The following is a 113,259-nucleotide window of genomic DNA, read 5'->3' as shown; positions in this document are numbered from 1 at the left end:
CGGGATCTGTCCTTTGATCTTGTATGTACCGGACTGATAGGTGTCATTCGGGTTAAACAGTCCTTCTTCGATCGCGGCGGCCAGCGTAATGATTTTGAACGTCGAACCTGGCTCGAACATCGTAGTGACTGCGTGGTTCGTGTAGTTCGAGATTCCTTCATAGTACGTGTTCGGGTTGAACTGGGAACGGTTGCCCATGGCCAATATCTCGCCTGTCTGCGGGTCGGACACCACGACAGTCAGTCCCTTCGGCTTGAAATCGCGTTCCGCCTTGTCCAACGCCTGCTCCACGTAGTCCTGGATCTGCCGGTCAATGGTCAGATAGACGTTGTCGCCGTCTTTGGCCGGCTTGTACTTGCGCTCGCCATCCGGCAGCTGATAGCCCGCCCCGTCCGTCAAAATCTCCATCTCGCCTTTTTCGCCGCGCAGTTCTTTGTCGTACTGCAGCTCGATACCCATCTTGGGCTGCTCGTCGAAATCGAGATAGCCCAGCACATGCGCCGCGAAGCTGTTGTTCGGGTAAAAGCGGCGGGTCGTCTCCGTCAGGTAAATCCCCGGAAGCTGGTTGGTCTCGACTTGCACCCCGCTCGGCAGCTTGGGAAATTGCGCGTCCTGGATCATCTTTTTCTGTTCTTCCGTTATTTTGTTCCCGTAGCGGCCGAGCAGCACGATTTTGGAATTCGGCTTCGTCAGCGACTTTAACAGCTCGTCTACCGGAGCATTCAAAATTTTCGCCAAAGTCGTCGCCGTATAATAAGGATCTTTGACATAATCCTGATCTTTCTCGTTTTGCGGCTTGAGGCGCGCATTGACCGTGTACGCCTTGCCCTCGTAGGCGAGAATTTCCCCGTTGCGGTCCAGGATGGCGCCCCGCTTCGGCTTGAGTGTCTTCTCCCAATCCCATTGGCCGCTTGCATAATCCATGATTTTCGCCGCTTCCACCGTCTGCAGCCACCAGACTCGAAAGCTCAACCCGGAGAAGACCAGAATCATGCACAGCGCGAGCATCAAAATTCGCCAGTTTACGCGTCGTTTCCCTTCCACGTCATCTCACTCCATCAAGACTATGATCGTCGCCATCCATCAGCGGCCTTCCTGCCGTTAAGAAAAAATGTTACTGCGATTGACGCCAGTAACATTATGGTTAGTGCTGTTGCGGTTGTGTTGCGGGCAGAGAGCTTGCCTGTACTTGGCTCGTGCCTTTCGCTTGGCCAATCACATGCACCGCTGCGGGATTAAACACCATGCCTTGGCTTTCCGCTTCGCTCTGGATGCGGTCGCGGTTGCTCATCTGCTCGATCTGCAGTTTTACGGCCGCATTTTTTTCGGCAAGCAGCCGATTCTCCTTTTTCATGCTCTGAATGTCGTAGTTGTACTGAGAAATTTGCGAGTAACGCACACCGACCAGGCCGAGGCCGATGACCGTGATCGAGATGAAGAGCAGGTACAGCAGTTTTTCTCCCGTCGGAATCGTCGGCTTGATCCGGATCGTCCGTTTGGTCTTGGTTACGGTGCGCGACTGTTGTTCCAGCTCCACAGCCAGGTTACCGCGGTAGTAGTAGCTCATCGCTCATTTTCTCTCCTTTTTCCGTCGCCGTCAGCAGTTATATTTTTTCCGCCACACGGAGCTTTGCGGAACGCGCTCGCGGATTCGCTTCCAATTCTTCTTCGGAGGGCAAAATCGGTTTGCGGGTAATGACTTTCACCGTCGCCTCGTTCCCGCATGCGCAGACGGGGAACGATGGCGGGCACGTACACCCTTTGGACAGCTCCTGAAACACCTGCTTGCATATGCGGTCCTCCAGCGAATGGAAGGTGATGACGCTGACTCTGCCTCCCGGGCGAAGGATGCCGATCGCGTCCGTGACTGCTTCCTTGAAAGCATTCAGTTCATCGTTTACTGCGATTCGGATGGCCTGAAAGGTGCGCTTGGCCGGGTGAGGGCCTGTACGGCGCGCCGCTGCCGGAATGCCTTCCTTGATCAGCTCGACCAGTTCGCCTGTCGTCCGAACAGGTTGTCTGACGCGGAATTGGACGATTTGCCGGGCAATTCGCCGGGAAAATTTCTCTTCCCCGTACTCCCAGATAATCTTCGCGATCTCCTCCTCGTCCCACTCGTTTAGGATCTCGTACGCGGTCAAGGATGCCTGCTGGTCCATGCGCATGTCCAACGGGGCATCGGCATTGTAGCTGAATCCGCGTTCGCCCTCATCCAGCTGCGGGGAGGACACCCCAAGGTCAAACAGCACCCCGTCGACTCCATCCAACCCCAAATCGCTCACTATATTTTTGAGATGGCGAAAATTGCTTTTCACCAGTGTAACTTTGTCCATGTAGGGGGCCAAACGCTCACGGGCGTTGTCCAGCGCCCAGTCGTCCTGATCGATGGCAATCAGGCGCCCGCCTTCCGTCAGCCGGGATGCGATGAGGCTGCTGTGCCCCGCTCCCCCGAGCGTACAATCCACATAAATTCCGCCTGGCCGAATGTTCAGTCCGGCGACAGCTTCGTCCCGCAGTACGGTCACATGATGAAACGACAAGATCGTCACTCCCGTTCTTCTTGCTGCTACAAATCAAAATCAACCAGCTTCTCGGCGATATCGCCGAAGGAGTCCTTTGACTGGGCAAAGTAATCTTCCCAGCGCTCCTTGCTCCATACTTCTACACGGTTGGATACACCGATCACGACGCATTCCTTTTGCATGCCAGCGTGTTCGCGCAAGTTCTGCGGTATGTTTACCCTTCCCTGCTTGTCCCACTCGCATTCGGTCGCTCCGGAAAAGAAGAACCGCGTAAAAGCACGGGCGTCTGCTTTTGTAAAGGGAAGTGTTTTGAGCCGTTCCTCAAGCTGCTTCCATTCTTCCATCGGGTAGGCAAACAAACATTGGTCCAATCCGCGGGTCATTACGAAGGTAGTGCCCAGTCCTTCACGGAATTTGGCTGGGATCGTCAGGCGCCCTTTTTCGTCGATGCTATGCTGGTATTCCCCCATGAACACACCCAGGTCCCCCACTTTCCTGCCGACTGGCTCCACTTCCCCCCACTTTTCCCCACTTCGTGGTCTACTTGTTATTATAAAAAAAAATCCTGCATTTGTAAGCAGGATTTTTTCGTTTATTTTTTTGCCGGGAAAAGACGGGTTTCGCGGCCTATTCGGTCCAGCTGTCCAGATAAGCTTTTTGCTCGTCGGTCAATTTGTCGATGCCAATCCCCAACGCTTCGAGTTTGTACTGCGCAACCATCGCATCCAGCTCGTATGGCACGTTCAGCACTTTTTTGCCGATCGCTTTGTACTGTTCGTTCACATAAGCCAGGGAAACGGCCTGCAAAGCGAACGTCATGTCCATGATTTCGGCCGGATGTCCGTCTCCCGCTGCCAGGTTGACCAGGCGTCCTTCAGCCAGCAGGTACAGTTTTCGACCGTCTGCCAAGACAAATTCCTCAATGTCTTTGCGCACGATGCGGCGGGATGTCGACAAGGCAGCCAGCTCCACTTTGTTCACTTCGACATCGAAGTGACCCGCATTGGAGAGAATCGCGCCATCTTTCATCACTTCAAAATGCTCTTTGCGAATCACGTCGCGGTTGCCGGTTACAGTGACGAAGTAGTCGCCGCGCTTTGCCGCTTCGCTCATCGGCATGACTTCAAAGCCGTCCATGTACGCTTCCACCGCTTTGATCGCGTCGATCTCGGTCACGATGACTTTCGCGCCCAGACCTTTGGCACGCATCGCGACCCCTTTACCGCACCAGCCGTAGCCGACTACCACGACGGTTTTCCCTGCAACCACCAGGTTCGTCGTGCGGTTGATGCCATCCCATACGGATTGTCCTGTACCGTAACGGTTGTCGAACAAGTATTTGCAGAACGCGTCGTTCACTGCGACCATCGGAAATTCCAGCTTGCCTTCTTTTTCCAAAGCCTTCAGGCGCAGGATACCGGTCGTGGTCTCTTCTGCGCCGCCGCGCACCTGGGAAAGCAAATCGCGTCGCTCGCTGTGAAGGATGGACACCAGGTCGCCGCCGTCGTCGATGATCAGGTCAGGACGGGTTTCCAGCGTCTTGATCAGATGTTCCTTGTATTCTGCCGGGTCCGGATTGTATTTGGCGAAAACGCGGATGCCGTCTTCTACGAGCGCAGCGCACACGTCATCTTGCGTAGACAAAGGGTTGGAGCCTGTGATGGTGACTTCCGCGCCGCCAGCCTGCACGACTTTGGCGAGGTAAGCCGTCTTTGCTTCCAGGTGAAGGGAGATCGCCACTTTCAGACCTGCAAACGGCTGCTCTTTTTCAAAGCGCTCGCGGATGCGGTTCAGGACGGGCATGTGCTCTTTGACCCAGTCAATCTTCAGATGGCCGTTGGGTGCCAACGCCATGTCTTTTACAATGCTTTCAGAAACCATGTTCATGTATGGATGGACCTCCTTCAACTTTAGAAAAACCTGGCTCGTCGCCAAGTCCAATAGCGAAAGCCAACTCAAATTCAATCATATCATACGCAAGTAGACGCATCATCTGTTTTTCCTGTTCAATCCAGATTCTGTGCCGCCAGCTGCGGGGATTGCGGCGCTGCGCCGCGAATATCCGCCGTCATCAGTTCCAAAAAGGACAGCAGCGCTTGCGACATCCACTTCTTTTTATGGTAGATGAGCTGCCGGTATACGCGCACTTCGGGATGGGAGAACGGCAGGATCGCCAATGTGCCTTTCGCTGCTTCCTCCGCCACGGCGATATACGGGACGAGCGCAATCCCCAGTCCGTGGGCGACACATTGTTTGATCGCCTCAAGGCTGCCGAACTCGAGCGACAGGTCAATTGTCACCTCGGCATCGCGCAAGACCGCCTCCATGATCGCGCGGTAGCTGCAGCCAGCCTCCGTAAAGATCCAGCTCTCACCCGAAAAATCTTTCGCTTCCACCCGGTCCTTTTTGGTCAGAGGGTGGTCAGGAGCGGCGATGACGACGATCTTTTCCTCTCCGAGATTGATGCTGGTCAGCTCCGGGTGATCTTGCAGCCAATCGAGCACGAAAGCAAAGTCGTACTTGCCTTCTTTTACGCCCTGGCGCAAATCCTGGCAAACACCGGGATGCAGCTGCATGCGCATCCGCGGCTGCTCCTTGCGAAACGTCTGCAAATAGGGAGGCAAATAAAAGGCCGCCAAAGACTCCACCGTTCCGATGCTGAGCGTCCCGGCCAGTTGCGCCTGCTCAGACAGATGCTCTCGGGCCTGATCCAAAATGGCGAGAACTTGCTCACTGTATCCGAGCAGCGCCTCTCCGGCATGCGTGAGCCTGATCTTGCGGCCCCATCGCTCAAACAGCGTGACCCCGAACTCCGTCTCCAGATTCTGTATTTGCGCCGTCACACTCGATTGCGCATAGCCCAGCACTTCCGCTGCGCGCGTAAAGCTCTGGCATTTGGCTACTTCGCGGAACGTCTGCAAGTAACGGGTATCCATCCCTGGCCTCCATATCATCGTTTTTTTCGATTCATTCTATCTGATATTATAGATAACTCCGATCATAAAGTCTATGCTACACTACTCCTGCAAAAACATTCGACCGAGAAAAGAGAGGGATTACCAATGGGGAAAACCACTTCCCGAGCGGAAACGACAGCTCTGGCCAAAACTTTGGGGCTGCCGCAAATTGTCGCCTTGTACGTAGGAGCCGTGATCGGTTCCGGCGTTTTGCTGATTCCCGGCCTTGCCGCTGAAAAGGCGGGGCCTGCCTCTATCCTGGCCTGGCTGTTCATGTCCGTGCTCGTCGTGCCTATGGCGATCACGATGGGGCTATTGTCAGCCAGATTTCCGAGTGCCGGTGGAGTCTCCACCTTTGTGCGCAACGCGTACGGCGACCGGTTCGGCAACATGGTCGGCTGGTTCTTCCTGCTGTCCGTGCCGATGGGCGCCCCGATCCTGAGCGTGACAGGAGCCAATTATCTCGCCGTGCTGCTCCACTGGGGCGAAGCGCAAACCTACGCGACTGCCGCTCTCATCCTCATCGCCGTACTGACGATGAACGTATTTGGCATGAATGTCGCTGCACGGGTGCAGACGATCGTCGTCTCCCTGATCATTACGATCCTCATCCTTGCCGTCGTTGCCGCCTTGCCGCACGCCACCACCGCCAATTTCGTCCCGTTTGCGCCAAACGGCTGGTACAGCGTCATCCAGGCCGCTGGGCTCCTGTTTTGGTGCTTCATCGGCTGGGAGGCTGTGACACATTTGTCCGAAGAATTCGTCGACCCGGCGAAAAACGCCATTCGCGGCGTGCTGTGGAGCGCAGGCCTGGTAGCGCTGCTCTACTTTTCCGTCGCCTTCATGACCGTTGCGACCCACAGCTACGGGAACGGCATCTCGGCTGCGTCGCTAAGCGTCATGATTCAGCTGACTCTGGGCCCTGCAGGCGGCTGGATCGTAGCCGTGACGGCTTTGTTCATCTGTATTGCCACGGCCAACGCATACGTGGGAGCCGCATCCCGCATCGCCTATTCCCTGGCCCAGGAAAACGTCGCCCCCCATTGGTTCGGCATCTTGCACGCCAAATACCGGACTCCAGTCGGCGGCCTGCTCTTTCTGGCGCTCTGCTTCATCGTCGTGCTCTGCATCCTGTACTTCGGGTGGATCGATCTGGCTACGCTCATCGAGCTGCCGAACGCTTCCTTTATCGCCACGTACATCGGCGGCTGCCTCGCCGGGGTCCGGCTGCTCTGCGACAGCCGAATCGGGCGTCTGGCTGCCGTAACGTCGCTGCTGGTCACGGCAGGGCTTTACCCGTTTCTCGGCTGGTCAGCCCTCTACCCGATCGCCATCGCCTGTGTCTCCCTCCTCTGGGAACGCCGAAAAAGGGCGGTTCTTGCGGATCGGAACTAGGAGTTGGCGGTAAAAGTTCGCTTCCAGAAGAAAAGGCGCGCCCTGGCGGCTCGCCTTTTTGCCATGCCGTTATTCGTCTTTGCCAATCAGCCGGAACGATTTGCCATCTGCAGAAGACAGGTAGAAGGTCTTGTCGACGCTTCCCCCCAGTTCTCCCGCGTAGTATTGGACCGTCATCCGGTACTTGCCGGGGTCGATTTTGGCGAAATAGGTCAGCTCGTCAAAGGCAGGAAAACGCACGTAGTCGTGTACCTGGTACTGCATGAAGGAAAAATGCTCCCGCAAAAACGACTCCGTCACCGGCAGCTTGTTCTTTTTCACATAAGAGACCAGCTCGTCGTAGCGGCGGATTTGCTTCTGGTCCATCACATCGTCGACAAACGAAGCGACAGCCTTGGTCATCGCCTTTTTCTCATCCTCCGTGACTGTTCCCGGGTACAGCTCTTTCATCGTGCTGCCGAGACGGTTCAGCAGCACGACCGCCTGAGCACGGCTGATTTTTTCGTCCGGGCGGAACGTTCCATCCGGATAGCCTGCCATGATCCCCATCTTGTAAGCGGGGTAGGCGATCATCACTTGCTGTTCGTTATTCGGGGACAGATCGGGAAAAAATCGGGCTTTTGTCCCACGGTACTTCTCCCCCTCCGACTGATGCCCCAGCGCCGCCAGCAGGATACGTGTCGCCTCGAGGCGATTCAAGGAATCGGTCGGCTTGCCGGACGTCATGATCCCCGCCGCCGCCATATGTTTGTACGTATTTTCCGACCAGCGACCGGCTGCCTGCGACAGGTACGATTCGCGAATGAAGGCATCCGGCTCATGTCCGGCAAACGGCGGAACGACGCGCTCTACCAAAGTCAAAAACTGCTCCTGTGTCACCGTCTGCTCCGGCTGGAAGGTCCCGTCCGGAAAGCCTTGAACCAATCCGCTTCGGGCTGCCGCCTCGATATCTTTTGCTGCCCAATGCCCTGCGCTGTCAGAGAACGCAACAGAAGGCGCAGTCCCCTCTTCGCGAGCCTCTGCTTTCAACGGAAACATGCCCGGTAGAACAAAGGACGCTGCCAGCGCCATGACTGCTGCCGTTTTGCCCATTTGTCGCTTCCAATCCTGCATCCTTCGTGACCACCTTTCATCCAGAGGCTGTTGTCTTACTCGTTTGACGCAAAATTTGTCGAAAATGTTTCGTACTATGTCTGTGAAATGATTTCCAGCGAGGCGGACAAGCACGAAAAAAGGAAAAGCCAAACAATCGCTCAAAATGAGGATTATTTGGCTTTCTACACCTCTATTGAAAATTCCTGTCAAATATGAAAGATTTGATGCGTCCCGTCATGGGCGAATGGCGCTTCGACCAGCCGATCGACGAGATCCAATCCATATTTGTTGGCGAAAGAAAAGAAACACAACTTGCGCTCCTGCAGACCGCCCTCCGGCAGCAGCGACGCCTCAATGCGCTGGATGCGCCTGTGATCCACATCCTCCCGCTGCTGCAAGGAACGAACGAGACGAGTCTCCAAAAAAGCTATTTGCGCCAGCAGCAGCTCGGCATTTTTATCCGCGAGATTGCGCAGCCCCCCATCGAGACGGGCAACTTCCTCCACGAGCGGCCGGTACACTGCTTCGATCGATTCGCGCGCTGCGGCAAACTGCTGATGCAACGGATGCGGCTCCTGCTGTGCCTCCCACTGCTGCTTCCACTTGGGGAAGTCAGTCAGCACGTCTTGGATCGTCAGTCCGAAGCCTGCGATCAGCCGCTGCAGCGCCCCCTCCAGCAGGGTGATGGACATGCGCGGCAGTACGATCGGCATCCGCATGCCCAACAACTCGAATACTTCCCGATAATACGCCCAATACGCGACCTCTCCTGGACCGCCGATAAATGCGAGCGTCGGAAACAGGTGTTCCTGCATCAGCCCGCGGGTCACGACATTGGAGCTGAAGCGCTCTGGCTGTTCGGCCGCAAGCCTCAGCAGTTCGTCCCGGCTGTAGGCCGCGCGCCGGTTGATGAAGCGGTCTTTTTGCCGCTCCAGCAGCAGCCTGTCAGTTCCTTCATATAAAAACAGATTCGCCTGATGCGCTTCTATCTGCAGTTGAAGCGGATATCCGGCTGTGGCGATGCGATCGGCCGCTTTTAGCAGCAAATCGGCAATGGTTTCGTTGTGCTCGATCACCTTCTGGAAAACAGGGATTTCCAGCTCACGCACGAACGGCAAGGAAGATTCCACCAGGACGAGACCGTGCTTGCCAAAAAGCTGCGCCATCAGGCGGGCGAACCACTCCGCTACGTTCCCCGATGCGGCGGCTGTCGACTCCAGCAGCTCGCGAATCGCTGCTGTCTGCTCCGTCTCGATCTGTCCGTGGAAAAACTGTGTCAAAAACTGCTCGCAGGCTTTCGCATCGAGCGCGAGGCTGCTCGCGGAGACCCGCCCTTTTTTCGGGAGCGGCAGCCGCTGCTTGTGCAGCCTTGTCTCTTTGTCGGCCAGCCAGTAGAGATGATCGATCTCATCAATATCATGGTCTTCCCCGGCAATCCAAAAGACAGGGACGACGTTTACATTCAGCTCTGCCGATAGCTTTTTGGCTGCCTGAATCAAATGAACCGCTTTATGGATCGTGTACAGCGGGCCCGTCAAGACGCCGGCTTGCTGGCCGCCGATGACGACATATGTATCCGGCCGTTTGAGCAGCTCGATCTGGCCAAGCGCCTCCTGACTGTTTCCGATCTCTTTGTTATAGCTATATAAGCCTTCCGTCAGGCGCTCCCGATTGTAACCGGTGCGCCCCTGAAGCCACTCCAACCGTTCCCGGTACGCCTGCATCTCATAAGGATGATAGGCAAAAAACTGCAGTGCAGAGGGGTTCCCCAACTGATACTCGCGCGCCAGCCGATTGGCAGCCGGAAGTGCAATACATTCAACGTTCATGTAAGCTCACCTTTCTTAAGGCCGTGGTCACTGCAAATTATACCATGCCCTCCCGCTTCAAAAAACAAGACAACCCGCATTTATGGGTTGTCAAAGTGTAAGTACGAGGTGATTCCGTTAAAATTGCGGCGGTGTCACGGACCAGATCAGCACCGCTTCCGCCTCTCCCGTATTTTCCACTGAGTGGTTCTTGCTGCTGTCAAAGGAAATGCTGTCACCTGTCTCCAGGACGTGCTCCTCGTCGTTGAAACGCGCCGTCACGCTGCCGGAAATAACGGTGAAGCATTCTTCCCCTTCCGACTGGACAAACTTGTCCACAACCTTCTCTCCCGGAGCCAATCGCACCTCCAGCATGCCGAGCTTTGCGCTTCCGCCCATGGAGAGCAGCGAATACGTCCCGGTCGATTCAGGAAAAACCAGTTGCCGGCGTTTCTGGACGCGGGTCACATGCACCTGCTTTTGATCGATGTCTTCAAAAAAATGAATGATGGGTGACTCGAGAGCTTTGGTGATTTTCCACAGGGAGTCCAGGGATGGCTGCGAAATGCCGCGCTCTACCTGGGATAGGAGCCCTTTACTGAGCCCGGTCTTGCTCGCCATGATCTCCAGCGTAAAGCCTCGCTCTTTCCGAATCATACGAATCTTGTGTCCGATGGTCTCGATGGGAAGCCGCATAGTTCCAACCTTCTTTCTTATCGGAATAATTACGATATGTACCGCAGCGCTCTATACGACACCCATCGTTTTGACTATTCCGGTCGTAAACAGCACTATATAGACAATTCCAAAACAGAGAAACGACAGGCGCCACGCAGAGAATCCTACCTTTTTCAGGGATAGCCTTCCTCTGAGCTTCACTTGTACCCAACTGAGCAAAGCGATCGTGACGAGGAAGAAGCCAATCACCCACCACCAAGCAGACAAAGCCTCTGGCCAGATGATGCCATAAGCGGCAACGACAGAACGAATCAACAAAAAATTCGTGATATTTACCGCCCAGCGGCCCGCCAATCGCTTGTCCCGCTTCCATCCATATGCGAGCAGATAGGCCAGCGGGAACCCGAGATATGGCACGACCGTCAGCGTCCCCCAGAAATAGGACCAGACATTCGCGAGCATGGTCATCTACTGTCGCCCTCCCTCCTTTCCTGTACCCATGTCCGTCTTCAGAAGAATCAAGCGGAGCAACACTTCATGCAAGGGAGTGGGGATTTTGGCTTCCTTCCCCTTTGCGACGAGGTAGCCGTTGATCGCTTCCACTTCTGTCCGCTTTTTTCTCATCACATCTTGCAACATGGAGGAAAGATTTTGGGAAGTATTTCGGCAAATGGCGACAATTTCCTGCCAGTCGTCCTCCCCCATTTTTTGCCCATGAGCTGCGGCTACAGCGGCTGCTTCCAGGAACAGCTCGCGCATCAGCTGCACCGTATGGGGATTTTCGAGAAGGGCGCCATTGGGAACTTCGTACAAAGCTGTCAAAGGGTTGATCAGGGCATTGGCCAAGAGCTTGCGCCAGGCAAACGGCTTGATCGAATGCTCGATCGCCACATGCATCCCTGCCTGCTGCGCCACGGCTGCGAAAGCCCGGATGACTGGATCTGCTTCACCGGTCTGTGTCCATGGACCGATGCGCAAAAGCCCTGTTCCCGTATGCATCACTTCCGTGGGCGACAATCTTCGTGCCCCTTCCGTATTGATGGCAAAGTAGCATTGTTTCTCCGTCAAGACCTGTGCCAGCATCTCTTCGTGCCCCAAGCCGTTTTGCAGCGCGAGCACGCGCGCATCGGCTGGCAAATCCCGGAGCAGCGGGAGCAACTCAGGCAGATCGGTCTGTTTTACACTCAACAAGTACAGGGAGGCAGGGGGCAACCCGCGCTCAATCGGCTGTGCGCCAATCCGGACAGATTCCTTTTTGCCGTCCAGACTGTAGCAGGTCAGCCCGTTTTGTACCAGCTGATTCGATTGGGGTGAACTGCGCGTGACTACGACAACCGCTTGCCCATGGAGGGCGAGCCTCGCCGCATACAGCAGCCCGACAGAGCCACCGCCTACCACAACGATTTGCAAAGTGTCTTTTTCCACCTGTGTTTGTTCACCTACATTAATCAATACTTATTTCAAGAATAACAGAGTTTAGGAGATTGTTCAATTGATCAGGACAAAAAAGATCGGAATTGTCGAAAAATTTTTTGCCAAATTCCGTACCAGCAGAAAAAGGCTGCCTTCCGCTTGGGCAAAGGCAGCCTGTCAAAACTTGTTCTGTTATACGGGATAGACGGGATGCTTCCGGTCGGAGAACTGCTGCCGCTTGCCTTTGTACACATCGTAGCGGCGGATCAGCTCCTGGCGCAGGTCTGTCGGCGGAACGATACCGTCTACGATGAGGTTGGAGGCGAGCAGGTACAGGTCAATGTCCTCCTGGTATTCCTTGCGTTTTTCCATGACGAACGCTTGCCGCTCCTGCGGGTCTTCGATCGCCTGGATCTTGTTGCTGTAGACTGCATTCACCGCCGCCTCCGGTCCCATCACGGCAATCTGCGCTCCCGGCAAAGCGAGGCAGGCGTCCGGCTCAAAGGCGGAGCTGGCCATGGCGTACAGCCCTGCGCCATACGCTTTGCGGACGATGACAGAGATTTTCGGCACGGTCGCCTCCGCCATGGCGGAAATCATTTTGGCCCCGTGGCGGATGATGCCTGCCCTCTCGACCGCCGTACCGATCATGAAGCCCGGCACGTCAGCCAGGAACAGCAGCGGAATGGAAAACGCATCGCACAATGTAATGAAGCGGGCCGCTTTGTCAGCCGAATCGACGAACAGGACGCCGCCTTTGACGCGCGGCTGGTTGGCGATGATACCGACCGGTTTGCCGTCCAGCCGCGCGAGGCCGGTGATCAGCTCCTGGGCGAACAGCTTTTTGATTTCATAGAACGACCCTTCATCGACCAGGGCGCAAATCAGATCGTGCATGTTGAACGGCGCGTTTTGGTTTTCCGGCACGATAGTGGAAATGTCCTTGGCAGATGCAATTGGGGGCTTCGCTTCGCTGACAGGCGGTTCGGCTGTGTAGTTCGCCGGGAAGAAACTCAAGTAGCGGCGCGCCGACTGGATCGCTTCTTCCTCGCTGGCCGCGAGCACATCGCCGCAACCGCTGACCGAGCAATGCATGCGCGCTCCGCCCAGTTCCTCCAGGGTTACCTTTTCCCCAATCACCATTTCCGCCATGCGCGGGGAGCCAAGGTACATGCTGGCGTTTTTGTCCACCATGATGACGATGTCGCAAAACGCCGGAATGTAGGCGCCGCCTGCCGCAGAAGGCCCGAACAGGATGCAGACCTGCGGGATTTTGCCAGAGAGTTTGACCTGGTTGTAAAAAATGCGCCCTGCGCCGCGACGGCCCGGGAACATCTCCAACTGGTCCGTAATCCGCGCCCCCGCTGAATCCACCAAATAAATCAGAGGCACACGCATTTTCTCGGCAGTCTCCTGGATGCGGATGATCTTCTCTACTGTACGAGAACCCCACGATCCGGCCTTGACGGTGGAATCGTTGGCCATGACGCAAACGGTTTGCCCGTGGATCTTGCCGATCGCCGTCACTACTCCGTCTGCGGGCAGATCGCCGGCCATCACGTTGGCGAACAACCCGTCTTCCACCATGAACTCGCCGTCGAACAGCAGCTTGAGCCGGTCACGGACGAACAGCTTGTTTTGTTCCTTCAGCTTTTCGTGGTATTTGGGGTCTCCCCCTTTTTCGATCTGGGCGATTTTTTCCCGCAGCGTCTCTTCCAAATGGTTGCTCATAGGCGTCCTCCTTGTCACTCACCGCGATAAACCGGTTTGCGTTTTTGTTGAAATGCGTCCAGTCCTTCCAGACGGTCTCGGGTGGGAATCAGCAGCTGGTAAGCGTTGCTCTCGATTTGCAGTCCGGAAGCCAGATCGACTTCCAGACCGCAATCAATGGCGAATTTGGCCTGGGCGAGCGCGAGCGGTGCATTCGCTGCTATTTCCTCTGCCATCGTCATCGCCGCAGCCAGAAGCTGATCCGCCGGCACGACCCGATTCACCAGCCCGATGGCCAGCGCCTCTTCAGGACGAACGCGGCGGGCGCTGAAAATCAGTTCCTTGGCGATTCCTTTGCCCACCAGGCGAGGCAGCCTTTGCGTCCCGCCCGCGCCGGGGATGATCCCGAGCGACGTCTCCGTCAAGCCCATCTGCGCCTTTTCGCTCATGATGCGCAGATCGCAGGCCAGAGCCAGCTCCGTTCCTCCGCCCAGCGCGAGCCCGTTGATAGCCGCAATGGTCGGTTTCGGCAGTTTTTCCAGCTCCGTAAATGTATCCCGGATCGTCCGGATATAGACCTGTACCTGCTGCGGCGACATTGTCTTGCGCTCTTTGAGATCTGCCCCCGAGCAAAAAGCCTTGTCTCCAGCACCCGTCACGATCAGGGCGCGAATGTCTGGATCGAGCGCAATCTCTGCGATCAGCCTGCGCAATGTTACAAGCAGCTCCAGATTGAGGCAGTTGTAAACGTCAGGCCGCTCCAGCGTGAGCACCCCGATGAGTCCTTCTTTTCGCAGTGTTACCGTCATGCCCCATCCTCCTGCTTCGCTTTGTTTACTGCTCAGCTTTGGCTGCCAGGTGCGCTTTCAGCACCTTGGAGGGCAGTTCCCGTCCCAGTTCTTGCTGGATAAAAGCCCCTGCCTCCAGCAATCGCTCGAGGTTGACGCCCGTCTCATAGCCCATTCCGTCCAGCATGTAAACCAGATCTTCCGTGGAAATATTGCCAGCAGCCCCGGGCGCGTACGGGCAGCCGCCGAGCCCGCCAATCGAGCTGTCAAACGTCTGCAGTCCTGCATCGATCGCCGTCAGTACATTGGCGAGCCCTGTTCCGCGCGTGTCGTGAAAATGTCCCGCCAAGCGCTCGTTCGTAAAGTCTTTCACAAGCTTTTCCAGCACTTCCCGCACTTGCTTTGGCGTCGCCACTCCGATCGTGTCGCCGAGCGAGACTTCATAGACGCCCATCTCCAGCAGTTCATGCGTCACCCGGCGGCTATTGTCAATCGGGACCGCTCCTTCATACGGGCAGCCGAACACGGTGGAGACGTATCCGCGCACGCGCATGCCGAGAGCCAGCGCCTCGCGCGCTACTTCGCGCAGGATCGGGAAGGTCTCCTCCATCGATCTGTTCAAGTTTTTGCGGTTGTGTGTATCTGAAGCCGACATGAAGAGGGCAATCTCTGCCAGCCCGCTTTCACGCGCCCGCTCCATCCCCCGTACATTCGGCACAAGAGCGCTGAATATGACGTCTGCTGGCCGCTTGATCCCTCGCAGGACCTCTTCGGCATCTGCCAACTGGGGAATCCAGCGCGGATTGACGAACGAAGTCACCTCGATCCGCTTTAGTCCTGCCCGCACCAGCTTGTCGATCAGCGCGATCTTGGCCGTGGTGGCGACCTTCTCTTTTTCATTTTGCAAGCCGTCCCGCGGCCCTACCTCTACGATCTGTATGTTCATCCTGCACACCCCTCGCCTAGCGACCGCTCAGTTTGGCATCATGATAAAACTATTCCAGCGTGATGAGGACGTCACCCTCGTTGACGAAATCCCCGATATTGACTTTGACCTCCGTCACTTTGCCGGCGACTTCCGCCTGAATCGGAACTTCCATTTTCATCGATTCCAGCACCACGACATCTTGCCCTTCTGTGACTTCATCTCCTGCCTGCACCAGCACGTTAATCACCGTTCCTGCCATGTTCGCTGCCACTTGTTTCATATTCCCTCGCTCCTTTTCGTTACATGTTTTTTTGCAATCAGCTATTGGACTTGGCTGCCCTCTCCTGGACAAACCACGTGGTGTAATTCCCTTCGCGGAAACGCTCGTCGACGAGCACCTCCTGCAAAAACGGAATGTTCGTTTTAATCCCTGTAATCTGAAAGTTCTGCATGGCCGCGATTGCCCGCTCTACCGCTTCTCCCCTCGTCTGCCCCGAGACGATCACCTTGGCAATCATCGGATCGTAAAACGGGGTGACCTGCGCACCGCTCTCCACTCCGTCGTCGATTCGCACATGCTCCATGTCCGGCGGCTGATAGAGCGCAATTGTTCCGGGAGACGGCAAAAAGGTGACCGGATCTTCCGCGTATACGCGCAGCTCGATCGCGTGACGCTTCGCCTGTACGTCTGCCTGCCCGATGGACAGCGGCTCGCCTCTGGCAATGGACAGCTGCATGGAAACCAGATCCAGCCCGGTCATTTCTTCCGTGACGGGATGCTCTACCTGCAGACGGGTATTCATTTCCAAAAAGTAAAAGTTTTTGTTTTCGTCAACGATGAATTCGACTGTACCGACACCTGTGTACCCGACTGCCTTGGCCGCCTGGACAGCCGCCTGACACAACTGCTCTCTTGTAGCCGGATCGAGGAACGGTGACGGGCTTTCCTCCAGCACTTTCTGGTGGCGACGCTGGATGGAGCACTCCCGCTCCAGCAGGTGCACGACCGTACCGTGCGAATCTCCCGCGATTTGCACTTCGATGTGGTGAGGACGCTCGATATATTTCTCAACGAACATGGCGTCGCTTCCGAAGTACGCTTTTGCGCGGCCCCGCAGCGACTGATAGGCTTGCCTGAGACTTTCCTCGTTCCGGCAGATTTGCATGCCGATTCCGCCGCCGCCTGCGCTTGCCTTCAGCATGACCGGATAGCCGATAGACGCCGCTACGCTCGCAGCCTCGTCAGCCGTCTCAAGCGGGTCCTCGCAGCCCGGAACGACCGGCACTCCCGCTTCCTGCATGACACGGCGGGCGGTCAGCTTGTCGCCCATCTGGCCGATGACTTCCGGAGTCGGTCCGATAAAGACGAGCCCTTCCTCCTTTACGCGGCGCGCAAAGCTTTCATTTTCCGAAAGCAGTCCGTAGCCGGGGTGAATGGCATCGGCGCCAGTGCTTTTCGCTGCCTGAATGATGTTTTCTACGTTCAAATAACTGTGGGGTACTGGAGGTGGGCCTATGTGAACCGCTTCATCGGCTTCCCTGACAAACGGCATATCCCGATCGGCATCCGAATAAACAGCGACGGTCGCGATGCTCTCCGCCTTGCACGTGCGAATAATCCGCCTGGCGATCTCGCCGCGATTCGCAATCAACACCTTACGCATGGCAACTCTCCTTTCTTTCACCCGTCCGGGCCTGCTCCTGAAAGCGTTTCCAATGCAAGCTCCGAGCGGTTCATGTAATGCTACCTTCTATTTTGCCACGAGTGTGGATATATATCTAGGTTGAAATCGTAAAAAATTCCATGAAAGCGAAACCATCTCCTGACAATTGTCGACGATCAAAGAAAAACTCCACGAGAATCAATATATTGGTGTATAATAAAAGCAATGGCCAAGGTGGCTGAAGGGAAAGAGCTGTGAGAGGAGTGGCTGACCAATGTATGAAGTAAAACGTTTACAAATCAACTACAAGACGCTCGAGGAGTTCCAAAAGTTTCGCGAATTTGGCCTGGAAGAGCTGTCCATGAAGGAAGACCTGGAGGCAAACATCGTGGAAAACGATTCGGAATCTCCTTTTTATGGCATTTACGATAACGATCTTCTTGTAGCCCGGATGAGCCTCTACAAAATCGACGGCAAATACGACCGCTACTTCAAGCCTGCGCAGGATTACTACGAGCTGTGGAAGCTTGAGGTCCTGCCTGATTATCGTAACAAGGATTACGGAACAGCTCTGGTTAACCACGCCAAAAGCTTTGGTGCGCCCATCAAAACCAACTCTCGCTGTCGCGCCGATCAGTTCTGGCTGAAAATGAACTTTACCCCTGTGAAATACAACCCTATTCGGGATCGCGGCGAAAATCCGTACGTCTGGCTGCCGGAAAACGTCGCCTTGCAAGACTAGCTCCTCGTCACGGGAAACGAAAAGAAGCGGACCAGCCCGCTTCTTTTTTGTACCGATCAGGACGGATCATTTACCGCTATGCTCTACGGGAACCGTCACTTTTCCACGCGCTCAAGGTTGCCGTTCTCATCCATTTTGAAGATGACCTTGCTCGAATCTTCCTCCTGCAAAAAGGCGAGCTTGCGCGCACGCTCCATAATCTGGAGGAGCGCCCTGTAATCTTCATTGACACCCTGCACCTGTTCTAGCTCTTTTCTCGCCCGCTCGTTCGCTTCCGTCAATTCTTTTATCTCCAATTCTTTTCCTTCCAATTCTCGTTCCAGCTCCTTGACACGACGAACCAGCTCTTTCTGGCTTAGCAGCATGCGAATAACGGATTCAATTTGCTGCTCGTCGTAGCCCTCCTGCCTGGCAGCCTGCACAGCGCTTGTCGTTTGGCGTTTGACAGGTACCGCAGCAACTTCCACCTCGGCGACAGCTGCCGGTGAGATTCTTCCCATTTTCTTCAATTGCTGCCTTTGACTTTTGGCAATGGTTATGGCGTCGTCGTATCGCTTGCGGACGCAGCTATTCCACCGGAAGCCGCATGCGGCAGCGGTCCTTCCCAACCTTTGACTCACTTCTTCAAAAGCAGCTAACTGGGTACCGCCTTCACGAATGTGGCGCAAGGTGACTTCCGCCAACACCAGATCGTCGTCTTCGGTCCATGCGTCTTGTCTGGAAGCTACCATAAAAGTCCCTCCCGTTACCTAAAAAGGATGATGTAGTTCATCCTATGCTTTTCCCTACTCTTGTAGAATCGCTTTCTACTAGAAAAAGTATGTCCAAGCGAATAAATGTTTAAACGGAAGGAACCTTTCCCGGCCGCCGCCTAGTTCTTCCCTAAAAATTTTTCAACGACCGCCACATGCTCATCACTGCCCCAAATTTTTGCGCATTGGTCGACCTCCATGCGAACCCGCTCCTCCTGGCTGATCCCGTCTCGCTTCCACTGCAGCATACGCATGTACCGCTCGATGCCTACCAGAGGCTGCGCTGCAATCTTGCGGGCAAACCGCATCACTTCCCCCTGCAGTTCTTCGGCGGGATAGACTTCGTCCACAAAGCCGTACCGCTTCGCTTCTTCAGCGGTCAGCTTCTCGCCCGTGAGCAGCAGCGCAAGCGCCTTGGATTCCGGCAGCTTGTCCAGCAGGCGGCTGCCCCCACCCCAGCCCGTCGTGATGTGCATGCCGATTTGCACAAAGCCGAGCACGGCGCGGTCGCTGGCGAAGCGGAAGTGGCACGCCCCGGCAAATTCGCACCCTCCGCCCATGGCCGCTCCGTTGATCATCGCGATCACGGGCTTGGGGAACCGGTTGATCGCGGACAAAAGGCCGGCGACCTTGCTCAGCAGCGGATACGCCTGCTCATGGCCGCGAGCCGCGATAAACTGGTTCAGGTCACCCCCGGAAACGAAGCTCTTTCCCGTTCCCGTCACGATCAACACCTTCACCTCCTCGTCCGCCTGACAGTCTTGCATGACCGCTGTCAGTTCGTCCACCAGCTCCATGCTGATCGCGTTATGTACTTCCGGCCGATTCAACGTGATCGTGGCCACTCCATCCTGTTTGACTAGCTGTATCGTCTCCATCTTTTGCTCCCATCCTTTGCTGGCGTTTCTTTTTTATTTTACCTTCTGCCTGGGCAAAATCCTATGCAGGAATCTGAAGCCGGGCTGCACTCTTTGGCACCAGGTCCGCATCCTGTCTGGCAAAAGAAAAAAGAGGCGGCTATTGCCCCCTCTTTGCAGTGCTGCTTCTGTATGCTCCCGCTGTTACGACAGCAGGTTTTTCATGGCAGACGAATTATAGCCGACAATCAGGTTTTCGCCATCGGTCAAAATCGGGCGTTTCAACAGCTGCGGTTCTTCGCTGAGCATTTCCAGCAGCTCCTTGACGGACATCTCGTTGATGTCCACGTCCAGGTTTTTGAAACGCTGGCTGCGTGTCGACAAAATTTCATCCAGCCCGTTGGTAGTCATTTTGATGATGTCCATCAGCTCTTCTGCTGTCGGCGGGTTTTTGAACAGGTGACGCTCTTCGTATTTCACCCCGTTTTCCGCCAGCCATGCCTTTGCTTTTCGACAGGATGTGCAGCTTGGATACGTGAAAAACGTTAATTTGTTTGTGCGTGTACGTTCGGCAACTGCCATCGGTTACCCCTCCATCTCATCTATACGGTTCGGACATTTACCACCTTAAATGTTCGTCGTCCAGCTTGGGACGACCACTTGCAAAAAGTAAGATAATAAAAAAACCTTCTTTACTACGGATTATAAATGCCCGTTTAACACTATGTCAATAGTAGTTAATCTAAAATATAGCCGCGAAAAGTGGAGGAATGTCGACCGTTGCACACTACAACCTTAACAAGCCGTGAAAAATCGGATACACTTATGGTGATTTGCTTATGAAGGGGGTTCTAGCATGGATTGCGATGCACAAAAGTTAACAAGCGCTTTGGCTGACCCCACCCGTTTTTCCATTTACCAATACGTCGCATACAGCAAAGATCCGATTACAGTACAAGACGTCGCCGACCATTTCTCCATTCATCCGAACGTCGCGCGGCTGCACTTGACGAAATTGGAAGACGTTCATTTGCTTACTGCCGTGACAGACAAAAGCGGCAAGGGAGGTCGTCCCTGCCGCCTGTACTCGCTGTCCGACCAGGTGGTCAGCCTGCAGTTCCCTCCCCGCGATTATCAGCTATTGGCCGACATTGCCATTGAGACCTTGCTCTCGCTCGGAGAAGCAGGCGAAGCCGCACTGATCAAGATGGGGTATCGCATGGGCACCGAGATGGCCAAACGGGCTGTAGCCAAAAGCGCCCTGAAACTTGCGACTGCTACTATGGAAGAAAAACTGGGCCACATCCAGAAGCTCGTCGTGGCGCAAGGGTTGAAACCGGAAATCGAAGTGCTGGCAGATGGCGTTCTTCGTTTTCGGGTAAACAATTGCACGTTCCAGGATACGGCCAAAAAGTATCCCCAATCCGTCTGCCGGATGCACAACGCGCTCTTGATGGGCATATTTGAGACATACTTGGGGAAGATTGAATTACGTGAGGACGAGTCCATGATTGGCGGCTGCAATTCGTGTAATTATACGGTGATTCACTATTGAAAGAGAATGCCCTGTATTTTCCTATCTGCCAAAAAACCGTCATACCTTCCCGTTTACACGCCTACGCCCGTCCTATATAATGGGGAAGGAATCTTGTAAATCTTACCGATCTATGCAAAAGGGGGGACACAGATGGATCGCATGTATCGCGTTCTTGGTTTTTGGACCATCGCTATCGCGCTGATGTCTTTCTGGGGCGGTTTGTACCCGATGGCGCTCATTTTCTTCGGTCTGACAGCATTTTTCGTAGCGCTCAGCTACATGAACCTCACAGAAAGAGTGTATCTGAACATCTTCTTTGGCTTTATGTTCCTGTCTTTTGTAGGATTTACCTACTACACTTTCTTCGTAATGCCGGTTGGCGGCGGAGAACACGCAATGCTGCAAATGATGCTGTAAAGAAAAAAGATGCTCACCTTCGAGCATCTTTTTTCTTTTTGCCTGCAAATCAATCTACTTCCAAAACGCATCAGACAGAAAACGCAAACTATCCTGCGCAAGACTTCCCTTGGATTGGACCATGACCCGGAACCGTCCGCCCAGTCCCGCCGGGTCGATGAGCTGCTGGATGGCCCGGTTGCGTTTCATCGCGATACTGGTAAACGGGTCGCGGTCTGTGTGGGCGACTGCCTTTTGCAAGAGCCCGCTGCGCAGCAAAAACTTGTCCTGCCGCATATACGCGACCTCGCGCAGACCTTCCCGCTCCCCGTACTTGCTCCACGCCGTAAAGTTGACATGCGCCGTGATGTCCTCCTGCCCGGGATGCAGATACGGATTGTCATGGGCCTGATGGCGGTAATAGCACATCAAGGTTCCGTTTTTGCGGCTCGGATGGTACAACTCCTCCTGCAAATCCCCGTAGTCGATCGTCACGACATACCCTGTCTGCAAAAGCGCTGCTACTTCTCTCGCGGCCTGCTCCATTCCCGCGTTGATTTCAATTCTGACCCCGCTCGGCACGTCGGGCTGCCATTCTTGCAAAAACGCAGCCGCTTTAGGGGTGACAGCTCTCAACGTTTCTTCCAATCCTGCTGCGCCTGCTGTCACCCAGACCTCCTGCCAGCCCGTTGCCGTCTTTTCCACGATATGCACGGGAAAGGCGTCCAGCCATTCATTGGAGAGGATGACTCCAGTGATTCGCTCTGTGGCAGCGGCCTGGCGCAGCGACGAATACCAGCGCTTGTTCACTTCGTGCGCGCGGATCGCCTCCTGTTGCAGCTCCCTGTGATACGGGCTCGCTTCGATCAGGATCACGGTCAAGGCGCGATACAAGTCAGGCGCCGACTCCTGCAGGCGGTCCAGCATATGCTTGCAAAGCGCACCCGTCCCTCCCCCGATCTCTACCAGCACAGGCTCCTCAATGCCATTTGCCCGCCACATGTCCAGGACGACATCGGCCATGGTCTCTCCGAAAACGGGATGGACTGCCGCGCTCGTAAAAAAGTCTCCGGCTTTTCCTACCTTGGGCCTGTCCGTCATGTAGTATCCGCAAGCCGGATGATACAGCGCCAGCTCCATGTACCTTGCAAACGGAATCGCTTTTTCCGGTGCGGCCGCGATTTCTTCGCGAATTGCTGTAATTGGTTCCATTGGGCTCTTCTCCTGCTATCCAAATTCATCCGTATAAGGCTATAATACGAAAAGAAGTCATACAATGTGGAGAGAATAGGTCATTGCATCCGGTACACCGCTTTCTATCACAAGACAAAAGGTGAAATCATGCGCAAATTTCTGCTCATCCTGTTCCTTGTTGTTGTGTGCCCGCTGACGGTATTCGCACAGGAGGAGAAGCCCGTTTCCCTGGAGCAGCTGATCTTGCAGCAGCATTTTACGCAAAAGGAACTGGAGCGAACCCTCACGCTGATCAAACAAGAGGAGACCCGGGCGCAGCGTGATCTCGCCCAGCTCGAACTGGACCTGAAACGGCAAAAGCTGGTCATAGAAGCCATGCACCGCCATGCGGGCGAAGTGGCGAGAGCTTACTATACAGGAGAGCGTGCCAATCTTCTGACCCTTCTGTTCAATGCAGACAATTTCAACGAATTTCTCCTGATGTTCGATTTCATCCAACTCTTGTACGACCACGACATGCAGCGGCTGGAGATGTACCAGACGGAGCGCGCCAAGCTCGTGACCATGCAGGAGGACGAACACAACCGTCTCGAACAGCTGCGAGATCTGCGGAAAAAATACGAGGCACAACTCGCCGAAATGCTGGCCATTCAGGCGGAAAAAGAGAAAAACGTGCAAAAGCTGGACGACCCCGCTGAGGTCGAAGCGCTCATGGACAATCTCATCGACGATTGGCAAAAGCGCGGCCTGCCTGCATTCCAGACCTTTTTCGGGCTGCTCGCGGATGTCATGGTCCAGGTGCCAGAGCTTGTCACACCGGAGCGAATCCAGTCGGACGGCTTGTTTTCGCACACGCTCACCATCAAGCAGAACGAATTCAACCAGTTCCTGATGAGCAAGGACGAACTGTTCAAGCAGTCCCATTTTTCCTTTGAAGACAACAAGCTGATCGTCGAAGGGACGTACGACCATATACAGCTGCGTCTCGTCGGGACTTACGAGCTTGTGTCGCCGACAGCGCTGAAATTTCACATCAACGAGCTGTATTACGACGGGTTTGCCCTGCCGCCCTCAACCATCGCGGACATGGAGAAAATGTACGACCTTGGCTTTTACCCCGGGCTGATCTCCCCGAATATTCAAGTAGAAGGCATCACGATGATGAACGAGGAGCTCAAGCTTCACCTGCGCTTCAATCTGCCGTTCGGCTTTGGAAAGAAATAGCCAGCTCACGTCAGCTGGCTTTTTTCCTGGAAACGACTGTACTTACATGGACGGCCATCTCGTCCTCCAGACGCCGCATATAGGCGATCGCGTCTTTCGTCAGCGTCGGAATTTTCTCTTTGCTCTTCAGCCTGGCCAGCGTCTGCGGCACCGGATAAATGACGTAGTGGCGCTTCCCTGCCTCGCGGTAAAAATGGACGTAGGTCGGAATCATTTCGGCGCTCTCGATGCTTGCCTCGCCCGATGCGCCCTTGTACAGCGTCAGCTTGAGAATGGCGCCGACATCTTTGTAATCCCAGCGCTGCGCGGAGATAAAGTTGCCCAGCGAATAGGCGATCAATCCTTTGTGTTCCCGTCCGTCCTCCAGCGTGACCGTCTTCCATTCATACGGCTGCACCACGTGCGGATGCGCGCCCAGGATCAGATCGGCTCCGTATTGCAGACACAGCTCTGCCGTCTTTTTCTGCGCTTCGTTCGGCAAGCGTTGGTACTCCACTCCGAAGTGCAGGGCGACCGCCACCAGATCCGCCCCTTTTTCACGGGCTCGGGCAATGTCCTGTTTGATCAACTCCGGCTTGATCAGGTTAACCAGATAGGGCTTGCCATCGGGAATCGGGATGCCGTTGGTGCCGTAGGTGTACGACAGCAGTGCCAGCGTGAAACCGTCTTTTTGCAGCAGCAGCGGCTCCTCGCGCTCCTTTGCACTGGCAAATGTGCCGGTGTGCAGCAAGCCTGCCTCATCGAGATGCCTGATCGTCTGCAAGATTCCCGGCTCCTTGCGATCCAGCGAATGGTTGTTTGCAGTCGAAACTGCTGTAAAACCGACGTCTTTCAGCGTATGGCCGAGCTCTGCCGGGGTGTTGAACATCGGATAGCCCGTATATCCGGATGCACTACCGCTCATCGTCGTTTCGAGGTTGCCGACCACCCAATCCGCCTGTCGAAAAAGGGGAATGACGTTTGTAAAAAACGGGTGGAAATCGTACGTTCTGGTGCCGGGGTTCCAGGCAGCGTCGAGCTGCTCCTGATGCACCATGATGTCTCCTACCGCCATCAACGTGAGGCGCTGTTCGGGAAAGCGCGAAGGGGCAGGATTCGAGGGAGAAGCCTGCTCCGTGGGCGAAGGCTGATTCTGTTTTCGCGAGGCAGCTTCCGGCAGCGTATTTGTCTGCTGCAGCTGCTCGCTTCCTTCAGCCATATGGGCAGGGGAATCCGACTGGGCCAAAAGGTCGGCGGGCGTATCCGGATTGGCTGCATACGGGACACAGCCCGCGATGCTTAGGCAGCCAAAGGCGAGGATCATCGCCAGGCAACGCCATTTTTCCTTCATAACGAAAAACTCCTTTTCCTTGTGACCCTTCCCTTTTCGCCGCCCCCTTCCGAAATCCTTTCTCGAAAGGGAATGTAACCCACCCGCTCCGCTTTATCGTAACAAGCCTGTCACAAACGGATTGTACGTCTTCTCCGTGTCGATCGTCGTCTTCGGACCGTGACCGGGATAGACGATCGTATCGTCGTCCAGTTCGAACAGTTTATCCTGAATGCTGATCATCAGCGTCTCGTAGTCCCCGCCGGGCAGATCCGTGCGCCCGATGCTCTGCGCAAACAGTACGTCGCCGCCAAAGCAATGCTTGCCGATCACAAACGAGCAGCTTCCGGGAGAATGTCCGGGGGTATGCAATACCCGGATCGAAAAGCCGGCCAGCTCCAGCATCTGTCCGTCAGATAGCTCGTGCTCCGCCCGTTCGCAAATGATCGGCTCGGAAAGATTCCATCGGCTCGAACCGTTCAGGTCCGGGTTCGTGAGCCATTCCTGCTCCAGCGGGTGGATGTATACAGGCGCTTTGGTCAAGGCGCGTACATCGTTCAGCCCGCCGATATGATCCAGATGGGCGTGCGTCAACAGGATGGCGACTACCTTTTTGTCCTTGATCGCCTGCAGCAACACTTGCGGCTGCATGCCGGGATCGATGACGATCGACTCTCCTGTAGCGGTATTGGTCAAGACATAGGCGTTGGTCTGGAATCCGCCCAACGGAAACGACTGAATGGATAGATGTTGGTCGCTCATGGGAACCTCCTTCAATTTCTGATACCATAAGAAAAAAAGCAACGAGGTGAGAGACATGCGTCACATGTACGGCGTTGAAATTCACGTACCGGCTGGCAAACTCCCAGGCTTCTATGCTCAAGTCATACATAAAATCGGAGACCATGTCAATGTCTTCGACCGCGACAACTTGCTTTTCATCGTGGAAAACGAAGCAGAACGGGACAAGCTCGAAGCGGTGCTGAGCAAATCCGGCATGCTCGGTGACCGCTTTTCCCTTTTGCTCCTCCCCTCTTCCGCTCAAATCGACACCGTGGAGGACATCGGCTTCGTCAGCCAGAGCGAGCATCTCTATCTGTATGCAGAACGCGTCGCATTGTTCACATTCGCAGGGGGCACAGAAAATGAACAGGATCGCTGGGCAGCACAGGAGCAGCTGCGCGAGCACGTTTCCGGCCAGTTTCCTGCCACCGCTTCATCTACACCGGTCTTTATCCTCGACAATGCCCAGACGGAGCTCGCGGACGGTATCGCCCGGGCATACGGCCAGTCTCTGGTGTGGCTCCATCGCGGGGAATGAGAGCGAAAAAAGGGAAGGCAGCTCATCGAATCGACGTGCACCTTCCCTTTTTCCTGCTCTCTTCACAGGCTCTCAAATTTCATCCAGGCCACCTTGCTGCCTTCAAGCCCGAAGCTCGCCTTGCAGCGGCTTCCCTGGTAGACGATTTCCTGTTTCCCTGTTCCCCTTCCGTACAGCTTGTGCACTTGTTCGGCAGAATCGTACATGGCCAGTCCCCGCGCCGTCTTGAACTTCGCCGCGTCCTCCTGTGGCACTCCGCTCAGCATGATGGATTGCAGCTTGCCGCGCCGCACTTTCACCACGATTTGCGTACGGCCGACCTGCAGGATTCCCATCACCGCATCGCCCGCTCCTTGCGCCATTTGCTCGACGGTGTACGACTGCCTCGACACCATGTCCATGAAGTCAGCCCGGGTCGGCTTGAGCACGTCGATCGCTTCCTGCACGTTTTGTCCCAGGTAGATGCCGCTGACGCCGTATTCCTTTTCGTTCTCGGGATCGAACCCGGCAGAGGAGCACGCTGACAGGAGCACCAGCGCCAGCAGGAACATCACAACCATTTTGCCATATCGATCGTTCACTATTTCGTCCACCTTTTCCCAGCCGGTATGTACATCGCTATCTTACCGCACGGACGGCAGAGCAGCAAGAATGCTTGTTCTACTCGCGCGGTCCCGTCACTTTCCGGCGCGGCCGGTTCGGGGGCTGATTGGTGCTCACGGAATTCTTGAAACCTTCCAAAATTTTTAGCAGCGAGGCAAAAAGCGGCGATGCAAACACGGCGACGATCCCCCAAATCCACGTCCCGACCTTCCACGGCTCCTCGACGTACACCTTCTCCGCCCCGGTGAGGATAAGCGCAGGGTCCAGCCCCATCACCCCAAAGATGACACCCGCCGATACTACCGAAATAACCAGGTTAACAAAACGTTTATAATGCATCAGCCGCGCTGCGTGATTCACGTCCTCCCAGCAGTCGTTTTCCGGCTCGTAATCGGTCGCAAGGAACGGAATGACGGATTTGCACGCCTCGGTGATTCCCGCCGCTGCGCTGGATACGGCCGTGATGTAGATCAAAAAAGCAATAGACGAATCGAGACTGACCATGACATTTCCCTCCCTGTTCCTATATGTATGGAGAAACAGGGACATCTTGCCGAAAAAACTCCGCGACACCGTTTTCTTTCTTCCCCGTTTGCGGTAACATGTATCCGTACCACCATTTTCAGGAAAGGGGTTCTTGCTATGTCCAACAATACTTTCATCATGGATACCTACGACCTGGTGCGCAGCCTCACGCTCGGCGCTTTGAACAATGCTTCTGAAGAGATTGCAGACGTGATCCCCGCAGGATTCAACAACAACATTCGCTGGAATCTGGGTCACATTTTGGTGACACAGGACTCGTTTATGTACGGCCCGAGCTGTCCTCATCTGCCGGAGTCGTATCCGGCGCTGTTCAAGCCGGGAAGCAAGCCTGCTGACTGGACTGGCGATGTCCCGACACTGGCAACGCTCGCTGCCCAACTGGAGGAGCAAAAAGCCCGGATCAAGGAAGCATTCGCCGGGCGCCTGGACGAGAAGCTCCCGCAGCCATTCCACCTGGGAAACAAAGGCACCATGCACACCCTGGGAGAAATGTTCGCCTTCTCCCTGTTCCACGAAGGCATGCACGCCAACGCGCTCGGCCTTCTGTTGAAAGCCGTAAAGTCTGGCAAATAAACAAGCGCATCCAAATGGCCCGGAAGCTGTTCCGGGCTTTTGTGCGTGCAGCAGGCATAGGAGGCAAAGACGTGAAAACCGCCCCCAAACCGGGAGCGGTCCTTGTCGAGCCCGAATTGCTATGAGGTTTTACCGATCATTCTCTTTGGCACTTCAACCTCCGTAACAGAGCTTGTGTTACCTAAAGAATTTTGGTTCCACCTGACCGACTTTCGCCGACTGCCTGATCATGTGTATCCACGGCTCTTCGCCTCCTGCAAGGCTTTGTTCCGTCTTACCATGAATCATCGGGCTCGACAATAGCTAGTATGGTCCGCATTGGCACAGACTATACACATCGTTTACAAAATATCTGCGGCGAGTTGTGCCAGCACGCTCCGCTCCCCTTTTTCCAGCTTGATGTGTCCGGCCAGCTTCTGATCCTTGAACAATTCCACCACGTATGTCAAACCGTTGTTGCTCTCGTCCAGATACGGATGGTCGATCTGTTCCGGATCGCCCATCAGCACGATTTTGGAACCGTCCCCGACACGTGTCAGGATCGTCTTCACTTCATGCTTCGTCAGGTTTTGCGCCTCGTCGATGATGATGAACTGGCCCGGAATGGACCGCCCGCGAATATAGGTCAGCGCTTCCACCTGCAAGCTGCCCATCCCCGCCAATATTTTGTCCAAATCTCCAGGACGCTTCGTGTTGAACAAATACTCCAGATTATCGTAAATCGGCTGCATCCACGGCCTCAGCTTTTCTTCCTTTTCGCCGGGCAAGTAGCCGATGTCTTTTCCAAGGGGAACAATGGGTCGTGCCACCAAAAGCTTTTTGTATTTTTGTTGATCCTCGATCTGCAGCAGACCTGCGGCCAGCGCCAGCAGGGTTTTTCCTGTTCCGGCCTTGCCGGTCATCGTAACCAGGGGAATGTCGTCGCGAAGCAATAATTCAGCCGCCATGCGCTGTTGCACGTTCCGGGCTCGTATTCCCCACATCGGGCCATCGTCCGATACGAGCATCTCCAGTGTCTTGCCATCCGGGTCAACCTTGCCGATCGCCGAGATGGAAGGGTTGATCTCGTCTTTTAGCACGAGAAATTGATGGGGGTAAAATCGGTACTTGGGGAAACAGGAGGCTAAATGCAGCTTTCGTGTCGCGTAGTACGACTTGATGATATCCGAAGCGACCATCATTTTCTGATACCCCGTGTAAATGCTGGAATATTCGCCTACGACCCGATCCGAGAGGAAGTCCTCTGCGGTCAGACTCAGTGCATCCGCCTTCACACGCATGAGCGCGTCCTTGCTGACCAGAATGACCGGGCGCGGCTGGGGCGACAAGTTTTCTTCTTCCTGCAAATTGAGCGCGACAGCCAGGATGCGGTTGTCGTTTGTCATTTCCGTAAACTGTTTTTGCAGTTTATGCAGCGAGGAGTGATTCAGCTCCACACGGAACAGCCCGCCTGTCTCCAGTGTGATTCCCGTGTGCAAATGTCCCAGTTCACGGAAGCTGTCCAGCAATCGCGAAACGTACCGAGCATTGCGGCCGATTTCATCCATGTACCGCTTCTTGGAATCAATTTCTTCCAACACCACTGCGGGTATGACGATTTCATTGTCGGCGAAGGAAAACATCGCCCGCGGATCTTGCAGGAGTACGTTGGTGTCCAGTACGTAGATTTTCTTCAAAATCTCGCCTCCTATTACCCATCTTATATACCCTATGCAATTTTTGGAAGGATGCTCTGGTGCGGTGACGTGATGTACTACAGTCTATGTTGGGCCCTACACAGTTAGACGGAGCTTTGCCAGAATGAAAAAAGGCGAGCAGGACAAAATACACGTAACCACCGGGAAAGGGAGAATGATTGTGAAACGGACCGCCATTGGATATCTAGGTCTTAGCCTGTTGCTTGCCGGATGCATGTCAGGCAAGCATCCGTCGGCCAACCAGGCTGCGCCACAGCCCAATCAGCAAGCCCCGCATACGCAGCGCGTTCAGCAAACCGCCCCGGCACCGACTTACAACCAATCCTCGCAAGCCACGGCAGACCGCCTCGTCCAGCTGGCGACCCGCGTGAAAAAGGTAAATGGAGCCACGGCCGTCGTGATCGGGAAATACGCGGTCGTCGGCATAGACGTGGACGCCCATCTGGACCGTCCGGAGGTAGGCGTCATCAAGTACACGGTCGCAGAAGCGTTGAAGGAAGACCCGCAGGGAGCAAATGCCGTCGTGACCGCCGATCCTGACATCGTGCAGCGTCTGCGGGAAATGACCGCCGATATTCGCAGAGGGCATCCGGTCTCCGGTTTTGCCGAAGAGCTGGCCGATATTGTGGGACGCATCATCCCGCAGATGCCTCGCGATGTGCGCAAGCGCGAGGAGACGCCGTCCCAGGAAAACGAGCAGCGCATCAACAAGAGCAGTCCGTCCTCCCCGCGAGGACACGACAAGATCAACGTCAATCGGACAGGCGCGCCATAAAAATCAGCACAAAGAAAGAGGCACTCGCCCAGGCTCTACGCCCGGGAAAATGCCTCTTTTTTCGTCTGCAAAGGGGCCGTCTCAAGCGGCGGCAATGCAGCCAGCGCTTGCTCCAGATCGGCGATCAAGTCGTCCGCATCTTCCAGCCCGGCGGACAGGCGGATCAATCCATCGGTAATGCCGCGCAACTCTCTCTCGGCAGCAGGCATCGACGCATGGGACATCGCTGCCGGATAGGAAAGAATCGTTTCGACTGCGCCAAGGCTTACCGCCACAATCGGCAGCTTCACCCGGTCAAACAATGCTTTGGCCCGCTCCCTGCTGCCGACGTCAAAGGACAGGACAGCTCCGTGACCGCTCGCCTGCGACGCCTGTATGGCATGGCCGGGATGGCTGGACAAGCCGGTGTAGTAGACGCGCGAGACGGCGGGATGGGTGTTCAGCCAGCGGGCGATTTTGTCTGCCGTGTGCGTGCTGACATCGAGGCGGGCTTTGAGCGTTTTCAGTCCGCGCATGACCAACCAGCAGTCTTGCACCCCGAGGATCGCCCCCATGCCGTTCTGGATGAAGTAGAGCTGCTCGCCCAGCGCAGCGTCGCGAGTCACAGCCAGGCCGGCCACGACGTCACTGTGTCCGCCGATGAACTTCGTCGCGCTGTGGATCACGATGTCCGCTCCCAGCTCCAGAGGACGTTGGTAGTACGGGGTCAAAAACGTATTGTCCACGATGATCAAAAGCCTGTGTTCCTTGCCGAGCTTGCAGACGGCTGCGAGATCCGTCACCTTCAGCGTCGGATTGGACGGCGTCTCCAGGTAAATGCCTTTCGTCTGCGGAGTGATCGCAGCCCGGATGTCCTCGATCCGGGTAGCATCCACAAACGTCACCGTGATGCCCATCCGCGACAGCACCCGGGTCAAAAAGCGGAACGTCCCTCCGTATACATCCTCTGCCACGATCACGTGATCCCCGGCCGAAAAGAGCATGAATACGCTGGAGATGGCCGCCATGCCGGAAGCAAACGCAAATCCCCGCTCGCCGCCTTCCAGACCGGCGATTGCATCCTCCAGCGCCTGGCGGGTCGGATTGCCGGATCGGGCGTAATCAAAAGTGCCTGGCCGATCCAGATCGGCCTGATGAAACGTAGATGCCTGATAAATCGGTACCGACGACGCGCCCGTGACCGGATCAAAGCACGATGTACCATGCAGCACACGAGTGGCGAAGTTCATCGTACATTCCCCCCAACAGCCAGGCTCGCATCCAGCGCCGCAGACAAATCTGCGATCAGGTCGTCCGGATGCTCAATGCCGACCGACAGGCGGAGCAACCGATCGCATACGCCCACATACTCGCGGATTTCTGCAGGGATGTCTGCATGGGTCTGCGTCGCCGGGTATGTACACAGCGACTCGACGCCACCCAGACTTTCCGCAAAGGAGACGATGCGCAAATGTTTCAGGAACGGCTTAACTTGCTCCACCGATTGGACACGGAAGGAAACCATTCCGCTGAACCCGCTCGCTTGCTGCTTCTGCACATCATGTCCCGGATGCTCTGCCAGTCCCGGATAGAACACTTCTGCGACCGCAGGGTGCTCGCGCAGCTTTTTGGCAATGGCAAACGCATTGGCTTCATGCCGTTCCATACGCAGGGCCAACGTTTTCAGCCCGCGAACGAGAAGCCAGCTATCTTGCGGCCCGAGTACCGCTCCGATCGAATTGTGCAAAAACCGGATTTTTTCGGACAACTCTTGCCCTTTGGTTACAATCAGGCCAGCGAGGACATCGTTGTGCCCGCCCAAATACTTCGTCGCGCTGTGCAGCACGATGTCGGCTCCCAACTCCAGCGGGCGTTGACAGTACGGAGTCATGAACGTATTGTCGACGATCGTAAGCAGACCGTGCCGCTTTGCCAGTTGCACGACTTGGCGAATATCTGTAATCTGCATCAGGGGATTGGTTGGCGTCTCGACGAAAACGGCCTTCGTCTGCGGCGTCACCGCTGCTTCTACGGACCCAAGATCGCGCAAATCCACGTAGCTGAAGGTCAGCCCGTAGCGTGACAACACTTGCTCAAACAGCCGATACGTTCCGCCGTACAAGTCGAGGGAGACAATAAGGTGGTCTCCCTGGGAAAACAACCCCATGACCGTATGGATGGCAGCCATCCCGGAAGCGCACGCGAACCCGGCGTCTCCGGATTCTGCGCTTGCAATCGTCTCTTCCAATACGCTGCGTGTCGGGTTTGCCGTCCGCGAGTAATCAAACCCGGTGCTCTCTCCCAAGGTAGGATGGCGGTAAGCTGTCGAGAAGTAGACCGGGAAGTTGACGGCCCCCGTTTTTTCGTCTTTTCCTACTCCTGCCTGAACCAGTTTTGTCTCCAAATGCATATGATTTCTCTCCCTCCATTCGTGTGCGAGGGGCATGAAAAAAGCCCCCTTTCCTCTGAAAGAAGGCTTTGTTTACGTCGCCGTAAGCAAGACCTTCTCATCTTTCAGAGTTACATAACTCTGCAGGAATTAGCACCATTATCTTCCTGTAACTGTACAGGTGATTGGTTGCCGGGCATCATCGGGCCAGTCCCTCCGCCTCTCTGGATAAGAAGTTTGCTATTCAATTTAATTGATCCTAATAATAAGGGATGGGTTGCTGCTTTGTCAACGGGAATTTCCGCCGTGCGAACAGGCGCTTTCAGCGGGCGTTTCTCAACGCTTCCATCACCTGATTGTCCAGCTTGGCAGCCGCATTTTTGTCGTATGTCTTTTCGTACTGCGGCTCCGCTGAAATGCGAGAGCCGTAAAACATGATGTCCCTGACTGCGTCGATGGCGATCTCGACCATGGCCAGCTTCAAGGGGACACCTTCCAGCCGCTCGGTTTTCAAGGCCGCGCGACCGTAGATGGCATAGGAGGAACCCGCGCCGATCAGATGCAGGACGACTTGCGGCTCCTTGGCGATGTTCGTCAAAATTCGCGACCGGTTGTCCACAGCAAAACGGATCGACTCGACTGTAGGAGCAAACGTCCACGACAAGGAACTGAGCGAAGGCGAACCCGACTCATGGTCTATGGTAGCCAGTGTCACAAAGCGCTCTTTTTGCAAGAGTCCAAACAATTCTTCCGACAGGGATCGGGAAACGGTTTCAGCCATTTACGATGCCTCCTTGTGTACGTTTCGTACGTTTATTGTACCCATCTGCGCAAGGATAGGCAAACATTTCCTCGGGCGCTTGCTCCGCGCACTGTTTTTCCCTAAACTGGTAGAAAAAGACGACCGTGAAACGGAGGTTTGTCGATGTCTCCCACCGACCGTTTGCTCACACAGATCGACGAGCTTTTGCAGGAAATCAAAGAAGTGCGCAAGCTGAACGAACGCATGGACAAAATCGCCATGTTTCTCGAAGATATTCGCCTGGCTGACATCGTCCAAAACTACACAGCCCCGCGCAAGCTGCTCTGGATCAACTTCCTCGCAGGTCTTGCCCGGGGTCTTGGGCTGACAATCGGAACCGCCATCGTGCTCGCTTTGCTCGGCTCCCTCTTGTCTCAGTTTTTATCCATTCCGATCATCGGCGATTACATCCGCGATCTCGTCGAATACTTGCAGTCGTACAACCAGCCGTAACGATTCCTAGTCGTCGTTGCGGTCTTTCCCTTTGTCGTCCTTGTCTTTTTTGTCATCGTCGCGCTTGTCGTCTTTCCCGCCTTGGGTCCACCATTCACCGTGCTTTTTCCAAAAGCCGTACGCATTGCCGTTTGGCAAATGTTTCTTTTTGTTCTCCAGCTTTTCGCTCGCCTCGCTCTCCCATTGCTTCAGCGCATCGGTAACCGCCTTGGAGATGGAGGCCGTCATGTCAATCTGCTTCACAAGCTTGTCGCCTGCATAGAGTTCGAGGTGGACTCCTTTGAGATCAGTGTTACGATTTTTCAAAGAGAACTTCCAGGAATACTCTCCTTTAGCGCCGATCTTCACTTCCTGCTTTTTGCCATCCGGTCCGGTAATCATCAGCTTGACGCCGCTGTTTTTCGACCAGCCGACGACGGTTCCTTTCAGTTGTATGTTGAAGGCTTTCGGGTCGAATGCCGCCGTTCCCGTAATGGCGTACGTGTTTGGCACTTCCTTGACCGGCGCGTTGATAACCTTGACATCGATGCTGTCTGCGTCGCGTTTTTCCCCGTCCTCGAACACTTCGACTGCTGCTTTTGCATTCGCTGCTTCCTTGACGTTTTTCAGGGTTACACTGAAGATGCCCACGCCATCCCACAGCTTTTTGACGCTCGCCTCTCCATTGACGCCGTTGTAAGTCACGGTCACTTTGTCAGCGTCCAGCTTGACGATCCCTTTGATTTTCAGCTCGCCCTTTTTCGCATCCAGCACTGCTGCGCTATGGATGATCAGGTGCGCTGCTTCTTCCGCTTGCGAGATGACCTTCACCTTTTCGCTGTCCACCAGCGTGCTGCCCGCGTAGGCTTCCACGGTAACGTACGGGTCCGTCGACATATCCTGCGCGGCAAAGCTGACGGTAAACGAATGCTCGCTCGTCGGCACGACTTCGATGTGATCGCCGGTCGGCTTTTTCACGATGACTTTGGTGACGTCCTCGGTCACAATTCCTTTGATATACACTTTGTTGCTTTTCGTCTGCGCATTGACGCTCACGATCTCTTCTTTTTCATCCGTAAAGCGGACTTCCAGCCAGATGTCGCTGTAATACTGGTTGTAGACCCGCTCCCACTCTTCCTTGTTTTCTTCCATATATGTCTGCAGTTTGGTGTCGAGCTTCAATTCATCCACGATGATGTACAGATGCTCCGCCTGCGTCTTGAGCAGCATGTTCAACGTTTCCGGATCATTTTGGGCCAACTCCTTCAGGTTGTAGCGCGTGACTTGCTTGCCTTCCTCGTTCATGACGACCTTGGTCGCGCTCGGCGAAGCAAACGAGCTCGCATCCGCGAAAATCGGTGTCAATCCTCCCATGATGGCAGTCGCAGCAACAACCGCGAGCACAGGCTTTGTCATTATTTTTTTCAAGACCGTTCCCCTCTTTCTTGCCAGTAATCCCCTGCTTGACCGGGGCATCCTTACAGACGGCAGATCAGGGGAATAGGTTGCACCTGCCGCAAAACCGCATCTTTGTACCTACTGCGGCTGCCTCTCCAAGCAAAAAGGCCTCCCCCTCCTCCGTACGGTCCGGAAGCTGGAAAAGCCTTTCTCACTGATTGTATTTGGGCTCGTTCTCGATCGCTTGCAGCAACGACTCTACCGCCTCGGCAGGATACCGGCTCTCCAGACTCTCTGCCCCTGCCTGGCCGAAGACGATGTACCATGGGCCTTCCTGGCGATAACCGAGCCCGCTCATCTGATGGTCCTCTCGCAGCAGCTCGGCAAAAAAAGCTGCGGTTTCCTGTGCGGAGCGATCGTCCGGACGCGCATCCGCCACCACCTGAATCTGGAGCCAATTAAAGAGAGCATCTTCGCGTTTCAATGGCAAGCCTCACTTTCTCCGGGTTTGTTCGGGCTTGATCCGCACTTTGACGATGACCAGAATCAAAATGGCCACAAGCATTGCGCTCTTGACAGGCAACTGAACATCCAGAATGGCAAAAATCAGGCTGCCTGCGAACAACAGTATGTACAATAAGATCGTTTTCAGAATAGGCATGCGAATCCGGGTGGCAAAACCCAGGTAGTACACCAATATCAGCTGGACAAACAAGATCCAGGCGCGATTGTGATCCGCCCACAACCGGAAGCTGTCAAAGGCAGACAATTGGTCCGGGTTGGCAGGAACATAGGTAGAAGCCAATTGAATCCAATCCATTATGAGAATTCCTCCTGTGCCGCATCTGTCCATTTTACTTTATCAGGCGGAACATATCCTGTCAAAACTTGTTATGCCCGCTCCCGGCTGCACCTTGGGCTCTGGCTGCGATGCGAACTTGCGTGTTATGATGGCTGTGAAAATGAAAAAGGTGGGAAGAACGATGAGCGTATATGACATAGCAGTAACCACGATCAACGGCGAGGAGCAGACGTTGGCCGCGTACAAAGGGAAGGTGCTTTTGATCGTCAACACCGCCAGCAAATGCGGGCTGACGCCGCAGTACAAAGGGCTCCAGGAGCTTTACGAACGTTATCACGACAAGGGGCTCGTCGTACTGGGCTTTCCGTGCAACCAGTTTGCCGGACAAGAGCCGGGCAGCGAGGAGGAGATCGCCGCGTTTTGCGACCGTACCTACGGCGTCACCTTCCCGCTGTTCGCCAAGGTGGACGTCAACGGGCCGAACACGCATCCCCTCTATCAATATGTAAAATCCCATGCGCCAGAAGGCAATGGCGAGGACATCGAGTGGAATTTCGCCAAATTCCTCATCAGTCGGGACGGTCAGGTCGCCAAGCGGATTAGCCCGCGCATCCAGCCGGAAGAGCTGACTGGCGACATCGAAGCTTTGCTGAATGCGTAACGCCTCCTCCCCCGCACCTTTTCGCGGGGGTTTTTGCTTTGCCAAGAGGCCACCCCCTCCGTACTCCTGCAATATGTAAGCGAAAAAAAGCCGCATCCCTTTCATCGGGGTGCGACTTTTCTGCATTATATGACCAAATCCATTCTTACGCTTGCGGCTGGGCTTCCCAGCGTTTTTGCTTTTCATAGCGCTCGCGATCGGATTTGTTCAGATACTTTTTGCGCAAGCGGACAGACTGCGGAGTCACTTCGCACAGCTCGTCGTCATTCAGGTATTCCAGCGCCTCTTCCAGCGTCAGAATGCGCGGTGCTTTCATTTTCACTGTCTCGTCCTTGGTCGCGGAACGGACGTTGGTCGCATGCTTTTCTTTACATACGTTTACGGTCAGGTCGTTGTCGCGGTTGTGCTCGCCCACGATCATGCCTTCGTAGACTTCCGTACCCGGCTGGATGAACATGACGCCGCGGTCTTCTACGGACATCAGGCCATACGTGGTCGCTGTCCCCGTCTCATGGGAAATCAGCACGCCGGCGTGGCGTCCGCCTACTGCACCCGCGACCAGCGGACGATAGCTGTCAAAGGAGTGATTCAAGATTCCATAGCCGCGCGTAATCGTCAAAAACTCGGTACGATAGCCGATCAATCCGCGCGACGGGATGATGAATTCGAGGCGTACCTGGCCAAAGCCGTTGTTAACCATATTGACCATTTCCGCTTTGCGTTGGCCCAGCGTCTCCATGACTGCACCCGTGTATTCTTCCGGCACGTCAATGACGAGCAGCTCGGCTGGCTCCATTTTTTGGCCATCGATCATGCGCACGATGACTTCCGGCTTGGACACGGCCAGCTCGAAGCCTTCGCGGCGCATGTTTTCCACCAGGATGGACAGATGCAATTCGCCCCGTCCCGATACGATGAACGCATCCGGAGAGTCTGTTTCTTCTACGCGAAGGGAAACGTCTGTCTCCAGCTCGGCCATCAGGCGGTCACGCAGCTTGCGGGACGTCACGTGTTTGCCTTCGCGTCCGGCAAACGGGCTGTTGTTCACGAGGAACGTCATTTGCAGGGTAGGCTCGTCGATTTTCAGGAATGGCAACGGGTCCGGATGATCGACGTCGCACACGGTCTCCCCGACGTTGATGTCATCCAGCCCTGCGATCGCCACGATGTCGCCGGCTCTGGCCGTCTTTTGCTCGACACGCTGCAGACCGGAGAAGCCGAACAGCTTCTGGATGCGCATTTTTTTCAGGACGCCTTCGCGGGTCGTCACCGAAACCATGTCGTTTACGTTCATCGTGCCGCGGTAGATGCGTCCGATCCCGATGCGGCCGAGGAAGTCATTGTAGTCGAGCATCGTCACCTGCATTTGCAGCGGTGCGTTCTCGTCCGCATCCGGTGCCGGAATATGCTCGATGATCGTGTCAAACAACGGACGCAAATCGCCTTCGAGCTTGTCTGGTTCCAGGCCGGCAATGCCTTGCAGACCGGACGCGTAGACGATCGGGAAGTCCAGCTGGTCTTCTGTCGCATCAAGATCGATGAACAGGTCGTACACTTCATTGATCACTTCTTGCGGACGGGCGTTTTCACGGTCAACCTTGTTCACGACGACGATTGGCGTGACTTTCGCTTCCAGCGCTTTTTTCAGAACGAAGCGGGTTTGCGGCATACAGCCTTCAAACGCATCGACGATCAGCAGCACGCCGTCCACCATGCTCATGATCCGCTCAACTTCGCCGCCGAAGTCCGCATGGCCCGGTGTATCCAAAATATTGATGGTAAAGTCTTTGTATTTTACCGAAGTGGTTTTTGCCAGGATCGTAATTCCGCGCTCCCGCTCCAGGTCGTTGGAGTCCATCATTCTCTCCTCTACCTGCTGGTTGCTGCGGAATGTGCCCGATTGGATCAACAGCTTGTCAACTAGTGTCGTTTTCCCGTGGTCAACGTGGGCAATAATGGCGATGTTGCGTATGTCAAGACGCTTCATGTGAACCTCCTCTGTTATGCGTACCTTCCATATTAGCAGTTTGTGAAACTCGGCACAATGGGGAGTTTTTTACGGGAATCCCTTCCTGACTAGAAAACTTGCTTTTCGTCATAATAAGGAATGGAGGTGGGCTCCCCATGGACAAAAGATGGTCTACTGCCATCGCAGGCGTCATTCTCGCATCGGCACTGACCGGTTGTGCCAGCTTTGGTGCAGGGCAAAATCATGGTTCTCACACACAGAGTACAGAAAACCAGAAGTCTCCCGAGATGCTAAACCGTCTCGCTCACGGTCACACAGCGTATACGCAAGGCACGAATGCCTTTCATTACCGAAACGGATACACAACGAACGGCTTCAATCAAAACCTGGCCGAACAGCTGACCCGAGTCGCGGATGATGTGCCGGGCGTCGATCGGGCAACCGTCGTGGTGCATGGACAAGATGCCGTCATCGGAATTCGCGTCCGGAAAAACCTGGGGCCGGAGCAAGGCAAAGTCATTGAGCAGCAGGTGCATTCCGCTGCACGCGCCGTTTCCCCCCGCCTGAACATCCGTGTCACTTCCGACCCAGCCATGTTTGCCCGCATTTTGGGCATAAACGCCGCGATTTATCAGGAAGCCCAGCACCGCACGCACAACGTCTCGAAGCAGATGAGCCAAATCCCGAGTAACGTCTCCAACGAAGTGAGCAACATCGCATACGACTTTGGCCTGCTGCTCAAAGACCTGGGCCGCACCGTAACCGCTCCGTTTCGGTGAGCCGCACCGTTCCCGAATCCTTTCACGTAAAAGAGGTGCGGACATCCTTCCGCACCTCTTGAATCCTTGCATTTGTTACTTGCTTGCCAATACAGCCGCTTTCATTTCCGGCTCCACTACTTGCAGTTCACCAGTACCGCGAACGAGCTTCTTCGCGTAGGTTTTCTCCGGCTTCAGCACGGATACCAAGTAATCGATGGCAATTTGCGGATCAACCGTCTCACCGCACGTGTAGCAATCCAGAGCGGCAAATCCGCGCTCAGGATACGTATGAATGGACAGGTGGCTTTCCGAGAGAAGAACCAGAACGGTAGCACCTTGAGGAGAAAACTGCTTTGCCTGCACACCAAGCACTGTAGCGCCGCATGCTTCAGCAGCTTCAATCATTTCTTTTTTCAAAAATTCTGCGTCGTTCAACAAATCAAACTGAACTCCCCATGTGTCAACAGCAACGTGTCTTCCGAAAGTCGAGTATTCCATCTTTCGGTTCCCCCTTCCTAGCAAGTGTAATGTTAAACATCGCTAGGACCTGCGTCATTCACTAACGGGGGCGGTGTCCCTCTTTGTTCTCCACCCTTTGAAGTGAATCCTGGTTCCTAATCCTGTTTCCAACGAAAACAACAATACCACGCTTCTGCCCAGTTTGACAATACCCTTTTTGGAGAATTGACGGGAAATTCATAAACTGGGCTCTGCCAAGTCATTGCTGGAGCCGCAGCAGCCCTTCCCTGGAAAATGCGTCCTTTTTGGACAAAAAAGCAATGGGAAGAATACGTTCTACTTAACATAAAAAACGGGCGCATTCGCACCCGTTTTTTGATTCATTTACTAGACTTCCAGTTCAAACAGACGTTTTGAAAACTCGGCTAATCGGCAGTCAATCGCAGGCAGTTTTTCGGGGGCAGATCTCTTGGCCCAATTTCGCAGATCCAGCCATCGGTCCGTCTCTTGATATAAGGACTCAATCTCCCGCTCGCTGCCATCTTGCTGGAACAACGCTTCCAGTTCGTGAGCCACGTTCGGAGAGGTATTTTCAAAGATGGACATTTCTTCGTCACCGTTCAGTTCATGGATGCTCACGACCGAGCCTTGATCGTAATGGTAGACGACCGTGAAGCCATCATAAATCCGGTGGACAATTCCATAGCCCCGGAACGTTTTCATCGCTTTTCGCATGACGTTAGCCAGTTGTCGATCCCGGATGAGATACGAGCTGTCACACGAATAACGATTGCCAGAACGGGCAAAATTCAATTGAATTTCGCCGTTTTCGTCTGTCAGGATCACGTCCCGATCGCCATTGTCACAAACTTTGACATCGACTGAAATATGTTCATTGGTGAAGAGCGAGACGAATTGGTTCAGCTCTTCTTCATTTACCGTAAAATAGGCCTTGGCGTAGTTGGTCGCTAAACGCTGTGCCATAATATCTCCTCAATTCTTTTGGTTTGCATGGGCCAAAGTTCGACCGAACAATCATCCGAATCAAAGGAGTTACGCTAAGTGTCAACGAAGGAACGCTGTAGAACCTGGCCTTGCCCCGCGAATCGAAAATCGATTTGGGTAATGAAGGCGGATCACCTACTTTTTGTATTTACGAAAAACCATCCTTGACATCTTTTATTATACATCAGGCAACTAGAAAAGTCTTGAGTGAAAAGTGATGAATTTTCCCAAAAAGGCTGAATTTGCGCATTCTCAAGCCCGCATGTAAAAAGATCTCCCTGTATCATCCATATGCTTTCCATTTCAAGGAAATACAGAGAGTTTTTAAGCCCCCACAGGCGGATTCATCGCTTTTTTAATGACAGCCTGTTCCTCTTCCGACAACGAGTACGGGGAACTGCCCGCCTCGACCGGCTTTGCGTACACGCGAGACTCTTCGCGGCCAAAAATGCTCGTAATCACGACTCCGTTCTGGGCATCATCGAGTATCGCAATGGAAAAGCTGAGATCGCTCCCGACGTCGCCAAATGCGTTGTACCGGATGACTGCCACGTTTCCGCGCTGCGCCGCGATGCGTTGTGCCAGACGGTTAATCATGAACTGCTGATCGCTGTGCTGTTTCATCACTTGATCCAGCTGATCCAGCAGCCGATGCATCCCTTCCTCCAGATTCGCTCCACCCGCTCCGGTCATGAGCCTGTTGATTGATTTGCGCACACGACTGATACGGACCGATTGCATGATAATGATCAGCAGCAAAACGATGTTCAGAGCAATGACGGCCAAGAGCAGGGACCCTGCATTCGGGATTTGTGATAGGAATGGTTCCATGAAACATTTACTTCCTTTCTGGTGCATAGGGTGCCAAAATCCTTTTCTATTGTAACGCCGTATCGCCAGTCATTCAAACATAGTCTGTGGAAAACGAACAATTGTTACCGTACTTCTTTCTGCCAGCTGGATTGGCAAGCAGCGCCAGATTCATCAGAAACCAAAAAAAGCGACACTCTCGTGATCGAGATGCCGCTTTTTTATTCCGTATGCCTATGTGTCAAACTCATCGTCCTTCGGCTATCCTCCAGTCTACTTTACGCTTCCAGAAGCAACATTTCCCGGCGGAGCTGTTTCAAGCGCTCTTTGGATTGTTTCATCTGTCCCAAGTCCTCCGCTATCATGGCGTCGTACAGAGTCGCGAGCTCGTAATCCAGCTCCAGGCGCAAAACAGGAATACGTTCCTCGGAGTCACGCCGTTTCAACGCGGCAATCACTTGATCCATCGTCACATTGCAAGATTTTTCGTAGATCACTTTTTTCTCAGCTCCTTTTATTTCCACTATTCTGACAGCTTCACCGTAATGGATGTGCTTCATGAGGATACGGTCGTTCTTGCGTATCCTGATGACGGCATGCCCTTTTGCCTGCTCGATGAATTGGTACAAAACCGCAGCAACTCGCGAATCCGACAGCAGTATTCCGTTTAACTGCAGCTTGTAGGAGCCATTCAAGCGTTGCATGCACCAATCGGTTCGGCCGTCTGTGGTGTTCACGAGGAGGTGAAACTGCTCGGGAGACTCTTTCCACGTGACGCTCACCCCTGCTTCAACCAGGGCATGCACCATTGCGTGTAACGTCAAGCGATCAAACCATACAGCCAGATTGTCATATTCCAACTCACTGCCGAGATTCATCGTGGCCCCTCCTGTTAACAGAATACTCAGACAACATTTTTGCTGCAAGGGAGTGAGTGGTATATCATATTATTCAGGCGACGGTTTTGCTATTCATATCCCGGCATGTATTTTTTTCCTGCGTGGTATGATATCATATGGAGGATTCCAAGCTCCCTTGACAGGGACGTTCGCCCTTTTCTTGAGGTGCGATGATGTTTTGTAAAGAGGTGTTTTTGTGGCAATATCTACGTCATTTACCGGATTTCTGCAAGAAGATTTCGATGTTTTTGCCATTGAGGGCCTCGATCAGCGCATGGAAGCGATCAAGGGTCGCATCCGGCCAAAACTGGAAGCGCTCGGTCAGCATTTTGCCCCTGGCCTGTCTGTCGCATCGGGGTCGGAGATGTTTTTTCACGTTGCGAAGCATGCGCGGAGAACGGTGAATCCCCCTGCTGATACATGGGTCGCTTGGACGGCTGACAAACGCGGATACAAAAAACACCCGCACTTTCAAATCGGCTTGTGGGGTACCCATCTGTTTGTCTGGTACGCGGTCATCTACGAAGCTCCTGCCAAGGAACAGATCAGCCGCGCGCTGCTCCAAAACCTCAATGACATTCTCGCCTTCGTGCCTGATGATTTCCGCTGGTCTCCGGATCATACGCAGCCGGATAGCACGCCGCAAAAGGAACTTGGCAAAGACGGTGTGGAAAAGCTGATACTGCGTCTGGGACAGGTCAAAAAAGCGGAATTGCTCTGCGGAATTACCATTGATCGTCACGACCCTGTGCTGGCTGACAAAGACGCTCTGCTCTCACGCCTGGACGAGACCTTTTCTGTCTTGACCAGGTTGTATCAGATCAGTCATTGTGGTGCATAAACCGCCTCCCGATACGTTTGTGTAAGTTATATATGCAAAAGAACAGGTCCGCTTTCTTTTGAAAAGCGTATGCCTGTTCTTTTGTTTTTTGGATCACCCGCGGGAACACTACTGCTGATGAGGCCTCTTTCCCCGGAAGCCCTGAAGCCGTTCCAGTGTGTCATCCAATTCTGTGAACATGCGCGTGAACAGGTCCTGAACAGTAGGCACATCCTTTATCAGACCAATAACCTGCCCTGCCCAGCCGAAGCCCTGCTGCGCATTTCCTTCATAAATAAAGGCGCGGTTGTTCTCGCCGCTAATCCATGGTTTCAACTGCTCGTATCCGGCGCCTTCCTTTTCCATCTCCAGAATGCGATCGGAGCCTGGCGTACGCACGACCCGTGCCGGTGCGCCCAACGTTCTTTTGATGACGGCTGTGTCGTGCTCCGTCCCTTTGAGCAGCGCTTCCTTGTAAGACGCGTGGGCATGGACACACTCCTCTGTCGCGATGAACCGGGTACCCAGCTCAACGCCATCTGCGCCAAGCGCCAGCGCAGCCAAAATGCCGCGACCGTCGCCGATGCCGCCGCTGGCCAAAACAGGAATGCTCACCGAGTCGACAACGCGCGGAATCAGGACGAACGTGCCGATGTCATCTCTGCCCAGATGCCCGCCGCCTTCCTGGCCGACCGCCATGACCGCGTCTGCACCGATGGACTCCGCCTTTTGCGCCTGACGTACAGACGCCACCAGCACCAGCTTTTTGATGTCGTGCCCGTCGAGCCGCCGAATAAGCGGTTCAGGGTTGCCGCCCGTAACCGAAACGACCTTGACTCCTTCCTCGACAGCGACATCGACGTAAGGAAGGTACGACTGGTTGTACTGCCCGATGGCAAAATTGACACCGAACGGCCGATCAGTGAGCAGTCGCACTTTGCGAATTTCTTCGCGCAGCGCCTCGGGGGACGGCAGGGACATGGCCGTGATTTGCCCCAACCCGCCAGCGTTAGACACCGCTGCAGCCAGTTCGGCGTATGCCAAGTAGGCCAATCCCCCTTGCACGACCGGATAGTCAATCTGTAGCAATTCCGTTACTCTCGTTTTCATCTCATCACCCCATTTGACGTTAAACTTCTCGTAATAGCGGCCAATCTCCTGCCGTCTGCCGGGATTATGAATAAAAATTCGCTTGCTTTCCCCCCCTATTTTGCTATACTCAATTTGTTTGTTTTTTCCCTTTTATTTTTTATTTGTAAAGTGAGGCGATCGTAGTGAGGCAAATGAAAACTCCTTTGTTCAGCGGGTTGTTGGAGCACGCCAACCGGAACCCGATTCAATTTCACATTCCGGGCCATAAAAAAGGTATGGGCATGCATCCGGCATTTCGCGAGTTCATCGGGGAGAACGCTCTCTCGATAGACCTCATCAATATTGCACCGCTGGATGACCTGCATCATCCGAAGGCAATGATCAAGGAAGCACAAGAACTGGCAGCCGAGGCGTTCGGCGCTGACCATACCTTTTTTTCCGTGCAGGGGACAAGCGGCGCCATCATGGCGATGATCATGGCTACCTGCAGCCCTGGAGACAAAATTATCGTGCCGCGGAACGTGCATAAATCCGTCATGTCAGCGATTATTTTTGCAGGCGCAGTGCCGATTTTTATTCACCCGGCGATGGACGAACGGCTGGGCATCTCCCACGGAATCACCGTGAAAGCCGTACAAAAAGCGCTGGAGGCCCATCCCGATGCAGCCGCTCTCCTGGTAATCAATCCAACCTACTTCGGGATCGCGGGCGATTTGCGCGAGATCGTGCGGACAGCGCATAATTATGAAATCCCGGTGCTGGTGGACGAAGCGCATGGCGTGCACATTCACTTCCATGAGGACCTGCCGATTTCCGCCATGCAGGCAGGCGCCGATATGGCCGCCACCAGCGTGCACAAGCTCGGCGGTTCGCTGACGCAGACTTCCATCCTGAATGTGCGGGAAGGGCTCGTCGACGTAGACCGGGTCAAAACGGTCATGAGCATGCTGACGACGACTTCCACCTCCTATATTTTGCTCGCCTCGCTCGACATGGCACGGCAGCACCTGGCGCTCAACGGCCATTTGCTGGCCGAACGAGCGATGAAGCTGGCTGATAAGGCGAGAGATATGATTAACGATATTCCGCGCATTTACTGCGTAGGACGGGAAATTCTCGGAAAACCGGCCACCTATGCCATGGACCCGACCAAACTGCTCATTCACGTGCGCGACCTGGGCATTACGGGCTGGGAAGTGGAAAACTGGCTGCGCGACAAATACAACATCGAAGTGGAAATGAGCGATCTTTACAATGTCCTCTGCTTCGTCACCGCCGGCGATACGGAAGAGTCCATCCAGACGCTGGTCAACGCCTTGCGGGATTTGTCCGTGGAGTTTGCCCACGTCCAGGCGGAAGAGAAGCCTACGATCTCCCTGCCGAACATCCCGGTCTTGTCGACGACTCCGCGCGAAGCGTTCTACGCGGAGACGGAGACCGTACCGCTCGCTGAAGCGGCGGGCAGAGTCATCACGGAGTTCATCATGGTTTACCCGCCAGGCATTCCGATCTTCCTGCCTGGAGAAGTGATTACGGAAGAAAATATCGCGTACATTCAAGAGAACATCCGCGTCGGTCTCCCCGTTCAGGGGCCAGAGGACGAAACGCTCAAGACGATCAAGGTCATCAAGCGCCAGACGGCTATTTCCGGGTGAGAACGTACGAGGACATGCCCATTCACCAAAAAGCTGTTGCCCCTGCGGCAGCAGCTTTTTTTGTGCACGGCGCACAAAGAACAGATAGCTGGAACAACCGCTTGCAGAAGGTCATTTGCATACAGCTTTCCCTCCAAAAAAACAGGCAGCAAGGAGCCATGTGCCCTTACTGCCTGTTGATGTTATTTGTAAATGCGGATATACATCTCGTCTACGTCAGAAGAGAGGAACAAATCCGCGAACCGGTCCATATCGTCAAATACTTCATTGAGCGTCATGGTCACTTCTTTGCTCGTGTTTCCGAAGAAGACGAACACGAAATTATCGTAACCTGCTTCGCTGATTTTCTCATTGAACGTACCGTCCTGTACGACATCGAGCAAGGAATACTCTTTGTACTCACCCGGTTCCGGCTGCGGATCAGGATCTGGAGTCGAATCATCGTCGTCCTGCGGCTGTGCGATCGCCATCGTGTATACATACGGCGTATCATCGCGGTTGTCGATCCAGACGATGCGGTTGCCGCCGATGCGTGCATCTTCTACCTCCGCGTCATCGTCCCAGTAGTAATCGCTGTAGGAGCCATCCTTGACATCGTACAGCTCGTAGTAGAAATCTTTGGCGTTCGGGGAGAGGCGGTTGTCCTGGAACAACACCATGTTGCGCGATACTTGCGGCTTGATCTGGTCACGATCCGTGTAGCGCAGCAAGGAACTGGTCTTGCCGCGATCAATGTCGTAATAGAACAAATCCCAGGTCGGTTTCGTCGTGTTTGTATATTCGCTCCACACCACGAAATCGTCGCCGAGCTTCGCTTGTTCCACTTGCACGTTCTTGCGGATTTCCATCTCGTCCTCTTCGTCCATGTCGTACAGGAACACGCTTGCCTTTTTCGAGCTTTGCTCCAGCACCCATGAGACGTAGTTGCCGTGAATATCAATGCTGAGCGGCTCTTTTTTCAACGTCGTGATATCGGTGCTCTTGCCCGTAGCCAGATTCGTCACGACCAGATCCGCTTTGCTGCCTGCATTCACCCACAGGAGGTTGTCGCCGTCCAGCTCGTACAGATCTTCATCGGCTATCTCGTCATCGTCCTCGTTGGTCACCTGCTTTGTTACTCCCTTTTTGATGTCGTACGAAAAGAGAGCGTCCTCGTCGTTGTCGTACCAGACCACGTAATGGTTGCTGACCAGCGGACGGGAAGGAGATGCATCTGTTTTGGTAATCGCTTTGCTGGTGCCGTTTTCGACATCATGCAAAATGACGGAATCGGTCTTGTTTCCTTCCGAAATGTAAACCACATAGCGGTCATGGCCGGCCGGCTGGCTTGGCTCTCCCGACACCGAGCCGATTGGCACCATTTCTTTGTCGTGCATGTCGTACAGATTCAGGCGAAGCTTTTTATTATTGTCCATTTTGGCATACAGAATGTAATCATCGTAGACGCGCGGTGCCAGCTTGTCGTAAATGAAGCTGTCTGCTTCTTTAGTGGTGCTTTTGTTGACGCCGCCGTACGCAACACTGCCGTCATCGATGAACACATAGGTCGTATTGAAAATGTGCGGCATTTCCTTATCGCTTGCATCGTCAGTCAGTTTGGTCGTCTTGTCTTTGCTGATGGTGTGAAGGCCAATCTGGCTGTACTCGCCGCTATGATCTTCAAAGACGATGTAGTCGTCGGAGATGGACGGTTTGATTTGATCTCCGTGAGCCGTCACAGCCGCTTTTTCGGTTTTGGTCTTGAGATTGTAGGTGTAGATGTCCGAATCGCCGTTGCGGCTGTCTTGCCATGCAATGTATGTATCGTCCAAAGTCGGGTTACTTGCTTTGCCGCTTGTCGTGATTGCCTCGACTTCGCCTGTCGTAATGTCGCAGAGGTAGATGTCCGAGCCGCCATTGCTCTTGTCGTCCCACACGACATTTTTTCCCCGGATCTCCAGGCTCGTTACCTTGGCTGAACCGCTCGACAACCGCGACTCTTTTTTCTTGGCAATATCGTACATGTACACATCGGAGCCGCCATCGCGGGAATCAATCCAGACGACGTAGTTGCCGTCTACCTTGGGGTTTGTCTTTACAGAAGTCGTACTCCCGATTTTCCGTTCCGAGTTGTCATCCAGATCATAAAGGGTGATGGTCTTTTCCCCTTCAACCATCCACACGGCATAATCTTCGGAAATGTCGTAACCTGTTTTGGCAATTTCAGGTTGGTTCGCGTCTATCTTTATTTCTTCGCCGAGGCTGTATGCAAATGCCGGTGTCGCGCTCCACAGGGAAGTGACCAGCAATGCCGCGGCCAAGCAACCCTGTAAGGGTTTACGCTTCATGAGACAATTCCTCCTCTTGCAACAATTTTCACTCTTTCCTATTATCCCCTATGTTGAGAAGGTTGTCAAAAAAAACAGGCCTTGCAAAGCAGGCCTGTCGCAGGTAAACTATTCTCTTTCCTGTTTTTCCGTGTGCTGGCACTCGCAGTTGCAAACTGCGTAAAGCGTTTTCACCTGATTGGATTCAAAGTGTTCGATAATCGTCCCGCACGATTGACATACAATTGTTCCCATATATGTTCCCCTCCGTGATCACACTGCTGTACGAGCAATGTGTGATGATGGTGTGGTCAATTCATCAGAAATGTGATGGTATATACATATTAATATGCCACACCATTGGGAGTCAATACGGCTACATAGTACATTTTTTGATTAATTAGTATGTCACATTCAAAAAGCAGTTCGCTTCATCCACCTCTCCATCTGCTGCATGACCTGCTCCTTTTCCGGCTCGTTCAGCACTTCGTGGCGCAACCCGTGCCACCGGTGGAATTCAGCCATGGGAAGGCTTGCCGCAAAACGCTCCACCGCATCTGCCTGGATCAGCGAATCATCTCCCGCCTGCTGGATGAGTACAGGAAGCGGGATCGCCGCCCGCTCCTGCCAGGCAGCCTCCATCGCCCGCTGCAGTTCCTGGAACCATCTCACACTCACTTTCCCGTAATTGAGCGGATCGGTGCGATAGGCGGCCTGGACCGCCTCGTCCCGCGACACCATATCCGCCGTTATGCCATTTGGCATCGCCAGCGTCGGCCAAGCGCTGTCCAGCAAGCGGGCGAGCCTCGCCTTCCAGCGGGGAACCTCCAGCTTCAAAGCCAGGCACGGAGAAGTCAGGATGAGGCCAGTCAGCCCGGCGCTTCCTGCCGACTGCACATACCGCACAGCAATCAGCCCGCCCAGACTGTGCCCGAGCAAGTAGAGCGGCTGCGCAGCGCCGCATGCCGCCCTCGCCTCCGCCATCCATCCATGTACCGCTTCTATGTATTGGTCAAAGGAATCGATATGCCCCCTCCTGCCCGGGGATCTGCCCCACCCTGGCAAATCTCCGGTGAACACGCTCCAGCCTCGTTCGTTCAAAAAAGCTGCGACATGCTCGTAACGTCCGTAATGTTCCCCCGTGCCATGAACCAGCACGACCGCCCCTTTGGGCTCGGGTGCGGGCCATTGATAGCTCATTGCTCGTTCCTCCTCCATTGGTTGTGCCAAACGATCATACCCAAAGGGCGCAGGTCTGGCAATCTCCCTATCCCATTTTCATGATAAAAAACGAGCAGAAGAAATCTTCTGCTCGTCTGCTAATACTGATTTTCTTCAAATGGAATCGTTGGCAAATGGTCTTGAAAAAAATGGGCGAGGGCTTCCGCTTCGCTTTCGGATTTCAGTCTGAATATCCGCTGCAGATAATCCGGATTGACTGCATCCTCTGAACTGAGAAGGGTCGATTGCCCCGTCTGCATACAGATCACCAATGGCTTGCCGTAAAACTTGTGCGTAAACACAATCCCGAAGTCGTAGCGAGTTCCTTCCGAGACAAACCCCAGAAACCGCACGTTGGCGTTCTCGGTCTCCTCGTACAAGTGGTCGTAGTGCACCATAAGCAATCCCTCCTCATCTGCAAGTTGGCTCCGAATGCGTTTTGCATAAATATTCGGAGTACTTACCAGTATACGCGAAAACCTACCTGTTTGCTACATTTGCGGCTTAACTAATCAAATGCCGGGAATTCGGCACCCGATCTTCGCCCTCCTGAATCCAGCGTACCTTCTCTGCCCCGTGCAGCGACTGCGCGACAAAGGAAAGGCATTCAAAGAACAATTCCACTACCGCTGTACTGTAGCGTTCCTCCATTCTCTCCAATGCATACGTCAATCGAAAAATAGATGGTACACTTCGACGGCTCGCTTCAATGACTTCTTTGCCTTTTTGCGTCGGATAGACATGCACGACACGTCCGTCCAACTCCGACTTTTCGATGGTTACCATCCCTTTTTCCATCAACTTCTTGATATGAATGACGATTGAGGAAGGGTGCCAGAAGGTCCAGTCGGCAATTTGTGTGACCCGCACTCCTTCGTAGCAATAAATGATCCAGAGAATGTTTAATTGAACGGAGGAATCCAACTCGGCTTCCTTCGCTGCCCGCTCCCAGTCTTCCTTGTTCACCACGTCGATGGCGCGCATCGTATTTAGCGCTTCAAATACGTTTCTGATCGAGACCTCTTGCATAGGGTCTATTCCTCCATGTAATTCGTTGATCTTTCATGTATCTGCGATATGAATAATAATTATATTTTACACTTTTCAGAAAAGACGCGCAATTGTTTTCGGCCAAGAATTGTTGCGTTGTCAAAGAGTGGAAGCAATGCTAAACTAAACGCAGATATACTCGGTACTAGGAGTGAGTGCAATCGTGAAACTTCAATCGGCCTACATCTATTTCGTAGAAGGATCGACAGTTGCAAAAGCAGACATTGAAGACGTGAAGGCAAAGTTTACCCGCTATATCGACATGACGACCAAGACGGGAGAACAGCTCGGCTGGTCTTATGCAGAAGCAGCTTTTCCCTACACGCTGGAAGAACGCACGGAAGGAAAAGGCTCCTGGTTCCTTCTCAAAGGCAAAGATCCGAGCATGTACAAGGCGATCGTCGTGGGTGTCGGCTCTGCTGAAGTGAACGGACAAGAAAAGCACTACATCCAAATCTCCCTGCCGGAATCTGCCACACACGGTGACAAAAACAAGGCAAATGAATACTGCCGGTATTTGGCCAAAGACTACAAGGCGGAGCTGCATCTGTTCAACAAGCGAATCCAGTACTTCCAGCCCCGCAAGCCATAACAAATGCCCTGCCCGGGCACGATGCAGCCGAATTTTCCCGGCTGTTTTTCTTTGTCCGCCTGGCTCCATCATCGCCCTCCTGCTGTATGAGAAGAATTGTCTGCGTACATCAAAACATAAACAAAAGACCCTCTTCGCAGAGGGTCTTCCTTATTCGTGAGCACGTTGATCAAATCATTTGAGATCTCGACAGCGAATAAAACCTTCCATCTACCATCCGAATGCCCAAATCTGCACAATATTCCAATCCTTGTGTCACTCCGTAAAGAATCCACTCGGACGAACGGTGGTTGATATCAAAATCAGTGTACAGGTCAGTGCCATCATCGCGGACCTCTTTGCGGTCAGTCACATCGAAAAGGCGCAAGACAAAAGGCAGTTCTGCAAAAGGGATGGCAAATTTCTTTTCCACTTCCTGCTCAAACTCCTTCGTCATGTTCCACTCTGCCTGGATCGAATGCTCATCTTTCCAGGCGATGCGTATACTCGGGCCTTCTACGTCAGTGGATGATCGCGGGGGATTTGTCTCCATTCGCTCCCATCGTTCCTTTCTTTCATGTACTCGCTTTCACCATGTATATCGGCTTTTCCACCTATTATACCATGTGAACAAGCCACGTGGGAACGCAAACAGGCTATTATTTTAACGTCCGACTGTAAAGCTGTTCTCGCCGACCACTACGTAAGACTTGTACTTTTCGGTTTTCATCCGCACCTGGACTTTGTACGTTCCATAACTTTCCAGCTTGGTGGAGATAAACGGCTCGGAGAAATAGAAGCTGTTCGCATTTTGCGTCGAATACTTCCACTCCTTCCCTTTGTCTACCTCTTTGCCATCCGGCGCAATCAGCACCAGCTGCATTCTCAGGTCTTTGGCCACCGGAGCCTCGTCTACTTCCACAAACACGTTGAATGTGCGCGGAACGTTTTTATCGCTGTACCCTTTGATCGGGTTGCTGAAGACCACCGTCTTGTTACGCGTCTGCTGAATGCCTTCCAGTACGAGAATGTTCACGTTCGGCTTGATTATTTCCAATTTTCCCGAGCTTTGGTCGTATTCCGAAAAGCCGCCCATTTTGGCAACCAGGTCCTCCACCGAATCCGCATTGGATGCGCCCATGCTGCTTACGATTCGTTCGCCGCCCAGAAAGATGCGCATCGCTTCTTCGCCCAAGGCAGTGCTTCCTGCCCCAGCCAAAACCGCTGCTCCTAACAATGCTGTCAACCATCTTTTTTTCATGTTTTGTTCCTCCTGTATGTTTGCGCCGCGCGCTTGCTTGCTCCGAATTGGTTTCTACTAGTTTATACGCCCAAAACGGCAAATAGTTGTGGTTCTGCGGCAACTTTTTTCAACAGTATCCACAGTATCCACAAGTCTTCACAAACAGGGAGAAAGACTTATGCACAGGTAAAAAGCGAGCGTGAAGTACCCTTGACAATGAGAAGCCGGAAAAAAGAAAAGGAGCAGCGTCCTGCTTGCTGCTCCTTTGGTCAAGTCGATATGGACAATCAGCGCGTTGCCAGCTTTGTAAAGTAGCGGGAAACGACGTCAATGGCGACACCGATGGCATCTTCACTCGGCTCGATTTTGGAATGATGCAGCCCGTACGGCGTGTCCACCCCAAGCCAGAACAGGAAGCCCGGGATCTCGCTGAGGAAGTACCCGAAGTCTTCCCCCGTCATCGCTTCCTTGCAGTGAATGAGCGTCACGTCTGGACACGCCTCGCGCACCCAAGCCATGAAATCTTCTGTCAGCGATTCCTCGTTGTACACCTGGCAGTAGCCGCAGCCGTAATCGATGGATGCCGTGCAGGCAAAACCCGCTTCGATCCCTTTGACCAGCTCTTCGATGCGGGTCTTTACACGTGCCATGGATTCCATGGAAAACGTACGGATCGTGCCTTCGAGCCGCGCTCTCTCCGCGATGATGTTCTGCTTGGTGCCGCCTTCAATCCTGCCGACTGTTACCACAGCCGAATCCAGAGGATCGATGTTGCGGGAGACGATCGACTGCAGCTGCGTCACCAGATGACTGCCTGCCACGACCATGTCGCTCGCCAGATGAGGAAAAGCGGCGTGCCCCCCTTTGCCGACCAGATCCACAAACAGTTCGGACGTATTGGCAAAGAGAATGCCCGGCTTGGTGGCAATATGCCCTACCGGATATTCCGGCGCGATATGCAGGGCGAAGATACAGTCCGGTCGCCAGGCAGCAAACTCCTCGCTGTTCATCATCGGCAAAGCTCCGCCCGGCCCTTCTTCCGCAGGCTGGAACACAAACAGCAGGTTGTCCGCAACGGGATTCTCCACAAAATGCGTCAGCAACCCCAGCGCGATCGTCATGTGCACATCGTGTCCGCAGGCGTGCATATAGCCTTCGTGCAGCGAGCGGAACGGATAGGACGTCTCCTCGGTGATGGGAAGCCCGTCCATGTCCGTCCGCCACGCAATCGTCCGCTGCGGATCGGTGCCGGGAATCCTGACGAGGATGCCGGTGCGCCACGTCTTGATCTCCAGACGCTCCTGGGGAAGCCCCGCTAAATAGGCGAGCAAATACTGCTGGGTCTTCACTTCCTGAAAGCCAGGCTCCGGAATCTGATGCAGGTCACGGCGTATTTGCACGAGCGCGGCAGAAGTCATCGGCTACGCCTCCTTTCCCGCAACAGCAGCCGTCAATCGCCTGGAGAACACGTCGAGGAAGCGGTCCACATCTTCCTTCGTCAGGGTCAGCGGCGGCAAGAGACGCACGATCGTCTTTTGTGTCACGTCGACGAGAATGCCTTCCGCAAGCAGGTCGCGCTGCAGACGGCTGGCCTCCTCCGGCGTGACGCTGAGCGGAATGCCGACCATCATTCCCTTTCCGCGCAGCGCTTGCAGCTGCTCAGGGAGACGTTTGCGCAAGCCTTCCAGCCCGTCCCACAAATACGCGATCACTTCGGTCACATGCGCCGCAAATTCCGGGTTCAGCAGTTCGTCCAGCACGGCATTGCCCAATGCGGCCGACAGCGGCGACGGAGCAAAGGTCGTGCCGTGATCGCCCGGTTTGAACTGGTCCATCAGCCGTGTTCCGGCAATGACACCGCCGAGCGGCAGTCCGCCGCCGACCCCTTTGGCGAACAGGATCAAATCCGGCGTCACGCCCGCGTGCTGATAGGCGAACAGCTTTCCGGTCCGGCCCATCCCAGTCTGGATTTCGTCCATGGCAAAGAGCATGCCTTCATTCCGACAGATCACTTCCACATCACGCAAAAACGACTCCGACAGCGGGACGACGCCTCCCGAACCGAGAACCGGCTCCATCAGGACGGCCGCAGGCTTCGCTTCGCGGCAAATGGCTCGCAGCCCTTCGGTGTCTTCGGCGTCCAGCTCGTACACAGGGAAAGTCGGTTGCGGGAAGTCCTGGTACACATGTGCCTGCCTCGTCAGCCGTACGGCACCGAGCGTACGGCCGTGGAAGCTGCCCCGCAGCACGACAATGCCGTCGCGCCCTGCCCCTTCCGTCTTTGTCCATTTGTGGATCAGCTTGATCGCCGCCTCAGTCGCTTCTGCTCCGGAGTTGGTGAAAAAGACTTTCCCCGCAACCGTCTGCTCGATCAGCCGCTGCGCGAGGCGGATGGCCGGCTGGTTGAGAAACACGTTGGAGATGTGCAGGAACCGTTCCCCTTGCTCGTGCAGCGCCTTCAGGATGCGCGGGTGGGAGTGCCCCAGGACGTTGACAGCCAGACCGGTGAACAGGTCCAGATACCCTTTTCCTTCGGTGTCGTACAGGTAGTTGCCCTCGCCTTTCGCAATGGCAATCGGCAGCCGTTTGTACGTCGAGACGATGTATTGTTCATCGAGCGAACGCCAGTCCATATGCCTCACCCCTTACAGCTGACGCAGCTCCTGCTTGATTTCCGTCTTGGAACGGGTTTTTTCGTCGATTTGTTTGATAACGCGAGCTGGCGTACCCGCTACCACTGTGTACGGAGGCACGTCCTCGATCACGACAGCTCCTGCAGCAACGACGGCGCCTTTGCCGACGCGGATGCCTTCCAGAATGACCGCATTCGCCCCGATCAGCACGTCGTCCTCTACCACAACTGGCTGCGCAGATGGCGGTTCGATCACGCCGGCAATGACGGAGCCTGCGCCGATGTGGCAGTTTTTCCCGATCGTTCCGCGGCCGCCTACTACTACGTTCATGTCGATCATAGTACCTTCGCCGATCACCGCGCCGATGTTGATGGTAGCGCCCATCATGATGACTGCGTTGTTGCCGATCGTCACCTGATCGCGGATGATCGCACCCGGCTCGATACGCGCCTGGATTCCTTTGGTGTCGAGCAGCGGAATCGCGGAGTTGCGGCGATCGGACTCGACGACGTAGTCTTCGATTTTATCGCTGTTTTGCGCCAGCACAGGCTCGATTTCTTTCCATTCGCCAAACACGACCCCTGTATTTCCATTGATAAAGGCTTTGGAGCTGGCGCCGAAATCAATCCCTTCCAGATTGCCTTTCACGTACAGCTTCACAGGCGTTTTCTTTTCGCTTTTTTGAATAAACGAGATAATTTCATTGGCATCCATCATGTTCACAGGTACTTCCTCCTTTTAGTCAACAACCATTTTGAATAATTAGGAGCATGACCAGACAACGGCAGTCATGCCCGCTTGAGCAAAACAGGAATTTTTCGGCAAGCTCCCGTTTCGCAAAAAAAGCAATGAGTGCATGCGCTAACTCATCGCTTTCCAAACATTGGCAGCAATCGTAAATAGCGCTCCACGAAAGACCCAAGACCTCTCGTGACAGGATGATCATTGTTCATGAGCACCCCAGCCCTTGCCGTTCAGGGGAATGACAACAGCTTCGGCGCTTTAGCCTTTCCTTCTTTTCCTGCCCCCCGGCAGCTTGCGAAAAGATGTACTCATCTTCGGCGCACCTCTATTTAGACTTTCACTATGAATTTCATTCTACTCTACCAAAATCGGCCCTCTGTGGCAACTAATTTTCATGTAAATGGAAAAATGAATACAGAGGCAATTCAACCATGAATTTTCTGTCTTATCAAAAGAGAGCGAATATGGTAATATATTTCTCTAACATTTTCTAGGAGGTTGAACGATGCGGTTACATACGGACAGCATTTACTTGCGCCCTCTGCAAACGGAAGACGCTGCCGAACTGCTTGAGCTGCGGCTGCGCAATCATGATTTCTTTCAGCTTTACGAACCGATTCGTCCTGCTTCCCACCGCACCCTGGCCGGACAGCAGGAGCTGATCGCGCAGGCCGTGCGAGACTTTGACGCCGGGACCGCCTTTGCATTCGGCATCTTCCTGCAGGAGGACCACCGGATGATCGGGCGTGTCGCCTTGTCCAACGTAGCTCGCGGCGCCTGGCAGAACGCTACCATCGGCTACTTTCTCGACCAGGCGCAAAACGGCTGCGGCTACACGACACAGGCAGTCGGACTTGCGCTTCAGTTCGCGTTCACCGAAGCGCAGCTGCATCGCGTACAGGCCGGGGTGATGCCGCATAATCTCGCCTCCATCCGCGTGCTCGAAAAAAACGGCTTCCGCTACGAGGGGCTTTCCCTCCGCTACCTGCAAATTAACGGGAAGTGGGAAGACCACAACATGTACGCGATCACGGTTGAGGAGTGGACGAACTAGCTTCGTTTCTCCCGGCGGACTGTCGCAGCCGCTCCAGGATGCGCCGTTTGCGGTACAGCATCATGCCCGCTTCGGCGACATCTTGCACGGTTGTGCGATTCAAATAAGCCCCGAACAAAACTCCCGCGATCGGAACGAGCTGGAACAGCTTTTTCCAGCCGAAGTTTTCCGTGTACGTGACCACCACTTCGCGCCACCCTTGCAGCTGTGCCATGACATTCCGCTGCGCTGCCGGATTGTCAAACTGCGACAGCTCCTCGATGATCGCTTTCTTCCCGACGATGTCAGACGATGCAAACTGCAGGCACTTCACTACAAACAAGCGCTCTCGCTTTTCTTCCGGCCGATAGCCGTAGCACAGCGCCATCTCCTGCAAGATTTTGAGCGAGGTGCCCAGCAGCAGCGGAATATCCAGCGCCAGCGTGAAAATGCCGCCGATTCCGGTCGTTGCTCCTTGCACCGTTGCAAACGCGGCTCTTGACTCACGCAGCTCGTGTGCCACCTCATTCATGCAAGCAAGCGGCAGCTCTGCCACTTCTGCCGCTGCAAACGCGCGCTCCTGCCCTGTCAGGCGGGAACGAAATCTGCCGTACACCGCTTCGTCCGAGACGAGATACGTTCCGCCCGTCTCCAGAAAGGCAGCGATTTCATCCACCGCTGTCCCCAGTTTTTCGCGGACGCAATGGGGCGTGATGCGGTCCAGCAGGACAAACGGCAGCCGTCCGAGCTTTTCCCAAAACCACAAGTCTTTCTGTTTCTTTTCCCATGCTTCTACTTCCTTTAGCCCCTGAAGCAAATGTTCCCTCGACTCCATCCTTATCGCAGGCCCCCTGTTCTGCCAGCTGCTTTTCCGCTCACTCCTGCCGCTTCCACAAGCATTGGCTGCGGAGTATTTGCCTTGCGTACTCCTGCAGCTCTTCCGTACTCGCGAATCCGGCGAACACTTCTTTCTGTCTTACGATTCCCAGCTTGAAATGTTTCAGCTGTCCGTCCTCTTCGCGAAAGCCAAACTTTTGGAGAACCGCCATTTGTTCGTCTGTCATGCCCGTCCCTCCTATGGGAAAAACCCCCTGCCTAAGCAGAGGGCCATATACCGGTTATTCTTTTACTTCCACCGTCAGCGTCAGCGTCTGCTGCTGTTCCTGTGTATCGGTATTTTTGTCATACGAGTTGCCGTCCTGCTCGATTTGGCAGGTGCGGTAGCTCATGGTGTTGGTCACTTCGATCGTGTATACACCCGGCTTGCCGTCCTGGAAGTCGATGAACTGCTTGAGGTTGAGAGACGGGACGCCTTCCTCCGCACCCTGATCCTCTGACAAGCGCGGCTTGATCGTCGTCAAAGCCCGGCCGTTGAAGCTGATTTTCACTTCGTTTTCAGATGTAATCGTGCCGCCGTAATACTGCTTCGTTCCCAGCAAAGTCTCCCCGTCCTCCCAGACCAAATCGGGAACGTGAATATACCTGCGATCCGTCCGGCTGCTCTTATTCAGAATGATTCGCTTCATCCCCTTGTTCACCACGTGGGTGGACATGAGCACCAGCTCTTTCAGATCATTCAGGTCGCTGTCTGAATCCACAACGATGTGATCGCCGTCCTTGTACTGATTCCCCTTTTTCGTCACGAAGCGCATCGGCGATGGATATGGAACCGCCCCTATATCGTCCGGATCGCAGACAGGGTAGAAAGACACGGGTGGCTTATCCTCGATAACCTGGATGTATCCGCACCACGATTGGCGAGGCTCCCTTTTGCTGTAGTAATTGATCTTGTGGCGTCCCAGGCTCAGGCTGGACAGTAAGAGCGCCGTATGATCCCAGTTCAGCTTGGAAGCGTCCACGATGACGTTGTCCACAGCCCAGACGCCTGGGCCTTCGTCATCGTCCTCCTCAGTGCCGAATTCGAGATGGTCGGCAGCCGTCGTCAGCCAAATGATGTGGACAGGGTTCTGGTACAGCCTGACGGTGATGTCGGACGAAAACAGATTGCGACGCTCTACCATCATGGAGGATCGCTCGTTCGCTTGCATCAGCACGTCCATGTCCGCCTGTGCGGAAGCCGGTTCGCAGGCTTGCGGCGTGCCCGGCACCTGAATCTGAATCGCTATGCCTGCGTTCAAATACGAGGTGGATGTGTCAGACCCTTGATTCGGCTCAAACGTCACGGTGAGCGTGAGGCCTGCCAGCATTTCCGGAATGGCCACATCAAATCGCTGCGCGTTCGTCAATGTCTGGCCGGTACCGTTCACCCACCATCTCCCCGGATAGGGCGAGTAGAGCTGGACAGTGCCGGGAGCCTGTGATGCCGTAATTTTTTGATTGGGGGAAAGTTTTTGCCCGGACTTGTCCGTCCCCATGTACAACTCCGCCTGTCCCACCTGAATATGGGCCGTCCACGGCGTCAAGGTACTGTCATTCGGCAGGAACATCAGCTCATACTGGCCGGCCTTGAGCGAGCCTGTCGAAAAGATCGTGCCCTCCACTGACCTCATCTCCGTGCCCGTTGCCTGATTGGACAGTCTCCACGTGCCAGGAAGCTTGCTGGAGAAAGTCCTGGAGCCAAACAGCCCGAAAATCGGGACGATGTCTCCTGACGGAATCGATACGCCAGTTCCATTTTCCCCCTCATAAATATGCGGGTAGTTCTGGGCTTCTACCTGGAAGCGGACGTTCACGGTGCTTTTCTGCGCCTTGGCATCGGTCACGACAAAGGTCAACGTATGTTTGCCAGCGGACAGCTGCGCAGAAGGAATCGTGAAGCGTGGCACCTGCCATTTCAAGGAGGCTTGCGTCGACCTCGTCTCTCTCATGAATTCCGGCAACTCCACGCCATCGAGGAAAACCTGGCTGCGACTCAGGTTCGTGCCGTTGCCGTACGTCGTTTGTGTGAGATCGACATCCAGCGGCGTATCGGGCGGAAGAATAAACTCGTCGTTCTTTACCCAGTTCCAGCCGCCAGATGACAAGCCTGCGACCTGATAATCGTTAAAAACGATCATGTCGTGAACCGGCTTTTGAACAGAGGATGATACCTGGCTGTTTCTCTTCATCGTTGTAGTCGCCCCCTGTGCTGGCGAAACAGCAGCCCCTGACAGCAGGCTGCCCACGGCCACACACACGGCAAGCGCTGATACAACCCATTTTTTCACGTTGATGTTCCTCTCACTTTCTCTTCTGCATCGTTCTTTCATTACTTCTTTCGACAAAATCAGCCCTTTGTCCTTTTCCATTTCTGACTGGGAAAAATTGCCCCTGTTTTTGCCTGCGGCCGCGGCGAGAGGCGTGAACAAACGAGAAATCCCCGGAGCGCGCGTGTGCACTGCCACATGCGTCCCGGGGAATTTCGATGTGCTTGGCGAAAGCAGCTACTGTTCCTCTCTAGGCGTTGGTCACCAATACCTCCGCGCCTTCCTCCAGCCCGTTCGTGATTTCGATAAAGTCTGTCCCTTCTATCCCAATCTGCACCTCTTTCGGCGTCGACTCCCCTGTAGCCGGGTCCTTCACCATGACGGTGCCCTTGCCATCCTCCATGACTTCGACGGCGTTCAGCGGGAGGCGTTTCACTCCATCCTTTTGCTCCACGTAAATGTCACAGTCGCCTGTCATCCCGTGCTTCATGTCCGTTGTCTCGGCGAGCTCCACCTTCACGGTGAACCGGACCGTCTTGTCGTCTCTGGTACCTTCCTTGGGAATCTCGATAACCTTGCCTTTAAACGGCCGATTGCCAAAAGCGGTCACGTACACGTCCACGGCCTGCTCCAGCTTGATTGCCGGGATGTCGATCTCGTCCACGGCGGCCATGAAGTACACGGATGTCGCATCCATGATGACGGCTGCGGGCTCTCCAGTGTCTGGCGTCTCGCCTTCCTTCACGTTCAGCTTGGTAATAACCCCGTCGATCGGCGCTTCCACCTGCTTTTTCGCGATCTCCCGCTTCTTTTGTTCCATGGTCAGGAGCGACTCCTTCAGAGCCAGCTCCTTTTCCCGCAGCTCGAGATCGGCTGAGGTCATGTCCATCTTGAACAACAGCTGCCCTGCCTTGATCTCGTCATCCTTCTCGACTTCCACCTTTCCGATCTTTCCGTGCGTGCCGGCAAGCAGCTCCACCTCATCGGGAAGCTCAAACGGCGTCGGCTTCTGACTGACGAACAGAACGCCCTTGTCATCGGTAAACTGGACTTCCCCCATGTCGCCTGCATAGAGGGCGCCCGGCTTTTTCACGAGCACATCGACGTCGTGGACGCCCCCGACTCCTTTTTCCTTTTGACCGACGAGATCGATGTTGGTAATCGTGCCGTCCACGTAATACAGGGAGGCAGTCACGAACACCTTCACTTTCTGCCCGATGCGAAACTGCTCTGCTTCATACGCGCTGAACTTCCCCGTAATCTTCAAATAGTCCGTGTTGGTCAGCTTGGCGACGACCGTATCCGGAGTAACAGTATCCCCTTCCTTGACCAGCACTTCTATGACCTTCCCTGGCTTGTCGGCGATAATCCTGTCTTTTTTGTTTTTCAGCTCGGCCAGCTCTTTTTGGGCGCGGTGCAGACCGAACTCCTGCTTCTCCAACTCCAGCCGGGCGTCCGTGCTGTCTACGGTGAACAGCACGTCCCCCTTCTTCACGGACTGGCCTTCACGGACCAGCAGGCGTTCGACCTTGCCGCTGATCTCGGGCTTTACTTCCTCGCGCGCCTTCGCCTCTACGGTGCCCGACGCAAAGATCGTCTTTTTCACCTCGCCCACATCGACTGTCGCGGTCGGATAGGATTGCTGCCCGACTGGCTGTTCGTCGACTGCTGCGTCCTTGGCTTTCAGGAAGTTGTAGCCATAAAATCCCCCTCCTCCCAGCACGACTGCGATTGTCGCCAGGAGGACCCACTTTTTCTTATTCATCTCTCGTTCCTCACATTTCCTTATTCAGATCGGATCGCCTGCAAGGCACTCAGGCGCGAAGCCCGGATGGCCGGGAATATGCCTGCCAAAAGTCCAATGACAAAGGAGAAGCCGATGGCAAACAGCGCCAGCCAGCCCGGAATCACCGCCAGCCTGGCAGCAGCCTCCCCTTCGCCACCCCGGCCGTAGCCCATATTCAAATTTTCCATCAGCCCGCCTGCCGAACCGAAATAATTGACGACTTCCACGGCGCCCCAGGCCAGCCCGAGGCCGGTCAGGCCCCCGATCAGGCCGATGAAGCCGGACTCCATCAAAAACAACCAGCGAATGTTCAGCACCGTGGCGCCGATCACCTTCATGATGCCGATTTCCTTCGTTCGCTCCAGGATCGACATGATCATCGTGTTGACGATGCCGATCGTCGCGACGAGCAGCGAAATCGCAGCGATGCCCCCCAGCACGAGCTGAATAACGAAGAAAAACTTGTTGATCGTCTCCAGTTCGCGGGCGGGCGACCATACTTCGTAGCCTCTTTCTTTCAGCGCCTGGACGACGCTCTCCACTTTTTCGCGGGACTCGACCTTGACTGTCAGCTGGTCAAATTCAAAAGCATCCTGTTTGGCAGTCTCCCGCGTCCTTCTCGTGGAGTTGTCCGCCATCTCGTCTCCCCTGCTGCGGTTGGCCCACTCGTTCAGCTCCTTGACGACGCCAATCGGCACGTATACAGCCGTCGAGTAACGGCCGTTGTCCGATTTTTGCAGCTGCCCGACTATCCGGACGCGCAATTCCTTTTTCTCGTACTTTGGCTCGTCATCTACGCGGTACTCCCGCGTCAGCATGATCGTGGCTGCCTTATTGACCAGATTGAGCGGCACCGGGGCTGCTCCCCCGCCTTTGTCTGGCGGCATGGAGGCACCTCTCCTGTTTCTGGCATCGACACTGCTGCGCCGGGCCTCGCGTTTTTCCTTTTCTTCATCCCGCAACTGCTGCGGAACGTCGTACGCGATGACCACCTCCTGCGGCGAACCGGACAAATAGCTTCCCTTTTCCACATCGCCTTTGCGGTAGGCGGCGGACTCGTTGACGTCGACCCCGATCAGTTCAACGTATCCTTCTCTGCGCCCTACCTTCAACTTGGCCTGCGCTTGCAGCTGCTTCACCGGCATGACAGCCGCGATGCCCGGGATTTTTTTCAGTTCCTGTACAGCCTCCATGTTTAGCTTCTTCCGCTCATCATCCGGGATGACGCGGTCCTCCTCCGGGATGTAGTACATCGGCTCCACATTCAACTCCGTCAGGTTTCCGAAGTTTTCCAGGCTTTTTACGGCATTTTCCTTCAACCCAAGGCTCAAGGCGATCATCGCCACGATGGCTGCCGTGCCGATCATGACCCCGACTGACGTAAGCGCCGTCCGCAGCTTCATTCGCCACAGATTGCGCCAGACAATGCGAAACGAATCCATCGCTCTCACTTTCGTTCACCTCATACCCTCTGCTACGCTGGTCTTGTCCTTTTTTGTACGACCCGTCCGTCCTGCAAATAAATGACCCGGTCTGATTGCTCGGCTACTTCCTGCTCATGGGTAACGATGATGAACGTAGTCCCTCTTTCCTTGTTCATTTGCCGCATGAGGGCCAGAATTTCCTGCTCGGTCTTGCTGTCCAGATTGCCTGTCGGCTCGTCCGCCAAAATGATGCTCGGTTCATTTACGAGCGCCCGCGCGATACTGACCCGCTGCTGCTGCCCGCCGCTAAGCTCGTTCGGCTTGTGATCGAGTCTTCCCGCCAAGCCGACCCGCTCAAGAATCTCGGTCGCTCTCGCCCGGCGTTTGCGCACGCTTTCTCCGGCGAAGATCAGCGGCAGCTCCACGTTTTCCAGCGCGGTCAGGTTGGGCAGCAGGTTGTATGATTGGAAAATGAAGCCCATGCTCCGCCGCCTGAACAAGCACAGCTCGTTCTCGCTGTAGCGTGATATTTCTTCCCCGCTGACCACCACAGAGCCTTCGTCCGGCCGCGTCAAGCCCGCCAGCAGATTCAGGAGGGTCGATTTGCCCGATCCTGAAGATCCGCAGAGCGCTACGAATTCCCCCTGCGCAATGTGCAGGTTGATGTCAAAAAGCACGGGCACCTTGATCTTACCCGTGCCGTAGCTGTGGTTGACCCCCGTCACCGTCAGCTCGCCTGTTGCATTTGCCATCTCTGTTACGCCCCTCATGTTTTAATCGGAAATGGAAAATTTGGGTACACATCCTATAGACGTAGCAAAAGGGAAAATGTAACATCTTCCTCACGAAAATTTTTCATGTTCACACAGTCGTTACATGTTCTTCAAAATGCTGTAACAAAGCGCTAACCTGCTTCGTACGAATCGTTGCTACAATCAAATTGTGAAGAAAACACGAGAGGGCAGATCGAAGATGACCATTTATCGTTTTCTGTTTGAAACCGCCACACGCAAATGGGTAGAGATCATCAAGGCACCTAGCATGTTTGAAGCCGCCAAGCAAGCCAAGCAGCTCGCATCCGCGCGTTCCAAGTCCATGTCTACGCCAATCAGCTTCTCTTTTCATCACGCCGTATCCTTGAAATAGTTCATGCTGCTTGCAACCGCTTCTCCCCAAACGGGAGGGCGGCTTTTTTCGCTTTCGGGGATATTATTGACACCGCCGTATTTTTCCTTTTCAATAGAGGTAGTACATTACAGTGCAGTACAGTTCGGGAATACGTATCCTGCCTGGTGCTGTACGTGCCTACTCGAAAACAAGGGAGACAAGGATTATGACTATGCGCAAAGCACTCACTATCGCTGGTTCGGACACGAGCGGCGGCGCCGGACTCCAGGCTGACCTCAAAACATTCCAGGAGCTTGGCGTCTTCGGTATGACCGCCCTCACCGTTATCGTCGCGCAAGACCCGCACAACGGCTGGTTTCACGAAGTATTTCCGATCGATGTAGCCGTACTGGAGAAGCAGTTGGAAACCGTGCTCACCGGAATCGGCGTAGATGCTGTCAAAACCGGCATGCTCGGCACCACTGAACTGGTAGAACTGGCTGCCCGCAAAATCGAGCAGTTCCAGCTGAAAAACGTCGTCGTCGATCCTGTGATGATCTGCAAGGGAGCAGACGAAGCCCTCCATCCGGAGATTGCCGTGAGCCTGCGCGAAGTGTTGCTGCCGCGCGCTACGGTAGCGACTCCGAACTTGTTCGAGGCGGGCATCTTGAGCGGACTGGGCGCTTTGAAGAGCGTGGACGACATGAAAGAAGCGGCCAAGCGCATCCACGACTTCGGCACCTCTTACGTCGTCGTCAAAGGCGGCAGCAAGTTGCAGCACGACCATGCCGTAGACGTGTATTATGACGGCCAATCCGTGGAAGTGCTGGAGTCGGAGCGCTTTGAGACGAGCTTCACGCACGGCGCCGGCTGCACCTACTCCGCTGCCATCTGCGCGGAACTGGCCAAAGGCAGCTCTGTACGCGATGCCGTCAACGTGGCGAAAGAATTCATCACAGAAGCGATCCGCCACTCGTTTGCCCTGAACCAGTACGTAGGACCGACCAATCACGGCGCATACCGCCGCGCCAAACAAGCCTAAGAATTGTTGCCTGCAGAAAAAACTCCTGACAAGTACCGGTTATCCGGGGGCTTGCCAGGAGTTTCCTTTTTGTTGCCGCTACGCCTGCTTTTTCAGCTGCAGATCCGAAGACGCCGGGACAGCTGCGCTCTTCTTTCGCATCGTGCTAACCGTGAAGACAACCAGCGCCCCCCAGATCAGGGCAAAGGAGATCAAGTGCGTCATCGTGAATGGCTCGCCAAACAAAAAAACGGCACTGAGCAGCTGGATAGTCGGAGAGAGATACTGGAGGAAGCCGAGCGTCGACAGCGGCAGCCGTTTGGTCGCCTGCGCGAACCAGTACAGCGGCATGGCCGTCCCTACGCCTGCGAGCATGAGCAAAACGATCCTCCACCACTCCATGGCAAATGCCGTTTCCGTCCCGCCGGCCTGAATCAGAAAAAGGTAAAGCAGGGCGATCGGAGCCACGAAGACCGTCTCCCACGCCAGGCCGAACATCGCTTCCAGATTGACCACTTTCTTCGCCAGCCCGTAAAAGGCGAAGGTCAGCGCAAGAGACAAGGCAATATAGGGCACCTGACCGTACTGAACCGTGATGTACAGAACGCCGGCGGCTGCCATCGCGAGCGCGGCCCACTGGGCTTTTGCGAGCTTTTCCTGCAAAAAAACGACTCCGAGCAGCACGCTGATCAGCGGGTTCATGTAGTAGCCGAGACTCGCTTCCATCACATGGTCGTGATTGACCGCCCAGATGTACAAAAGCCAGTTCGCGCTAATCAAAAGCGAGCAAAGAAGCAAGGCCCCCTTCAGCTTTTTGCCGGGCGCCGCCCCCCACAGATTGGCCCAGCGCTTCGTTACGAGAATGATGACAAGGACAAAGACAAGTGACCAGACAATGCGGTGCGCAAGGATTTCCCAGGCTCCCATGCTCTGAAACAGCTTCCAGTACAAAGGGAGCGTCCCCCAAGCCAAATAAGCCAGGATTCCGTACAGGACACCTTGTTTCATTTTTTCTGCCTCCAAATATCCACGTCTTATGAATAGTAGTGTAACGGAATTGATGACGCTCCGCTATGTATTCACGGCGAGCATAGTTTGCACCCTTCCGTTCGCCCGCTGCCGGCCGCTTGACCAGCGCAAGCTGCTGACACAATGGAAGCAGTTGCTCGTCCCGACGCGGGCTTTGTACAAAAATGCGTGCGACGAATGGAATCTCCGGCAAAAAAAAGAGCAGGGCTGCACTTCACCGTGTCATGCGCCTGCTCTCTTCTCATCGTTTATTTTTTCCACAACAGGTACAATAAGTACGGCGCTCCGATAAACGCAACCATCACGCCTGCGGGAATGCCATCCGGCTCGGCCAGATTGTGCCCGATCGTATCTGCGACGAGCAGCAAAAAGCCACCGAGAAGAATGGCTACGGGGATATTGAGCTGATGGCGCGGCCCGATCAGCGCTTTGGCCAAATGCGGCGCCAACAGACCGATGAACGCGATGCCGCCCGTGACAGACACCGCCGATGCCGCCAAAGCCACTGCCGTAAGCAGCAGTGTAAGCCTCTCCCGTTCAATGGCGAGCCCCACTCCAATCGCGACTGGTTCATTTTGCGCCAGCAGGTTCAACCGATTGGCCTTGTACAGCGTAAACGGGATGAGGATGCACAGCCACGGCAAGATGGCCAGGATGAACGGCCAGTCCGTTCCCCAGATGTTCCCTGCCAGCCATTTGGCGATGAAGTCCACCTTCGCCCGCTCCGCTGACGAGATCAGCACGATCATCACCCCGGAGAGGGCCAGAGAAAAGCCAACCCCAACGAGCACGATTCGCACGGGCGAAAGTCCGGCATGGCGGTCGCAGGAAAAGGCGTAAATGCAGACAGCGGTCAGCATGGCCCCGGCAAAAGCTACGAGCGGCAGCACATAGACGAAAGAGCCTGCCTCGATCGGGACGAATAAAAAGAACAGCGCGATCGCAACCCCTGCCCCCGAATTGATCCCGATCACTCCTGGCTCTGCCAGATCGTTTCGCGTGACGCCTTGCAGGATCGCCCCGGACAACGCCAGCGCCATGCCCGCGAGCCAGGTGATGACAAGACGCGGCAAACGGATGGAGAACAGGATGAACTCTTCCTTGAACGTACCATGTCCGAGCAGCACAGGAATCAGCCGATCATAGGACAAGGACGCATAGCCCATGCCCATTCCGAGAACCACTGCCGCCACCGTCAAGAGCACAAGCACGCCTGCGATCATGCGCTGTTTTCTGATTATCGCTGGATGAATCATCAGAACGCTCTCCCCCTTTGGCGAACGATCAACAGGAAGAATGGCAGCCCGAGCATCGCTACGATCGCGGCAACCGGTGTTTCATAGGGGGCGTTGATGATCCGCCCGAGCAAATCAGCCAGCAGCATGAAGGAAGCTCCTGCGACAGCGGACATCGGGATGATGTAACGGTAATCCGTACCGACGACGGGACGCACCATGTGCGGAATCATCAGGCCGATAAAGGCCATATTGCCAACAAGCGCTACCGACGCCCCCGCCAGCAAGATGATGACGACGAACAGAACCGCTTTAACCAGCATCGTTTTCTGCCCGAGGCCCACCGCCACTTCTTCGCTCAGGCTAAGAATGGTCAGCTGTCTCGACAAGATGAGGGACAAAATAATGCCGACCGTAATAAACGGGACGATCATTTGCAGCTGAATCCACGACGTTCCGATCACGCCGCCTGCTGTCCACATGGATACGTCCTTGGAAATTTTGAAGGTCAGCCCTACTCCTTCCGCAACCGCGTACAAAAACGCGGATACCGCCGATCCTGCCAAGACCATGCGCAGCGGGGAAAACCCCCCTTTTTTCAGCGAGCCCATCCCAAACACCAGGAGAGCCCCGGCCGCTGCCCCGATAAAGCATGCGATCATAATGCCAAGGTAACTGATCCCAGGAAGCATGGCCAGCGCAATCGCCAGAGCTGCGTTCGCGCCTGCGGACAGTCCGAGCAAGCCGGGGTCCGCGAGTGGATTTCGCGTCATCCCCTGCATGATCGCTCCCGCTACAGACAGAGCCGCCCCGACAAAGATGGCGGCTATTTCGCGCGGAAGCCTGATTTCACGAATGAGGGACAATTTTTCGCCGGCAGCGGAAGTGGTCAAAGCCAGCCATACGTCCCGCAGTGTGGTGTCCGCTGCCCCGAAGACCATGGCGATGACAAACGTCGCCAAAAAGACGAGGAGCGCAGCGATCAGTTTTGGTCCAAAATGATATAAACGCCGTTTCTCATTATTCATGGTTCTGCTCACTTTTCTTCAAAGTAAAGGAGAAGGAATTCTCACGCGGCAAGAATTCCTTCCCTGTCCATTATTTTTTTCCCAGGAAGTGCTCGATGAAGAACGACAATTGGTATTCGAGCGTGACGGGATCGTTGAAGTAAAACTCTTTTGCATTCGCTTCAAACACGCGGTTGTTTTTCACTGCTGGAATATTTTTGTACGTATTGGTCTGGGTGAAGGCGTTGTCCGCGTCCGAGTTTTTGCTGAAAATCAGGTAATCGCCTGCGAACTGCGGCAGCACTTCCAGAGACAGCGCGTAGTAGCCTTCCTTCAGCGCCATTTCTTTTACCTTTTCAGGCATTTTCAGCTTCATTTCCTGGTAGAGGATTTCGGTTCCCCTCCCCCAGTTGTCGCCGAATACGTAAAGCTGCTTGTCGAAGTTTTCAATGACGGACACCGTCGCGTTTTCCCCGATTTTCGCCCGAATCTCTTTTCCTGCTTCTTGCGCGCGCAATTTGAAATCTTCCACCCACTCGCGGGCTTCTTTTTCCTTGTTCAGCAGCTTGCCGATCTCGATGTGCTGGGTCAGGTAGTCGACCTTGCCGTATGTAAAGGTAACGGTTGGTGCGATCTGTTTCAGCTTGTCGAGGTTTTTCGTGCTGGACAGACCGATGATCAGGTCCGGGTTCAGCTCGATGATTTTTTCCACGTTTTCTTCCGATACTTCTGCCACGTCTTTCAAGCCGTCGCGAAAACGCGGATTCATCTTCGACCAGGAGTCTACGCCTACGAGATTGACATGCAGAGCCATCACATTGCCTGCGAACGAAGAAAGCACGACGACGCGCTGCGGATTGGCAGGCACTTCAATCGGACCGTTTTCCGACTGATAGGTGATGGTTCCGGTTTTTGCTTCCTGCGCTGGCCCCTTGTCCTCTGCCTTGGGCTGTGCCCCGCATGCGCTGACGATGAACATGAGGACGAGCAGAAATGAAACCCAAAACTTGTTCATAAACTAATCTCCCTTTGCCAAGTTGTATGTGATGCACATCGGTTTGTTGGTTCGCGGATCGCGCCCGATCTCTGCGTCGATCTGAAATACCTTTTTGAGGACATCAGGCTGCATGACTTCTTCACATCCGCCTGCCTTGACGACCTGGCCGTCTTTGAGGGCAATCATGAAGTCCGCAAAGCGAGCGGCCTGGTTCAAATCGTGAAGCACCATCACAATCGTGCGGCCCTGCTCGACGTTCAGCTTTTGCAAAAGCTCCAGTACCTCCAGCTGGTGCGCCATGTCCAGATAGGTCGTAGGCTCATCCAGGAAGATGATCTCCGTCTCCTGCGCCAGAGCCATGGCGATCCAGACGCGTTGACGCTGGCCTCCGGACAAGGCGTCCACAGTCCGATATTTGAATTCTTTCGTGCCCGTGACCTCGAGCGCCCAGTCGATGGCTTCGTAGTCTTTTTTCGTCAAGCGCCCAAAGCCCGTCTGATATGGAAAGCGTCCGTACGAGACAAGCTCGCCCACGGTAAGTCCGCTCGCGCTCTCGGGGGTCTGTGGCAGAATCGCCAGTTTTCGCGCGAGCGCCTTCGTGTTTTCTTTTGCAATGCTCTCTCCATCCAGGATGACGGCGCCGGACTGGTGGGAAATGATCCGGGTCATGGCTTTCAGCAGGGTCGATTTGCCACAGCCGTTTGAGCCGATGATTGTCGTGATTTTTTTATCCGGGATTTGTACGCTGAGCGCCTTTACAATCAGGCGATCCCCGTATCCAATGTTCAATTCCTCGGTATACATCCGGACCATGGCTATGTACCTCCAATTGCAGAATGAAAAGAAGGGCGGCAGATCATATGTGATAATGATTATCAATACCGTTATATAATATAAGGGCGTTCCATCATTGTGTCAATAGGGAATAAAGGTTGTCACCGGGGAGAAAACACCTTATAATTTGATGAGAATGATAATCAGTTACATATACAAGAATATCCAGGAGTGAAGCAGATGGAGCAACACGAGCTGTTTGATGTGACCATCATCGGAGGAGGCCCCGCCGGTCTCTACTCCAGTTTTTATAGCGGGCTTCGCGAAATGAAGACGAAACTGATCGAATTTCAGCCCCACCTGGGCGGAAAACTTCATGTGTATCCGGAAAAAATGATCTGGGATGTCGGCGGACTCACCCCGATTCCCGGTGCCAAACTGATCGAGCAGATCGTCGCTCAAGGGCTGACCTTTCACCCGGAAGTCGTTCTGAACGAAAAAGTGGTGGCGATCTCCCGCAACGAGGAAGGGATTTTTGTCTTGCGCGCAGCCTCTGGCAATCTCCACTACTCCAGGACCGTGATCGTCGCAGTCGGAGGCGGTATATTGACGCCGCAAAAGCTGGAACTTGAGGGCGCCGAGAAGTTCGAGGTGTCCAACCTGCACTACACTGTGAAGTCGCTCAACTACTTCCGGGACAAGACCGTAATCATCTCGGGCGGCGGAAACTCTGCCATCGACTGGGCCAACGAGCTGGAGCCGGTCGCCAAAAAGGTGTACCTGACCTACCGCAAAGACACGCTGTCCGCGCATGAGTCCCAGGTCACCCAGTTCCTGAACAGTTCCGCCGCCTGCTTCTTCCAGACGACGATTACGCGCCTCGTCGCATCCGCCAATCGCGAGGTCGTCGAATACGTGGAGCTGACGAACCATGCGACAGGCGAGGTCACCACGCTGGCTGTCGATGACGTGATCATCAACCACGGCTATGAACGGGACGCCAGCCTGTTGAAAAACAGCGAGCTGGACATTGCGCTGGTCGATGATTTTTACGTGCGCGTCAACTCCTATAGCGAGTCTTCCGTTCCCGGCCTGTACGCGGCAGGCGATGTCGTCCACTACGACGGCAAGCTGCACTTGATCGCCGGAGCCTTTCAGGATGCTGCCAATGCCGTCAACAAGGCAAAGCAGTTCATTTCGCCGGAAGCCAATTCCAGCGGCATGGTCTCCTCGCACAGCGAAATCTTCAAGCAGCGCAACCGCGAACTGGTCAAGCAAATGCTGCAAAAATAAAGCGGCCCAGCATCGCTGCCAACACTGGTATGCGAGCTGGGCCTTTTCATGCCAAACGGGAAAACTGGTGGTGCCAAAGTTGCACATGTAGCGGATAAGAATCTTATCCATTCTCGGCTGTATGTAAAAAGTGCAGGGAGAATATTCTCCCCGCACTCTCTATGATTTCACGTATGGGGCGATCGATGGGACTCGAACCCACGAATGCCGGAGCCACAATCCGGTGCGTTAACCCCTTCGCCACGACCGCCACAAGCTGTTTCATTTGGTAGCGGCGGAGGGAATCGAACCCCCGACCTTTCGGGTATGAACCGAACGCTCTAACCAGCTGAGCTACACCGCCATAATAAAAAAAGGAATCTCAAACCTCTCGAAGTAAGCCCGGTACGGGTGAGAGACCTGAAACACTTCATGGAGCGGACGACGGGTCTCGCTTCCACTGGTGCCTCTGCGCCGAGACGCTTCTATGCAAACCAGATCTGAAGTACCCGAGCATCGCTGCCTGTGAACACCACGAGGGTGAACCCGGTACGGGTGAGAGACCTGAAACACTTCATGGAGCGGACGACGGGTCTCGAACCCGCGACCTTCGCCTTGGCAAGGCGACGCTCTACCAATTGAGCTACGTCCGCATACTTTTGAAGAAAGAAGAAATTTGGTGCGGTCGAGAGGACTTGAACCTCCACGGTGTTGCCACCACTAGAACCTGAATCTAGCGCGTCTGCCAATTCCGCCACGACCGCATATGCAAAAGCTGACAATTCTTTGCGGGAGAACCGATCCTCTGCATTCCCGTGCCGGAACCAGCCACGAAGAATGGTGGAGGCTGACGGGATCGAACCGCCGACCCTCTGCTTGTAAGGCAGATGCTCTCCCAGCTGAGCTAAGCCTCCATAGTCCCCAAACTGTTGTCGGGGCCCCTGCAAAGCATCTGCTCCACTTTGTGGGGTATATGATGGTGACCCGTAGGGGATTCGAACCCCTGTATGACAGCGTGAAAGGCTGCTGTGTTAAACCGCTTCACCAACGGGCCAGGATGGCGGATGGAGTGGGATTTGAACCCACGAGACGGTTCTACACCGCCTACACGATTTCCAATCGTGCTCCTTCGGCCTCTCGGACATCCATCCAAATCGTTTGCCGATCAGCTCGGCAAGAAATAATCTACCATATCTTTTTTCTGTTTTCAAGTATCATTTCAATAGTTTTTCCCGATTGAAATATGGCTGCTGTTCCCTGCTGCTTACTTTGGCCCCAGCCTAAAGTGGCCAGGCACCCCGTTCTGGTCGGCTGCCCGGCCTCTCTGCTCCTCGCACACGCTCTGTCAAACCACTCCCTCGCGCTTCGCCTTTTTCGGCCTGCCGTCTGGCTGGTTGTTATCGCATCCACGGTTTCCTGAAATTCGGGTATGCTGCCTAAAGCAATCTCGGCTGTGCTCCAATACGCTGAGAGTATAACCTACACGCGTGGTGATGAGATGTGTTCAAAAGGAAACGACGGAGCAAAGGATGGCCGTGTTTGTACGGAAACTGGTGCGGTCCGGGCTGTTCGGGACCTGGAGCTCCCATCGACGACATCGACAGATGCTGCAAAAGACATGATCGCTGCTATGCGAAGCGCGGTTATTTCTCGTGCAGCTGCGACCGGGAACTGCTCCAGTGTCTGTCGAGCAGAAAGTATGATCTCTCCACGGAAAAAGGCAGGGCGGCCGCCATGATTTCCTCCTATTTTTCCCGCAGCATTTGCATTCCCGACGACCGCTAGGCAGCATTGACAGAATACTTTCAGAAATCAATTTTCATCCAAAAATCGGTAACAAGTTGGACATGATACCGTCACAATTGTTATGAAATTCCCAGTATAAATTTGGTACTCTAGGTAATGTTCAAGGAGGGTACCACGGTGGAATTGCACATACGCACAGACGCCAGAATGGCATTGGCACTAAAAAGAGAAATCATGTGCCATGGAATATCCCGGTTCTATTTGCGTCCGTATGAGAATGATCAGGTTGAATTCATATTCCTCGCGCTTTCCGAACACCAGAAGAAGCTACTGTCCTTTACTTTACGCAACTACAGCTACGTGCTAACATATCTCGAATAAACAGAGCCGCGCTTCTTTTTTCTTCCCGCCTTGGCGGGATTTTTTATTCGGCTTTTTCCAGTTTCCCAAGGCGATGCACATCGTCCGCCGTCAAATTCGCCAGCTCGTTCAAAAATTGAATCTGAAAGCTGCCGGGACCTTCCTCGGCGGCTTTTTGCGCAGCCTTCTCCGCCGCCACTCCGTAGCAAACCAGTGCCGCTGCTCCTGCCGTGAGCTTGTTCTCCACGACGGCCGCAAATGCCCCCATGACGGATGTGAGCAGGCAGCCCGTACCGGTTACCTTGGTCAGAATCGGGTGCCCGTTGCGGATGAGATACGTGCGCTCTCCGTCTGTGATGACATCGACCTTGCCCGTAATCGCGACAATCGACTCTACCTTTTTCGCTGTCCTCTTCGCCAGCTCCACGACGTCGCCTTTGCCTTCTCCCGCATCTACTCCCTTGATTTGCCAGGCTTCTCCAACGACATTGGCAATCTCGGCCGCATTTCCCCTCACGATGGCTACCGACACTTTTTTCACCAGATCCTGGGCGGTATCGGTGCGATACGCCGTGGCTCCAGCTCCTACAGGATCGAACAGAACCGGCACGCCGTGTTCATTGGCTGATTGACCAGCGATGAGCATGGCTTCCACCAGTTGCTCGTCCAAGGTCCCCATATTCAGGACGAGCGCCCCTGCGATCCGCGCCATATCCGCTACCTCTTGTCTGGCGTACGCCATCACAGGCGATGCTCCCAAGGCAAGCAGCCCGTTTGCCGTAAAATTGGTCACGACCACATTGGTCATGTTGTGAATCAACGGATTTGCCCCTCTGACCGCTTCCAATGCTTTGCCAACTGTCTCCAGGTTCATGAATGATTGCCTCCTTCTGCGTTCGAGACGGGGATCATCTTGTGGATTTCCAGAAATTTGCCCAACTCTGCGTGCTCCCGCCTCACTCCTATGATGATATAGGATCGATTTACCTCTGGCAATTGCCGGGCGCTTCCCAGCACAGTCTCCCTGCTGCCGTCCGCGAGCACGACCTCCCCGCGAAACTGCTGGTTGCCGCCGCCCTGGACCTCATATTTTGCCAGTACGCCCGTGAGCTTCGTCCGTTCATCTTCATTCTCGATTTTGTTTTCCTCTACCCATTTCTCTTTCAGTTCGTCGACCGGCAGACCTTTCCATTTGTCCAGGAAAGCCCAGTCTTTGGAATGCGGAAAAATATGTTTTGTTTTCTCCAAAAAGTCGTTATATTCTGCATGTAACTGATCTATGTAATCGTCTTCCTCCTCGGAGATGACCCGAATGAACTCTTCTCCGCAGGTTTGGATGTGGTGGGCCAGATACTTGAAAGACTCAACCATGTCAAAATTCCCCCAACCCCAAGCCTGCTCTCCGATCACTCCGCCCCGGGTTCGACATTTTCGGCAAGAGAAGTAGTAGTATGTAGGCATAAGTTCCCCTGTCTCCCTTTTTTTCTTTTTTTTCTGGTATCGGATGGAGGTACGAAGCGATTTATGTTACCTTTGCACCTATTTTTCCCTCTCCTGCCTGATTCGCTTCTATCGACCGGTTTACCTTCCATTTTCCCCCAATATTTTGAGAAAAATTAGGAAAACATACCAGACCATCTGCTATGTTCCTGGTCGCGGCACGTATTTTTCCAGCGTGTAGACAAAAAGGCGCCGCTCAAACTTGCCTTTGTCCCCGATCAACTGGTACCACCTCTCCCCGATCAGCAAATCCGTGGAAAAGTCTTTTTCCAGGAAAGAATGGATGCGTGCCAGTACGGCCGGCTCCTCCTCTTCCCCGCCTCGCCAGGAAAGCGCCAGCACAAAGTACGTTTTTTCCGGATCGATTTCCAGCAGCTCCAGGCGCAAAACGGCCCGCTTTTTCGTGTTCAAGTCAGCCACGACCTTGTGCAGGCTTTTCTCGACATCGACGTGGAACTTGGCGGCCTCTCTCCAGCAGGCGATGCCGGAATCGTACAAAGAGAAGGTGAGGATATAGTGCGCAGCGTAATCCTGTGGGGTGAATGCTCCTTCGCCCCCCTCGTCTTTCGACTCTTTGGGGACGACCACAAATTCCTTGTATTGGCCAAAGAAATTTTCGCTCAATGCAGTTCCCCTCTTTCTCGCCTCTCTGTCTTGGACGAAGGACTGACAACCTCCCTTTTCCGGTATTATTTGCGAGACGTGCCGTTTCTACGGTGGCAATATTTGCAGCAAAAAACCTTGCCCACTGTGCAGCAGGCAAGGTCATTTTCAACGACGCTTCTATATGCATATCGTATATCCATGTTTGACGATTATCTGTGGTTCACGGAAACATGACCATGTCCATGAGCCTCTTGCTCTGCCCCGACATCCGCACCCTTGCCGACTTCGACTGTCCATGTGATGACCCGGCTGGAAATGATGACGGCCAAAATCGTAAAAATCATTTCTTTGACAGGCACATACCAGAAGGACAAGGTCAGCACCATGCCGTCGAGCAAAAGAAAGATGGTACCGATTGACAGTCCCGTGTACTTGCCAAGCAGCAAGGACAAAATGTCGTCCCCGCCTGTCGCAGCTCCGTGGCGCAAGACAAGGCCGGTTCCCAGACCGGTCAACACCCCGGACAGGATGGAGGCTACGGGCATCATGCCGGAAAAATCCATCACGAGCGGCGAATACCGCTCAAACAGGTCGTAGAAGACGGTAAATGACAGGGACGCGAAAATCGAATCCCGGATGAACTGGCGTCCTCTCACCAGCCAGGCGACCAGAAACAGCGGGATGTCCAGAAAGAACATCATGGTCGCTGGAGACAGGTCAAAGGCGTATTTGGCGAGCAGCCCCAGTCCGACGAAGCCGCCTTCCGAGAAGTGGTTCTGAAAATTAATGTGGTAATAGGTAAATGCCAGCAGACACGCTCCAAACAAAATCAGGCCATAACGACGGGTTACTTGCAGCGCTCTCCTCATCTTGAATTCCTCGCAGTTTTGTCGGTTTTGGCACAGACGGCCAACCGACCGGAGAGGAATTTCGCAGGTACAAGCCGCTACTCATACAAAAAACCTCGCTTCCGTAGCAGGTTGGTCGTCCAGGCGACGATCGACTGCTACGAAGCTAGATGTAGGAGAGGTCATAACGTTTCCAGACCGTCCTGTGGGGACGCATGGTATCCTGATCCCTTCCATTGCTTTTCTTATAGTATAGCACAAAAATGGGAAAAACGCGAATCAGCGCCCGGCCGATTCGCGTTTTTCCCACGTAAACTCCCTGCTCATAAGTTCAATCGGAATACCTGCCGTGACGAGAAACACCTGGTCGCACAGCGCGGCGATCCGCTGGTTCATGACACCTGCGAGGTCGCGAAATACACGCCCCAGCGGCGTATCCGGAACGACCCCGTAGCCGACTTCATTGGTGACCAGAAGCAACGTGCCGGGAAAGCTGCGCAGCGCGTCCTCCAGCCTGTCCAGCAGTTCGCCAATCCGCTCCGCAGCCTCGTGCGGCGCACAGCGGAGCAGCCAATTGGACAGCCACAACGTCAGGCAGTCGACAAGGAAGACAGTCCCCTCCGGCCACCGCTTGGCATTCCCTGCCAGATCCTGCAGGAGGACGGCCAGCTCATAGGGCTCCTCCACCGTCTCCCAGGCGATCGCCGACTGTTCGCGGCGCAGCCTGTGCTGCCGAACGCGCTCCTGTAGTTCCTCGTCAAACACGGGCGAGGTCGCGATGTACACGCCGCGGGAGCCGAGATGCGCCGCGTACCTTTCCGCAAACAAGCTTTTGCCGCTCTTGGCCCCGCCTGTAATCAGTGCGATCATCTGTCCTGCCTCCTTCGGTTACGAGCCGGGCTGCAGCATGATTTGCGGCAGCTGATGGATCGGGTGCTCCATCACAATCGGCTTTATCCCGTACACTTGTTCAATCAGGCTGCTGCGCAAAATGTCGCGCGATTTGCCTACGCTCACCTGCCGCCCCTTGTGCATCAGCAGGATGCGGTCGCAGTACAGGGAGGCCAGATTCAGGTCGTGCAGCACCGCCACCACTGTGACCTGGTTGTTTTTTTGCCAGCTGCGGGCAATGTCCATCAGCTGGATTTGATAGCCGATATCCAGGTAGGTCGTCGGTTCGTCGAGCAGGAGCACCTGCGGCTTTTGCACCAGTGCCTTGCCAAGGGCGACCCGCTGCTTTTCCCCTCCGCTCAGCTCATCCAGCTTCCGCTCCTGCAGCTCTGACAGGCCGAGCATGCGCACGACGTCATCGATCAGCACAGTCGAGTCCTCTCCTTCTTCCCCGAGCCAGTTTTGATAAGGATATCTCCCCATCTCCAAAACCTCGCGCACGCGAAAGCCGACGGGCGGCAGCGCCTCCTGCTCCAGAACGGCCACGATTCGCGCCAGCTCCTTGCGCGCGTAAGACCGAATCGGCTTGCCGCCGAGCAGAATCTCACCCGCGTCAGCACTGGCGACGCCGGAAAGCAGCTTCAGCAAAGTCGACTTGCCGCTGCCATTGGGGCCGATGATGCCGAAAAATTCTCCCGCTCCGACGGAAAAATTTGCGCCACAGACGACGGCTCTCGCGTGATACGCCTTGTGCAGAGACTTCACCTCGATCACCGGTCTACCTCCCTCCTGTCCGTTTGTTCTTTTTCAATAAATAAGCAAAAAACGGCGCTCCGAGAAAGGCGGTGACGACACCCAGCGGTATCTCCGTCGGAGCGAGCAGCAGCCGGGCCAGCGTGTCGGCCCAAAGTACGTAGATGCCGCCAAACACGGTCGACATCGGCAATAGCAGGCGATAATCCGGTCCGACCAGCAGACGGACGAGATGCGGGACGACCAGACCGACGAACCCGATAATGCCTGATATGGAAACCGCCGCTGCCGTCAGCAATGTCGAGACGATCAGCACGACCAGCTTGGTCCGGTCGACGTTCACGCCCAAATGCGCGGCCTGCCGCTCGCCCAGGGCAAACAGGTTCAGGGCGCGCGAGTAGGCAATAAAAATCAGCAAGCCGACGAGCAGGTACGGCATGAGGACGTATGTAAAGGTCCAGCCGCGAAAAGACAGGCTGCCCATCAGCCAAAAGACGATCTCGTTCACAGTCTGGTCAGAGAGCGAGACCATGAACGATACCAGAGAGCCGAGAAAAGCCTGCACGACGACCCCTGACAAAATCAGCGACTCCGTCTGCAGCTTGCCCTGCGTATTCGCCAGCCTCATGACGATCCACAAGCTGCAAAAGCCCGTGAAAAAGGCGACCACCGGCGTGCTCCATTCCCCGAGAAAGGAGATTTGCAGGCCGAACAAAAGGAGGAAGGCCGCACCCACAGCAGAACCGGATGCGACCCCCATCGTGTACGGGTCGGCCAAGGAATTGCGCAAAACTCCCTGAAACCCTGCTCCCGCCAGTGAAAGGCAGGCACCGACCAGAACCGCCAGGACGACGCGGGGGAACCGCACCTTCATGACAATCTGCTCCGCAGACTGCGGCCAGCCCGCAGGGACCAGATCGGAAAAGCCCGGAACCTGATGCAACAGGATCAGCCATACTTGTGACAGCGGCAAGCTGGCTGCCCCGAGCGAGATGCTGATGACGATGGAAGCGACAAGCAGCAGTATACCAGCCGCGCCCCAGATAACCAGTCTTTGCTTCATCTATTTCACCAGATCGGGATAGATCGCCTTCGCTACCTGGATGAGCCCTTGCGTAATGCGCGGTCCTGGACGAGACAAGGTGTCTTGATCCATCCCGAAAATTTGTCCGTCGCGGATTGCCTTGATCTGATCCCAGCCGCTCCGGTTTTTAATGATGTCCTCCAGCTTTTTGCCTGTTTTGTTATCCGTAATCCCGTCCGCGTAGAGGATCACATCCGGATCGTCCTTGACGATTTTCTCCTCGCTGATCGGATTCCAGCCCACGGTGTCGGACGCAATGTTCGTCGCTCCGGCCAGCGTAATCAGCTCGTCCAGGTACTCACCCTTGCCAACGGTCCAGCCCGGCGAAAATTCGAGGTATACTTTTTTCTTCCCCTCCGGCTTCAGCCCTTTTACGGCGTCCTGCACGCGGGCGATGTCCTGCTTCATGCCTGCGACCAGCTGTTCTGCCTGCTGCTGGCGATTCGTCATTTTCCCGATGACCACGATGTTGTTCATGATGTCATCGAGCGTCTTCGGCTGTGTCACATAGACGGGCATGCCCAGCGACTTCAATTTTTCGGCCACCGGTTTCTCCATGGAAATCCCGCCGATCACCAGGTCCGGGCTCTGCGACAGGATCGCCTCCTCGTTTGGCTTCACGACTCCGCCGACTTTCGGCTTTGCTTTTGCCGCTTCCGGGTAGTCATCGAAATCCGAGACACCCACAATCTGCTGATCCAGCCCCAGGGCAAACAAAATTTCCGTCTCGGCTGGAGAGGTAGACACAATGCGCTGCGGCGCTTTCGGAATCTTCACTTCCTTGCCGGTAGCGTCCGTCACCGTCAGTGGATAGACGGTTTCCGTTGCCGCCGGCTGGCTTCCTCCAGATTGGTTGGTGTCCGTTTGCTGCTGTGTGGCATTTTCGGACGGCTGCGCGGTTTGGCTATTTGCACAACCGATCAGGCTTACAGCCGCCACGAGCGGGATGGCCAGCTTCCAAAAACGTTTCATTGGTGATACTCCTTCCTTAATCTCCTGTACGGGTGGACAGGACGGCACGGGAAAGCGATCGCCGCTTTTTTGCCAAACAAAAAACCCTTTGCTCCCGCAAGAGAAGCGAAGGGTCGGCTTTTCAGGTCCCAAATGGCTGGCAGACAAGTGCCCATTTGCACAAGACAATCGATCCGGCCGCTCCTTTCCGCGAAGGAACATTGGCACGCAAGCAAACAGGCAGGTCTCCTGGCTCATGGGCACAAACACCCGATTTACAGTGGCGGGACCGCGCCGGACTCGCACCGGCTTCCCTTTTCACCCCGGCCGCACATGCGGGACGAGGCACCTGTTCACGCTATTCCTATGTGGTTGTCTCCCCCCAACATGATAGCATTCCTTTAGAAAAAAAAGAACCCGAAAACTTGGCTGCGCCGCACCTCAACACCCGTGCCCCTTCGCCCTGGTTCTGCCTTTTCCGGCGCTTACTTGCCTTTTTTCTGCAAATAGTCGACGATGCCCATTGCGCAGACAGACAAATCGAGCGAGAGGATCGCATGCACGTCATGATCGTCCGGCACGCCAAGCGACTTCAGATGAGCGGTGACCTTTTGCAGCAGCCTGTTCGCCAGCTCTTCATGGCCGAGCTCCTGCGCCAGAACAGCTTGTCCTTCCTGTACAAACACGGGCAGCCACTCCGCGATCTGGCGGAAGACGTCTTCTACCCGCTCCGTCATACCGAAATGCCCAAAGTAGATCCGATCCAGCCGCCGCTCGCGGTAGCGCGCGATGGAAGCGAGTGTCTCATCCGGATCAAACTGATTCGGCGAGGTGGACGGCAGGAACAGGTGAATCCCGTCCCTGGACAGCTGCGGATAGTAGACTCCTGCCGTATCTCCGGTGAACATGCCGTTGCTGACCGGATCGTAAATGCTGAAATGATGCTTGGCGTGACCCGGGGAATCGAGGAACTCCAGCACACAATTCGGCCCAATCTGCAGCGTCTCCCCGTCCGCCCGCGTCAGCAGCCGCTCCTGCGGTATGGGGACGATCGGGTCGAAGAACGAGTCAAACTGCTCTCCGTACACCGCGCGCGCCCCTGCAATGAGACGGCTCGGATCGACGAGATGGCGCGCTCCCTTCGGATGGACGACGACGGTGGCATTGGGACATTCTTGCAAAAACAGGCCCGCGCCGCCAGCGTGGTCCAGATGGATATGGGTCACGATGATGTACTTGACTTGCTCGGGCGTATAGCCCAGCCTGGCAAGACCCGCGCGAATGTGGGACACAGAGGGGCTCGGCCCCGTCTCGATCAAGGTCAGTTCCGCTTCTTCTATGACATACGTGCCTGTCCGCTCTGGCACGCCCATGTCGAAGCCGTCGATCAGATGAATCCGTTGCCCCAGGAAAAGGGGATCTTTTTGCTGCATGCCTTCCTGCCTCCTTTTGGATATGGACAAGTCCATTTCATCGCTGGATATTTCCACTGTACCACAAGTTGGGCAGGAAGGGACTGTTCGCACATCGCCGCGACTCTGCTCATCATCCTTACCTGCGCAAAAATCCGCCTTCCGAGTTGATGACCTGTCCGGTAATCCATCCGCCCTCCTCGCTGGCCAAAAAAACTGCCAATCGTGCGGCGTCTTCCGGCTGTCCCATGCGGCCCATCAAAAATTGCGACAGCAGCTGTTCTTTCAGTTCGGGTGACATCCAGCCCGTATCGGTAGGTCCCGGATTGATGGCATTTACCGTGATTCCCAGCGGTGCGACCTCGGCAGACAGCGACAAGGTGAAGGCAGAGATGGCTCCTTTGCTTGCCACATAAGCCAATTCGCCGATCATCGGCCCTTGTCCCTGACCGGAAGTAAGGTTGATGATTCTGCCTCCGCGATGCCCGGCCTGCCTCAGGCGACGAGTAAATTCCACGCTCAACAGGCAAGTGGCTCTCACATTGACGGCGTAGTGGGCGTCCAAAGTGTCGGCATCCAAAAGCTCGTAGCCGTCGCGCGTCGAGTGAGCCGCGTTGTTGAAGAGAATCGTCGGATCACTGACTTGTTCCGCAGCAGCATCGAGCAAAGTGACGTGCGCCGCTCGGTCGGACAAGTCGATGGCCATCCCTGCGCAGCGTACCCCAAATTCCTCTATTTCCTTTTGGAAGCGATAGCCCCAGTCCGGTTCTGCCTGCCAATGAGTGAAAAAAATATTCGCTCCTTCCGCAGCAAATGCGCGAGCAATGGCAGCTCCTATCCCTCTGTTATGGCTGACACCGGTAATCACCGCGGTATTTCCCTTGAGTCTCGCCATCGTTTTTCCTCCTCTGACAACAGTAGTTTTCCTGATCTATTTAGACTTTCCGCAGTCATTTTCCTGTTTTTTCAAAAAAATCATTTTCAGGACCTCCGGGATGCACCAAGGTCGGTGAATTCATTATGGATGCCCTTTTGCTGGCTGCTCTCTTGAAAAACGAGGGCTTTACTGCATACGCGAATATCTATAATATTATTTATGGCAATATGATAGAAACATAATTTGTTTTATAGGTATCACGACCGTAGAATAGCCCTTGTGACAACCAAAATCACCAGAGGAGGCACAAGGAATGACGAAAAAAATCTTGATGGTCGTGACCAATCATACTGACATTACGGAAGGAAAACAGACGGGAATCTGGCTGTCCGAATTCGCGGAAGCCTATCTGGCCTTCACGGCTGAAGGATATGAAGTGACCGTAGCAAGTCCGCTTGGAGGGAGTGGGCCGATTGATCCGGCCAGTGTGGATGAACATACAGCGAAAGAAATGTTGGATGCGGCAGGGCATCTGGAAAACACCCAAAAGCTGTCGGAAGTTTCCGCTGCCGAATACGATGCGATTTTCTTGCCCGGCGGACATGGCACCATGTACGATCTTCCTGTGAACGAGAAGCTGCAAGAGTTGCTGCGCGACTTTTATGAGGCAGGCAAAATCGTCGCGGCGGTCTGCCACGGGCCAGCCGGATTGGTCGGCGCTACGTTGTCCGACGGCCAGCCTCTCGTTGCCGGCAAGCGTGTCAATGCCTTTACGGACCGGGAAGAAGCCGACACCGGACTTGCCCCTGCGCTTCCTTTCCTGCTGGAGAGCAAATTGCGTGACCTCGGGGCTATTTTTGTGGCAGCACCGAACTGGGCCGAGCATTGCGAGGTGGACGGCAACCTGATTACCGGACAAAATCCGCAATCGACCGTCGCCGTGACCAAAGCCGTCATCGCAAAACTTGGGTCGGCGCGTTTGTAACAGTTGCCGCATTGTTTTTACCTTGCGGGGCGCACATCAGCAATAGCAGAAGTCCCGTGTCTAAAAGCACGGGGCTTTCCCTGCTTCTGTCGAGCAACATGACGTTTGCCAGAAAGGAGAAGAGTTGCATGGATTTTGAATGGTACCGAAGCTTCATCAGCATTTACAAGCACGGCTCTGTATCAGAAGCAGCCAAATCGCGGATGATGACCCAACCCGCCATGAGTCAGCACCTCGCCGCTCTGGAAGCAGAAGTCGGAGAACCGTTATTTACGAGAACCCCGCGGAAAATGGTCCCAACCGAGCGTGGAAAGGAACTGTATACCCGCGTCGCTCCCCTGATCGAAGGGCTGGAAGAGACGACGCTCAACCTCAAAACCAGCTCCTCCTCTTCCCTGCCTGTCATCAAAATCGGGTCTGCCCACGAGCTATTCCGCGAAAGGATCGCCCCGCATCTGGCGGACTTTCCTCTGCGGGTCATCGCCCATTTCGGTATCACTTCCGCCCTGCTCGACACCCTTCTGGAAGAGAAGGTAGACGCGATCATCACTTCGCAAAGGCTGTCTGCTCCCGGCGTCGAATATCTTCCTTATATGCAGGAGGACTTTGTCATTGTGGCTCCCCGCGATTTTCCCCAGCCCAATCCGGACGATCTCCAGGACAGCGAATCCTGGCTGTCCGCCCAGCCTTGGCTCAGCTATGGACTGGAACTGCCGATCATTCGCCGCTACTGGCGGGAATACTTTCGGAAGCGCCCGCTCTTGCAGGCCGTCCACGTGCTCCCGGATTTACACGCGATACTACGAGCCATCGAGCACGGCGCCGGCATCAGCCTCCTGCCAACGTACATGCTGGCAGATTCCTTGCAGGCAGGCAAGATCAAAATCATTCAGACAGCCGGTCAAGTCCAGAATGATTTGTATCTGGCCTATCTCGTCAAAAATCGAAACGCGCCGCAACTGAAAGCGGCTATCGAATTCCTACGCAGTTGTCTGGATCAGAAAGAGGCCGCTATCTCCGACAGATAGCAGCCTCTTTCTCACTCCTTCCCTGCACAATAGGCGACCGCCTCCTTCAAGAACGCAGCCACTCCCGGTTGATCCTTGTCGTAGTATGCCGTGAACCGCGGGTCATCCACGTACATTTGCGCAAGCCCCATGTGCGCTTCTTTACTGTACTCGGGCCAAAAAAAGCAGAGCCACTCGCGATGCAGCTGTACAGCCTTCTGCGCCAGCTCGCCTGCCGGATCTTTCGTGGCAAAGGCTTTTGCCAACGTCTCGTGGATTGCCTGCTCCAGCTCTTTGACCCGCGCATACTCCTCCTCTGTCATGCCCTTGAACTTTTCGTTCGACCTGCCGACTCGTTCGTCTCCGTATTTGGCGCGAATCTCCTCGCCGTACTGCTTTTCGTTCTCATCGATCAACTCTTGCTTGAAACCCTCAAACTTTTGTTTGTCGCTCATCGTCTCTTTCCCCTCTCTCTGCGCCAGTGTCCGTTCGACGTTCGCAATCAGCGCGTCCAACTGCGCCCGTTTTGCCAGGAGCTTCGCCCGGTGCTCCCGCAGCGCCTGGTCGGCATCAAAGGTCGGCGAGGAAATAATCTCCTTGATCTCTTCCAGGCTCACCCCCAGTTCTCGGTAAAAAAGAATTTGCTGCAAGCGATCGACCTCTGGCTGTCCGTAGATACGATACCCGGACGAATTGATTCTCGCGGGTTTGAGAATCCCGATCTCATCGTAGTAGCGGAGCGTCCGGGTGCTGACACCCGCCAGGAGCCCCAGCTTTTGCACCGTATATTCCATGGCCATCCCTCCTGACGAATTCATCGTACACATTTACGGACCGTTAATGTCAATGCGTTTTCCGCTGGCGAGAGATTCGTCCCGCAAGCAAAAAACTGCCGGCACGTTCTGCGCGGCAGTTTTCTCGAAAGGGAACCTTCCCGCCCTTACAGGCTCGCGAAGGTGTCCGTCAGTACAGGTACGATTTGTTTTTTGCGGGAAACGACGCCTTTGAGGACCGCTTTGTTGTCCACCAGCGTTACATTGTACGCTTTTTCTACAGCGTGCGTCGCGTTACCGATGGCGACAGCTACGGAGTCGTTGTTCAGGATGTCGGTCACGACGAAGACGAACAGATCGAGACCTTTGTCCGCCACGATTTTGGAAACGGCCGCTTCCAGCTCGGCTTGACGACCGAGCACGTCGTTGACGTCTACGGCATTCACTTGAGCGATTTCTACTTTGGCGCTGCCCATCTGGAATTCTTTCGCATCCAGAGAGAGCAGCTGGGCGATGGACTTGTCGCTCAGGTCTGCGCCTGCTTTCAGCATTTCCAGGCCGTATTGCTCCAGATTCACGCCTGCGATTTCCGCCAGCTCATGCGCAGCCTTCACGTCTTGCTCCGTGCAGGTCGGGGATTTCAGCAACAGCGTGTCGGAGATGATGGCAGACAGCATCAAGCCCGCGATGTCTTTCGGAATCTCCACACCGTTTTCCTTGTACATTTTTTTCAGGATGGTCGTCGTGCAGCCGACCGGCTCTGCGCGGAAGTAGAGCGGATTGCTCGTCTCAAAGTTGGCGATGCGATGGTGGTCGATCACTTCCACCACTTGCACTTGTTCGATATCGCTCGCACTTTGCTGACGCTCGTTGTGGTCGACGAGAATGACTTCGCTTACTTCATTCGCTACCGTCTCTACCTGACGAGGAGCTGCTACCTTGAAGTAGTCCAGCACGAATTGCGTTTCGTTGCTGACGGCGCCGAGGCGAACCGGCTCTACGTTTGCGCCCAGCTTTGTTTTCAAATCTGCGTAAACCAGTGCCGAACAAATGGAATCGGTGTCCGGATTTTTATGACCGAAAATGAGTTTTTTTTCCATGATCGTACTCCTTCGTCTTGTTATGGCATCAAGATTATACCATAAGAGCCGACATCCTTGGAATCTATCCTGCTGCTCAATTCTCCATCGTAGACAAATCTCCCGTCGGCAGCCCGAGCTCCCAAGCCTTTAACACGCGGCGCATGATTTTGCCGGAGTTGGTTTTGGGCAGCGTCTGTCTCACTTCGATCAAGCGCGGCGCTGCATGCGCGGCCAGGCGTGTCTTCACGAACTGCTTGATCTCTTCCTTCAGCGCATCGCTTTCTTCGTACCCTTGGCGAAGCGAAATAAACGCCTTGATCACCTCACCGCGCAGCGGATCAGGAACGCCGATGACACCCGCCTCGGCAATAGCTGGATGCTCGACCAGCTTGCTTTCCACCTCAAACGGGCCTACCCGCTCCCCGGACGTATTAATGACGTCGTCCACGCGCCCTTCAAACCAGAAGTAGCCGTCCGCATCCTTGTAAGCGGAGTCGCCGGTCATGAACCAGCCGTTCAGGAAGTATTTCTCGTATTTTTCCAGATGGTTCCAGATCGTGCGCATCATCGCCGGCCACTTCGGCTTGATCGCCAGATTCCCCAGCCGGTTCGGAGGCAGTTCGTTTCCTTCATCGTCCACGATTGCCATCGTGATGCCGGGCAGCGGCTTGCCCATGGAGCCTGGCCGCAGCGGATTACAGCGGAAGTTCGCGCAGATCGACGAGCCGGTCTCGGTCATCCACCAGTTGTCGTGGATGCGCAACTGAAGCACCTCCAGCCCCCAGCGGATGACCTCCGGGTTCAGCGGTTCTCCGGCGGACAGCACATGGCGCAGTCTGGACAGACGATACTTCTGCAGCGGCTGCCGCTCGCCTTTTGCCATCAGCATCCGAAACGCGGTCGGGGCGCTGAACCAGACCGTTACGCCGTACTTTTCCAGCGTAGCATACCATTCATGTGCGTCGAAGCGCCCGCCCCGGATCACACAGGTGACACCATTCAGCCACGGTGAGAGCACGCCAGCCGATGTACCCGTAACCCATCCGGGGTCAGCCGTGCACCAGTACACATCGTCTTCCCGCAGGTCGTACACCCATTGTCCGGCCAGCTTCTGGTGAATCATCGCGTCGTGTACGTGCAGGACGCCTTTCGGTTTGCCTGTTGAACCGGACGTGTAGTTCAAAATCATGCCGTCTTCGCGATCCACCCATTCGATCGTGTACGCATCGCTGGCGTTTTTCATCAGGAGCTTGTACGGAATCTGGTTCGCCTCGGCTGGCTCCGCCGCATCGGCGACAATTACATGCTGCAACTGCGGCAACTCCTTTGTCCGGATGCGAGTTGCCAGCGCAGCCGTCGTGACGACAACCTTGGCACCGCTGTCTTCCAGGCGATCCTTCACCGCTTCCTCCATAAATGCTTCAAACAACGGACCGGCAATGGCCCCGATGCGCAAAATACCAAGCAACGCGATATACAGCTCGGGGCTGCGCGGCATGAAAAGAAAGACCCGGTCTCCTTTGTTCACACCCAGCTTGCGCAAGCCGTTCGCGAAACGCGAGCTGAGCTGCATCATTTCCGCAAAGGTGTAGCTCTCCTCTCTGGAGCCATCCGTGTAATGCAGCGCGACCCGACTGCCCTTGCCTTCCGCGACATGCCGGTCGATCGCTTCGTACACGATGTTCACGTTGCCGGTTTGCGACCAGGTAAATTGCTGTTCGATTTTGTTCCAATCCATCGTTTGAACTGCTTCGTCATAGTTTTGGAGATTTGCCCTGTCATCCAGCATCAAAATTTGGTCTGTTCCCACTTTTTCCACCCCTGGATACACGCAAGTGCGAGTTTTGATCTGTTATATAACATTTTGTTTATTATACAATAACAAACTGTTTTATAACAGACTGTTTTTTTATCTTTCAAAATCGTCTTGCGTCGAATAGAGGCAGACAGGTTGGGGTATTCAAGTGATAATAAATTTTTGACCGGAACCCCTTATGGTAAAAGGAGTCCCGGTCTGCTAAAACACCGGATCATATAGTGGCAGTATCACCTATCCATACTTTCGGTTACTCATGTATTCATCCGCATCTCCCTCCACAAAGCCCCGACCACTATCAGGGTTTTTAGTTTGGTAAAGACGTGGCTTCAATCGTGCCGTGACCTCTAGGGAATACACCTGATATGGGGATGAAGCCCAATATTATATTTTCAGGAGGATTATACAACCTTTAATGGAATACATTCCCGATGGAGGTGTGGGATATGCCGATGTCCGCGTATTATAAAGATTTACGCAAAAAAATCGGAAATGAACTCATTTTCAGCCCTAGTGTCGCAGCCATCATCCGAAACGATCAAGGCGAAGTTCTCTTTATGCTTGATGCCGACACGAAAAGATGGAGCATGCCTGCTGGTGCGATTGAACCTGGAGAAACACCTGCTGAAGCAGTTGTCCGGGAAGTGTGGGAAGAAACAGGACTAAAGGTGAGTGCCAATCGATTGCTTGGCGTATTGGACGGAAAAGATTATCGCTGGATTTATCCTGATGGAAACAAAGTCGAGTATGTGATCTTCGTTTTTGAATGTGAAGTCCGAAGCGGAACTTTACAAGCGATCGACGGAGAGTCAGCAGATTTCAGGTACTTCCCCCCGTCTGCATTGCCTGATCTTCCTTTACCGTACCCCCAAGAGATTTTTTACCCCGGGACAACAGAACGTACTTTCTTTCAAAAAGCATCTTCCGGAAACCATGCAAGTGAGGAGATATAATCGGGATCGTTTTCACAAGCACAACGAATAACCGCTAAAACCTGTTGACATTATAGAACTGCCCCATTGAACTATCAATCCCGTTTGCGCTACCACTATTCTATGTTTTTAGGTTCGCACAAAAGTGAAGTCAATCCGTAGCCTAGACCGAAAATGATCCCGGATGATGCAAAAAATGAGTTAAATAGCAGAGTTTCAGGTGAGAATAAACTGCCGCCTCCAAAAAGCATCAGAATGAGGGCTGTAGGCAAAAGAAAAGTACTCGCACAAAAAATAGGATAAGAAACGAAACGTACGAATTTACGCTTTACTTTTCTTTCTAGCAAATAACAGATCAAAAGATACAGCGGAACTAAGATGATAACATAAGGAATTGAAGTCCAAAACACTAGCGCTTGCTTGTCACCTCCAAGAGTCTCTTTCCAACCTAGCCAAAGAATGCCCTCATAAGAATAAAAGCCAGCCCAGTAAGAAAGAACAAATACCATTATCAATAAAGCATATCTCAACAGTCTCATATCCCCACTCCTTTCATGGCGGTCAAAACCTAAGAAACGTTGAGGATTTTCTTGCATGATCCTGCCAGCCATGTTACATCAGCCAATCCAACATCAGCCATAATATACCAAATTCTCGTGTTTAGAGTCACGGTAACTTTTTTGGCTTTTTCAATCGATCACCTCCCCTATTTATTCGACACTCAAAAAAACTGCGAAAACCACCAAATTGAAAACATTGATTTATCAACGGTTTTGAACGGCAAAAGGGGCGTCTCCAAGTCAAAAAATTGACTTTTGAGACAGCCCCCTTGGATATTCCTTGCCCTTACTGTAATGTTGCGCTCTGCAAACGTTTGATGCAAACGTCATTCTTCTGCCGGCAGCAGGATGATCCTTCCATCTTCCCTCTCGATTCGCAGTTTCCCTCCCGCTCCGATTGCCTCGAGATATTCGCGGGGAATCTGCACGCGGCCCGCCTGATCCAGTACAGCCAGCTCCTCGTGCTCTTCCGCTTCCTGCGGCAGATCGTCATTCTTTCGCCGCAGCAGCTCGCTGGATGTTTTCCCGTCCCGGATCGCCACTACCCGCTCCACCTTGCGAGCCAGAGCCATGTCATGCGTGACGATCACTATGGTCAGCCCAAGCGACCGATTCAGCTCCTGAAACAGGTCCAGGATGAGCGCGGCTGTTTTGGTATCCACGCTGCCGGTCGGTTCATCTGCGAGTAGCAGCTGCGGCTCGTTCGCCAGAGCGATGGCGATGGCGACCCGCTGCTGCTCGCCTCCGGACAGTTCGCTCAGCCTGTTCTTGCGGCGATGGCCGAGTCCGACCAGTTCAAGCAGCTCCACGGCTCTCTCCCGCTTTCGCTTGCCTCCGAGCAGCATGGGCAGCTCCACGTTTTGCTGCGCAGTCAAGTACGGGATCAGGTTGCGGGCGTTGTTCTGCCACACGAAGCCGACCGTTCGCAAGCGGTACTGAACCAGCTCGCGCTCCGTCATGCGGAACAGGTCTTTGCCCGCCACATACAGCTTCCCCGCAGAAGGGCGGTCCAGCCCTCCCAGCATGTTCAACAGTGTCGATTTGCCGCTGCCGCTGTTGCCGATGATTCCCATCAGCTCGCCGCTTTCCACTTTCAGGTCCAGACCTTGCAGCGCCACTACCTCCAGATCGGCTGCCTTGTAAATCTTGACCAGATTTTCGCAAACGATCACGCGATCAGTCCTCCCCCAGCTTCACAGCCTGATGGATTTGCAGTCGGGACAGCATCGCACACAAAATTGCGACACCTGTCAGGAGCGTCAGCCCGACGAACGATTGGATCACCCATTCGTCCCCCTTGTTCGTCACGATCGCGAACGGAGGAACCTGCATCTGTGCCTGCAAATACAGCCCAAGGGCAGGCAGAAACAGCAGATTTGCCAGCTTTCCTGCTGTCATGCCCATGAAAAACGCCCAGCCAAACGTCAGCAGCTGCTCCCAGGCAAGAATGCGAGTCAGCTGACCAAACGGCATTCCCATCGCCCGAAATACTCCGTACTGCAGCTTGCGCGCTCCTAGTGTGAGCACCCAGTACAGGATGTAGCCGAGAAACGTAATCAGCATCGACAAAAGAAACCCGAGCGTAAGAGCGCCGTTCAGCCCCAGGTAAAACGCGCTGTTCTTGAGCTCGATCAGCTTTTGCCTGGCGTTGTCCAGCGAGACGAGCCGAACGCCAAGGCCGGATAGCCCGGCATACAGATCCTCCGAAGACGCGTCCGGCTTCATTTTGAGCCATACTTCATACGGCTCCACGCGCATTTTATCCTGCACAAACGGCAGATTTGCCACGATCAGATACGAATGCTCCTTCTTTCCATACGTCACCTGCTCCGGAACCGGGCTCCACCCTGGCCAGTAGTCGACGATGGCGTACACGATCACTTCGACCTTTCGCGATTGCTTCCACCCCATCTCGATCGTCTGCCCTTCCGAAACGCCCAGCTGTTCCGCGAGGCTTCGCGAAATCACTACAGCGCTCGGCTCCTTCGCCAAAAGATTCAAATATTCGTTGAGATGGTGGGGCAAAAGAGCCGGTTTCCACCAGACGGTCTGCCCAAATTCCTTGGGGTCGATTCCCATCAGCGTCACTTCGGAAACCTTGTCATCGTCATACCGCGCTTCTGCCAGTTCATTCACGTATACTTTGGCAGCGTGCTTTACACCGGGCAACCGTGTGTAGGGCGCAAAATCCGGTTCCTCGTACTGAATGGGAGGGGCCTCGGGAACGTTGACATCCGTCTCTGCCCCTTCTCCCCCGCTGCGCGGCCCCCGGTGCAGCAGCACCTTCACCTCATCGCTGTTCCAATCCGCCTGAAAGCGCACATCTGCACCGTTGCCATAGCGAATCTGCTCCTCGGCATTCTGGTTGATTGTCCGTGCGGTGCTTGCGCTGAACATCCCGACCGCTACCGTTATCGTGACAAACAACATGAGAAACTGGTATTGCCGCGATGCCCTGCCTACCTGAACCAGTGCGGTGTGCAAGGAAAGCGGCCAAATGCGCCGTCCCAGCCGCTGCACCATTCGGATCAGCAAAGGATACAGCCTGAGACAAAGCAGGCCGAACCCGAGCGAGAACAATACAGGCACGAAAAAGAGCAGAAAATCGACAGAGAAAATGCCTTGCCCTTCGTTCCCAGCTCCGCTGTTTTGGCAGGAATACCAGCCGTACCCGGCGATCAGCAGCAGCCAAACATCGAGAAAGAGGCGGTGCCAGATGGATGTTCCCGTCATTCTCGCTGCCGCTTGCTTGTGGGTCACGATGTTTTGCCGCGTAGCCAAGACGACTGCCCCCAGGATGAGAGCGACACAGCCAAGCACCGTCCAGCCGGCGTAGGCAAACACATCGCCATCCAGCGAGATGTCCAGGCTGGTCCGGTCCACAAACTGGAGAAAGCCGTTGGACACGCCGAGCAGCTTGCTTAGTCCGACCCCTGCGAACGGACCGATCAGCAAAGCGACTGCACCGAGTATCACGAGCTCGACCAGATAGATGGCAATCACCTGCATCCGCCCTGCCCCGCGGCTGCCCAGCACGGCAATCTCCGTTCGCTGCCGCTCGACAATCAATCCGGCCACCATGACCAGGTACAATCCGAGCATGACAAAAATGGGAATGTACAACGACCAGAGAATCGTCCTGAACTTCTGGCTTTGTTCCTCGTACTTGTTCAAGATGCTGCTGACAGGGAAGTTGACGCCGAATTCCGACTTTTTCAGCCCTTGCTTCTGCAGATAGCCCTCGATGGCGGGAACGACGGACATGAGCTTTTCCTTGTCGTTGACGCGAAACGACTGGTAGCGGAAGGCCACGTACATCCGCGCAGCTGTTACCTGGTTCTTTTCCTGCAAAAAGGATTGGCGAAACAGCTCGTCATCCAGCACGAAGCCTTTGGTATACTCGCTTGCAGCCGCGAACCAGTACGGATCGTTGCCCGCTTTTTCGGAAAAGGCGCCGACCGGCTTTACCAAAATCGTCTGGCCCTTGGTTTGACCGCCGCGGGTCTGCGATAATTCATAGACACTCCCCAGCACCATCTTTCGCTCTTTCAACGCTTTTTCCGTCACTAACGCCTCGTAGACGCCATCGACCGGCTCTTTTTCCGGGAGCCGTCCATCGACCAGCTCGATATGCTGAGCAAGGCCGCTCAATGCGTAGAGGGGCGCCTCTTCCGCCTGTGCCGGACCTGGTTGCCCGCTCCGGACGGCCGCATACGGAATGGTCCGCAAGACCGTCACGCGGTCGTACAGCGGCACCCCAAGCGAATCGACGACCTGCTCGTCCAAATAGGCGGACACCCGGTCAAACAGCTCGCCATCTCGCTCGTGAAGCTCATTGCGGTTGATCGACACGAGCAATCCGCCGGGGAAATGCTTCACTGTTTGCTGGTAGGCTTCCAGCTCCTTGGTCAACAACCGCTGCAGCACGCCTGCTGTAAAGGCCGGTATGCTGGACACGAGTCCGACGGCAACGACCAGTCCCAATAGCAGGCTGATGGCGAGCCAGCGGTTGTTCAGCAGTTTCCGCAAAATCATTTGCAACATGGCCACTCGCTGTTCCCCCTATTCCAGGATCACCAGCTGACCTTCCGCCAGTCCGCTAATGATCTCTGCCTGCGTGTTGTTTTGGATGCCAATTTCGACATCCACTTCTTTTTTCGTCTTGCCATCCAGCACCTTGACGTACTTCCTGCCCGAAAATTCATGCAGCGCTTGTTTCGGAATGATGAGCGCCTGCTCCTTTTGCTCCAGGATGACTTCGATGGTGACAGGAGTCCCGAGCTGGACGCCCTCCGGCAGCTTACCAGGGAAAATGAGCAAGCTCCGTTGATACAGTTCCGCCACGTCCTCCGGCAATCCGGAAGGGACACTGCGCGGCGTCTGCACCACGACACCTTGTGCCTTCTTTCCTCCCTGAATCGTCAAGGAGACCTTCATCCCTTCCTGCACATCCTTTAGCGCCTCCTTGTCCGGTGCAGAATAGAGGACATGCAGCTTGGTCGGATCACCGACGGTCACCAGCTTCTGGTAAGCGTCCACTTCGTCTCCCACCTGTACATTGCTGACGAACAAAACCGTGCCGTCGATCGGGGAGACGAGCCTGGTTTCCGTCCATCTGCTTTCGAGATTGGCCAACTCGACCTGTTTTTGCTGCAAATTGAGCTTGGCTCGCTCTACCTCGTACTCCCGCTCTTTCGGGTCCTGCAGGGCAGCCAGGGACAGCTTCGCCTTCTCCCACTCGATGGCTGCCAGCTTGGTCTCGCTCGCCTTGGCGTTCATTTCCGCCTCCTGCACATCGAGCTTGGCCTTCTCCACTTCATAAGGACGCCCGCGCTGTGCTTCCAATAGCTCCAGCTTCGCCTTGTCGACCTCGTAGCGCGCAGTTACAATCTCCCGCTCCAGTTCAGCTGCGTCCAGCTCTGCCAGCACCTGTCCCTTTTTCACCTGGTCGCCGCTCTTGACGGAAAACGATTGGAGGCGCAGCCCTTTCGTCTCTTTGAAAAACAGCTCCCGTCTGTCTGCCGTCGTAATCGTGCTGCTTCCCTTTACGCTTTTCACGATCGTCCCGCGCTCTACCTTGGCTACCTCGTACTGAACGGGAGCAGGCTCTACCAGCGGAGGGGCCAGAATCGGTTCCTCCTTGGGAAACAGCGAGCATCCCGACAAAAGCAGCGAAAAGGAAGCCGCCAGCCAGACCGCCCGCTTAGGAATTGGCTTGCTGCCAGCTGCGGATACAACCGTCTTCCAGTTCGTATACATCATCGGCCACCTCCATCACACTTGGGTCATGAGTGGTCATCACAATACTCATCCCGTCTTCCTCCACCAGACTGCGGAACAACCTGCTGATCGCAAGCCCCATCCGGCTGTCCAGCTCCGCCGTCGGCTCATCTGCCAGCAGCAAAGCAGGCCGATGCACGATTGCGCGGGCAATCGCACAGCGCTGCTGCTCGCCGCCGGACATTTCAAACGGGCGATGCTGGGCGCGTTTCCCCAGACCGACCCGCTCCAGTGCCTGCTCGACCCGCTTTGCCCACTCTCTGGAAGATACGCCGGACAGGCGCAGGCTGAATTCCACATTTTCCGCCGCAGACATGAGCGGAAACAGGCCAAAGGATTGGAAGACGAAGCCCATGCGGTTTCTTCTCAGCCAGGTTCGTTCCTTTTCTGACAGGCTGCCGATTTCCTTTCCCTGAAAAAAGACCTCTCCGGCAGTCGGCCGATCCAGTGCGCCCAGCAAATTCAGCAGCGTCGTCTTGCCTGATCCGGACCTGCCCTTGAGCACAACCAGCCTCCCAGCCTGTACCCGCAGCTCCACTCCTTGCAGGGCATGCACAGCAGTCGGGCCAGTTCCATAGAGGCGTTTCACCCCTTTTGTCTCTACAATCGGCTCCAAGATGCTACCCCCACCATTTTCTGACAGAATTATTCGGATATTATCATAACTTAAAAAATAATTTGAATCGATAAAACCATAATAAATGAATGTAAAAAAATATAAAAAACGCGCCACTCTCAACAAAACCGGAGGCTGCTCATCTCCGCATCCTGCTGAAAGGGGCGCATTCCGTCCTCGCCAACCGCATGGAAAAGCTGCTCCGCGCGTGTTGCGGGAACAGCCTGTCTCCTATGCGACCACAAACGCAAATGAGAATGTACGGACCAATGCCGCTTTCTTCTCCGTTGTGCCTTAGCGTCCTGCTCACGTAAACAAAGTCAGCTGCTCATGCTCGCTCAGCCGCAACAGTGAATACGGATCATGATCCCGGAAAAAGGCGTGTTTGATCTCCCGCTCCTTTGTCATGATCAAGGCTTCGCCGCTGGCAGATGCGCGCAAACGACAGCTGTATACGACGGGAAAATAATCCCGGATGAATTTGCCCTCGGCATGAGCGGTCAGGGCAATAAGCTGAAAGCCTAACTCGTTGGCGATGAAGAAAACAGGGTCCAGCACGTGTTCACTGGAGGCCTTGCCGAACGGATTGTCTACGATGACTGTCCGAAAACGCTTGCCCGTTTGCTGGATATGCTGGCGCTTTTCCGCCAGGTAGTTAAGGATACCCAAAAAGAGCGTCATGTTTTTGCTCCACTTTTCCCCGCCGGACCACTTGTTTGAATCTTCCCAGGAGGAGAGCGCCCCGCTCACTTGTCCGTCTTTGCTTACCTTCCGACACTTCACCCGAATGCTGTCATTTCCCATGACGATGCCAAGGAGCGATTTGGACTGCAGAGACGTGTAGATGAACTTCTTCATTTTTCCTGCGTCCTCCTTCCCTTCCGCGTCCTTGTACTCGTCCCCGTCCAGCCGGTTCAGCATCCAGTCGACGTGCTGACGGAGAAGCTGCTTTCCGATCTCCTCTTTCCATTCCGGGACATGGAAGCTGTATACTTCCTTCCTGCCACTCTCCACTTGTACGCTCGTCTTTTTCGGGATCGTCTTCAGCTCGACGGCAATTCGCTGCAAATGGGTGTGCACGATTGTAATGAAATCTTGCAGTTCTTTGTCCCGGCCTTGCAGGTTATCCTCCAGCACCCGGATACTGGTGGCGATCGTCCTGGTCAACGTGTCCGCCCATTCCTGCACCTCGTAAAATTCCTGCTTGTTCTGGATTCCGGCGATGGCTGTATTCCGCAATTTGTGATTTTGGATCTGCCTTTCGCAAAATTGCCTGAATCGGTCCTTTTCAGCCGCGACCTTCCCTAATTCCTGCTGTTCAGCCTCCTGCTTTCGGGAAAGCGCCCGGATTCGCTTTCGCGCGGTGGCCATCCGTTGGTATGGAAAGGCGAGCAGCTCTTCTTCCAACACCGGGACATCCGCAACGGCAGCTTCGGCAAAACGGTAAGCTCCGTTCTTGACCTCCAGTTCCCGGATGGTATCCTCCAGCTCTTTGGCTGCCAGGCGAAGGGTCTGCTTTTGCGTCAGCAAATACTCCTGCTTCGCAACCGTATCCGCTTCCTCCTGGTCCAATCTTTTTTGCACGTCTTCGAGATCGCCTTCAAACGTATCCAGCGGCTCGTCGCCAAATTGCTCCGCGTACTTCTCCTGCAATGTCACCAGGCGGCCGTTTTGTTCAGACAAGCGATTGTTCCGCTCTTCCGTCACGTCGCGCTGGGTTTCGACCCTTTTTTTCAATTCTGCGACCTTCCTGACCGTACGTTCATACTGGACTTCCCCATCCACTGGATAGACGACCGGATGCTCCAACGGCCGAACCAGCTTGACCAGCACCAGATCCATTCCCCGCTGATTCGCCTCGATCTCCTTTTTCAGACGCTCGATTTCCCGCTCCAATTCCGCGCGGCTCGCTTGCCGATCGCGCAACGTATTCGTCAATTCCTCGCGCTCCGCTCGCAATCGTTCAAAGGAGAAACGGGGCGAGCGCGGCTGGAAGTCCCTCACCTGTCCATAGAGCCACTCTCCGCGTAGCTGGGCCAAAGCCATGGCCTTCTCTTCCCGCTCTTCCTGCAGCTCGTATTCCTGCGCGTCCAATGCTTTCAACGCCTTGCCCAGCACTTGCAAGTTTTGCTGCAAAAGCTCCTCCTCGCGCAAGAGCTCATCCTCTTGTTGTTTCGCGTCCTCCCATACTTTTTTCTCCTGCATATACAGCTGCGCCTCTTGCAGGCGATAGCCCAACGTCTGCTCCCACCCTTTTTCCTCGGACAGCTTGTCGCTGTAATGCTTTCTTTCCTGCTCGAGCTTCTTGATTTGCTCCGTATGACTCGCGATTTCCTTCAGACAACGATCTCTGTGCGCCTGGCATTCGTCTCGCTGCCGCGTCCAGTCAGCGTACCGCGTCTGCGGATAGTCTGTATAAAAACGGATAAGCTCATTTTTCAGCTGGTACAGCTTCTGGAATGCGGCCTCCTTGTCTTTGCGTACTTGAATGACTTCAGCTGCTTTTTCCAGCAGTTCCTGCTTCCACTTCTCAAACCGTTCCGGGTCCAGATTGTCCTGCCAATGACTAGGAATGATTTGGCGGTACGAGAATGAATCGTTTTCGCCTGCTTCCAGCCATTTTCGCGCTTCCTGCAAGGAAAGGAGGATGACAGGAGTGCGCAGCAAGTCTGCGTGTTTTTGCAGCTTTGCAGCCAGTTGCTCGATTTCCTGTTCGGTCGCGATCAAAGCTGCGGCCCAGTAGGGGAAACGGGCGGTGAGCGTTTCCAACGCCATCTCCCCGCGCTGCAACACACCCTGGAGAAACTGCGGTCCGGTTTCCAGATAGTGAAACGACTCACTCCATTTGGCAACAAGCGCAGCCAATTCGGGGTCGGCCGCATACACATCGCCCTTCGCGTATTCATCGTGCAGCCTCGTCACTTGCCGCTCCCGCAAGAAGGCCTCTTCTTTCTCCCGCTCCAGAATCGCCGCCTTATCCATTACCGTTTGGGTTACGCTCTCCTGTCTGGTGTAGAGCGAGTCAAGGTAGGCAAGTCTGGGGATCTGTTCGATCAGGCTTGCCAGGACAGCCTTTTGTTGCTTCTCGGCTTCCACGCACTGCAGCATCCAATGATTTGCCTGCTCTTGCCAGGACAAAAGCTCCTTGCGCGTCTCCTCCAGCCTGCCCTCCAGCTTTGCCTGCTGTTCCTCGCACGCTTTGATGTGCTGCTGGTAAAGGCTTTGGTTCTCCTGATTTTTCCTCTGTTCTTCCTGCCAGATAGGGATGCTTTCTTCGACGGTTTCGCGGAGCGGATTGCTCAAAATATTCCCAGCTATTCTCTGCTGGTTTTTGGAAGCGCCTTCCATCCGCTCGCGCACGGCTGCTTGCTTGCGCTTGTTTGCTTCAAGGCGTTCCCGCTCTTGTTCGCTTTCGGTTCGTCTGGCCTTTTTTTGCTGGAGCAGACTGTCCAGCTGGCTGCGGATCATGCTCTCCTGCTGTTTCAACTCTTTTTCCGCCTGGTCGTAATGTCCGCGAATCTCTCGGTTCGTCCGCTCAAGCGCCTCTTTGATCTGGGAAATATCCTGTTCTTCATCCAGCCTCGCGATCAGCGATTCGGCCAGAGCCCGCTTTTCTTCGGCCACCTGCTTTTGTGACTGGTATTTGGCGTATTCCAGTGTGTATTGGTGGTGTTCCGCCCGTTCGGCTTCCTGCGTCAATTTTTCCAGCTTTTGCGATTCCTCACGCCATTCAGTGCCGCATTGCTTCACGACAGCTTCCTGGGCTGCAATATCCCGGGATGCCTTTTTCCGCTGGAGAATATGGCGCTTTCTCTGCAGTTCAGAAAGCTGGCTCTCGATTTTTTCCGCCTCCGCTGTCACCAGCAAAAGCTCGTTACGAGCGTGCTGAAACAGCGCCTTTGTCCATTCCTTTTCCCGTTCGAGCAAGTCTCTCGATTCCTGATACTTGGCAAACACCTGTTGATATTGCTGCACATACATCTCCAGCAGCTGACACTCCTGGATCTGCATACGGAGCTGCTTGCTCTGCTTGAACTGCTCCCGCTGCTTTTCAAAAATTTCCGCGAAGGCCTCGCCATTGTTGCCGTTGATCGCCTCTTCCACCGTAGGGATCAACAGCTGCGACACCAGCTGATCCGTCGTCTTGCAATCGTCGAAAAAAATCTCCACGCCGCCCTCTGCTCCGTTTATCGTTGCGATTTTGCGCCACTCGGCGGGGATTAGCTGGAAATGCTCTTCCAGATAGGCATGGTACTCCTTGATCGTCGCAAACGTATGCGCATTCATATGCCGGGAGCTCATCTGCGCGTAGTATTCCTGCATTTCTCCCTTATCTGCCGGCCGCTTCCGCCCAAACACTCCTTCCTTGGAAAAGGGAATGTCGTCGATCGAATGTGGGCTTCCCTCTTCGTATTCACACACATAGCGCAGCGAATCGAGGTCGTTGTTGTGCAAAAACAAGGTGACAGCGGTCAGGGCGTAACGGCGGGGAGAATCGCCGGTAATCCACTCGATGGCGATATGAGCAGGAGTGCCGGCCAAGGATAACGTCTCCCTGATTTTGCGTCCCGCCAATTCTTGATGCGGCAGCACGGCTTGCAGGGCCGTCTGGATAAAGACGGTTTTCCCTCCGCCATTTTCGAGCAAAATCGCCCCGTTATGCCCGTCAAAGACGAACGTCTCATCGTTATAGCGCTTGCTTCCGCCCTCATAGATCACATTGGTAAAGCGAATTTTGGAAATGACGGGCATTTACGCTCCCTCCTTCTGCTTCTCCAGCCCGGAAATGAAGTCCAGAATCCCCCGGTTGTAATCCGCGTCCATGTAGTACCGCTGAATAATCGTCTTGGCTTTTTCCGTAAGTGTCAGCTCCTGATTCCCCAAATCCGCGATCAGACCTTGCTCCCGCAAAAAGTTCTGGACGAGAGACAAAAATCCCAGGCGGCTGTTCGTCCGTCCATCCTGCTGCCTGGAGGACTCGCGCAAATCATCGATAGCCTCCCATTTCTCCACCAGCAGACTCCAGTTGTACTCATAATCGGCGTCAAGCTGTTGCAACCGCTCCGGGCCGTGCTCCTTCAATGTCTGCATGCGCGCATCGATGCTCTCCAACCAGCTTCCCAAAGTGATGAAGTCCCGCGTCATTTCCGTCGAGTGGTAGCTGTCGTAAAACTCGCCGAACAAAATGAGGATGGCTACGTACATCATGTACAAATCGATGTTTTTTGCCTTGGCGGGCAAGTATTCTTTTTTCAGTGTGGCATTCTTTAAATGGAACGGAGAGCTTACCGCGATCGGGACCATGTACAGCTTGTCCCCTGCCGGGATGACGGCACAATCCACTTCGCGCGCGAACTGCTCCACCAACCCCCTGATCACGTCATTGCCGACGTACATTCTCATGCTTTCCGTATCGGCTTGCCCGTCCCGGCTGAGCTGGGAATAAATGCGAAAGGCGGCCAGCACCTGTTCGTTGTCATACATCGGAACTCTCCTCCCTGCGTAGCTTCATATCTTGTATTTCAAATCGCTTCGTGAGCTGCAGGTGCTCCGCCAGCTCGATTACCTGGATGCGCTGCCCGGGCTGCAGCAGGGCCGTCACTTCCCCCAGCAAATGATGATCTTCCTCTTCTCTCGCCTTTTTCAACGGGGAGCGCTGATGCAGCAGCAGCCAAAAGTCGTAAAAGGAACGATGATGCAACCAGTGCTCGTGTCCGTTTTCCCGCATATGCCGGGCAACTTGCGACAATGTGACCTCTCCTTGCTCGCCGAGAACACCAAGAACATAGCGCATGATTTTACCGAAGTTTTGCTGCTGGACGATTGTCTGCTCCTGCTTCTCTTCTTCCGTTACATCTTCAAAATCGTCCTGACCTTCCTCCTCCTGGTCGCCGCCCACCCGCTGTTTTTCAAACACCGCCAGCGGCGACCAGCCCGAATGCTGCTCCAGTGAAAGAAACGGCACAAGCAATGTTCTCGTCGCGGTCATCGGGAGAGGGGAAGAGCTCAGGCGGGCGACGATTTCCTGGTCAAAATTGAAAGATTGCAAAGCCACATGATAGAGTGTTTCCTGCGCCGCCTGCAGAGCGGTCGTTTTCAGCGCGATGCTGTCTTTCAACAGTTGGGTGTGGGCAAAGTGCACCTCTCCCAGTTCCCGGTCGATCCGCAAAATATACTCGTACGCCCGCTGCTCCTTTTCTCCTTTGCGCTCGTACAGGAGACGCTCTTTCGTTTCATCGACAAACCCTTGCAGCTCGTGAAATTCTTCATGCTCTCTCGTGAGACGCACATGGATGTCTTCAATGACTTGCTTGTAGCGCAAATATGTCTCTTCCGAAATAATGTTGCGCTGCACTTCATGCTTCATCCGCACCATGCGCTCCTGCAAAGCTTCTACATCTATGCGCATCTCGCTGATTTGCCGGAGCGCTCCTGCGAACTCGCCTTTTTCCAGCTGTTTTCGCAGCAGCAATTGATTGATCGACAAATGAAACTCCCGGAAAAACTCCTTGGTGGCAAAAACCAGCTCCAGCCCGTCTTCATCGAGCGAGTAATACTGCTTGTTGGCCGCTATATCTCCCCTCTCCGCTTTCAAGATCGAAAACTCCACCTTGTCCATCTGCCGCGTCTCCCAATTGTAAAAGCTCCGGTAGTTGCGTTTGCCGCTCGCAGGCCGGAATGTCTCCACAATCGTCCGCGCCAGTTTCTCGAATCCCCCATCGTCCAGGTCGATTTCCCCCTGGTTCATCTTCATGAGAAAGGCGGCAAGCTCTTGCACTCCCGTCTTCTTGTTGCGGATTAACATATTTTCAAAAAAGAACAAGAGAGCCAGCAGCCCCAACCCGAACATATCGATGGGCCGCTCCTGCCGATCTTTTTCCCGCTTGGCATCCAGCTTGTGCAAAGGATCAAACAAAGCGAGACGCTGGATACGCTCCTTGTAGCCGTCCAGCACACTTTCCAGCTGCTCATGTTCCACTATCGTTCTCCTCCCATCCCCCTGCTCCCGAAGCGAGCAGCCTGTCCCGCAATGCCTCTGCCGGAATCGCTTCTTGCGGCAAATACTCTTTGTTTGCCAGCAACGCCGAAATTTGCCTGCTTTCTGCGTCCGCAAAGAACGCAGCGAAATGTTCCAGCGCTTTTTTGTTCACGCGTTGTCCTTCATTTCCGCCAGATGGCTCCTGCCCGAGCAATGCCCGGTACAGTTCAACTGCCGGCACTGCCCCGCATTTTTGGAAAAGCGCATGCCAGATCGCCAAGCCTTCATGATCCAGGTCGCCAAAATATTCAAACACATGGCGTGCGTCCCGTTCCACCCCCAGCTGCTCTGACAAGCCGTCGATTCCCGAGACGACCTTCCAGCCCGCTCCGTAAATCAAGGTCGCAAAGGGAAGCGACGTGAGGATGGGCAGTATCGCGTAGTAAGTGGTTTTGTTTTCGACGATCAAGTGGCGGTACGCACCCTGGTTTTCTGCAGCCTGCCGCAGATGGACCGCAAACATAAGCGGATCAGGCATGGTCGCAATCTTCAACTGCTCCCATAGCCCGATCGTCTCCAGCAGTTTGCGTCCTCCCTTCTCATCGATCCACTTTTCGTCCCCCACCAGGTGAAAAGAACGCTCAGGCGCCGTCGCTTCGCTCTGCGGAAATCCCTGCTTGGTGAGATAGTTGTGCACTTGCCGGATGTACGGCAAATCTTTTCTCCATCTCGATTCAGCCAGACGAAAATAGACGTCCAGCCTGATACTCGGATGAAAGTGCAGCTGCGCTTGTTTTATTTCTTGCTTGATCGGCTGCGAAAGCACGGATTTCTGGATGCGGTAAGTCATGGGAAGCGGCGGATTTTTGACGTTCGTCCCGGAACTGCGGACAGGAATGAGAATCTGGTTGTCCAGCAATGCTTGCATGGTCTGGTGAAATTGCAGGTACGTTGTCTGCGGATCAGCCCAAGTTTCGAGCTGGCCGAGGGATATTTTTATGTTTTTACAGGACTTTAGATGCTTGAGAAATGTTTCGTACATCGAATTGGATCACCCTTTTCTATTATAGGGCAAGAGGAGGGCGGGGCAGGCGGGAATTTTTCGGGGGTGGGGGGATTGCTGTTTTTCGTATTTTTTGTTGCTAACCTTAATTCCCAATTCTTCACTTTAAATTCTTCGCCTTCCTCTCAAAATGAACATGCAGCCGATACAAGCAAATCTCCTTCGTCCACGCATACAAAATCTGCTTGTCCTCCGGAGCAATGTCAAGCCGCAAGGAGAACACTCCGTTTTCAAAAGCCGCCAATCCTTTGGAACTGCCGCTCCACTTGCTCATCGGCATATCGGCGATCAATCTCGCTACACCCTCCTGTTGGTAGACCCATAATCGCTGTGAAGACTTGTCCGAGAAATCAATCTGTTTTCGGAACTCCTTTTCCATCAAGTACCCGTGAAAAAATGGCGCCACTTCTTCTGGTGTAACAGGCTGATGCCATCTCTCGCTCCCTCGCCCCAGCATGTAAAGCAGTACAATCATTTTGTAGCTTTTGGACATGCTCGTGCCCTCCAACTCGTACAACCATTGCTCATGCCGATGCAAAACTTCCCGTTCCCGATCGGTCAACTGTCCGGCCCAGTCCAAAAAGCGAATGTACGACTTGAACTCCTGCTTGTACTCCCGGCTGTTTTCTCTACCGTGCAAATGAAGTTCGAGATAGGTTGGGCGACGCCCCAAGTCTCGTTTTACCTCTTCAAAAGCATGCAGCAGCTTTTCTTTCCGTGGCTGCTTGATGCGCGCCAGTTCTTGCAATAGATTGATTACGCCCGTCTCCAATTCGATATGACATGTTTCGGGCAAGCTAGGCTGCCATTCCCTGCTTTTTCCATCCCCGTTGTGATTCATATCAAACAAACTTAGCTTTACATCCGCATTTCGGTAATTTCCGATCAGATCGATGATGGCGCAATACGCTTTGCCAGGATGCAAACGCAGTCCACGTCCGATTTGTTGGGTAAATACGGTCAAGGATTCGGTCGGCCGGACAAACAGCAGGGTGTCAACAGAAGGAATATCTGTCCCTTCATTGAACAGGTCCACGGTAAAAATCACTTCCAGCTGCCCCGCCCCGATCTGCCGGATTGCTTCTGCCCGAGACATTTCCTTTGTTTTTGAGTGAAGGCTTAAAGCCCGAATTCCTTTGCGCTGAAAAAAGGTTTTCAGAAATTCCGCCTGACGGATGGAAGAGCAAAATGCCAATGTTCTCGTCTGTTTGTGCTTGCACCACGCAGCAAATATTTTCTCAGCCATTTCTTCCTTTAATTGTACTTGCATGAGCTCTTCTTCATCATAACGCGTTCCTAGCCAAGTAAGCCCGGAATAGTCGGTGTCGTCATAAACGCCGTAATAAAAAAAGGGAGCCAGCCACCCTCGTTGCACCGCTTCCAGGAAATCCAGCTGGAAAGCAACGTTTCCTTCACACACGGCGTAAATGTCTTTGCCATCCCCCCTGTATGGAGTAGCCGTGATACCAAGCAAGAAGGAAGGACGGAAATAGTCAATGACTCGTTGATAAATGTTTGCTCCCGCATGATGGAATTCGTCCACGATGATCAAGTCGAATTCATCTGGACGAAACGATTTCAGATGTCGCACGGAGCTCAAGGTATAGATTGACGCAAATACAGATGCCGCTTGGCCTTCCTTGCTTTTGCCATCATAAAGCCCGCATGTTCTTTCCGGCATGACTTCCAGAAAGGAGCGCCGTGCTTGATGAAGCAATTCTTCCCGATGAGCGACGAATAGTACCCTTTTGAAGTTTCTGGCGAAAAAAGCGGCCAGATACGTTTTTCCCAGCCCTGTTGCCATCACGACCATCGCTTTGGCATAGCCTTCGCTCACCGTTTTTTCCAATTCTTCGAGAGCCATCTGCTGGGCTGGACGAGGAGCAACTTCCCCATACGCGGGGGCCGCCTCTTTTACTTCGTGGTAACTGGATTCCTCCATGTATTCGGTTGCTGGCACCGTCATTTCTATTTCTTCCGTTTCCGTCCACGGCCTTCCCAATGGCAGAAGTGCTCTGTGGTTATCTTCATACGCTTTTTCATACAACAGAAGTGTCTCGCTGTTAAGTGATACGGTTTGCTCGTGATAAAACAGTTGCAGAAATTGAAGCTGCGCCTCATCAAATGTGATCGGGGAAGTCTTGGCTTCCATAAGAAGATTCCATTCGACTCCATCTGTTAGCGCCGAGCGTGACATGTTAGATGAGCCGACAATCAGTACACCCTCGTCTTCTTGCTCATATTGCATCAATGCTGCCTTGGGATGAAAAGCGGTTCCATTGCTTTGCCACAAGCGCAGTTCCAGTCGGGGATCAATCTGAAGCAACTCCCGCAAAGCACGCGGCTGTGTCACAAATAAATAATCCCCTGCCAACACTTTCACGTCTGCTCCCCGCGTGGCCGCTTCTTTCAGATGCGGATGCAGCAGTCGCACGCCGGACTCCATGACAAACGAAGAGAGAAGAAAAATGCTGGATGATTTTTTCATCTGATGAATAAACTCGGCGAGAAGATTTTCTGTGATGAGTCTTACTTTCGTCATTAATCCTCCACCTCATGAAGAAACAGTCGTTTTTCAAAACCGCCCCGCTTCATGCTTTTGGACAGGCGAATGGATTCAAGCTCTTCGACTGTTGACCCATGACCTTTGGCCAAAGCGTACACAACTTCCAGAACATCTGCCAATTCCTCCAGGCTGTCTTGCGCACTGCTGGCTTCCATGTACTCCCTTACTTCTTCCAGCAGCTTTTCTTGCAGCTTTTTCCGATACTCTTCCTCTGTCAGCACACGGGTCACCGCTCTTTTTCCACTATCTGCGACAATTTCCGGGATAAGGTCCCGAACTAATTTGTTATAAATAGGCATACAAGTCTCCTTTACGGGTAAGGTACAAGATTGGGGATTGCTTTGCGAATACCGCCTCTCGGGTCTTCCATATCCCCCTTGTAGCGGGGAATCAAATGGACATGTAAATGCATAATCGTTTGGCCGCCGAATTCTCCTACGTTGACGCCTATGTTGTATCCGTCGGGCGCAAATTTTTCATCGATCAGTTCTTTCCCTTTTTTCAGAAGATCATGGATCGCCATGACCTCCTCATTCTCCGCATCAAAATAAGTGCAAATATGCCTTTTGGGAATGATCAGCAGATGTCCCCTTTGAACCGGGTATTTATCGTAGAAGCCAACAGCCTTGTCATTTTCCAGGACAATTTCGAGGGATTCTATCTGGCAAAACGGACAAATGATTTCGTGGTGTCCATCCCGTCCTGTCATTGGTCATTACTCTCCTTCCAGAAACACCTTCCTTTTCAGTTTACCAAGTTTAACCGTTTCCTGCATCGATGTATGCCAGTTTCCGAGCGCGCATGCCCTACTCCCATAAAAAAAGGCGATCGGCAGCCGCCCATCACCTGTTTCTGATCCCTCCGATTGAATTGATGCCCTTTTTGTCCTATTCGCCTTGAATCTGAACGACAAAGGGAAACGCCCGCACTTTTCCGTTTTGCTGAAACTCTGCCCAAATTTTGTACACACCGGGCTTCTTGAACTCCGTTTGAAACACAGGCTCTTCCTGGTTGATCGGATGGACGTGCAAATATTGATTCGCTTCTTCGTCCAGGATGACGACATGGCCCATCGCCCCCAGATACGGCGTCAAAGCGGACTGATCCAGCTCAAACGACAGCGTAACCGGCACATTCGTTTTCGACGAACTCATTTTCAGCTTGACGCTCTCTCCCTCAACCGTTTTCTCCAATACGGAATCCGGCTGCAGCGCTTTCCCCGGGACAGAAACGCCGGGATTGCCGACAACGAGCGGCATTGGCTCGACATGATAGGCGAGCTTCTCCGACTTGATGTCAATAAAGGCTCGGTAAAACCCTTCCGGCAAAATATAGCCGACGTGAAATTTTCCTTCCTCGACCTGTTCCGGATGCAAGTGGTAATACTTTTGCAAATGCTCATCGACGACGATCAAATGGAGAAGCTTTTCATGATTGACAACGAGATCATGGACGGCAAGCCCATTGCTGTCTTTCAGGAAAATGTCAATCCCTTCCTTGTCGGATCGGATATACGCGCTCACTTGATTGCTTCCCTCTGCGCCCGCCGCATGTTCATCATGACCGCCCTGACCGTGCTCTTCGCTGCCGCCCTCGTGTTCGCCTGCATTTGTGGCTGCATCATGACCGTCATTGCCATGGCCAGCCCCATCCGCCGCTGCGAGCGGAGCCCCGAAATATCCATCATAGAGGGTATACCCGCCGATCACGATACCAATATAAAGCAACGCTGCAAGAACTGCCTTATACATTCTCACCCACTCCTATATTCCCATTATGGTTTGCGACCTTCTGCCCTTATACAGTAAAACGGCTTTGTGAACTCAATATGAACGAGTCACAGATTGGGTTATTTCATGCAAAAGCGCCCCTTCCCCAGGCGTCCATACAAGCAAGCCTCGTCATCCTTTCATAAAGTATCTCTGGTATTACCATGCGCAAAAGGAGCTGTTCGATCTTCCGCTCCTTTGCAGCCACGTTGGAGGGGAGGAACGCTTTTGAGAAGACAACAGCCAAGCGGCAGCCAGGCCCGGTTCACACCGGAATTTATTAAATGGCTGAAGCAGAACCATGTCTCCCGGCGACTGGTGAGAAAAGATCCAGCGGCCTTGGACTTGTACTATCAGGAATGGATGAAGGCGAAAAGGAAAGAGAGGACGAGGAGACCTGCGCTGCTGCAGATGATCCCCAGCCTGGGCAGCATGGATTTGGGGACCATGGTGGGGAATTTGCAGATCGCGAGAGAAATTTTCAAAGCCTATCAAGCTATTAAAGGAAAAAGTATTTTTCAGAGCAACCGGACTGCATGACCTTCAGGGAGGGTGCATGCTCTCCCTGATGAATCATCCCGGGCCAAACATAAAACTCCTTGTAACATTTTGGCTATCTGGACAGTCAAAGGTAGTGAATATACATGAAGGCGAAAAAGGCAATCGCACTTGGCAACAGAAAGGAAGAAACGATGATGAAAATGTGGAACCGTATTTTTAGCGTGGCGATCGCGGGAGGCATCTTGTTGTCCGGAAACCCGCCTGTCACTTTGGCAAAGGAGCCGGATGTCGTTGTCAAGATCAACGGCGTCGTTCAATCGTTTGATACAGCACCCATCATCAAAAATGGACGAGTCCTCGTACCGTTTCGCAAAATTTTTGAAGTGATGGGAGCACAGGTAGACTGGGACCCGAAAAACCGAATGGTGACCGCCAATAAATACGGCACGCAGGTTGTGCTGCGCATCGGTGACCCGACCGCCTACATCATTGATTCGACGACCGCCAAAAACTTCGAGTCGCCCGTCAAGCTCGACGCGCCCACCGAGATCAGCAATGGCAGAACCCTTGTCCCGCTGCGTTTCGTATCGGAAAGCTTCAATGCGCAAGTCGAATGGGCAGCAAAGGAGAGAACGGTGTCCATTTCCACGGCGGAACCAGCCGCCTTCCTGACAGACAAAGGCCTGGAGCAAGCGATCCGCAATACGCTGAATAAACCGAACGGACCTCTGACCAAGGAAGACATGGCCAAGCTGGAGTACTTGAACATCATGAGCGCTTCTGTCGATCTAAAAGGATTGGAATTTGCGACGAATCTGAAGCATCTGTTCCTCAACGCCAATCAGGTGGCGCACCTGGAGACCATCAACTCGCTTGCTGCTTTGGAGGAACTCTCCCTGGACAACGTACAGACAAAAGACATCGGTTTCCTTGCTGGCCTGCGTCATTTACATACGCTGCGAATTTCCGGCGTGCCCGTTTCGGACATCACTCCGGTAGGGACCCTTCCCGCACTGGAGAGCTTGACGATTGCTCAGGCGCCTGTTCAGGATATTCGTGCGCTGTCCGCCTTGAATCAGCTGGAGACGCTTGATCTCGAACAAAACCAGATCACCGATCTTTCGCCCTTGCAATCGTTGACCCAACTGAAGCGTCTGGCTATTTATAAAAATCCTGTAAAAGATGCTTCTCCCCTGCAAAATTTGACGTCTCTGACACATCTGCACCTGGCAGACACGGCCATCGCCGACGGCACCCCGTTAGCCGGGTTGACAAATTTGCAGGAGCTGGGGATACCTTATTCGCATTTGAAGAGCATCGAGTTTGCCACGAATCTGACCCAGTTGCAAATCCTGCACGTAGCCGGAAACCAGATTCAGTCCGTGCCCTCTTTCTCCAACCTGAAGCAGCTCAACACGCTCTTCCTGGATGAAAACCCGATCCAGGATATCGCTTCGCTGGCGGGCCTTCCTGCATTGGAGAAGCTGTACATCAACAATACGAAAGTTTCTGCTATCGACGCCCTGGCTACCCTGCCTTCGCTGAAAGAAGCAGGACTGTTTCAAATCCCGATCGATTGGAACAAGAATGCAGCAGCCATGAGCATCCGCAAACAGCTGGAACAAAAAGGCGTCGATGTTCGATTGTAATGATGTAATGGACAGTGGCCTCGTGGTTGTCACGAGGCCGCTCGTCCTGATTGCGGAAATGATTTCTTGCGATGGAGAGATGCCAGTAAAACATGCATCACATGGCAAGCGAGCCCATCATACCCGCCACACCATGTAAAGTCGTTGACGTCACTGTCCACTCATGAACGAATGGAAACTCATCCGGAAATCCATGACAAATTTTTCCTCTCATGCAGACAGTCAAACACACATTTCTCAGCATTTCCATATCTGTCATATTCCCCATGAAAAAGCAAATCATATCCTGTCTGGGAAGTCGGCTGCTCTGGCCAACCCGCTTGGACCCATATGCCTTGAAACTGCTTGGCGAAAAGGAGTTGAGAAGTTGACACGCTCAGCGAAAAGCACCTTCACCAGCTCTATGAAAATCGACGTCCTGATCCCAGCTATTGCGAAAGACCTTGGCACTCTTCCCTATGTGATTGACAGCATCCGTAAGCAAGTGAAGCATCCGATCGGCAAGATCATGGTCGTATCGCCACCAAGCAAACGAATCCAAGCCCTTTGCCGCCGCAAAAACTGCATCTTCGTCAATGAAAAACGCGTCCTGCCGATTGCCAAAAAAGACATTCGCTACCAAACCAAACGCGCCAATCGCTCCGGCTGGCTGCTCCAGCAATTGTTGAAGCTCGCGGGAGGAAAATTGACCAAGCGACGGTATTATCTTGTGATTGACGCCGACACCATTCTCATCCGCCCCCACATCTTTCTCGTCAACGGGAAAACCGTTTTTTACTGCCGCAACTGGAGCCGTCCCGAGTATTTTCGCACCTACAGGAAATTATTAGGAGTCAAACCAGCCGCCAAACGCTCTTTCGTTGCCCACTATATGCTGTTCGACAAAGCGAAGCTCTCCCACCTGAAGCGTAAAATTGAAGCCAGGCATAAGACCAGGTGGTACTGGGCCATTATCAAGAAGACCAACAAGAAGAGCTATGCTGGCTTCTCCGAGTTCGAGACTTACGGTAACTTTGTGAAAGCACACTACCCCGGTCATCTGGTTGTAAGAAGCTCCCTGAACAAAAGCCTCTCTTCAAAACCGGCATCCCTCACTCGTAACCGAATCATCCAGCTGGCCCGGAAATACAGATCCATCTCCTTTCATAAACGCAGCTGGTATATCCGGAAGAAGCGCGCGAGAAAATGAAGAACTGCGGAGTCAAGTGTCTGCGGCAATCATTGATGTCTCGGGACATTGCCGCACAGAAAAGCCCTCTAGCGGATCGCTCTGCCAGAGGGCTTCGTTGTTCATCCATGCCCATTTCCCTCAAATAATGAATGGCCAATAAAGAGTCTCCTTTATTGTTTTATGGGTATGATCTTATGGGTTACAGGTTCCCAATCATATAAATCTGTTCGCACATGTTTGACTCCTTCTGTCGAGTAATTGAGAACACTCACCCACAACTTTGGACTATTATATGCAAAATCCAAAACATTTCGATTCGGAAGCTCTTCTGTGGTAATTTTATCGATCTCGATTAAACTGACTTCTTTGTACTTGAATGAGGTACCCCATAGTAAACCAAAAGGTACAATTCCCCACTATAATCTTCGTACTTGTCTAGGATACCGAAGGAAGAAGCGTTTGTTGGTCCATATTGCCACATATCTATCTTGACTACATTCCTATCCTTTTTTCCCAAAAGGGCATAGGTTGGATTTACTGCTTTTTGGTAATGCGTTAACAAATAAAGATCATCGTCTATTTTGTCGATTGCATCCATAACACCTGTATCAAACACTTCAAATTCTTTAGGAATCATGGCATTACATGAAGGATAATTTCCTACCTCACGAGAGTCAGCCGCAGCATATGAAATGTTATTCATGAATAGAAGACTTGTAAGTAAAAAGGCTAGTTTCAATTTCATTAAGAGTTTCCTCCTAAATTAGGCATCAGGTAAATTTTAACGCTATGGTGAGTGACTTTGTAGTAAGTATGTTGAATCCGATGAGAAAAATAGACCTTAGTGATTCAGCAAATTGCCAAATTGCGGGAATTTTCCTTTCGGTTACTCTTTCATTAAATGAAAAATGCCCCCAACAGATAATCTGCCAGAGGGCCTCACTTTTAATCGCGCTTACGTTTTCGACGCAGATAGGGATAGCCTGCTTTCACCAGCCACGCCCACACCGTGTGGTCCGCTTCGATGACCAGATCCTGGTCAGAGCAGCTTTATCGGCTTGTCCATATTAGTTTAGCGTATCTTTGTTGGGGCTCTTTTCAATTTTAGTCCCAAATCATAGGTCTTTCCAAACCAACCATTCTTAAGTATTGTAAAAATTGACCTGCATGGACAGCATCATGGTAGGCAATCCGTAAAAGCATGTCGCCTAAATATCGCTGATAGCCGACATCACTTCGGTCAATCAGTCTCGACTCTAACTCTCCTATGGAGAGGGATCGAACATAATCTATAAAATCGGTAAAATATAATTCTGATAATTCTATCTCCTTTTTTCTGTGAAAATTCCTAATGCCTTAGTATTGAAGTAAGGAATGGAATTCACCTTCCGAATGATTCGCTAACCTGAAAAAAGACAATAGAATGCCCGGGACATCCATTATACGGATGCCTGTATAATCCGCAA

The 113,259-nt window shown here is 54.1% G+C and carries 109 protein-coding genes, 7 tRNA genes, 1 pseudogene and 3 riboswitches (1 of these 120 only partly in view); of the genes and pseudogenes, 24 read left to right on the top strand and 93 right to left on the bottom strand.

Features of this window, described 5'->3' with window-relative positions:
* The 6 genes from ACFSO0_RS14165 to ACFSO0_RS14140 all read right to left on the bottom strand — a co-directional run.
* Positions 1-1,044 carry the beginning of a penicillin-binding protein gene (locus tag ACFSO0_RS14165; RefSeq protein WP_376881359.1) on the bottom strand. 1,401 nt of this gene lie to the left of the window's left edge, so the window shows 1,044 of its 2,445 coding nt (coding positions 1-1,044); the start codon lies at positions 1,042-1,044; the stop codon falls past the left edge of the window.
* A 100-nt stretch (positions 1,045-1,144) separates the two neighbouring features.
* Positions 1,145-1,567 carry a cell division protein FtsL gene (ftsL2, locus tag ACFSO0_RS14160; protein WP_376881357.1) on the bottom strand — a complete coding sequence of 141 codons (423 nt, stop codon included), beginning with the start codon at positions 1,565-1,567 and terminating at the stop codon, positions 1,145-1,147.
* Positions 1,568-1,604: 37 nt separating this feature from the next.
* The gene (gene rsmH, locus ACFSO0_RS14155; RefSeq protein WP_376881356.1) at positions 1,605-2,549 is read right to left on the bottom strand and encodes a 16S rRNA (cytosine(1402)-N(4))-methyltransferase RsmH; all 945 of its coding nucleotides are present in this window, start codon (positions 2,547-2,549) and stop codon (positions 1,605-1,607) included.
* A gap of 17 nt (positions 2,550-2,566) precedes the next feature.
* The gene (gene mraZ / locus ACFSO0_RS14150) at positions 2,567-2,998 is read right to left on the bottom strand and encodes a division/cell wall cluster transcriptional repressor MraZ (protein WP_376881355.1); all 432 of its coding nucleotides are present in this window, start codon (positions 2,996-2,998) and stop codon (positions 2,567-2,569) included.
* A gap of 151 nt (positions 2,999-3,149) precedes the next feature.
* The gene (locus ACFSO0_RS14145; RefSeq protein WP_376881353.1) at positions 3,150-4,409 is read right to left on the bottom strand and encodes an adenosylhomocysteinase; all 1,260 of its coding nucleotides are present in this window, start codon (positions 4,407-4,409) and stop codon (positions 3,150-3,152) included.
* A gap of 119 nt (positions 4,410-4,528) precedes the next feature.
* The gene (locus tag ACFSO0_RS14140; RefSeq protein ID WP_376881352.1) at positions 4,529-5,458 is read right to left on the bottom strand and encodes a LysR family transcriptional regulator; all 930 of its coding nucleotides are present in this window, start codon (positions 5,456-5,458) and stop codon (positions 4,529-4,531) included.
* A gap of 126 nt (positions 5,459-5,584) precedes the next feature.
* On the opposite strand from ACFSO0_RS14140, the gene ACFSO0_RS14135 reads away from it, so the two are divergent.
* Positions 5,585-6,874, top strand: a complete 1,290-nt coding sequence (locus ACFSO0_RS14135; protein WP_376881350.1) for an APC family permease — start codon at positions 5,585-5,587, stop codon at positions 6,872-6,874.
* 69 nt (positions 6,875-6,943) lie between these two features.
* Here the strand turns inward: ACFSO0_RS14135 and ACFSO0_RS14130 are convergent, their stop codons facing one another.
* The 10 genes from ACFSO0_RS14130 to ACFSO0_RS14085 form a co-directional block, all read right to left on the bottom strand.
* Complete coding sequence (locus tag ACFSO0_RS14130; protein ID WP_376881349.1) at positions 6,944-7,987, bottom strand: S-layer homology domain-containing protein; 1,044 nt, start codon at positions 7,985-7,987, stop codon at positions 6,944-6,946.
* A gap of 188 nt (positions 7,988-8,175) precedes the next feature.
* On the bottom strand, positions 8,176-9,798 hold the full coding sequence (bshC, locus tag ACFSO0_RS14125) for a bacillithiol biosynthesis cysteine-adding enzyme BshC (RefSeq protein ID WP_376881348.1): 1,623 nt from the start codon (positions 9,796-9,798) through the stop codon (positions 8,176-8,178).
* A gap of 117 nt (positions 9,799-9,915) precedes the next feature.
* Positions 9,916-10,473 (bottom strand): helix-turn-helix domain-containing protein, encoded by a 558-nt coding sequence (locus tag ACFSO0_RS14120; protein ID WP_376881347.1) that lies wholly within the window; start codon positions 10,471-10,473, stop codon positions 9,916-9,918.
* 51 nt (positions 10,474-10,524) lie between these two features.
* The gene (locus ACFSO0_RS14115; RefSeq protein ID WP_376881345.1) at positions 10,525-10,923 is read right to left on the bottom strand and encodes a DUF3397 domain-containing protein; all 399 of its coding nucleotides are present in this window, start codon (positions 10,921-10,923) and stop codon (positions 10,525-10,527) included.
* The gene (locus ACFSO0_RS14110) at positions 10,924-11,880 is read right to left on the bottom strand and encodes a ketopantoate reductase family protein (protein WP_376881344.1); all 957 of its coding nucleotides are present in this window, start codon (positions 11,878-11,880) and stop codon (positions 10,924-10,926) included.
* 180 nt (positions 11,881-12,060) lie between these two features.
* Complete coding sequence (locus ACFSO0_RS14105) at positions 12,061-13,599, bottom strand: acyl-CoA carboxylase subunit beta (protein ID WP_376881342.1); 1,539 nt, start codon at positions 13,597-13,599, stop codon at positions 12,061-12,063.
* Between the two features lie 14 nt (positions 13,600-13,613).
* A complete protein-coding gene (locus tag ACFSO0_RS14100) occupies positions 13,614-14,387 on the bottom strand; it encodes an enoyl-CoA hydratase-related protein (RefSeq protein ID WP_376881340.1) in 774 nt (257 codons plus the stop codon).
* 25 nt (positions 14,388-14,412) lie between these two features.
* Complete coding sequence (locus tag ACFSO0_RS14095) at positions 14,413-15,312, bottom strand: hydroxymethylglutaryl-CoA lyase (protein WP_376881339.1); 900 nt, start codon at positions 15,310-15,312, stop codon at positions 14,413-14,415.
* A gap of 49 nt (positions 15,313-15,361) precedes the next feature.
* Positions 15,362-15,574, bottom strand: a complete 213-nt coding sequence (locus tag ACFSO0_RS14090) for an acetyl-CoA carboxylase biotin carboxyl carrier protein subunit (RefSeq protein WP_376881338.1) — start codon at positions 15,572-15,574, stop codon at positions 15,362-15,364.
* Positions 15,575-15,611: 37 nt separating this feature from the next.
* Entirely contained in the window at positions 15,612-16,958 is a 1,347-nt protein-coding gene (locus ACFSO0_RS14085) for an acetyl-CoA carboxylase biotin carboxylase subunit (RefSeq protein WP_376881336.1), read from the bottom strand.
* A gap of 274 nt (positions 16,959-17,232) precedes the next feature.
* Here ACFSO0_RS14085 and ACFSO0_RS14080 point away from each other — a divergent pair, with 274 nt between their 5' ends.
* Positions 17,233-17,700: an N-acetyltransferase gene (locus tag ACFSO0_RS14080; protein WP_376881334.1), complete on the top strand. Its 468-nt coding sequence runs from the start codon at positions 17,233-17,235 to the stop codon at positions 17,698-17,700.
* Between the two features lie 95 nt (positions 17,701-17,795).
* On the opposite strand, the gene ACFSO0_RS14075 is transcribed toward ACFSO0_RS14080, so the two are convergent.
* The 3 genes from ACFSO0_RS14075 to ACFSO0_RS14065 form a co-directional block, all read right to left on the bottom strand.
* Positions 17,796-18,431 (bottom strand): RsfA family transcriptional regulator, encoded by a 636-nt coding sequence (locus ACFSO0_RS14075; RefSeq protein ID WP_376881332.1) that lies wholly within the window; start codon positions 18,429-18,431, stop codon positions 17,796-17,798.
* Between the two features lie 140 nt (positions 18,432-18,571).
* Positions 18,572-19,330 carry an enoyl-CoA hydratase/isomerase family protein gene (locus ACFSO0_RS14070; protein ID WP_376881330.1) on the bottom strand — a complete coding sequence of 253 codons (759 nt, stop codon included), beginning with the start codon at positions 19,328-19,330 and terminating at the stop codon, positions 18,572-18,574.
* Between the two features lie 183 nt (positions 19,331-19,513).
* On the bottom strand, positions 19,514-19,891 hold the full coding sequence (locus tag ACFSO0_RS14065; protein WP_376881328.1) for a Spx/MgsR family RNA polymerase-binding regulatory protein: 378 nt from the start codon (positions 19,889-19,891) through the stop codon (positions 19,514-19,516).
* A 274-nt stretch (positions 19,892-20,165) separates the two neighbouring features.
* On the opposite strand from ACFSO0_RS14065, the gene ACFSO0_RS14060 reads away from it, so the two are divergent.
* Positions 20,166-20,864 (top strand): helix-turn-helix transcriptional regulator, encoded by a 699-nt coding sequence (locus ACFSO0_RS14060; RefSeq protein WP_376881326.1) that lies wholly within the window; start codon positions 20,166-20,168, stop codon positions 20,862-20,864.
* A 132-nt stretch (positions 20,865-20,996) separates the two neighbouring features.
* On the top strand, positions 20,997-21,263 hold the full coding sequence (locus tag ACFSO0_RS14055; protein WP_376881324.1) for a DUF2626 domain-containing protein: 267 nt from the start codon (positions 20,997-20,999) through the stop codon (positions 21,261-21,263).
* A gap of 54 nt (positions 21,264-21,317) precedes the next feature.
* Here the strand turns inward: ACFSO0_RS14055 and ACFSO0_RS14050 are convergent, their stop codons facing one another.
* Positions 21,318-22,454: a class I SAM-dependent methyltransferase gene (locus tag ACFSO0_RS14050; protein ID WP_376881322.1), complete on the bottom strand. Its 1,137-nt coding sequence runs from the start codon at positions 22,452-22,454 to the stop codon at positions 21,318-21,320.
* 129 nt (positions 22,455-22,583) lie between these two features.
* Between ACFSO0_RS14050 and ACFSO0_RS14045 the strand changes: the two genes are divergently transcribed.
* Positions 22,584-23,660 carry a coiled-coil domain-containing protein gene (locus ACFSO0_RS14045; RefSeq protein ID WP_376881321.1) on the top strand — a complete coding sequence of 359 codons (1,077 nt, stop codon included), beginning with the start codon at positions 22,584-22,586 and terminating at the stop codon, positions 23,658-23,660.
* Positions 23,661-23,670: 10 nt separating this feature from the next.
* Here ACFSO0_RS14045 and ACFSO0_RS14040 read toward each other — a convergent pair whose 3' ends face one another.
* On the bottom strand, positions 23,671-24,990 hold the full coding sequence (locus tag ACFSO0_RS14040) for a CapA family protein (RefSeq protein ID WP_376881320.1): 1,320 nt from the start codon (positions 24,988-24,990) through the stop codon (positions 23,671-23,673).
* Between the two features lie 93 nt (positions 24,991-25,083).
* Positions 25,084-25,731: an MBL fold metallo-hydrolase gene (locus tag ACFSO0_RS14035; RefSeq protein WP_376881319.1), complete on the bottom strand. Its 648-nt coding sequence runs from the start codon at positions 25,729-25,731 to the stop codon at positions 25,084-25,086.
* Positions 25,732-25,786: 55 nt separating this feature from the next.
* On the opposite strand from ACFSO0_RS14035, the gene ACFSO0_RS14030 reads away from it, so the two are divergent.
* Positions 25,787-26,290 carry a hypothetical protein gene (locus ACFSO0_RS14030; RefSeq protein ID WP_376881317.1) on the top strand — a complete coding sequence of 168 codons (504 nt, stop codon included), beginning with the start codon at positions 25,787-25,789 and terminating at the stop codon, positions 26,288-26,290.
* A 62-nt stretch (positions 26,291-26,352) separates the two neighbouring features.
* Here the strand turns inward: ACFSO0_RS14030 and ACFSO0_RS14025 are convergent, their stop codons facing one another.
* A complete protein-coding gene (locus tag ACFSO0_RS14025) occupies positions 26,353-26,871 on the bottom strand; it encodes a hypothetical protein (protein ID WP_376881316.1) in 519 nt (172 codons plus the stop codon).
* A 79-nt stretch (positions 26,872-26,950) separates the two neighbouring features.
* The gene (locus tag ACFSO0_RS14020; RefSeq protein ID WP_376881315.1) at positions 26,951-27,397 is read right to left on the bottom strand and encodes a hypothetical protein; all 447 of its coding nucleotides are present in this window, start codon (positions 27,395-27,397) and stop codon (positions 26,951-26,953) included.
* Between the two features lie 138 nt (positions 27,398-27,535).
* Between ACFSO0_RS14020 and ACFSO0_RS14015 the strand changes: the two genes are divergently transcribed.
* On the top strand, positions 27,536-28,012 hold the full coding sequence (locus tag ACFSO0_RS14015) for a DinB family protein (protein ID WP_376881313.1): 477 nt from the start codon (positions 27,536-27,538) through the stop codon (positions 28,010-28,012).
* A gap of 341 nt (positions 28,013-28,353) precedes the next feature.
* Here the strand turns inward: ACFSO0_RS14015 and ACFSO0_RS14010 are convergent, their stop codons facing one another.
* Positions 28,354-29,688: a PhoH family protein gene (locus ACFSO0_RS14010; RefSeq protein WP_376881311.1), complete on the bottom strand. Its 1,335-nt coding sequence runs from the start codon at positions 29,686-29,688 to the stop codon at positions 28,354-28,356.
* Between the two features lie 175 nt (positions 29,689-29,863).
* Here ACFSO0_RS14010 and ACFSO0_RS14005 point away from each other — a divergent pair, with 175 nt between their 5' ends.
* Entirely contained in the window at positions 29,864-30,484 is a 621-nt protein-coding gene (locus tag ACFSO0_RS14005) for a YhcN/YlaJ family sporulation lipoprotein (protein ID WP_376881310.1), read from the top strand.
* Between the two features lie 35 nt (positions 30,485-30,519).
* On the opposite strand, the gene ACFSO0_RS14000 is transcribed toward ACFSO0_RS14005, so the two are convergent.
* From ACFSO0_RS14000 to ACFSO0_RS13990, 3 genes are all read right to left on the bottom strand, one after another.
* Entirely contained in the window at positions 30,520-31,713 is a 1,194-nt protein-coding gene (locus ACFSO0_RS14000; protein ID WP_376881308.1) for an aminotransferase class I/II-fold pyridoxal phosphate-dependent enzyme, read from the bottom strand.
* On the bottom strand, positions 31,710-32,873 hold the full coding sequence (locus ACFSO0_RS13995) for an aminotransferase class I/II-fold pyridoxal phosphate-dependent enzyme (RefSeq protein WP_376881306.1): 1,164 nt from the start codon (positions 32,871-32,873) through the stop codon (positions 31,710-31,712). Before ACFSO0_RS13995 ends, ACFSO0_RS14000 begins: the two co-directional genes overlap by 4 nt.
* A gap of 94 nt (positions 32,874-32,967) precedes the next feature.
* A riboswitch (SAM riboswitch) is annotated at positions 32,968-33,087 on the bottom strand.
* An 87-nt stretch (positions 33,088-33,174) separates the two neighbouring features.
* On the bottom strand, positions 33,175-33,633 hold the full coding sequence (locus ACFSO0_RS13990) for a pyridoxamine 5'-phosphate oxidase family protein (protein ID WP_376881304.1): 459 nt from the start codon (positions 33,631-33,633) through the stop codon (positions 33,175-33,177).
* 144 nt (positions 33,634-33,777) lie between these two features.
* Here ACFSO0_RS13990 and ACFSO0_RS13985 point away from each other — a divergent pair, with 144 nt between their 5' ends.
* Complete coding sequence (locus ACFSO0_RS13985) at positions 33,778-34,107, top strand: DUF5665 domain-containing protein (RefSeq protein ID WP_376881302.1); 330 nt, start codon at positions 33,778-33,780, stop codon at positions 34,105-34,107.
* 6 nt (positions 34,108-34,113) lie between these two features.
* On the opposite strand, the gene ACFSO0_RS13980 is transcribed toward ACFSO0_RS13985, so the two are convergent.
* The 3 genes from ACFSO0_RS13980 to ACFSO0_RS13970 form a co-directional block, all read right to left on the bottom strand.
* The gene (locus ACFSO0_RS13980) at positions 34,114-35,514 is read right to left on the bottom strand and encodes a hypothetical protein (RefSeq protein ID WP_376881300.1); all 1,401 of its coding nucleotides are present in this window, start codon (positions 35,512-35,514) and stop codon (positions 34,114-34,116) included.
* Between the two features lie 181 nt (positions 35,515-35,695).
* Positions 35,696-35,968: a hypothetical protein gene (locus ACFSO0_RS13975; protein ID WP_376881298.1), complete on the bottom strand. Its 273-nt coding sequence runs from the start codon at positions 35,966-35,968 to the stop codon at positions 35,696-35,698.
* 9 nt (positions 35,969-35,977) lie between these two features.
* Positions 35,978-36,304 (bottom strand): YlaH-like family protein, encoded by a 327-nt coding sequence (locus ACFSO0_RS13970; protein WP_376881296.1) that lies wholly within the window; start codon positions 36,302-36,304, stop codon positions 35,978-35,980.
* A 163-nt stretch (positions 36,305-36,467) separates the two neighbouring features.
* Here ACFSO0_RS13970 and ACFSO0_RS13965 point away from each other — a divergent pair, with 163 nt between their 5' ends.
* Positions 36,468-36,947, top strand: a complete 480-nt coding sequence (locus ACFSO0_RS13965) for a glutathione peroxidase (protein WP_376881295.1) — start codon at positions 36,468-36,470, stop codon at positions 36,945-36,947.
* Between the two features lie 145 nt (positions 36,948-37,092).
* Here ACFSO0_RS13965 and typA read toward each other — a convergent pair whose 3' ends face one another.
* Positions 37,093-38,934 (bottom strand): translational GTPase TypA, encoded by a 1,842-nt coding sequence (gene typA, locus ACFSO0_RS13960; RefSeq protein WP_376881293.1) that lies wholly within the window; start codon positions 38,932-38,934, stop codon positions 37,093-37,095.
* Between the two features lie 137 nt (positions 38,935-39,071).
* Between typA and ACFSO0_RS13955 the strand changes: the two genes are divergently transcribed.
* The gene (locus tag ACFSO0_RS13955) at positions 39,072-39,695 is read left to right on the top strand and encodes a YhcN/YlaJ family sporulation lipoprotein (protein ID WP_376881291.1); all 624 of its coding nucleotides are present in this window, start codon (positions 39,072-39,074) and stop codon (positions 39,693-39,695) included.
* Between the two features lie 75 nt (positions 39,696-39,770).
* Here the strand turns inward: ACFSO0_RS13955 and speD are convergent, their stop codons facing one another.
* The 4 genes from speD to ACFSO0_RS13935 all read right to left on the bottom strand — a co-directional run bounded on the left by speD (position 39,771) and on the right by ACFSO0_RS13935 (position 42,829).
* The gene (speD, locus tag ACFSO0_RS13950) at positions 39,771-40,175 is read right to left on the bottom strand and encodes an adenosylmethionine decarboxylase (protein WP_376881289.1); all 405 of its coding nucleotides are present in this window, start codon (positions 40,173-40,175) and stop codon (positions 39,771-39,773) included.
* A gap of 348 nt (positions 40,176-40,523) precedes the next feature.
* Positions 40,524-41,120, bottom strand: coding sequence for a hypothetical protein (locus ACFSO0_RS13945; protein ID WP_376881287.1), 597 nt, complete (start codon positions 41,118-41,120; stop codon positions 40,524-40,526).
* A 345-nt stretch (positions 41,121-41,465) separates the two neighbouring features.
* Positions 41,466-41,972 (bottom strand): DUF4446 family protein, encoded by a 507-nt coding sequence (locus ACFSO0_RS13940; protein ID WP_376881285.1) that lies wholly within the window; start codon positions 41,970-41,972, stop codon positions 41,466-41,468.
* Positions 41,973-42,229: 257 nt separating this feature from the next.
* Positions 42,230-42,829, bottom strand: a complete 600-nt coding sequence (locus ACFSO0_RS13935) for a hypothetical protein (protein WP_376881283.1) — start codon at positions 42,827-42,829, stop codon at positions 42,230-42,232.
* 223 nt (positions 42,830-43,052) lie between these two features.
* Between ACFSO0_RS13935 and ACFSO0_RS13930 the strand changes: the two genes are divergently transcribed.
* Complete coding sequence (locus ACFSO0_RS13930; RefSeq protein WP_376883192.1) at positions 43,053-43,691, top strand: YktB family protein; 639 nt, start codon at positions 43,053-43,055, stop codon at positions 43,689-43,691.
* Positions 43,692-43,799: 108 nt separating this feature from the next.
* Here ACFSO0_RS13930 and ACFSO0_RS13925 read toward each other — a convergent pair whose 3' ends face one another.
* Positions 43,800-44,780 (bottom strand): NAD(P)H-dependent flavin oxidoreductase, encoded by a 981-nt coding sequence (locus tag ACFSO0_RS13925; protein WP_376881282.1) that lies wholly within the window; start codon positions 44,778-44,780, stop codon positions 43,800-43,802.
* Positions 44,781-44,944: 164 nt separating this feature from the next.
* On the opposite strand from ACFSO0_RS13925, the gene ACFSO0_RS13920 reads away from it, so the two are divergent.
* Positions 44,945-46,417: an aminotransferase class I/II-fold pyridoxal phosphate-dependent enzyme gene (locus tag ACFSO0_RS13920; RefSeq protein WP_376881280.1), complete on the top strand. Its 1,473-nt coding sequence runs from the start codon at positions 44,945-44,947 to the stop codon at positions 46,415-46,417.
* Positions 46,418-46,599: 182 nt separating this feature from the next.
* Here ACFSO0_RS13920 and ACFSO0_RS13915 read toward each other — a convergent pair whose 3' ends face one another.
* From ACFSO0_RS13915 to ACFSO0_RS13895, 5 genes are all read right to left on the bottom strand, one after another.
* Positions 46,600-48,744 carry a hypothetical protein gene (locus ACFSO0_RS13915; RefSeq protein WP_376881278.1) on the bottom strand — a complete coding sequence of 715 codons (2,145 nt, stop codon included), beginning with the start codon at positions 48,742-48,744 and terminating at the stop codon, positions 46,600-46,602.
* 108 nt (positions 48,745-48,852) lie between these two features.
* Positions 48,853-48,978: a GapA-binding peptide SR1P gene (locus ACFSO0_RS13910; protein ID WP_376881276.1), complete on the bottom strand. Its 126-nt coding sequence runs from the start codon at positions 48,976-48,978 to the stop codon at positions 48,853-48,855.
* A 159-nt stretch (positions 48,979-49,137) separates the two neighbouring features.
* Complete coding sequence (locus ACFSO0_RS13905; RefSeq protein WP_376881274.1) at positions 49,138-49,923, bottom strand: alpha/beta hydrolase; 786 nt, start codon at positions 49,921-49,923, stop codon at positions 49,138-49,140.
* A gap of 119 nt (positions 49,924-50,042) precedes the next feature.
* Positions 50,043-50,342, bottom strand: a complete 300-nt coding sequence (locus tag ACFSO0_RS13900) for a DUF3055 domain-containing protein (protein WP_376881272.1) — start codon at positions 50,340-50,342, stop codon at positions 50,043-50,045.
* 106 nt (positions 50,343-50,448) lie between these two features.
* Positions 50,449-50,973, bottom strand: a complete 525-nt coding sequence (locus ACFSO0_RS13895; protein WP_376881270.1) for a MarR family winged helix-turn-helix transcriptional regulator — start codon at positions 50,971-50,973, stop codon at positions 50,449-50,451.
* A 184-nt stretch (positions 50,974-51,157) separates the two neighbouring features.
* Between ACFSO0_RS13895 and ACFSO0_RS13890 the strand changes: the two genes are divergently transcribed.
* The gene (locus ACFSO0_RS13890; RefSeq protein WP_376881268.1) at positions 51,158-51,586 is read left to right on the top strand and encodes a DUF1885 family protein; all 429 of its coding nucleotides are present in this window, start codon (positions 51,158-51,160) and stop codon (positions 51,584-51,586) included.
* Between the two features lie 169 nt (positions 51,587-51,755).
* Here ACFSO0_RS13890 and ACFSO0_RS13885 read toward each other — a convergent pair whose 3' ends face one another.
* The 5 genes from ACFSO0_RS13885 to dapD all read right to left on the bottom strand — a co-directional run bounded on the left by ACFSO0_RS13885 (position 51,756) and on the right by dapD (position 56,164).
* Entirely contained in the window at positions 51,756-52,118 is a 363-nt protein-coding gene (locus tag ACFSO0_RS13885; protein WP_376881267.1) for a DUF4912 domain-containing protein, read from the bottom strand.
* Between the two features lie 111 nt (positions 52,119-52,229).
* A complete protein-coding gene (locus ACFSO0_RS13880; protein WP_376881265.1) occupies positions 52,230-52,826 on the bottom strand; it encodes a hypothetical protein in 597 nt (198 codons plus the stop codon).
* A 269-nt stretch (positions 52,827-53,095) separates the two neighbouring features.
* The gene (locus tag ACFSO0_RS13875) at positions 53,096-54,226 is read right to left on the bottom strand and encodes an N-acetyldiaminopimelate deacetylase (RefSeq protein ID WP_376881263.1); all 1,131 of its coding nucleotides are present in this window, start codon (positions 54,224-54,226) and stop codon (positions 53,096-53,098) included.
* 3 nt (positions 54,227-54,229) lie between these two features.
* The gene (locus ACFSO0_RS13870) at positions 54,230-55,441 is read right to left on the bottom strand and encodes an aspartate aminotransferase family protein (RefSeq protein WP_376881261.1); all 1,212 of its coding nucleotides are present in this window, start codon (positions 55,439-55,441) and stop codon (positions 54,230-54,232) included.
* A 12-nt stretch (positions 55,442-55,453) separates the two neighbouring features.
* Complete coding sequence (dapD, locus tag ACFSO0_RS13865) at positions 55,454-56,164, bottom strand: 2,3,4,5-tetrahydropyridine-2,6-dicarboxylate N-acetyltransferase (RefSeq protein ID WP_376881260.1); 711 nt, start codon at positions 56,162-56,164, stop codon at positions 55,454-55,456.
* 169 nt (positions 56,165-56,333) lie between these two features.
* Positions 56,334-56,521: riboswitch (Lysine riboswitch) on the bottom strand.
* Between the two features lie 169 nt (positions 56,522-56,690).
* Between dapD and ACFSO0_RS13860 the strand changes: the two genes are divergently transcribed.
* Positions 56,691-57,239, top strand: a complete 549-nt coding sequence (locus ACFSO0_RS13860) for a GNAT family N-acetyltransferase (protein WP_376881258.1) — start codon at positions 56,691-56,693, stop codon at positions 57,237-57,239.
* On the opposite strand, the gene ACFSO0_RS13855 is transcribed toward ACFSO0_RS13860, so the two are convergent.
* The 6 genes from ACFSO0_RS13855 to ACFSO0_RS13830 form a co-directional block, all read right to left on the bottom strand.
* Complete coding sequence (locus ACFSO0_RS13855; protein ID WP_376881256.1) at positions 57,214-58,053, bottom strand: EcsC family protein; 840 nt, start codon at positions 58,051-58,053, stop codon at positions 57,214-57,216. The genes ACFSO0_RS13860 and ACFSO0_RS13855 overlap by 26 nt on opposite strands.
* 40 nt (positions 58,054-58,093) lie before the next feature.
* On the bottom strand, positions 58,094-58,282 hold the full coding sequence (locus ACFSO0_RS13850) for a hypothetical protein (protein ID WP_376881254.1): 189 nt from the start codon (positions 58,280-58,282) through the stop codon (positions 58,094-58,096).
* A 54-nt stretch (positions 58,283-58,336) separates the two neighbouring features.
* On the bottom strand, positions 58,337-60,385 hold the full coding sequence (locus ACFSO0_RS13845; RefSeq protein ID WP_376881252.1) for a hypothetical protein: 2,049 nt from the start codon (positions 60,383-60,385) through the stop codon (positions 58,337-58,339).
* A gap of 229 nt (positions 60,386-60,614) precedes the next feature.
* Positions 60,615-62,129 carry an efflux RND transporter periplasmic adaptor subunit gene (locus tag ACFSO0_RS13840; RefSeq protein ID WP_376881251.1) on the bottom strand — a complete coding sequence of 505 codons (1,515 nt, stop codon included), beginning with the start codon at positions 62,127-62,129 and terminating at the stop codon, positions 60,615-60,617.
* Between the two features lie 20 nt (positions 62,130-62,149).
* Complete coding sequence (locus ACFSO0_RS13835) at positions 62,150-63,601, bottom strand: ABC transporter permease (protein ID WP_376881250.1); 1,452 nt, start codon at positions 63,599-63,601, stop codon at positions 62,150-62,152.
* A 23-nt stretch (positions 63,602-63,624) separates the two neighbouring features.
* Positions 63,625-64,326 (bottom strand): ABC transporter ATP-binding protein, encoded by a 702-nt coding sequence (locus tag ACFSO0_RS13830; RefSeq protein WP_376881248.1) that lies wholly within the window; start codon positions 64,324-64,326, stop codon positions 63,625-63,627.
* Positions 64,327-64,546: 220 nt separating this feature from the next.
* Here ACFSO0_RS13830 and ACFSO0_RS13825 point away from each other — a divergent pair, with 220 nt between their 5' ends.
* Both ACFSO0_RS13825 and pdxK read left to right on the top strand, forming a co-directional pair.
* Entirely contained in the window at positions 64,547-64,720 is a 174-nt protein-coding gene (locus tag ACFSO0_RS13825; RefSeq protein ID WP_376881247.1) for a hypothetical protein, read from the top strand.
* 187 nt (positions 64,721-64,907) lie between these two features.
* Positions 64,908-65,723, top strand: a complete 816-nt coding sequence (gene pdxK, locus ACFSO0_RS13820) for a pyridoxine/pyridoxal/pyridoxamine kinase (protein WP_376881246.1) — start codon at positions 64,908-64,910, stop codon at positions 65,721-65,723.
* 78 nt (positions 65,724-65,801) lie between these two features.
* Here pdxK and rarD read toward each other — a convergent pair whose 3' ends face one another.
* The 5 genes from rarD to ACFSO0_RS13795 form a co-directional block, all read right to left on the bottom strand.
* Complete coding sequence (rarD, locus tag ACFSO0_RS13815) at positions 65,802-66,710, bottom strand: EamA family transporter RarD (RefSeq protein ID WP_376881245.1); 909 nt, start codon at positions 66,708-66,710, stop codon at positions 65,802-65,804.
* Positions 66,711-66,979: 269 nt separating this feature from the next.
* Positions 66,980-67,987, bottom strand: a complete 1,008-nt coding sequence (locus ACFSO0_RS13810) for a FecCD family ABC transporter permease (RefSeq protein ID WP_376881243.1) — start codon at positions 67,985-67,987, stop codon at positions 66,980-66,982.
* The gene (locus ACFSO0_RS13805) at positions 67,987-68,994 is read right to left on the bottom strand and encodes a FecCD family ABC transporter permease (RefSeq protein ID WP_376881241.1); all 1,008 of its coding nucleotides are present in this window, start codon (positions 68,992-68,994) and stop codon (positions 67,987-67,989) included. Before ACFSO0_RS13805 ends, ACFSO0_RS13810 begins: the two co-directional genes overlap by 1 nt.
* A 70-nt stretch (positions 68,995-69,064) precedes the next feature.
* Complete coding sequence (locus ACFSO0_RS13800) at positions 69,065-69,988, bottom strand: iron-hydroxamate ABC transporter substrate-binding protein (RefSeq protein ID WP_376881240.1); 924 nt, start codon at positions 69,986-69,988, stop codon at positions 69,065-69,067.
* Positions 69,989-69,991: 3 nt separating this feature from the next.
* A complete protein-coding gene (locus tag ACFSO0_RS13795; protein ID WP_376881239.1) occupies positions 69,992-70,783 on the bottom strand; it encodes an ABC transporter ATP-binding protein in 792 nt (263 codons plus the stop codon).
* A 201-nt stretch (positions 70,784-70,984) separates the two neighbouring features.
* On the opposite strand from ACFSO0_RS13795, the gene ACFSO0_RS13790 reads away from it, so the two are divergent.
* Positions 70,985-72,037, top strand: coding sequence for an NAD(P)/FAD-dependent oxidoreductase (locus ACFSO0_RS13790; protein ID WP_376881237.1), 1,053 nt, complete (start codon positions 70,985-70,987; stop codon positions 72,035-72,037).
* Between the two features lie 174 nt (positions 72,038-72,211).
* Here the strand turns inward: ACFSO0_RS13790 and ACFSO0_RS13785 are convergent.
* The 17 genes from ACFSO0_RS13785 to ACFSO0_RS13705 all read right to left on the bottom strand — a co-directional run bounded on the left by ACFSO0_RS13785 (position 72,212) and on the right by ACFSO0_RS13705 (position 83,062).
* Positions 72,212-72,287 (bottom strand) — tRNA-His (locus ACFSO0_RS13785).
* A gap of 16 nt (positions 72,288-72,303) precedes the next feature.
* Positions 72,304-72,380 (bottom strand) — tRNA-Met (locus tag ACFSO0_RS13780).
* Between the two features lie 213 nt (positions 72,381-72,593).
* Positions 72,594-72,669: transfer RNA gene (locus tag ACFSO0_RS13775), tRNA-Gly, on the bottom strand.
* A 24-nt stretch (positions 72,670-72,693) separates the two neighbouring features.
* Positions 72,694-72,780: transfer RNA gene (locus ACFSO0_RS13770), tRNA-Leu, on the bottom strand.
* 74 nt (positions 72,781-72,854) lie between these two features.
* Positions 72,855-72,930: transfer RNA gene (locus ACFSO0_RS13765), tRNA-Val, on the bottom strand.
* A gap of 63 nt (positions 72,931-72,993) precedes the next feature.
* Positions 72,994-73,070 (bottom strand) — tRNA-Glu (locus ACFSO0_RS13760).
* A 4-nt stretch (positions 73,071-73,074) separates the two neighbouring features.
* Positions 73,075-73,167, bottom strand: a tRNA-Ser gene (locus ACFSO0_RS13755).
* A gap of 1,019 nt (positions 73,168-74,186) precedes the next feature.
* Complete coding sequence (gene thiM, locus ACFSO0_RS13750) at positions 74,187-74,996, bottom strand: hydroxyethylthiazole kinase (protein ID WP_376881236.1); 810 nt, start codon at positions 74,994-74,996, stop codon at positions 74,187-74,189.
* Positions 74,993-75,493 (bottom strand): hypothetical protein, encoded by a 501-nt coding sequence (locus tag ACFSO0_RS13745; RefSeq protein ID WP_376881234.1) that lies wholly within the window; start codon positions 75,491-75,493, stop codon positions 74,993-74,995. The genes thiM and ACFSO0_RS13745 overlap by 4 nt, the downstream gene beginning before the upstream one ends.
* A 270-nt stretch (positions 75,494-75,763) precedes the next feature.
* Entirely contained in the window at positions 75,764-76,246 is a 483-nt protein-coding gene (locus ACFSO0_RS13740; RefSeq protein ID WP_376881232.1) for a hypothetical protein, read from the bottom strand.
* 191 nt (positions 76,247-76,437) lie between these two features.
* On the bottom strand, positions 76,438-77,097 hold the full coding sequence (locus tag ACFSO0_RS13735) for a YitT family protein (protein ID WP_376881230.1): 660 nt from the start codon (positions 77,095-77,097) through the stop codon (positions 76,438-76,440).
* A 258-nt stretch (positions 77,098-77,355) separates the two neighbouring features.
* Positions 77,356-77,946 carry a bifunctional adenosylcobinamide kinase/adenosylcobinamide-phosphate guanylyltransferase gene (cobU, locus tag ACFSO0_RS13730; RefSeq protein ID WP_376881228.1) on the bottom strand — a complete coding sequence of 197 codons (591 nt, stop codon included), beginning with the start codon at positions 77,944-77,946 and terminating at the stop codon, positions 77,356-77,358.
* Between the two features lie 18 nt (positions 77,947-77,964).
* Entirely contained in the window at positions 77,965-78,741 is a 777-nt protein-coding gene (locus ACFSO0_RS13725) for an ABC transporter ATP-binding protein (RefSeq protein WP_376881226.1), read from the bottom strand.
* 4 nt (positions 78,742-78,745) lie between these two features.
* The gene (locus ACFSO0_RS13720) at positions 78,746-79,783 is read right to left on the bottom strand and encodes a FecCD family ABC transporter permease (protein ID WP_376881224.1); all 1,038 of its coding nucleotides are present in this window, start codon (positions 79,781-79,783) and stop codon (positions 78,746-78,748) included.
* Entirely contained in the window at positions 79,784-80,776 is a 993-nt protein-coding gene (locus ACFSO0_RS13715) for an ABC transporter substrate-binding protein (protein WP_376881222.1), read from the bottom strand.
* Between the two features lie 201 nt (positions 80,777-80,977).
* A riboswitch (cobalamin riboswitch) is annotated at positions 80,978-81,123 on the bottom strand.
* 117 nt (positions 81,124-81,240) lie between these two features.
* A complete protein-coding gene (locus ACFSO0_RS13710) occupies positions 81,241-82,188 on the bottom strand; it encodes an MBL fold metallo-hydrolase (protein WP_376881221.1) in 948 nt (315 codons plus the stop codon).
* A gap of 118 nt (positions 82,189-82,306) precedes the next feature.
* Positions 82,307-83,062: an SDR family oxidoreductase gene (locus ACFSO0_RS13705; protein ID WP_376881219.1), complete on the bottom strand. Its 756-nt coding sequence runs from the start codon at positions 83,060-83,062 to the stop codon at positions 82,307-82,309.
* Between the two features lie 295 nt (positions 83,063-83,357).
* On the opposite strand from ACFSO0_RS13705, the gene ACFSO0_RS13700 reads away from it, so the two are divergent.
* Together ACFSO0_RS13700 and ACFSO0_RS13695 are read left to right on the top strand one after the other, a co-directional pair.
* On the top strand, positions 83,358-84,029 hold the full coding sequence (locus ACFSO0_RS13700; RefSeq protein ID WP_376881218.1) for a type 1 glutamine amidotransferase domain-containing protein: 672 nt from the start codon (positions 83,358-83,360) through the stop codon (positions 84,027-84,029).
* A gap of 128 nt (positions 84,030-84,157) precedes the next feature.
* A complete protein-coding gene (locus ACFSO0_RS13695) occupies positions 84,158-85,057 on the top strand; it encodes a LysR family transcriptional regulator (RefSeq protein ID WP_376881216.1) in 900 nt (299 codons plus the stop codon).
* A gap of 11 nt (positions 85,058-85,068) precedes the next feature.
* Here ACFSO0_RS13695 and ACFSO0_RS13690 read toward each other — a convergent pair whose 3' ends face one another.
* The 3 genes from ACFSO0_RS13690 to acsA form a co-directional block, all read right to left on the bottom strand.
* A complete protein-coding gene (locus ACFSO0_RS13690; RefSeq protein ID WP_376881214.1) occupies positions 85,069-85,830 on the bottom strand; it encodes a MerR family transcriptional regulator in 762 nt (253 codons plus the stop codon).
* 146 nt (positions 85,831-85,976) lie between these two features.
* Complete coding sequence (locus ACFSO0_RS13685) at positions 85,977-86,909, bottom strand: manganese-dependent inorganic pyrophosphatase (RefSeq protein WP_376881213.1); 933 nt, start codon at positions 86,907-86,909, stop codon at positions 85,977-85,979.
* A 76-nt stretch (positions 86,910-86,985) separates the two neighbouring features.
* Positions 86,986-88,680: an acetate--CoA ligase gene (gene acsA, locus ACFSO0_RS13680; protein ID WP_376883190.1), complete on the bottom strand. Its 1,695-nt coding sequence runs from the start codon at positions 88,678-88,680 to the stop codon at positions 86,986-86,988.
* Positions 88,681-89,153: 473 nt separating this feature from the next.
* Here acsA and ACFSO0_RS13675 point away from each other — a divergent pair, with 473 nt between their 5' ends.
* Complete coding sequence (locus ACFSO0_RS13675) at positions 89,154-89,660, top strand: NUDIX domain-containing protein (RefSeq protein ID WP_376881212.1); 507 nt, start codon at positions 89,154-89,156, stop codon at positions 89,658-89,660.
* A gap of 95 nt (positions 89,661-89,755) precedes the next feature.
* Here ACFSO0_RS13675 and ACFSO0_RS13670 read toward each other — a convergent pair whose 3' ends face one another.
* From ACFSO0_RS13670 to ACFSO0_RS13610, 13 genes are all read right to left on the bottom strand, one after another.
* Positions 89,756-90,235: a hypothetical protein gene (locus ACFSO0_RS13670; protein ID WP_376881211.1), complete on the bottom strand. Its 480-nt coding sequence runs from the start codon at positions 90,233-90,235 to the stop codon at positions 89,756-89,758.
* A gap of 290 nt (positions 90,236-90,525) precedes the next feature.
* Positions 90,526-91,371 carry an ABC transporter ATP-binding protein gene (locus ACFSO0_RS13665; protein WP_376881210.1) on the bottom strand — a complete coding sequence of 282 codons (846 nt, stop codon included), beginning with the start codon at positions 91,369-91,371 and terminating at the stop codon, positions 90,526-90,528.
* Positions 91,372-91,375: 4 nt separating this feature from the next.
* Positions 91,376-94,243, bottom strand: a complete 2,868-nt coding sequence (locus ACFSO0_RS13660) for an FtsX-like permease family protein (protein WP_376883188.1) — start codon at positions 94,241-94,243, stop codon at positions 91,376-91,378.
* Positions 94,244-94,261: 18 nt separating this feature from the next.
* Positions 94,262-95,461: an efflux RND transporter periplasmic adaptor subunit gene (locus ACFSO0_RS13655; protein ID WP_376881208.1), complete on the bottom strand. Its 1,200-nt coding sequence runs from the start codon at positions 95,459-95,461 to the stop codon at positions 94,262-94,264.
* On the bottom strand, positions 95,403-96,095 hold the full coding sequence (locus ACFSO0_RS13650; RefSeq protein ID WP_376881206.1) for an ABC transporter ATP-binding protein: 693 nt from the start codon (positions 96,093-96,095) through the stop codon (positions 95,403-95,405). Before ACFSO0_RS13650 ends, ACFSO0_RS13655 begins: the two co-directional genes overlap by 59 nt.
* 306 nt (positions 96,096-96,401) lie before the next feature.
* Positions 96,402-100,847: a coiled-coil domain-containing protein gene (locus ACFSO0_RS13645; RefSeq protein WP_376881205.1), complete on the bottom strand. Its 4,446-nt coding sequence runs from the start codon at positions 100,845-100,847 to the stop codon at positions 96,402-96,404.
* Positions 100,848-101,579, bottom strand: coding sequence for a DUF6063 family protein (locus ACFSO0_RS13640; protein WP_376881203.1), 732 nt, complete (start codon positions 101,577-101,579; stop codon positions 100,848-100,850).
* Positions 101,572-103,074 (bottom strand): replicative DNA helicase, encoded by a 1,503-nt coding sequence (locus tag ACFSO0_RS13635; RefSeq protein WP_376881201.1) that lies wholly within the window; start codon positions 103,072-103,074, stop codon positions 101,572-101,574. Before ACFSO0_RS13635 ends, ACFSO0_RS13640 begins: the two co-directional genes overlap by 8 nt.
* Positions 103,064-104,116 carry a Wadjet anti-phage system protein JetD domain-containing protein gene (locus ACFSO0_RS13630; protein WP_376881200.1) on the bottom strand — a complete coding sequence of 351 codons (1,053 nt, stop codon included), beginning with the start codon at positions 104,114-104,116 and terminating at the stop codon, positions 103,064-103,066. Before ACFSO0_RS13630 ends, ACFSO0_RS13635 begins: the two co-directional genes overlap by 11 nt.
* Positions 104,117-104,237: 121 nt before the next feature.
* On the bottom strand, positions 104,238-106,679 hold the full coding sequence (locus ACFSO0_RS13625) for a DEAD/DEAH box helicase family protein (protein ID WP_376881198.1): 2,442 nt from the start codon (positions 106,677-106,679) through the stop codon (positions 104,238-104,240).
* Positions 106,679-107,002: a nucleoside triphosphate pyrophosphohydrolase gene (locus tag ACFSO0_RS13620; RefSeq protein ID WP_376881197.1), complete on the bottom strand. Its 324-nt coding sequence runs from the start codon at positions 107,000-107,002 to the stop codon at positions 106,679-106,681. The genes ACFSO0_RS13625 and ACFSO0_RS13620 overlap by 1 nt, the downstream gene beginning before the upstream one ends.
* A gap of 11 nt (positions 107,003-107,013) precedes the next feature.
* Entirely contained in the window at positions 107,014-107,412 is a 399-nt protein-coding gene (locus ACFSO0_RS13615) for an HIT family protein (RefSeq protein ID WP_376881196.1), read from the bottom strand.
* A gap of 178 nt (positions 107,413-107,590) precedes the next feature.
* On the bottom strand, positions 107,591-108,454 hold the full coding sequence (locus ACFSO0_RS13610; protein WP_376881195.1) for a hypothetical protein: 864 nt from the start codon (positions 108,452-108,454) through the stop codon (positions 107,591-107,593).
* 246 nt (positions 108,455-108,700) lie between these two features.
* On the opposite strand from ACFSO0_RS13610, the gene ACFSO0_RS13605 reads away from it, so the two are divergent.
* The 3 genes from ACFSO0_RS13605 (at position 108,701) to ACFSO0_RS13595 (ending at position 111,811) form a co-directional block, all read left to right on the top strand.
* The gene (locus ACFSO0_RS13605; RefSeq protein WP_376881194.1) at positions 108,701-109,012 is read left to right on the top strand and encodes a hypothetical protein; all 312 of its coding nucleotides are present in this window, start codon (positions 108,701-108,703) and stop codon (positions 109,010-109,012) included.
* A 104-nt stretch (positions 109,013-109,116) separates the two neighbouring features.
* The gene (locus ACFSO0_RS13600) at positions 109,117-110,622 is read left to right on the top strand and encodes a leucine-rich repeat domain-containing protein (protein WP_376881192.1); all 1,506 of its coding nucleotides are present in this window, start codon (positions 109,117-109,119) and stop codon (positions 110,620-110,622) included.
* 367 nt (positions 110,623-110,989) lie between these two features.
* Entirely contained in the window at positions 110,990-111,811 is an 822-nt protein-coding gene (locus ACFSO0_RS13595; protein ID WP_376883186.1) for a DUF6492 family protein, read from the top strand.
* A gap of 334 nt (positions 111,812-112,145) precedes the next feature.
* Here ACFSO0_RS13595 and ACFSO0_RS13590 read toward each other — a convergent pair whose 3' ends face one another.
* Together ACFSO0_RS13590 and ACFSO0_RS13585 are read right to left on the bottom strand one after the other, a co-directional pair.
* Positions 112,146-112,538 (bottom strand): hypothetical protein, encoded by a 393-nt coding sequence (locus ACFSO0_RS13590; RefSeq protein ID WP_376881191.1) that lies wholly within the window; start codon positions 112,536-112,538, stop codon positions 112,146-112,148.
* A 359-nt stretch (positions 112,539-112,897) separates the two neighbouring features.
* Positions 112,898-113,128, bottom strand: a pseudogene (locus ACFSO0_RS13585) (DinB family protein); the annotation flags it as partial.
* Positions 113,129-113,259 lie beyond the last annotated feature (131 nt).

This window comes from Brevibacillus sp. GCM10020057 (genome assembly GCF_042683565.1).
Lineage (GTDB): Bacteria > Bacillota > Bacilli > Brevibacillales > Brevibacillaceae > Brevibacillus.
The sequence above is the reverse complement of the archived record's forward strand: the minus strand, read 5'-3'. Positions and strand labels throughout refer to the sequence as shown.

Coding starts and splice junctions, on each gene's coding strand:
- typA (WP_376881293.1), bottom strand. CDS start 38,934: ATGAAGCGTCTTGACATACGCAACATCGCCATTATTGCCCACGTTGAC.
- ACFSO0_RS13690 (WP_376881214.1), bottom strand. CDS start 85,830: ATGGAATATACGGTGCAAAAGCTGGGGCTCCTGGCGGGTGTCAGCACC.
- ACFSO0_RS13715 (WP_376881222.1), bottom strand. CDS start 80,776: ATGAAACGTTTTTGGAAGCTGGCCATCCCGCTCGTGGCGGCTGTAAGC.
- ACFSO0_RS13940 (WP_376881285.1), bottom strand. CDS start 41,972: ATGGAACCATTCCTATCACAAATCCCGAATGCAGGGTCCCTGCTCTTG.
- ACFSO0_RS13810 (WP_376881243.1), bottom strand. CDS start 67,987: ATGATTCATCCAGCGATAATCAGAAAACAGCGCATGATCGCAGGCGTG.
- ACFSO0_RS13840 (WP_376881251.1), bottom strand. CDS start 62,129: ATGAATAAGAAAAAGTGGGTCCTCCTGGCGACAATCGCAGTCGTGCTG.
- ACFSO0_RS14115 (WP_376881345.1), bottom strand. CDS start 10,923: ATGACCATGCTCGCGAATGTCTGGTCCTATTTCTGGGGGACGCTGACG.
- ACFSO0_RS14060 (WP_376881326.1), top strand. CDS start 20,166: ATGGATTGCGATGCACAAAAGTTAACAAGCGCTTTGGCTGACCCCACC.
- ACFSO0_RS13620 (WP_376881197.1), bottom strand. CDS start 107,002: ATGCCTATTTATAACAAATTAGTTCGGGACCTTATCCCGGAAATTGTC.
- ftsL2 (WP_376881357.1), bottom strand. CDS start 1,567: ATGAGCTACTACTACCGCGGTAACCTGGCTGTGGAGCTGGAACAACAG.
- ACFSO0_RS13910 (WP_376881276.1), bottom strand. CDS start 48,978: ATGGGAACAATTGTATGTCAATCGTGCGGGACGATTATCGAACACTTT.
- ACFSO0_RS13600 (WP_376881192.1), top strand. CDS start 109,117: ATGAAGGCGAAAAAGGCAATCGCACTTGGCAACAGAAAGGAAGAAACG.
- ACFSO0_RS14080 (WP_376881334.1), top strand. CDS start 17,233: ATGTATGAAGTAAAACGTTTACAAATCAACTACAAGACGCTCGAGGAG.
- ACFSO0_RS14120 (WP_376881347.1), bottom strand. CDS start 10,473: ATGCGGCTTCCCATCGAGACCATCGGACACAAGATTCGTATGATTCGG.
- ACFSO0_RS13900 (WP_376881272.1), bottom strand. CDS start 50,342: ATGGTGCACTACGACCACTTGTACGAGGAGACCGAGAACGCCAACGTG.
- ACFSO0_RS14045 (WP_376881321.1), top strand. CDS start 22,584: ATGCGCAAATTTCTGCTCATCCTGTTCCTTGTTGTTGTGTGCCCGCTG.
- ACFSO0_RS13805 (WP_376881241.1), bottom strand. CDS start 68,994: ATGAATAATGAGAAACGGCGTTTATATCATTTTGGACCAAAACTGATC.
- ACFSO0_RS13860 (WP_376881258.1), top strand. CDS start 56,691: ATGCGGTTACATACGGACAGCATTTACTTGCGCCCTCTGCAAACGGAA.
- ACFSO0_RS14065 (WP_376881328.1), bottom strand. CDS start 19,891: ATGGCAGTTGCCGAACGTACACGCACAAACAAATTAACGTTTTTCACG.
- ACFSO0_RS13790 (WP_376881237.1), top strand. CDS start 70,985: ATGGAGCAACACGAGCTGTTTGATGTGACCATCATCGGAGGAGGCCCC.
- ACFSO0_RS13945 (WP_376881287.1), bottom strand. CDS start 41,120: ATGGCACAGCGTTTAGCGACCAACTACGCCAAGGCCTATTTTACGGTA.
- ACFSO0_RS13685 (WP_376881213.1), bottom strand. CDS start 86,909: ATGGAAAAAAAACTCATTTTCGGTCATAAAAATCCGGACACCGATTCC.
- ACFSO0_RS13825 (WP_376881247.1), top strand. CDS start 64,547: ATGACCATTTATCGTTTTCTGTTTGAAACCGCCACACGCAAATGGGTA.
- ACFSO0_RS13955 (WP_376881291.1), top strand. CDS start 39,072: ATGGACAAAAGATGGTCTACTGCCATCGCAGGCGTCATTCTCGCATCG.
- ACFSO0_RS13610 (WP_376881195.1), bottom strand. CDS start 108,454: ATGTATAAGGCAGTTCTTGCAGCGTTGCTTTATATTGGTATCGTGATC.
- ACFSO0_RS13710 (WP_376881221.1), bottom strand. CDS start 82,188: ATGCAGCAAAAAGATCCCCTTTTCCTGGGGCAACGGATTCATCTGATC.
- ACFSO0_RS13700 (WP_376881218.1), top strand. CDS start 83,358: ATGACGAAAAAAATCTTGATGGTCGTGACCAATCATACTGACATTACG.
- ACFSO0_RS14100 (WP_376881340.1), bottom strand. CDS start 14,387: ATGACGGTAACACTGCGAAAAGAAGGACTCATCGGGGTGCTCACGCTG.
- ACFSO0_RS14035 (WP_376881319.1), bottom strand. CDS start 25,731: ATGAGCGACCAACATCTATCCATTCAGTCGTTTCCGTTGGGCGGATTC.
- ACFSO0_RS13590 (WP_376881191.1), bottom strand. CDS start 112,538: ATGAAATTGAAACTAGCCTTTTTACTTACAAGTCTTCTATTCATGAAT.
- ACFSO0_RS14020 (WP_376881315.1), bottom strand. CDS start 27,397: ATGGTCAGTCTCGATTCGTCTATTGCTTTTTTGATCTACATCACGGCC.
- ACFSO0_RS14075 (WP_376881332.1), bottom strand. CDS start 18,431: ATGGTAGCTTCCAGACAAGACGCATGGACCGAAGACGACGATCTGGTG.
- ACFSO0_RS13645 (WP_376881205.1), bottom strand. CDS start 100,847: ATGCCCGTCATTTCCAAAATTCGCTTTACCAATGTGATCTATGAGGGC.
- ACFSO0_RS14090 (WP_376881338.1), bottom strand. CDS start 15,574: ATGAAACAAGTGGCAGCGAACATGGCAGGAACGGTGATTAACGTGCTG.
- ACFSO0_RS13970 (WP_376881296.1), bottom strand. CDS start 36,304: ATGGATTGGATTCAATTGGCTTCTACCTATGTTCCTGCCAACCCGGAC.
- ACFSO0_RS14040 (WP_376881320.1), bottom strand. CDS start 24,990: ATGAAGGAAAAATGGCGTTGCCTGGCGATGATCCTCGCCTTTGGCTGC.
- ACFSO0_RS13800 (WP_376881240.1), bottom strand. CDS start 69,988: ATGAACAAGTTTTGGGTTTCATTTCTGCTCGTCCTCATGTTCATCGTC.
- ACFSO0_RS13935 (WP_376881283.1), bottom strand. CDS start 42,829: ATGAATCTCGGCAGTGAGTTGGAATATGACAATCTGGCTGTATGGTTT.
- ACFSO0_RS13670 (WP_376881211.1), bottom strand. CDS start 90,235: ATGCAAGAAAATCCTCAACGTTTCTTAGGTTTTGACCGCCATGAAAGG.
- ACFSO0_RS13995 (WP_376881306.1), bottom strand. CDS start 32,873: ATGCATTTGGAGACAAAACTGGTTCAGGCAGGAGTAGGAAAAGACGAA.
- ACFSO0_RS13795 (WP_376881239.1), bottom strand. CDS start 70,783: ATGGTCCGGATGTATACCGAGGAATTGAACATTGGATACGGGGATCGC.
- ACFSO0_RS13905 (WP_376881274.1), bottom strand. CDS start 49,923: ATGAGCTATCAATGGCCCGCACCCGAGCCCAAAGGGGCGGTCGTGCTG.
- ACFSO0_RS13830 (WP_376881248.1), bottom strand. CDS start 64,326: ATGGCAAATGCAACAGGCGAGCTGACGGTGACGGGGGTCAACCACAGC.
- ACFSO0_RS14145 (WP_376881353.1), bottom strand. CDS start 4,409: ATGAACATGGTTTCTGAAAGCATTGTAAAAGACATGGCGTTGGCACCC.
- ACFSO0_RS13630 (WP_376881200.1), bottom strand. CDS start 104,116: ATGTACGAAACATTTCTCAAGCATCTAAAGTCCTGTAAAAACATAAAA.
- bshC (WP_376881348.1), bottom strand. CDS start 9,798: ATGAACGTTGAATGTATTGCACTTCCGGCTGCCAATCGGCTGGCGCGC.
- ACFSO0_RS13885 (WP_376881267.1), bottom strand. CDS start 52,118: ATGGAGACAAATCCCCCGCGATCATCCACTGACGTAGAAGGCCCGAGT.
- speD (WP_376881289.1), bottom strand. CDS start 40,175: ATGGAATACTCGACTTTCGGAAGACACGTTGCTGTTGACACATGGGGA.
- ACFSO0_RS13965 (WP_376881295.1), top strand. CDS start 36,468: ATGAGCGTATATGACATAGCAGTAACCACGATCAACGGCGAGGAGCAG.
- cobU (WP_376881228.1), bottom strand. CDS start 77,946: ATGATCGCACTGATTACAGGCGGGGCCAAGAGCGGCAAAAGCTTGTTT.
- ACFSO0_RS14085 (WP_376881336.1), bottom strand. CDS start 16,958: ATGCGTAAGGTGTTGATTGCGAATCGCGGCGAGATCGCCAGGCGGATT.
- ACFSO0_RS14135 (WP_376881350.1), top strand. CDS start 5,585: ATGGGGAAAACCACTTCCCGAGCGGAAACGACAGCTCTGGCCAAAACT.
- ACFSO0_RS13880 (WP_376881265.1), bottom strand. CDS start 52,826: ATGAAAAAAAGATGGTTGACAGCATTGTTAGGAGCAGCGGTTTTGGCT.
- ACFSO0_RS14070 (WP_376881330.1), bottom strand. CDS start 19,330: ATGGAGACGATACAGCTAGTCAAACAGGATGGAGTGGCCACGATCACG.
- ACFSO0_RS13655 (WP_376881208.1), bottom strand. CDS start 95,461: ATGATGTATACGAACTGGAAGACGGTTGTATCCGCAGCTGGCAGCAAG.
- ACFSO0_RS14005 (WP_376881310.1), top strand. CDS start 29,864: ATGATTGTGAAACGGACCGCCATTGGATATCTAGGTCTTAGCCTGTTG.
- ACFSO0_RS13615 (WP_376881196.1), bottom strand. CDS start 107,412: ATGACAGGACGGGATGGACACCACGAAATCATTTGTCCGTTTTGCCAG.
- ACFSO0_RS14015 (WP_376881313.1), top strand. CDS start 27,536: ATGTCCAACAATACTTTCATCATGGATACCTACGACCTGGTGCGCAGC.
- ACFSO0_RS14055 (WP_376881324.1), top strand. CDS start 20,997: ATGGATCGCATGTATCGCGTTCTTGGTTTTTGGACCATCGCTATCGCG.
- ACFSO0_RS14140 (WP_376881352.1), bottom strand. CDS start 5,458: ATGGATACCCGTTACTTGCAGACGTTCCGCGAAGTAGCCAAATGCCAG.
- rarD (WP_376881245.1), bottom strand. CDS start 66,710: ATGAAACAAGGTGTCCTGTACGGAATCCTGGCTTATTTGGCTTGGGGG.
- ACFSO0_RS14105 (WP_376881342.1), bottom strand. CDS start 13,599: ATGAGCAACCATTTGGAAGAGACGCTGCGGGAAAAAATCGCCCAGATC.
- ACFSO0_RS13990 (WP_376881304.1), bottom strand. CDS start 33,633: ATGGCTGAAACCGTTTCCCGATCCCTGTCGGAAGAATTGTTTGGACTC.
- pdxK (WP_376881246.1), top strand. CDS start 64,908: ATGACTATGCGCAAAGCACTCACTATCGCTGGTTCGGACACGAGCGGC.
- acsA (WP_376883190.1), bottom strand. CDS start 88,680: ATGCTGGATGACAGGGCAAATCTCCAAAACTATGACGAAGCAGTTCAA.
- ACFSO0_RS13720 (WP_376881224.1), bottom strand. CDS start 79,783: ATGAAGCAAAGACTGGTTATCTGGGGCGCGGCTGGTATACTGCTGCTT.
- thiM (WP_376881236.1), bottom strand. CDS start 74,996: ATGAACCTGGAGACAGTTGGCAAAGCATTGGAAGCGGTCAGAGGGGCA.
- ACFSO0_RS13705 (WP_376881219.1), bottom strand. CDS start 83,062: ATGGCGAGACTCAAGGGAAATACCGCGGTGATTACCGGTGTCAGCCAT.
- ACFSO0_RS13870 (WP_376881261.1), bottom strand. CDS start 55,441: ATGGACTGGCGTTCGCTCGATGAACAATACATCGTCTCGACGTACAAA.
- ACFSO0_RS14130 (WP_376881349.1), bottom strand. CDS start 7,987: ATGCAGGATTGGAAGCGACAAATGGGCAAAACGGCAGCAGTCATGGCG.
- ACFSO0_RS14095 (WP_376881339.1), bottom strand. CDS start 15,312: ATGAACATACAGATCGTAGAGGTAGGGCCGCGGGACGGCTTGCAAAAT.
- ACFSO0_RS13925 (WP_376881282.1), bottom strand. CDS start 44,780: ATGAAAACGAGAGTAACGGAATTGCTACAGATTGACTATCCGGTCGTG.
- ACFSO0_RS14030 (WP_376881317.1), top strand. CDS start 25,787: ATGCGTCACATGTACGGCGTTGAAATTCACGTACCGGCTGGCAAACTC.
- ACFSO0_RS13745 (WP_376881234.1), bottom strand. CDS start 75,493: ATGGTTGAGTCTTTCAAGTATCTGGCCCACCACATCCAAACCTGCGGA.
- ACFSO0_RS13625 (WP_376881198.1), bottom strand. CDS start 106,679: ATGACGAAAGTAAGACTCATCACAGAAAATCTTCTCGCCGAGTTTATT.
- ACFSO0_RS13985 (WP_376881302.1), top strand. CDS start 33,778: ATGTCTCCCACCGACCGTTTGCTCACACAGATCGACGAGCTTTTGCAG.
- ACFSO0_RS13855 (WP_376881256.1), bottom strand. CDS start 58,053: ATGGAGTCGAGGGAACATTTGCTTCAGGGGCTAAAGGAAGTAGAAGCA.
- ACFSO0_RS13735 (WP_376881230.1), bottom strand. CDS start 77,097: ATGAGGAGAGCGCTGCAAGTAACCCGTCGTTATGGCCTGATTTTGTTT.
- ACFSO0_RS13850 (WP_376881254.1), bottom strand. CDS start 58,282: ATGACAGACGAACAAATGGCGGTTCTCCAAAAGTTTGGCTTTCGCGAA.
- ACFSO0_RS14000 (WP_376881308.1), bottom strand. CDS start 31,713: ATGAACTTCGCCACTCGTGTGCTGCATGGTACATCGTGCTTTGATCCG.
- ACFSO0_RS14050 (WP_376881322.1), bottom strand. CDS start 22,454: ATGGAACCAATTACAGCAATTCGCGAAGAAATCGCGGCCGCACCGGAA.
- ACFSO0_RS13875 (WP_376881263.1), bottom strand. CDS start 54,226: ATGACTTCTGCCGCGCTCGTGCAAATACGCCGTGACCTGCATCAGATT.
- ACFSO0_RS13660 (WP_376883188.1), bottom strand. CDS start 94,243: ATGTTGCAAATGATTTTGCGGAAACTGCTGAACAACCGCTGGCTCGCC.
- ACFSO0_RS13915 (WP_376881278.1), bottom strand. CDS start 48,744: ATGAAGCGTAAACCCTTACAGGGTTGCTTGGCCGCGGCATTGCTGGTC.
- ACFSO0_RS13640 (WP_376881203.1), bottom strand. CDS start 101,579: ATGTATGACAACGAACAGGTGCTGGCCGCCTTTCGCATTTATTCCCAG.
- ACFSO0_RS13675 (WP_376881212.1), top strand. CDS start 89,154: ATGCCGATGTCCGCGTATTATAAAGATTTACGCAAAAAAATCGGAAAT.
- ACFSO0_RS13895 (WP_376881270.1), bottom strand. CDS start 50,973: ATGCAAGAGGTCTCGATCAGAAACGTATTTGAAGCGCTAAATACGATG.
- ACFSO0_RS13695 (WP_376881216.1), top strand. CDS start 84,158: ATGGATTTTGAATGGTACCGAAGCTTCATCAGCATTTACAAGCACGGC.